The sequence below is a fragment of the Methylovirgula sp. 4M-Z18 genome (assembly GCF_037890675.1).
Classification (GTDB): domain Bacteria; phylum Pseudomonadota; class Alphaproteobacteria; order Rhizobiales; family Beijerinckiaceae; genus 4M-Z18.
The window spans coordinates 3,269,277-3,383,603 of sequence record NZ_CP149574.1 but is presented as its reverse complement, the minus strand read 5'-3'; the positions used below and the strand labels follow the sequence as shown (position 1 = coordinate 3,383,603).

At 61.7% G+C, this 114,327-nt stretch carries 101 protein-coding genes, 3 other RNA genes and 1 pseudogene (2 of these 105 running past the window's edge); 67 read left to right on the top strand and 38 right to left on the bottom strand.

Annotated features, from left to right (window positions below; all coding sequences use genetic code 11):
* The 3 genes from ettA to V9T28_RS15720 form a co-directional block, all read right to left on the bottom strand.
* Nucleotides 1–1,110: the 5' portion of an energy-dependent translational throttle protein EttA gene (ettA, locus tag V9T28_RS15730; RefSeq protein ID WP_116400002.1), read on the bottom strand. 543 nt of this gene lie to the left of the window's left edge; the window shows 1,110 of its 1,653 coding nt (coding positions 1–1,110); the start codon lies at nt 1,108–1,110; the stop codon falls past the left edge of the window.
* Nucleotides 1,111–1,352: 242 nt separating this feature from the next.
* A complete protein-coding gene (locus V9T28_RS15725; protein ID WP_147306409.1) occupies nt 1,353–2,243 on the bottom strand; it encodes a hypothetical protein in 891 nt (296 codons plus the stop codon).
* Between the two features lie 41 nt (nt 2,244–2,284).
* A complete protein-coding gene (locus tag V9T28_RS15720; RefSeq protein ID WP_147306408.1) occupies nt 2,285–2,536 on the bottom strand; it encodes a hypothetical protein in 252 nt (83 codons plus the stop codon).
* Between the two features lie 654 nt (nt 2,537–3,190).
* Between V9T28_RS15720 and V9T28_RS15715 the strand changes: the two genes are divergently transcribed.
* Together V9T28_RS15715 and V9T28_RS15710 are read left to right on the top strand one after the other, a co-directional pair.
* The gene (locus tag V9T28_RS15715; RefSeq protein ID WP_147306407.1) at nt 3,191–3,379 is read left to right on the top strand and encodes a hypothetical protein; all 189 of its coding nucleotides are present in this window, start codon (nt 3,191–3,193) and stop codon (nt 3,377–3,379) included.
* 173 nt (nt 3,380–3,552) lie between these two features.
* Nucleotides 3,553–4,335, top strand: coding sequence for a helix-turn-helix domain-containing protein (locus tag V9T28_RS15710; RefSeq protein ID WP_199500055.1), 783 nt, complete (start codon nt 3,553–3,555; stop codon nt 4,333–4,335).
* 69 nt (nt 4,336–4,404) lie between these two features.
* Here the strand turns inward: V9T28_RS15710 and V9T28_RS15705 are convergent, their stop codons facing one another.
* From V9T28_RS15705 to V9T28_RS15695, 3 genes are read right to left on the bottom strand one after another with little or no spacing between them, the layout of a single operon-like run.
* Nucleotides 4,405–5,568 (bottom strand): M20 aminoacylase family protein, encoded by a 1,164-nt coding sequence (locus V9T28_RS15705; protein WP_116399998.1) that lies wholly within the window; start codon nt 5,566–5,568, stop codon nt 4,405–4,407.
* Nucleotides 5,569–5,574: 6 nt separating this feature from the next.
* Nucleotides 5,575–6,804 carry a Zn-dependent hydrolase gene (locus V9T28_RS15700; RefSeq protein WP_116399997.1) on the bottom strand — a complete coding sequence of 410 codons (1,230 nt, stop codon included), beginning with the start codon at nt 6,802–6,804 and terminating at the stop codon, nt 5,575–5,577.
* On the bottom strand, nt 6,801–8,009 hold the full coding sequence (locus V9T28_RS15695) for a diaminopropionate ammonia-lyase (RefSeq protein ID WP_116399996.1): 1,209 nt from the start codon (nt 8,007–8,009) through the stop codon (nt 6,801–6,803). The genes V9T28_RS15700 and V9T28_RS15695 overlap by 4 nt, the downstream gene beginning before the upstream one ends.
* 102 nt (nt 8,010–8,111) lie before the next feature.
* Between V9T28_RS15695 and V9T28_RS15690 the strand changes: the two genes are divergently transcribed.
* The 3 genes from V9T28_RS15690 to V9T28_RS15680 all read left to right on the top strand — a co-directional run bounded on the left by V9T28_RS15690 (nt 8,112) and on the right by V9T28_RS15680 (nt 11,647).
* A complete protein-coding gene (locus V9T28_RS15690) occupies nt 8,112–8,588 on the top strand; it encodes an Lrp/AsnC family transcriptional regulator (protein WP_116400303.1) in 477 nt (158 codons plus the stop codon).
* 231 nt (nt 8,589–8,819) lie between these two features.
* Complete coding sequence (locus V9T28_RS15685) at nt 8,820–10,805, top strand: P-loop NTPase fold protein (RefSeq protein WP_158554747.1); 1,986 nt, start codon at nt 8,820–8,822, stop codon at nt 10,803–10,805.
* A gap of 14 nt (nt 10,806–10,819) precedes the next feature.
* Nucleotides 10,820–11,647 (top strand): alpha/beta hydrolase family esterase, encoded by an 828-nt coding sequence (locus V9T28_RS15680; RefSeq protein WP_116399994.1) that lies wholly within the window; start codon nt 10,820–10,822, stop codon nt 11,645–11,647.
* 110 nt (nt 11,648–11,757) lie between these two features.
* Here V9T28_RS15680 and prmB read toward each other — a convergent pair whose 3' ends face one another.
* Nucleotides 11,758–12,660: a 50S ribosomal protein L3 N(5)-glutamine methyltransferase gene (gene prmB / locus V9T28_RS15675; RefSeq protein ID WP_116399993.1), complete on the bottom strand. Its 903-nt coding sequence runs from the start codon at nt 12,658–12,660 to the stop codon at nt 11,758–11,760.
* A gap of 113 nt (nt 12,661–12,773) precedes the next feature.
* Here prmB and V9T28_RS15670 point away from each other — a divergent pair, with 113 nt between their 5' ends.
* On the top strand, nt 12,774–13,700 hold the full coding sequence (locus V9T28_RS15670) for a LysR family transcriptional regulator (protein ID WP_116399992.1): 927 nt from the start codon (nt 12,774–12,776) through the stop codon (nt 13,698–13,700).
* Here the strand turns inward: V9T28_RS15670 and V9T28_RS15665 are convergent.
* Nucleotides 13,654–14,394 (bottom strand): SDR family oxidoreductase, encoded by a 741-nt coding sequence (locus V9T28_RS15665; protein ID WP_116399991.1) that lies wholly within the window; start codon nt 14,392–14,394, stop codon nt 13,654–13,656. The two genes, V9T28_RS15670 and V9T28_RS15665, sit on opposite strands and share 47 nt — an antisense overlap.
* A gap of 185 nt (nt 14,395–14,579) precedes the next feature.
* Nucleotides 14,580–14,858: a PsiF family protein gene (locus V9T28_RS15660; protein ID WP_116399990.1), complete on the bottom strand. Its 279-nt coding sequence runs from the start codon at nt 14,856–14,858 to the stop codon at nt 14,580–14,582.
* A 232-nt stretch (nt 14,859–15,090) separates the two neighbouring features.
* On the opposite strand from V9T28_RS15660, the gene V9T28_RS15655 reads away from it, so the two are divergent.
* From V9T28_RS15655 to V9T28_RS15635, 5 genes are all read left to right on the top strand, one after another.
* Entirely contained in the window at nt 15,091–16,098 is a 1,008-nt protein-coding gene (locus V9T28_RS15655; protein WP_116399989.1) for an ArsR/SmtB family transcription factor, read from the top strand.
* Complete coding sequence (gene metF, locus V9T28_RS15650) at nt 16,098–17,012, top strand: methylenetetrahydrofolate reductase [NAD(P)H] (protein WP_116399988.1); 915 nt, start codon at nt 16,098–16,100, stop codon at nt 17,010–17,012. The genes V9T28_RS15655 and metF overlap by 1 nt, the downstream gene beginning before the upstream one ends.
* Before the next feature lie 377 nt (nt 17,013–17,389).
* Nucleotides 17,390–18,895: a multicopper oxidase family protein gene (locus tag V9T28_RS15645; protein ID WP_116399987.1), complete on the top strand. Its 1,506-nt coding sequence runs from the start codon at nt 17,390–17,392 to the stop codon at nt 18,893–18,895.
* 92 nt (nt 18,896–18,987) lie between these two features.
* A complete protein-coding gene (locus V9T28_RS15640; protein ID WP_116399986.1) occupies nt 18,988–20,211 on the top strand; it encodes a molybdopterin-dependent oxidoreductase in 1,224 nt (407 codons plus the stop codon).
* A gap of 10 nt (nt 20,212–20,221) precedes the next feature.
* Complete coding sequence (locus tag V9T28_RS15635) at nt 20,222–20,506, top strand: cytochrome c (protein ID WP_116399985.1); 285 nt, start codon at nt 20,222–20,224, stop codon at nt 20,504–20,506.
* Nucleotides 20,507–20,740: 234 nt separating this feature from the next.
* On the opposite strand, the gene V9T28_RS15630 is transcribed toward V9T28_RS15635, so the two are convergent.
* The gene (locus V9T28_RS15630; RefSeq protein WP_116400302.1) at nt 20,741–21,505 is read right to left on the bottom strand and encodes an N-acetylmuramoyl-L-alanine amidase; all 765 of its coding nucleotides are present in this window, start codon (nt 21,503–21,505) and stop codon (nt 20,741–20,743) included.
* A 120-nt stretch (nt 21,506–21,625) separates the two neighbouring features.
* Nucleotides 21,626–21,934 (bottom strand): hypothetical protein, encoded by a 309-nt coding sequence (locus V9T28_RS15625; RefSeq protein ID WP_116399984.1) that lies wholly within the window; start codon nt 21,932–21,934, stop codon nt 21,626–21,628.
* Between the two features lie 483 nt (nt 21,935–22,417).
* Between V9T28_RS15625 and V9T28_RS15620 the strand changes: the two genes are divergently transcribed.
* The 19 genes and pseudogenes from V9T28_RS15620 (at nt 22,418) to lpxC (ending at nt 44,466) form a co-directional block, all read left to right on the top strand.
* Nucleotides 22,418–22,546 (top strand): Flp family type IVb pilin, encoded by a 129-nt coding sequence (locus tag V9T28_RS15620; protein ID WP_281024244.1) that lies wholly within the window; start codon nt 22,418–22,420, stop codon nt 22,544–22,546.
* A 515-nt stretch (nt 22,547–23,061) separates the two neighbouring features.
* An RNA gene (gene rnpB / locus V9T28_RS15615) (RNase P RNA component class A) lies at nt 23,062–23,447 on the top strand.
* A 281-nt stretch (nt 23,448–23,728) separates the two neighbouring features.
* Entirely contained in the window at nt 23,729–24,220 is a 492-nt protein-coding gene (gene mraZ / locus V9T28_RS15610) for a division/cell wall cluster transcriptional repressor MraZ (protein ID WP_116400301.1), read from the top strand.
* Complete coding sequence (gene rsmH, locus V9T28_RS15605; protein ID WP_116399982.1) at nt 24,217–25,269, top strand: 16S rRNA (cytosine(1402)-N(4))-methyltransferase RsmH; 1,053 nt, start codon at nt 24,217–24,219, stop codon at nt 25,267–25,269. Before mraZ ends, rsmH begins: the two co-directional genes overlap by 4 nt.
* Nucleotide 25,270: 1 nt before the next feature.
* Nucleotides 25,271–25,663 (top strand): cell division protein FtsL, encoded by a 393-nt coding sequence (gene ftsL, locus V9T28_RS15600; RefSeq protein WP_116399981.1) that lies wholly within the window; start codon nt 25,271–25,273, stop codon nt 25,661–25,663.
* Nucleotides 25,664–25,669: 6 nt separating this feature from the next.
* On the top strand, nt 25,670–27,469 hold the full coding sequence (locus V9T28_RS15595) for a peptidoglycan D,D-transpeptidase FtsI family protein (protein ID WP_116399980.1): 1,800 nt from the start codon (nt 25,670–25,672) through the stop codon (nt 27,467–27,469).
* Nucleotides 27,466–28,902: pseudogene (locus V9T28_RS15590) on the top strand (UDP-N-acetylmuramoyl-L-alanyl-D-glutamate--2,6-diaminopimelate ligase); the annotation flags it as partial. The gene V9T28_RS15595 and the pseudogene V9T28_RS15590, both read left to right, overlap by 4 nt.
* Nucleotides 28,903–28,983: 81 nt before the next feature.
* Nucleotides 28,984–30,345, top strand: coding sequence for a UDP-N-acetylmuramoylalanyl-D-glutamyl-2,6-diaminopimelate--D-alanyl-D-alanine ligase (locus V9T28_RS15585; protein ID WP_339071860.1), 1,362 nt, complete (start codon nt 28,984–28,986; stop codon nt 30,343–30,345).
* A gap of 8 nt (nt 30,346–30,353) precedes the next feature.
* Nucleotides 30,354–31,436, top strand: a complete 1,083-nt coding sequence (mraY, locus tag V9T28_RS15580; protein WP_116399978.1) for a phospho-N-acetylmuramoyl-pentapeptide-transferase — start codon at nt 30,354–30,356, stop codon at nt 31,434–31,436.
* A 1-nt stretch (nt 31,437) separates the two neighbouring features.
* On the top strand, nt 31,438–32,868 hold the full coding sequence (gene murD / locus V9T28_RS15575; protein ID WP_116399977.1) for a UDP-N-acetylmuramoyl-L-alanine--D-glutamate ligase: 1,431 nt from the start codon (nt 31,438–31,440) through the stop codon (nt 32,866–32,868).
* Between the two features lie 10 nt (nt 32,869–32,878).
* Nucleotides 32,879–34,030, top strand: coding sequence for an FtsW/RodA/SpoVE family cell cycle protein (locus V9T28_RS15570; RefSeq protein WP_116399976.1), 1,152 nt, complete (start codon nt 32,879–32,881; stop codon nt 34,028–34,030).
* Nucleotides 34,023–35,135 carry an undecaprenyldiphospho-muramoylpentapeptide beta-N-acetylglucosaminyltransferase gene (murG, locus tag V9T28_RS15565; RefSeq protein ID WP_116400300.1) on the top strand — a complete coding sequence of 371 codons (1,113 nt, stop codon included), beginning with the start codon at nt 34,023–34,025 and terminating at the stop codon, nt 35,133–35,135. The genes V9T28_RS15570 and murG overlap by 8 nt, the downstream gene beginning before the upstream one ends.
* 3 nt (nt 35,136–35,138) lie before the next feature.
* A complete protein-coding gene (gene murC / locus V9T28_RS15560; protein WP_116399975.1) occupies nt 35,139–36,545 on the top strand; it encodes a UDP-N-acetylmuramate--L-alanine ligase in 1,407 nt (468 codons plus the stop codon).
* Nucleotides 36,542–37,462: a UDP-N-acetylmuramate dehydrogenase gene (gene murB, locus V9T28_RS15555; protein WP_116399974.1), complete on the top strand. Its 921-nt coding sequence runs from the start codon at nt 36,542–36,544 to the stop codon at nt 37,460–37,462. The genes murC and murB overlap by 4 nt, the downstream gene beginning before the upstream one ends.
* Nucleotides 37,463–37,615: 153 nt before the next feature.
* Nucleotides 37,616–38,542 carry a D-alanine--D-alanine ligase gene (locus V9T28_RS15550; RefSeq protein WP_116399973.1) on the top strand — a complete coding sequence of 309 codons (927 nt, stop codon included), beginning with the start codon at nt 37,616–37,618 and terminating at the stop codon, nt 38,540–38,542.
* 517 nt (nt 38,543–39,059) lie between these two features.
* Complete coding sequence (locus V9T28_RS15545; protein WP_245424026.1) at nt 39,060–39,935, top strand: cell division protein FtsQ/DivIB; 876 nt, start codon at nt 39,060–39,062, stop codon at nt 39,933–39,935.
* Nucleotides 39,932–41,248 carry a cell division protein FtsA gene (ftsA, locus tag V9T28_RS15540; RefSeq protein WP_245424025.1) on the top strand — a complete coding sequence of 439 codons (1,317 nt, stop codon included), beginning with the start codon at nt 39,932–39,934 and terminating at the stop codon, nt 41,246–41,248. The genes V9T28_RS15545 and ftsA overlap by 4 nt, the downstream gene beginning before the upstream one ends.
* Nucleotides 41,249–41,406: 158 nt before the next feature.
* Complete coding sequence (gene ftsZ / locus V9T28_RS15535) at nt 41,407–43,197, top strand: cell division protein FtsZ (RefSeq protein WP_116399971.1); 1,791 nt, start codon at nt 41,407–41,409, stop codon at nt 43,195–43,197.
* Nucleotides 43,198–43,518: 321 nt separating this feature from the next.
* Nucleotides 43,519–44,466, top strand: coding sequence for a UDP-3-O-acyl-N-acetylglucosamine deacetylase (gene lpxC, locus V9T28_RS15530; RefSeq protein ID WP_116399970.1), 948 nt, complete (start codon nt 43,519–43,521; stop codon nt 44,464–44,466).
* A 127-nt stretch (nt 44,467–44,593) separates the two neighbouring features.
* Here the strand turns inward: lpxC and V9T28_RS15525 are convergent, their stop codons facing one another.
* On the bottom strand, nt 44,594–45,412 hold the full coding sequence (locus tag V9T28_RS15525) for an alpha/beta fold hydrolase (RefSeq protein WP_116399969.1): 819 nt from the start codon (nt 45,410–45,412) through the stop codon (nt 44,594–44,596).
* 49 nt (nt 45,413–45,461) lie between these two features.
* Here V9T28_RS15525 and V9T28_RS15520 point away from each other — a divergent pair, with 49 nt between their 5' ends.
* The 4 genes from V9T28_RS15520 to V9T28_RS15505 all read left to right on the top strand — a co-directional run bounded on the left by V9T28_RS15520 (nt 45,462) and on the right by V9T28_RS15505 (nt 50,021).
* A complete protein-coding gene (locus V9T28_RS15520; RefSeq protein ID WP_199500053.1) occupies nt 45,462–45,776 on the top strand; it encodes an ArsR/SmtB family transcription factor in 315 nt (104 codons plus the stop codon).
* A 746-nt stretch (nt 45,777–46,522) separates the two neighbouring features.
* Nucleotides 46,523–47,323 (top strand): outer membrane protein assembly factor BamD, encoded by an 801-nt coding sequence (locus tag V9T28_RS15515; protein WP_245424048.1) that lies wholly within the window; start codon nt 46,523–46,525, stop codon nt 47,321–47,323.
* Between the two features lie 14 nt (nt 47,324–47,337).
* Nucleotides 47,338–49,008, top strand: coding sequence for a DNA repair protein RecN (recN, locus tag V9T28_RS15510; RefSeq protein WP_116399965.1), 1,671 nt, complete (start codon nt 47,338–47,340; stop codon nt 49,006–49,008).
* A 26-nt stretch (nt 49,009–49,034) separates the two neighbouring features.
* A complete protein-coding gene (locus V9T28_RS15505) occupies nt 49,035–50,021 on the top strand; it encodes an Ldh family oxidoreductase (RefSeq protein ID WP_116399964.1) in 987 nt (328 codons plus the stop codon).
* A gap of 82 nt (nt 50,022–50,103) precedes the next feature.
* Here the strand turns inward: V9T28_RS15505 and V9T28_RS15500 are convergent, their stop codons facing one another.
* Entirely contained in the window at nt 50,104–50,376 is a 273-nt protein-coding gene (locus V9T28_RS15500) for a hypothetical protein (RefSeq protein ID WP_116399963.1), read from the bottom strand.
* Nucleotides 50,377–50,575: 199 nt separating this feature from the next.
* Between V9T28_RS15500 and ligA the strand changes: the two genes are divergently transcribed.
* The 4 genes from ligA to V9T28_RS15480 are packed head-to-tail and all read left to right on the top strand — an operon-like array spanning nt 50,576 to nt 54,625.
* On the top strand, nt 50,576–52,675 hold the full coding sequence (gene ligA / locus V9T28_RS15495; protein ID WP_116399962.1) for an NAD-dependent DNA ligase LigA: 2,100 nt from the start codon (nt 50,576–50,578) through the stop codon (nt 52,673–52,675).
* A 50-nt stretch (nt 52,676–52,725) separates the two neighbouring features.
* Complete coding sequence (locus tag V9T28_RS15490) at nt 52,726–53,583, top strand: AraC family transcriptional regulator (protein ID WP_116399961.1); 858 nt, start codon at nt 52,726–52,728, stop codon at nt 53,581–53,583.
* 47 nt (nt 53,584–53,630) lie between these two features.
* Complete coding sequence (locus V9T28_RS15485; protein ID WP_245424024.1) at nt 53,631–54,329, top strand: AzlC family ABC transporter permease; 699 nt, start codon at nt 53,631–53,633, stop codon at nt 54,327–54,329.
* Entirely contained in the window at nt 54,326–54,625 is a 300-nt protein-coding gene (locus V9T28_RS15480) for an AzlD family protein (RefSeq protein WP_116399959.1), read from the top strand. Before V9T28_RS15485 ends, V9T28_RS15480 begins: the two co-directional genes overlap by 4 nt.
* Before the next feature lie 16 nt (nt 54,626–54,641).
* Here V9T28_RS15480 and V9T28_RS15475 read toward each other — a convergent pair whose 3' ends face one another.
* The 3 genes from V9T28_RS15475 to V9T28_RS15465 form a co-directional block, all read right to left on the bottom strand.
* Complete coding sequence (locus V9T28_RS15475) at nt 54,642–56,456, bottom strand: aminopeptidase P family protein (RefSeq protein ID WP_116399958.1); 1,815 nt, start codon at nt 56,454–56,456, stop codon at nt 54,642–54,644.
* 44 nt (nt 56,457–56,500) lie between these two features.
* A complete protein-coding gene (locus V9T28_RS15470) occupies nt 56,501–57,454 on the bottom strand; it encodes a 50S ribosomal protein L11 methyltransferase (protein ID WP_116400298.1) in 954 nt (317 codons plus the stop codon).
* A gap of 74 nt (nt 57,455–57,528) precedes the next feature.
* Nucleotides 57,529–59,370, bottom strand: coding sequence for a putative bifunctional diguanylate cyclase/phosphodiesterase (locus V9T28_RS15465; RefSeq protein ID WP_116399957.1), 1,842 nt, complete (start codon nt 59,368–59,370; stop codon nt 57,529–57,531).
* Between the two features lie 209 nt (nt 59,371–59,579).
* On the opposite strand from V9T28_RS15465, the gene V9T28_RS15460 reads away from it, so the two are divergent.
* Nucleotides 59,580–59,870, top strand: a complete 291-nt coding sequence (locus V9T28_RS15460) for a hypothetical protein (RefSeq protein ID WP_147306406.1) — start codon at nt 59,580–59,582, stop codon at nt 59,868–59,870.
* Nucleotides 59,871–59,951: 81 nt separating this feature from the next.
* Here V9T28_RS15460 and leuA read toward each other — a convergent pair whose 3' ends face one another.
* Both leuA and V9T28_RS15450 read right to left on the bottom strand, forming a co-directional pair.
* The gene (leuA, locus tag V9T28_RS15455) at nt 59,952–61,622 is read right to left on the bottom strand and encodes a 2-isopropylmalate synthase (RefSeq protein ID WP_116399955.1); all 1,671 of its coding nucleotides are present in this window, start codon (nt 61,620–61,622) and stop codon (nt 59,952–59,954) included.
* Between the two features lie 330 nt (nt 61,623–61,952).
* Nucleotides 61,953–64,319: an ATP-dependent helicase gene (locus V9T28_RS15450; RefSeq protein WP_116399954.1), complete on the bottom strand. Its 2,367-nt coding sequence runs from the start codon at nt 64,317–64,319 to the stop codon at nt 61,953–61,955.
* A gap of 335 nt (nt 64,320–64,654) precedes the next feature.
* Between V9T28_RS15450 and V9T28_RS15445 the strand changes: the two genes are divergently transcribed.
* The 3 genes from V9T28_RS15445 to V9T28_RS15435 all read left to right on the top strand — a co-directional run bounded on the left by V9T28_RS15445 (nt 64,655) and on the right by V9T28_RS15435 (nt 67,877).
* Complete coding sequence (locus V9T28_RS15445) at nt 64,655–65,287, top strand: LysE family translocator (RefSeq protein WP_116399953.1); 633 nt, start codon at nt 64,655–64,657, stop codon at nt 65,285–65,287.
* Nucleotides 65,288–65,325: 38 nt separating this feature from the next.
* On the top strand, nt 65,326–66,876 hold the full coding sequence (betC, locus tag V9T28_RS15440) for a choline-sulfatase (protein WP_116399952.1): 1,551 nt from the start codon (nt 65,326–65,328) through the stop codon (nt 66,874–66,876).
* 143 nt (nt 66,877–67,019) lie between these two features.
* Nucleotides 67,020–67,877 (top strand): protein-L-isoaspartate O-methyltransferase family protein, encoded by an 858-nt coding sequence (locus V9T28_RS15435; protein WP_116399951.1) that lies wholly within the window; start codon nt 67,020–67,022, stop codon nt 67,875–67,877.
* On the opposite strand, the gene V9T28_RS15430 is transcribed toward V9T28_RS15435, so the two are convergent.
* Nucleotides 67,874–68,386: a thioesterase family protein gene (locus tag V9T28_RS15430; RefSeq protein WP_116399950.1), complete on the bottom strand. Its 513-nt coding sequence runs from the start codon at nt 68,384–68,386 to the stop codon at nt 67,874–67,876. The genes V9T28_RS15435 and V9T28_RS15430 overlap by 4 nt on opposite strands.
* Before the next feature lie 219 nt (nt 68,387–68,605).
* Here V9T28_RS15430 and V9T28_RS15425 point away from each other — a divergent pair, with 219 nt between their 5' ends.
* Both V9T28_RS15425 and V9T28_RS15420 read left to right on the top strand, forming a co-directional pair.
* Nucleotides 68,606–70,027 (top strand): FAD-binding oxidoreductase, encoded by a 1,422-nt coding sequence (locus tag V9T28_RS15425; protein ID WP_116399949.1) that lies wholly within the window; start codon nt 68,606–68,608, stop codon nt 70,025–70,027.
* Between the two features lie 7 nt (nt 70,028–70,034).
* Entirely contained in the window at nt 70,035–73,610 is a 3,576-nt protein-coding gene (locus V9T28_RS15420) for an AsmA family protein (RefSeq protein ID WP_158554746.1), read from the top strand.
* An 11-nt stretch (nt 73,611–73,621) separates the two neighbouring features.
* On the opposite strand, the gene V9T28_RS15415 is transcribed toward V9T28_RS15420, so the two are convergent.
* From V9T28_RS15415 to V9T28_RS15395, 5 genes are all read right to left on the bottom strand, one after another.
* Nucleotides 73,622–73,825 (bottom strand): ribbon-helix-helix domain-containing protein, encoded by a 204-nt coding sequence (locus V9T28_RS15415; RefSeq protein WP_199500077.1) that lies wholly within the window; start codon nt 73,823–73,825, stop codon nt 73,622–73,624.
* Between the two features lie 29 nt (nt 73,826–73,854).
* Nucleotides 73,855–74,034, bottom strand: a complete 180-nt coding sequence (locus V9T28_RS15410; RefSeq protein WP_116399946.1) for a DUF4169 family protein — start codon at nt 74,032–74,034, stop codon at nt 73,855–73,857.
* The gene (locus V9T28_RS15405) at nt 74,035–74,643 is read right to left on the bottom strand and encodes an SspB family protein (protein WP_116399945.1); all 609 of its coding nucleotides are present in this window, start codon (nt 74,641–74,643) and stop codon (nt 74,035–74,037) included.
* 44 nt (nt 74,644–74,687) lie between these two features.
* Nucleotides 74,688–75,056: a transfer-messenger RNA gene (gene ssrA, locus V9T28_RS15400) on the bottom strand.
* A 95-nt stretch (nt 75,057–75,151) separates the two neighbouring features.
* Nucleotides 75,152–75,751 (bottom strand): superoxide dismutase, encoded by a 600-nt coding sequence (locus V9T28_RS15395; RefSeq protein WP_116399944.1) that lies wholly within the window; start codon nt 75,749–75,751, stop codon nt 75,152–75,154.
* 258 nt (nt 75,752–76,009) lie between these two features.
* On the opposite strand from V9T28_RS15395, the gene V9T28_RS15390 reads away from it, so the two are divergent.
* The gene (locus tag V9T28_RS15390) at nt 76,010–77,296 is read left to right on the top strand and encodes a hypothetical protein (RefSeq protein ID WP_116399943.1); all 1,287 of its coding nucleotides are present in this window, start codon (nt 76,010–76,012) and stop codon (nt 77,294–77,296) included.
* A gap of 173 nt (nt 77,297–77,469) precedes the next feature.
* Here the strand turns inward: V9T28_RS15390 and V9T28_RS15385 are convergent, their stop codons facing one another.
* Nucleotides 77,470–79,572, bottom strand: a complete 2,103-nt coding sequence (locus tag V9T28_RS15385; protein ID WP_116399942.1) for a S9 family peptidase — start codon at nt 79,570–79,572, stop codon at nt 77,470–77,472.
* 421 nt (nt 79,573–79,993) lie between these two features.
* Here V9T28_RS15385 and V9T28_RS15380 point away from each other — a divergent pair, with 421 nt between their 5' ends.
* Entirely contained in the window at nt 79,994–80,416 is a 423-nt protein-coding gene (locus tag V9T28_RS15380) for a MucR family transcriptional regulator (protein ID WP_116399941.1), read from the top strand.
* A 341-nt stretch (nt 80,417–80,757) separates the two neighbouring features.
* On the opposite strand, the gene V9T28_RS15375 is transcribed toward V9T28_RS15380, so the two are convergent.
* A complete protein-coding gene (locus V9T28_RS15375) occupies nt 80,758–81,192 on the bottom strand; it encodes a SufE family protein (RefSeq protein WP_116399940.1) in 435 nt (144 codons plus the stop codon).
* Between the two features lie 148 nt (nt 81,193–81,340).
* Here V9T28_RS15375 and V9T28_RS15370 point away from each other — a divergent pair, with 148 nt between their 5' ends.
* The 4 genes from V9T28_RS15370 (at nt 81,341) to V9T28_RS15355 (ending at nt 84,285) form a co-directional block, all read left to right on the top strand.
* Complete coding sequence (locus V9T28_RS15370; RefSeq protein WP_116399939.1) at nt 81,341–82,708, top strand: sensor histidine kinase; 1,368 nt, start codon at nt 81,341–81,343, stop codon at nt 82,706–82,708.
* Nucleotides 82,701–83,525, top strand: coding sequence for a peptidoglycan-binding domain-containing protein (locus V9T28_RS15365; protein ID WP_116399938.1), 825 nt, complete (start codon nt 82,701–82,703; stop codon nt 83,523–83,525). The genes V9T28_RS15370 and V9T28_RS15365 overlap by 8 nt, the downstream gene beginning before the upstream one ends.
* A gap of 9 nt (nt 83,526–83,534) precedes the next feature.
* Complete coding sequence (locus V9T28_RS15360) at nt 83,535–83,867, top strand: DUF1491 family protein (RefSeq protein ID WP_116399937.1); 333 nt, start codon at nt 83,535–83,537, stop codon at nt 83,865–83,867.
* Between the two features lie 214 nt (nt 83,868–84,081).
* Nucleotides 84,082–84,285, top strand: a complete 204-nt coding sequence (locus V9T28_RS15355; protein ID WP_116399936.1) for a hypothetical protein — start codon at nt 84,082–84,084, stop codon at nt 84,283–84,285.
* A 4-nt stretch (nt 84,286–84,289) separates the two neighbouring features.
* On the opposite strand, the gene V9T28_RS15350 is transcribed toward V9T28_RS15355, so the two are convergent.
* From V9T28_RS15350 to V9T28_RS15340, 3 genes are read right to left on the bottom strand one after another with little or no spacing between them, the layout of a single operon-like run.
* Nucleotides 84,290–84,871, bottom strand: coding sequence for a DUF1254 domain-containing protein (locus V9T28_RS15350; RefSeq protein WP_147306405.1), 582 nt, complete (start codon nt 84,869–84,871; stop codon nt 84,290–84,292).
* A 13-nt stretch (nt 84,872–84,884) separates the two neighbouring features.
* Nucleotides 84,885–85,466, bottom strand: a complete 582-nt coding sequence (locus V9T28_RS15345; protein ID WP_116399934.1) for a DUF1214 domain-containing protein — start codon at nt 85,464–85,466, stop codon at nt 84,885–84,887.
* 21 nt (nt 85,467–85,487) lie between these two features.
* A complete protein-coding gene (locus V9T28_RS15340; protein WP_116399933.1) occupies nt 85,488–87,704 on the bottom strand; it encodes a transglycosylase domain-containing protein in 2,217 nt (738 codons plus the stop codon).
* Nucleotides 87,705–87,850: 146 nt separating this feature from the next.
* Here V9T28_RS15340 and V9T28_RS15335 point away from each other — a divergent pair, with 146 nt between their 5' ends.
* From V9T28_RS15335 to rpoN, 5 genes are all read left to right on the top strand, one after another.
* The gene (locus V9T28_RS15335) at nt 87,851–88,468 is read left to right on the top strand and encodes a ribonuclease D (protein ID WP_116399932.1); all 618 of its coding nucleotides are present in this window, start codon (nt 87,851–87,853) and stop codon (nt 88,466–88,468) included.
* Nucleotides 88,469–88,683: 215 nt separating this feature from the next.
* The gene (lptC, locus tag V9T28_RS15330; RefSeq protein WP_116399931.1) at nt 88,684–89,403 is read left to right on the top strand and encodes an LPS export ABC transporter periplasmic protein LptC; all 720 of its coding nucleotides are present in this window, start codon (nt 88,684–88,686) and stop codon (nt 89,401–89,403) included.
* A 104-nt stretch (nt 89,404–89,507) separates the two neighbouring features.
* Nucleotides 89,508–90,182: an LptA/OstA family protein gene (locus tag V9T28_RS15325; protein ID WP_245424022.1), complete on the top strand. Its 675-nt coding sequence runs from the start codon at nt 89,508–89,510 to the stop codon at nt 90,180–90,182.
* 34 nt (nt 90,183–90,216) lie between these two features.
* Nucleotides 90,217–91,125, top strand: coding sequence for an LPS export ABC transporter ATP-binding protein (gene lptB / locus V9T28_RS15320; protein WP_116399930.1), 909 nt, complete (start codon nt 90,217–90,219; stop codon nt 91,123–91,125).
* A gap of 208 nt (nt 91,126–91,333) precedes the next feature.
* Nucleotides 91,334–92,878 (top strand): RNA polymerase factor sigma-54, encoded by a 1,545-nt coding sequence (gene rpoN / locus V9T28_RS15315; RefSeq protein WP_116399929.1) that lies wholly within the window; start codon nt 91,334–91,336, stop codon nt 92,876–92,878.
* Between the two features lie 36 nt (nt 92,879–92,914).
* Here rpoN and V9T28_RS15310 read toward each other — a convergent pair whose 3' ends face one another.
* Together V9T28_RS15310 and dapB are read right to left on the bottom strand one after the other, a co-directional pair.
* Nucleotides 92,915–93,535 carry a 2,3-bisphosphoglycerate-dependent phosphoglycerate mutase gene (locus V9T28_RS15310; RefSeq protein ID WP_116399928.1) on the bottom strand — a complete coding sequence of 207 codons (621 nt, stop codon included), beginning with the start codon at nt 93,533–93,535 and terminating at the stop codon, nt 92,915–92,917.
* Nucleotides 93,536–93,565: 30 nt separating this feature from the next.
* Nucleotides 93,566–94,375, bottom strand: coding sequence for a 4-hydroxy-tetrahydrodipicolinate reductase (gene dapB, locus V9T28_RS15305; protein WP_199500075.1), 810 nt, complete (start codon nt 94,373–94,375; stop codon nt 93,566–93,568).
* Between the two features lie 150 nt (nt 94,376–94,525).
* Here dapB and V9T28_RS15300 point away from each other — a divergent pair, with 150 nt between their 5' ends.
* Nucleotides 94,526–94,975, top strand: a complete 450-nt coding sequence (locus V9T28_RS15300) for a hypothetical protein (protein ID WP_147306404.1) — start codon at nt 94,526–94,528, stop codon at nt 94,973–94,975.
* A gap of 3 nt (nt 94,976–94,978) precedes the next feature.
* Here the strand turns inward: V9T28_RS15300 and V9T28_RS15295 are convergent, their stop codons facing one another.
* Nucleotides 94,979–95,572 carry an outer membrane protein gene (locus V9T28_RS15295; RefSeq protein WP_116399925.1) on the bottom strand — a complete coding sequence of 198 codons (594 nt, stop codon included), beginning with the start codon at nt 95,570–95,572 and terminating at the stop codon, nt 94,979–94,981.
* A 111-nt stretch (nt 95,573–95,683) separates the two neighbouring features.
* On the bottom strand, nt 95,684–96,361 hold the full coding sequence (locus tag V9T28_RS15290) for a methyltransferase family protein (protein WP_116399924.1): 678 nt from the start codon (nt 96,359–96,361) through the stop codon (nt 95,684–95,686).
* Nucleotides 96,362–96,561: 200 nt separating this feature from the next.
* Between V9T28_RS15290 and V9T28_RS15285 the strand changes: the two genes are divergently transcribed.
* Nucleotides 96,562–98,304: a cell envelope integrity protein TolA gene (locus tag V9T28_RS15285; protein WP_158554744.1), complete on the top strand. Its 1,743-nt coding sequence runs from the start codon at nt 96,562–96,564 to the stop codon at nt 98,302–98,304.
* An 81-nt stretch (nt 98,305–98,385) separates the two neighbouring features.
* Here the strand turns inward: V9T28_RS15285 and V9T28_RS15280 are convergent, their stop codons facing one another.
* Together V9T28_RS15280 and V9T28_RS15275 are read right to left on the bottom strand one after the other, a co-directional pair.
* Nucleotides 98,386–98,691, bottom strand: a complete 306-nt coding sequence (locus V9T28_RS15280; RefSeq protein ID WP_116399920.1) for a DUF1330 domain-containing protein — start codon at nt 98,689–98,691, stop codon at nt 98,386–98,388.
* A gap of 1 nt (nt 98,692) precedes the next feature.
* Nucleotides 98,693–98,980: a DUF1330 domain-containing protein gene (locus tag V9T28_RS15275; RefSeq protein WP_116400296.1), complete on the bottom strand. Its 288-nt coding sequence runs from the start codon at nt 98,978–98,980 to the stop codon at nt 98,693–98,695.
* A 505-nt stretch (nt 98,981–99,485) separates the two neighbouring features.
* Here V9T28_RS15275 and V9T28_RS15270 point away from each other — a divergent pair.
* The 4 genes from V9T28_RS15270 to V9T28_RS15255 all read left to right on the top strand — a co-directional run bounded on the left by V9T28_RS15270 (nt 99,486) and on the right by V9T28_RS15255 (nt 106,099).
* On the top strand, nt 99,486–100,415 hold the full coding sequence (locus tag V9T28_RS15270) for a carbon-nitrogen hydrolase family protein (protein WP_199500051.1): 930 nt from the start codon (nt 99,486–99,488) through the stop codon (nt 100,413–100,415).
* Nucleotides 100,416–100,463: 48 nt separating this feature from the next.
* Nucleotides 100,464–103,196, top strand: coding sequence for an aminotransferase class I/II-fold pyridoxal phosphate-dependent enzyme (locus V9T28_RS15265; protein ID WP_116399918.1), 2,733 nt, complete (start codon nt 100,464–100,466; stop codon nt 103,194–103,196).
* A 258-nt stretch (nt 103,197–103,454) separates the two neighbouring features.
* Complete coding sequence (locus V9T28_RS15260; protein ID WP_116399917.1) at nt 103,455–105,050, top strand: biotin carboxylase; 1,596 nt, start codon at nt 103,455–103,457, stop codon at nt 105,048–105,050.
* A 62-nt stretch (nt 105,051–105,112) separates the two neighbouring features.
* Complete coding sequence (locus V9T28_RS15255) at nt 105,113–106,099, top strand: C45 family autoproteolytic acyltransferase/hydolase (RefSeq protein ID WP_116399916.1); 987 nt, start codon at nt 105,113–105,115, stop codon at nt 106,097–106,099.
* Here V9T28_RS15255 and V9T28_RS15250 read toward each other — a convergent pair.
* Nucleotides 106,094–106,942, bottom strand: a complete 849-nt coding sequence (locus tag V9T28_RS15250) for a helix-turn-helix transcriptional regulator (protein WP_116399915.1) — start codon at nt 106,940–106,942, stop codon at nt 106,094–106,096. The two genes, V9T28_RS15255 and V9T28_RS15250, sit on opposite strands and share 6 nt — an antisense overlap.
* Before the next feature lie 352 nt (nt 106,943–107,294).
* Here V9T28_RS15250 and V9T28_RS15245 point away from each other — a divergent pair, with 352 nt between their 5' ends.
* The 4 genes from V9T28_RS15245 (at nt 107,295) to V9T28_RS15230 (ending at nt 111,439) form a co-directional block, all read left to right on the top strand.
* Nucleotides 107,295–108,542, top strand: coding sequence for a dicarboxylate/amino acid:cation symporter (locus V9T28_RS15245; protein ID WP_116400295.1), 1,248 nt, complete (start codon nt 107,295–107,297; stop codon nt 108,540–108,542).
* 92 nt (nt 108,543–108,634) lie between these two features.
* On the top strand, nt 108,635–109,426 hold the full coding sequence (locus tag V9T28_RS15240) for a HesA/MoeB/ThiF family protein (RefSeq protein ID WP_116399914.1): 792 nt from the start codon (nt 108,635–108,637) through the stop codon (nt 109,424–109,426).
* Complete coding sequence (locus V9T28_RS15235) at nt 109,398–110,762, top strand: ActS/PrrB/RegB family redox-sensitive histidine kinase (protein ID WP_245424018.1); 1,365 nt, start codon at nt 109,398–109,400, stop codon at nt 110,760–110,762. Before V9T28_RS15240 ends, V9T28_RS15235 begins: the two co-directional genes overlap by 29 nt.
* 110 nt (nt 110,763–110,872) lie before the next feature.
* Nucleotides 110,873–111,439 (top strand): ActR/PrrA/RegA family redox response regulator transcription factor, encoded by a 567-nt coding sequence (locus V9T28_RS15230; protein WP_116399912.1) that lies wholly within the window; start codon nt 110,873–110,875, stop codon nt 111,437–111,439.
* A gap of 86 nt (nt 111,440–111,525) precedes the next feature.
* Here V9T28_RS15230 and V9T28_RS15225 read toward each other — a convergent pair whose 3' ends face one another.
* Both V9T28_RS15225 and V9T28_RS15220 read right to left on the bottom strand, forming a co-directional pair.
* Nucleotides 111,526–111,975: an MmcB family DNA repair protein gene (locus V9T28_RS15225; RefSeq protein WP_245424016.1), complete on the bottom strand. Its 450-nt coding sequence runs from the start codon at nt 111,973–111,975 to the stop codon at nt 111,526–111,528.
* Complete coding sequence (locus V9T28_RS15220; protein ID WP_245424015.1) at nt 111,968–112,411, bottom strand: HIT domain-containing protein; 444 nt, start codon at nt 112,409–112,411, stop codon at nt 111,968–111,970. Before V9T28_RS15220 ends, V9T28_RS15225 begins: the two co-directional genes overlap by 8 nt.
* A 43-nt stretch (nt 112,412–112,454) precedes the next feature.
* On the opposite strand from V9T28_RS15220, the gene ffs reads away from it, so the two are divergent.
* Both ffs and V9T28_RS15210 read left to right on the top strand, forming a co-directional pair.
* An RNA gene (gene ffs, locus V9T28_RS15215) (signal recognition particle sRNA small type) lies at nt 112,455–112,551 on the top strand.
* Between the two features lie 23 nt (nt 112,552–112,574).
* On the top strand, nt 112,575–114,327 hold the 5' portion of the coding sequence (locus tag V9T28_RS15210; RefSeq protein ID WP_116399909.1) for a DNA polymerase III subunit gamma/tau. Its footprint extends 101 nt past the window's final position; the window shows 1,753 of its 1,854 coding nt (coding positions 1–1,753); the start codon lies at nt 112,575–112,577; its stop codon lies beyond the right edge, outside the window.

The window sequence follows — 114,327 nt, the reverse complement described above, 5'->3', positions numbered from 1 at the left end:
GGGCTTCTCGCTGCCGGTGATCATGCGGAACAAAGTCGTCTTACCGGCGCCGTTCGCGCCGATCACGCCGACGATGCCGCCCGGCGGCAATTTGAACGACAGATTGTCGATGAGCAGGCGCTCGCCATAGCCTTTCGAGAGATGCTCGAAATCGATGACATTGTTGCCGAGCCGCTCCGCCACCGGGATGATGATCTGTGCGGTCGAGGGCGCCTTGTCGTTCTGCTTGGCGACGAGGTCCTCATAGCGCTGGATACGCGCCTTCGATTTGGCTTGGCGGGCCTTCGGCGACGAGGCAATCCACTCGGATTCGGCTTCCAGCGCCCGCTGGCGCGCTTCTTCCTCGCGGCCCTCCTGTGCGAGGCGCTTCTGTTTCTGCGTCAGCCAGGAGGAATAATTGCCTTCGTAGGGAATGCCGCGGCCGCGGTCGAGTTCGAGAATCCAGCCCGTGACATTGTCGAGGAAGTAGCGATCGTGGGTGACGATCAGGATCGCACCGGGATAATTGCGCAAATGCCCTTCCAGCCAATTCACCGTTTCGGCGTCCAAATGGTTGGTCGGCTCGTCGAGCAGCAGCAGTTCCGGCTTTTCCAGCAGCAGCTTGCACAAAGCCACGCGGCGGCGCTCGCCGCCCGACAGCTTGGTGACGTCGGCGTCGTCCGGCGGGCAGCCCAGCGCATCCATCGCCTGCTCGACCTGGCTGTCGAGATCCCACAGGCCTTGCGCCTCGATCTCGTCCTGCAGGCTGGTCATCTCGTCCGCCGTCTCGTCGGAATAATCCATCGCCAGTTCGTTGTAGCGGTCGAGAATGTCCTTCTTTTCCTTCACGCCCAGCATGACATTGCCGCGCACGTCGAGCGTCGGGTCGAGCTGCGGCTCCTGCGGCAGATAACCGACGCGCGCGCCCTCCGCGACCCAGCCGTCGCCGGTAAATTCGGTGTCCATGCCGGCCATGATCTTGAGCAGCGTCGACTTACCGGAGCCGTTGACGCCGAGAACGCCGATTTTCGCATCCGGGTAGAAGGACAGGTGGATATTCTCCAACACCTTCTTGCCGCCCGGATAGGCTTTGGTGAGACCCTGCATATGGTAGATGAACTGGCGCGCCATGATGGTTCCGCTGGTGGGGGAGATCGTGGCGAAGGGGTAGCAGGGCCAGCGCGCAGAAACAAGGGCACTGCGTCTCGCCGATTATGAACCGGCGCGCAAGACACATCGTCGTTAAACAGAAAACATTATCGCGTGGTCAATGTTTAGACGGCCACCCGGGTACAGGAGGGTTTTGCGACTGATATCTTAAGAGAATGGTCGCTTGAGAGTAAAATGACTAACGGTAGTTGACCGTACAATCCTTAGGGGCTACCCGATTTAAGCGCATTTGCTACAGCGGCACCGATCTTTTGAGCAAGATCCTCGTTGCTTGCTATGGTTGAGGGCTGAGCCTTTCCATTTTTATCAGTTTGACTCGGACCGAAGGTCAAAATCAATTCATGGGTTCGCTCTCGTTTTGCGTTAATCAAGTTTAAAGAGCCATTTCCCGTTGTGACGCGCAATAGTTTCCATGTTGGCGTAAAGCCGCCACTTGTCACCACATCGAATTTAATATCATATGAAACGGCTTCTTGCTGTACCGAGCGCGATGTTCCAATACTTGATCTTACATTCATTGCGTTATTTAACCAACCATAAATTCCAAGATCGCCATCAATTAAAAGCGATCCACCGGTGAAGTCGGGTGCCATATATTTCTTACATTCAGGCTGATCACCCTCTAAGTCCGACACGAGATAATAAAATGTATACTTGTGAGTATTAGTTGCGTCTGCTGAAATGGATGCCCCGACAGCGGTCGAGTATGATCGAGACACTGCACTGCCAAAACTTTTGGCAGGCGATAAGGGATCGATAAATGTTGCTCCAGGATTTATCGATGTATTCTCTTCTGCTGCCAATTGAATCGTCAATTGCACTCCCCATTTATCTGGTAGAGGTTTTATATATTTCATAGTACCATTATAATATTCTTCGTAAGGTGTCCTTATTGAGGGATTATTGATATCTGAAACTGCTTTTTGCAACTCGCAAAAAATCTTAGATTTGATTTTTACTTCCAAGTTGTTGGGGCTGTCCGTGCGATTTTCCGATGAAATATCACTCATTTGCGGAGCCGTAATTCCGCAGCCAGAAACGAAACTTGTTACAAATATAGTGCAAAAGGGAAATATCAATTTCGAATTGGTCACGATCAGCCTCCAATAACAATTTGGAAGATAAGCATGGGGGATCATTTCGTATCTATCGTTGAAAGTCGGTTTATTGAAAAATGCGTCGCTCCGATGTACGCTTCGTATTGTTCGCACGCTCCGGCTTGCGGAGCCTGCAATTCCAGTGCATTGGCTTCGCAATGTGCGCCACCACATCCAACAACGCAGTATTTCTTATCTGGAGGGCACTGGCCGCAAGGATTTGCTGTTGCTGCAAGTATAGAGCCCGAGTACATCGACATAATAATAGCAAGAGTTAATTGAATGTGCATGTATTCCTCCATATTTTGAGTAGAGCAAATAGAAAAATAATCATCTTATTTCAGAATATCGTTATAGAATGGGATTAAACTATGGGAATTTCTTATTTCGACCTTTTTTATTATCTTCGGGTTCCTGCAAATTTTCGCGCCATTTACGAAAGATTTTCGCGAGATTCCTGCTCTGATCTCAAACTGATTGGATTCCTGCGCCCTAAACTCCATTGCCTTGATTTGCAAACCAAGGTCCTAGTACTTCCATCCGTGTAAGTCTGCTCACAAAGTCAGGCTGTATGTTCCGCTACTCTCCCCCAACCTGTCTTCCTCGATTTCTGGGGGTGTCGATGTTGGACCGGGATCTGCTCTCTTTCACAGAAGCCATCCATTATGATTCATTGATTGTTGGGGGGCGCCGGCAGAGCGACGGCGCGATCCGGATCGGGGCGGAAACGCGCCTTTACAACATCGATCCGCAATTCGTGCTAGATTGCGAGCCGCTAGCGCGGCACGAGGTCATCGGTCGGCGTTTTGCGATGTACCCGTATATCACGTGCGTCACCGCGGACACGGCGCATAGCTAATAAATTTAGCTAGATCTTTCTCTGCCCAGCACATGTTGTCGTAGACCTTGATGGCGCCTGTTATGATGCTTTTGCCGCGGACGCCATGGACGATGCAGCTCCTGGGGCACATGAGGCCATTGCACTTTCCGTCGTGAAGGACGATGGCCGAGGCATGCTGCGCGAAACACGAATTCGTATAGGTTTGGACCTGTTTCGTTGTAGGATCGGCGGCGCAAACGGGCTTTACGATTTGCGGGCAGGCAGCAGCAAGGACATTGTTGGAAAACGTTAGTGCGACAAGCGCAGTGAATATTTTGATCTTGTTTATCATGCTTGCCCCCGCATTGTGATCACAATTTGTCAATACGGATCGCTTGACTCGCCACGCTCGTACGAAACCACTTTAGTAGCGCCAAAGTTCCCATTTGCGACTTTATCGGCAGCACCCTCAGTATTTTGTCGCGTGTGAGCCATATCACAAATCCCGCTTCAATCTTCCACTACTCTTCCCCAACCTGTCTTCCTCGATTTCTGGGGGTGTCGATGTTGGACCGGGATCTGCTCTCTTTCAGAGACGCCATCCATTACGATTCATTGATTGTCGGAGCGGGCGATCGGCAAAGTGATGGGACGATCCGGATCGGATCGGAAACGCGCCTTTACAACATTGATCCGCAATTCGTGATCGATTATGGCTCGCTTGCGCAGCACGATGTCATCGGTCAGCTCTTCGCGATGTATCCGCATATCGTCCAAGTCGTCGCGGTGGAAAAATATCGGCAATTGCGTACTGATTCCGAAGGCGGCCATGTTTGCGGCATCTCGTCGGGGCGCAAGATTGCCGATTACCTTTTACGTTACGGCTTTCATCACTTGCTGCTGGCCGGGTTAGAGAGTTCCTACGGCTTGGCGTGGACCACTCTGTATCGAAAGAACAAGAACGATCCGTTCACGGCAGAGGAATCGGAGCGCGCCAAATACCTGGTGCCGACCTTGCTCTATCGGTGGCAGTCGCGATGGGCGGTTCGCCGCGCGGAACTTTCGCTACCGGCGACGCTGCTGCCACTCACCGCCCGTGAGGTGCAGATCGCCGCGCTCAAGGCCAATGGGTTGCTGTCAAAAAACATTGCCGATCGCCTGAATCTCGAAACCTCGACGGTTGAGGACACGCTCAAGAAAATCAAACGACGTCTGCATGTGGTCGGGCGTAAGCTTTGTGCCGAGGATTTGCAAAAATTTCGGGGTTAATCACATATCCTTCCGCTAACGTCCAAAAAGGTCGCTGCTATCTGTTGGAAAGCGTTGTCCGCTCCCAAGTCAGCGACCGGATAGCCGCTGCCGAGCGACCTCCGCAAAAAATTGCGCGCCGAAAATCAGGCCGGCGTCGTTGAAATCATAGGACGAATTGTGCAGCGGCTTGGATTCCGAGCCGTTGCCCATGAACATGAAGCAGCCCGGCACATGCGCGAGGAACTGGGCGAAATCCTCGGACGCGGCGATCGGCTCCTTCATTTCAGCCACCCGATCTTTCCCGACGACGGTCTCGGCGGCACGCAATGCCTCGCGCGTCGCCGCGGCATCGTTGATGAGCGGCACGAATTCGTGGGTATAGGTGACGGTTTCCGCAACGCCGTAGGCGTCTGCGATGCCCTGCGTGATGCGCCGCATCTGCGCCTCGATGGCGGCACTCACATCCCGCTTGAACGAGCGCGCGTCGCCCAGGATACGGGCCTCGCCTGGCAGGGCGTTGCGGGTGCCGTCGGTGATCAGTTCGGTCACGGAGACGACGGCAATATCGGTCGGGTCGAGGCGCCGCGCCACGATGGTCTGCAGATTGACGACAAGGGCGCAGGCCGCGACCAGCACCTCGTGGGTGGCATGTGGCCGCGCCGCGTGGCCGCCGAGCCCGTGCAGGGTGATCTCGAAATTGTCTTCCGCCGACATGACCGGTCCGGCGCGGGTCTCGAAGCGCCCGATGGGCATGCCCGGCATATTGTGCAGGCCATAAATTTCGTCGAACGGGAAACGGGCGAGCAGCCCGTCGGCCAGCATGGCTTTCGCGCCCTTGCCCCATTCCTCGGCCGGTTGGAAGATGAAGCGGATCGTGCCGTTAAAATCCCCGGTCTCGTGCAGCATTTTCGCCGCGCCGAGCAGCATCGCCGTGTGGCCGTCGTGGCCGCATGCGTGCATGACGCCCGGCGTTTGCGAGGCATAAGGGAGGGTGCTTTGCTCGGCGATCCGCAAGGCATCCATGTCGGCGCGCAGGGCAATGGCGCGGTTGCCGGTGCCGCGGCGCAAGGTTGCGACGATTCCGGTGCCGCCGATGCCGGTCGCAATCTCGTCGAACCCGAAGGCGCGCAGCTTCTCAGTGACAAAGGCGGCGGTGCGGGTTTCCTCGAAGCCGAATTCCGGATGCGTATGCAAATCGCGCCGCCATTGCGTCATGTCGCGGTGAAGCGCGTTCAAATCCATGTCTTTCATTCGAGTTCAAATTCCCACAAGGCGCGTCACCACATCAAGTAGCACATTGGCGCCGTCCACAAGTGCTGCGTCAGCGGTATATTCGCGCGGATTGTGGCTGATGCCGTCCTTGCTCGGCACGAAGATCATCGCGGCGGGCGCGATGCGCGCGACCATCTGCGCGTCATGTCCCGCGCCGGAGGTCATTCGCCGCACGCTCAAGCCGCGCGCGGCGGCGGCCTCATCGATCAGCGCGACGATTTGCTTGTCGAAGGTGACGGGCTCGAACCGTACGAGGCGCTCGACGGTATAGGTGACGTTTTCCCGCGCGGCGATCTCGTCGAGGAAAGCCTGCAGGGCAGCTTCATCCTGGCGCAGGCGCGCCTCGTCGGGATTGCGCAGATCGACCGTGAACGAGGCCCGGGACGGAATGACATTGATCGCATTGGGTTCGAAAGCGATCGAGCCGACCGTTGCCACCGAGCCGCTGGTGTTGGCCTTCGCGCGTTCATGCACGAAGGCCGCAACCTTCGCCGCGGCATAGCCGGCGTCGCGGCGCAGCGCCATGGGCGTCGTGCCGGCGTGATTGGCGACACCTTGCACCGTGATGCGCTGCCAGGAAATGCCCTGCAGCGTTTCGACCGCGCCGATGGCTAGGTTTTTGTGCTCCAGCACCGGCCCCTGCTCGACATGCAATTCGACATAGGCGTGCGGCGTCGCAAACGGCGCGTCCCTTGCCCCGGCATAGCCGATGCGCCGCAGTTCATCGCCCAGCACGGTGCCGTCGATGCCGACGCGCGCGAGCGCGTCTTCAACGCTAAGGCCGCCGGCATAGACGAGCGAGCCCATCATGTCGGGCGTGTAGCGCACGCCTTCCTCATTGGTGAAAGCCGCGACGGCGATGGGGCGCGCCGGCGCGACGCCCGCTTCTTTCAGCGCCGCAAGGACTTCCAGCCCTGCCAGCACGCCGTAGCAGCCATCGTAGATGCCGGCGTCGATCACCGTATCGATATGTGAGCCGATGAGCAGTGGGTTCGCGTCGGTGTCCGTACGCCAGATGCCGAAAATATTGCCGATCCGGTCGATCGCGACCTCGAGCCCCACCGCTTCGAGCCAGGCGACAAGCTGGTCGCGTCCCGCCATGTCGGCGTCGGATGCGGCAAGCCGTGTCAGCCGGCCTTCGGCATCGCGCCCGATCGCGCCGAGTTGCTGAATGCGGTCGAGGAGCCGCGCGGCGTTGATTTCAGGGTTTTTCATGCCGTCCCCCGCGCGATAGTCGCTGCAATCTCTTGCGGATCCTTGCCGACCAGGGTCCGGTACACCATGGGGTCGGTTGCGCCTTCCGTGTTGATGACGAAGATGCGCGCATTCCGGTCGAGCTGCAATTGCGCCGCGATTGACGGATCGCGCATCACGCGGATCAGCCCGGCGAGGCCAACGCCACCGCTCTCGCCCGCGACGATCGCTGGATCGCCCGCAAGGGGCCGGGCAAGGCGGTTCATGATGTCAACGGCATCTTCCTCCTCGACCGTCATGAAACAATCGGCGACGCGGGCGAGTACGCGCCATGCGATTCTGGAGGGTTCGTAGCATTCGAGCATGGCCATGACGGTCGGCTCGCCATGCGGCACTTTGACGAGATGTCCGGCTGCCGCAGTGGCGTATAGGCAGGCGGCGCGCGCGGGTTCGACAACGATGACTTTCGGGCGCTGCGCCCCGAAGCGCAGGGCGAGATGTCCCGCGACGGCAGCGGCAATGCCGCCGACCCCGGCTTGAACGAAAACATGGGTGGGTGGCTCGGCAAGCTGTCGCAACGCCTCGCCGACAAGCGCCGTATAACCTTGCGCCACGAGGCCGGGGATGTGCTCATATCCCGGCCAGGACGTGTCGGAGACGATGGCCCAGCCCTTTTCGTCCGCGACCCGTGCCGCTTCCGCGACCGAATCGTCATAGGTGCCCGTCACCCGGATAATCTCGGCGCCGAAGCCGGCGATGGCGGCGGCGCGCCCGTCGCTTACGCCGGAATGGATGAAAATCTTGGATTTGGCCCCGACGAATGCCGCGCCTTGCGCGACCGAGCGGCCGTGGTTGCCATCGGTCGCGCAGGCGAAGGTGAGGTCTTGCGCCAGGGCGCGCACGTCGGGCATGGTCAGTTCGCTCATATCGACCGGTCGTCCCAAGCGCGCCGCGGCATGGTCGAGAGCGAGGCAGGCGACGGCATAGGCCCCGCCAAGCGCCTTGAAACTGCCAAGGCCGAGACGCTGGCCTTCGTCTTTCACATGGATCGCGCCGACGCGAAGCTCCGCCGCAAGGCGGGGCAAAGTGTGCATCGGCGTCACCGCGTGATCCTCGCGCTGGGCGAGGAAGCGCTCCGCCTTGGCAAGGCCCTCGGGGCCCAGCATCGCCGCATCAGCCGGATCGAGCGGCCGGCCGTAATCGTCGTGCCGATTGAAATGAAACATCGCGCAAGTCCTCCAAGACGGCGGAAATATATTGCGCAATACGTGGAATATGGGCTCTATTTTCGGTCGCCTTTTGCAATTTTGTTTCGTGAGTACCTGCGCATGGCCGCCAATTCCTCGCCCCTCGACGCGTTCGATCTCGCCATTCTCGCGATCTTGCAGCGCGACAACAAGATTCCGCAGCGGACCATCGGCGAAAGGGTCAATCTGTCGGCGCCGGCGGTGCAGCGGCGCATCCGGCGCATGGAGGAGGACGGCGTGATCGCCGCGAATGTGGCTGTGGTCGACCCGGCGCAGGTCGGCCAGCCGATCACGATCTTCGTCGCGGTCGAAATGGAGAGCGAGCGGGCGGATTTGATCGATGCGGCCAAGCGGCAATTTGCCGCCACGCCCGAGGTGCAGCAATGCTATTACGTCACCGGCGAGGCGGACTTTCTGCTCGTCCTGCTGGTGCCGACCATGGCGGCCTATGAGGCCCTCACCCGGAAGTTGTTCTTCACCAACAATAATGTGAAGAAATTCAAGACCTTCGTCGCGATGGACCGGGTCAAGACGGGCCTTGAGGTGCCGCTCGGTTGAAAGGAGCGCGGGCGTCCCGCGCGCATGCGACCGGGACGGTCGCGGTCCGTTCGGCGTCGCTCGTGTGGTACCCATTAACCGCGTTTGCAAATCTGCGCCTTTCTCTCCGCAATCTCCCCCCAAATTGCCAAATTTATCTGTTGGGAAAGGACGATGTATCGCGCTTTGTCTGGTCTTTGCCTTATTCGGCCATTATCACCCAGGCTCAAGAGCGGATTTTGGAGAGATTATATGCAGCCCGAGAGTGTTCGGATCGAGCCGGTTCTAAAGCCGGTCACGCCCCTCGTCACCAGCAGTCCCCCCGCACTCGTTTTGGCGTCCGACGCCTCGAAAATCCCGCAAACTTCGGCTTCCGCCTCGAGCGCCGAGCTTCTGGCCGAACTTGCCGCCCATAAGCGCGCAGAATCCCCGTTCACCATCGGTATTTTCGGCGCGGCGGGGGCGGGCAAGACCTTCCTGCTCACCCGCACGCTGGAGCGGCTGCAGCAGCTCACGACAGCTGCGGCCAAGCTGGGCGCCGACAGCCCGTTTGCGTCCCGTTTGGTGGTGGCCAAGCTCGACGCCACCAAGCTCGTCGGGGATCCGGCGACCGCCGTCGCCGCAAGCGTCCATGCGGCGCTGCTGCAACCGGCCGCGGGAGGAAGCTCCTACAGTCTGATCGCGCAGGAAGCTGCCCATGCGACCTCCGATCCGCAGACCGCAGCACGCGATGCCCGCGAGCGGCTCAACGATGCACACCGCCGGCTCGACGGCGAGCGCCAGACCCTGCAAGAAATTGAGGGCCGCAGGGCCAAGCTGAACGAGACGATGCTCTATGATGCCGGTTCTGGTGTCGACGCCTATGCACGCGCCAATCGCAGCCGGATCGAGCAGCGCATGCGCGCTTTCGGCTTCGTCGCGAATGATCCGATCGTCGCCTATAAGGATGTAGTCCGCGACGTCTCCGGCGCCGGCAGCGCCATGCCGTGGGCGACGGTCTTTCTGCGCTCGCTCTGGGCCTTCGGCAGCCAGATGCGCTGGCTCGTCGGCGGCGTGCTGCTGTTCGCCCTCTCTTGGCTTCTCGGCTACGCCTATGACCATCACAAGGACTGGATCTCCCACATCTGGGGCTTGAGCAGCGATTTGGCGCCCGCGGCCCTCAGCCTGCAGAGCAATGTCATCTGGCTCTCCTATATCGGGTCGGCCTTCTTCTGGCTGGCGCTGCTCTGTTTCGTCTTCGTCATTGGCCGCGCGTTTCTCTTCACTCAGCCCATCGTGCGCGGCGTCGCCTTGCTGAAGACCGATGTGGCGCAGCGCCGGGTCGATCTGGAGACGCAGCATCAGCACCAATTGCGCCGGGTGAACACTTTGACCTCCGAGGCGGCGCAGGCCTCGGTTCTCGCCGAAGAGGCCGAACGCCGCGCGCCGAAACAGACCGGCACGGCCTATATCACGCCCGATTTCATCAAGGCTTCGACGCCCGCCGATGGCGCGCGCACCTTCCTCACTGCCCTTTCGGGGCTGCTGCAGAACCGCGAAAGCGCGGCGCCGCGGCCCGATCGCATCGTCGTGACGCTGGACGGTCTTGATGCGCTCGATCCGCAGGCCGCCGCCCACGTGCTGAGCGATGTCCATGCGCTGCTGGCGCATCCGGGTTTCATTCTGCTGGCCGCGATCAATCGCGCGCAAGTCGCACAAAGCTTCGGCGCCGATACGGCCGAGCGGCTGGAGAAGATCGTGCAGTTGCCGCTCGACGTTTCGGGTATTTCCGACAGCCGCGACAATTTCGTCGGCCGCTTCATGGACCGCGATGTCGCTGCCTTGCCGAATGCCGAAATCGATGCCGGCCATTCGCAACTCGACGGTGGCTGGAGCGAGCAGGACACGACGTTGTTGAAAGCGCTCGGGCCGATCGCCGCGCCGACGCCGCGTGCCGCCAAGCGCTTCCTCAATCTGGTGCGTTTCGCGCGCGTGCAGGCCATCGAAGCGCAGGACGGTCCGGCGCAATTCGCCAGCCTCGCCCTGGCGCTCGCGGTCGCATCCGGCGGGACGGAGGATGAGCGCGCCGGGCTGCAGCGCCTTGCGGATGAGTCCGAGCCCAAGCAAAAGTTGGAAGTGCCGGATCATCCGCTGCGGCTTGCCGCCGCGATCGTCGCGGCGCGCATGCATGCGGGCAAGGCATTGACGGCGGGCGACCTCGGCCGCGCGCTGAAATTCATTCGCCGTTACGCCGTTTAAAGGCGTTGAGAGCAATGCGCGCCCTCTGTGTTGCATTGTTCTTTCTCGCGTTGCTTGGCGGCGCCCGCGCCGCCGAGTGCACGGTCGAAGCACCGTGCCACACCGCGCATGGGCAGTATCTCGTGCATGTGCCGAGCGGGTGGGACGGCAAGAGCCGCTTGCCGGCGGTGGTTTTCTTTCACGGTTATAAGAGCAGCGCCGCGGGCGAGATGAATGTGCCGGATATGGTGCATTTCTCCGATGTGACCGGCCATTTGCTGATCGTGCCCGATGGGCTCGACACGAGCTGGTCATTTCCAAATTCGCCAAACCAGAAGCGTGATGAACTCGGCTTCATCGGTGAAGTGCTGGACGATGTCGATCATCGCTTTCCCATCGATCATGCGCGGCTCTGGGCCTCGGGCTTTTCCGTCGGCGGCTCGATGGCCTGGTATGCCGCATGCTACATGGGCTCGCGCTTTGCCGCGTTCGCGCCCGTCGCCGGATCTTTCTGGACGCCGATGCCGAAAGATTGCCCGTCAGGCCCCGCCAATATCCGGCACATTCACGGTTTGACCGACCGGACTTTTCCGCTGGAGGGGCGCGGCATCCGCAACGACACGTTCCGGCAAGGGGACACGTGGGTTGGGTTCGATCTGTGGAAGAAGATCGACGCCTGCAAGCCGGAACCGACCCGCATCGAGAAGCAGGGCACGATGATTTGCCGGATCTGGCAGGGCTGCGCATCGGGCCGCGAATTGCAGCTTTGCCTGCATCCGGGCGAGCATGAGATCGATACGCAATGGCTGATCGACGATGCCCATTGGGTTGACGGGCTTGCGAAAGCTGGGGCAGTCCGCTGATCGATAAGCATGCTGCCTGCAGGCGGAATCTGAATGTACCGCGAGCTTGTGGCTCGCAAGCGCCGGTACGGCGCTGTCGCGCCGTTGCGAGCTACAAGCTCGCGGTCCGTTCACAGATCCTCCGCCCTCAGCCAGAACACTTCGCCTTCGCTGGCGTCGGTGTCGAGCCACAGAACCGGCAGATCGGGGAAATGCTCCTCGAATGCCTCGCGTCCGGCGCCGATCTCGCAGATGAGTGCGCCGTGCCGGTTCAAATGTTTCGGTGCTTGCGTGACGATGTCGCGCACGATGTCGAGCCCGTCCTCGCCGCCGAGATGGGCCATCACCGGCTCGGCCTGATATTCCGGCGGGAAGCTCGCGACCGAAGCAGCGGTCACGTAAGGCGGGTTGGTGATGATGAGGTCGTAGCGCCGTTTGCCGAGCGGCTTGAAAAGATCGCCTTCATGCAGGGTGATCTGATCTTCGAGCCGATGCAGCGCGACATTGCGCTTGGCAAGCGCCAGCGCTTGCGGCGACAGGTCGACGGCATCGACCGCCGCCTGCGGAAAGGCTATGGCGGCGAGGATCGCGAGCGAGCCGCCGCCGGTGCACAGGTCGAGGATCGTCTCGACCGCGGACGGATCCTCGATCAATCCGCCTTCGCCCTGCAATGCGTCCGACATCAGCAACTCGCCGATGAAGGAGCGCGGCACGATCACGCCTTCCTCGACCAGAAACGGCACGCCCTTCAGATAGGTGCGGCCAAGCAGGTAGGCCGCAGGTTTGCGGGTGGTGACGCGGGCATCGATCAGATCCGCGAGCCGCGTCTTTTCGTCGGCGGTCAGCCGCGCATCGAGAAAGGGATCGAGCCTGTCCACGGGCAGGTGCAAGGCTTCGAGCACGATAAAGGCCGCTTCGTCGACGGCATTGTCGGTGCCGTGACCATAGATGAGTTCGGCCGCGTTAAACCGGCTGATGGCATAGCGGAAGAAGTCGCGGAGGGTTTGGAAATGTTCGGTCGGCGAGGCGGACATGGAAGCTCCATTTCCGCCCGTTATGACGGCAAGGCGCCGGCGGTGCAAGCATCCGCCGCTGCGGTTCCTCGCGAGCCCTCGCTTTTGCGGTCCTTGCGCCCAATAATGGCGCCATGCAGTTTCGGCACCTCAAAACCTTCGTCGCAGTCGCCACCACTTTAAATTTCACGCGCGCCGCCGCGCGCGTTCACTTGGCGCAATCGAGCCTCACCGAACAGATCCAGGCCCTCGAATCCGATCTCGGCACGGCCTTGTTCGATCGCTCGCGCCGCGACTTGAAATTGACCGAAGCGGGACGACGCTTGCTCGACTATGCCACCGACATTTTGCACTTGGCTGATGAGGCTCGCGCCGCAATTGCCAGTACGACGGGCGCGTTGCAAGGCAGGCTCGTCATCGGCGCGTTGGAAACCCTTTGTGCGGAACGGTTGCCGGCGGTGCTGGCAAGATTCCGGCAAGACCATTCCCAAGTGGATCTCGTTTTGCAATCGGCCGAGAGCGCGCGGCTCCGCGACGGATTAAAGAGCGGTCTCTTCGATGTGTGCTTTGTTTTCGGCGACCTGAAGTCGGACTCGGAATTGCGCCATGAGATTGTCGCGCAGGAGGAAATCGCCTTCATCGCGCCGCTTAATAACCCCCGTGCCAGCCAGCCCGTGCTCACCTATGAGGACCTGCTCGACGAGGCATTTCTTGTGACCGCGCCGGGCTGTGTCTATCGCCGCCTGTTCGATGAGGCATTTGCGGCGCATTTGCCGGCTCGGCCAAAAATCGCGGGCGAGGTCGGCAGTATCAACGCCATTCGCAGTCTGGTGAGGGCCGGCGCCGGCAGCGCTCTGGTGCCGCATATGGCGCTTTCCGAAAACGTCGACGATATGATCGTGCGGCAATGGCCCGACGGCGCGCGCCAGGCGCCTGTCACCATGGCCTGGCGCCGCCGCCGCGTGCAAGTCCCCGCATTACGTTCGTTCCTGGCGGCGGCGCGCGATGCTTTTGCTAGATCAAACGCTGACCGCCATCCACATGCAGCAAGGTCCCCGTGATGAAAGGATTATGCATGAGCGACGCGATGGCTTGCGCGATATCTTCGGCCGCGCCGATCCTGCCCACCAGCAGCCGCTTGGCCATGGCGGCAAGCCGCTCCGTCTTGTCGCTTCCAGCGATGGACTCCCAGATCGGCGTATCCACCCAGCCCGGCGAAACGACATTGACGCGCAGCGGCGCAAGTTCGATCGCGAGCGCATAGGTCAGCGATTCCAGCGCGCCATTGATGGCCGCCACAACCGAGCCTTTGGGCGCAGGCCGGTAGGCGGCGATGCCGGAGGTGAAAGTGATCGATCCGCCGGGCGCCAGGCGGCGGGCGCCATATTTCGCCAGAAGCAGTGGGCCGATGATTTTCGAGTCCATGGCGCGGCGGGCGGCCGCAAGATCGAGATCTGGCAGCAAGGCATAGGCGCCGGTAATATCGGCGGCGGTTGAAACGATATGATTCAATTTGCCCGTTTGGTCGAACAGGCGGGCGATATCACTTTCATTTGTGATATCCGCCGCGATCATCTGCAGATTTGGCTGATCCCCCAGGCTTTCTGCCGCCTGCGCGAGGCGCTTGTCCGAGCGGCCTACGACAATGACCTCTTGGCCTTGCGCGAGCAATTGCCCCGCCAAAGCCAGGCCCATGCCGGAGCTGCCGCCGGCAATGAGTGTACGTGCGCGATCGTCGATTCCGTTCTTGTTCATGATGGCTCCTTGGCGCGACCTTAAAAAAGCAGCGCGCCGTTCGGAGCCGAATGTTGCAGTCCGTGAACGACAAGGGAAACGGGAAGAAACGAATGGACCTATCGGCCTGGCCGATTGAAGGATGCCTGGCGCAAAAACAAAAGAGCCGGCGCTAGGCCGGCTCTGTCGGGGAGAAATCCCGGATCTTATTGGGCTGCCGGGGCGGTGCCACCGTTCTTCTTGCAGTCCCGCATGAATTTCTTACGCGCCTTGCCATGGATGTTCTGGGCGTCGGCGTCCTTGGAGCAGGCCATCGAAGCGGCGGTGCGCGTGCTCGAGGACTTCTTCATCGCCTTGGCAGGCATTGCTGCAGCCGGGGCTGCTGCGGCGGGCGCGGCGGGGGCTGCGGTCTGAGCGAATGCGACGCTGCTGGTGCCGAGCAGAGCAACAACGCACGCAGCGACGAGAGAGGTTTTAAAGGTCATGACTGAAATCCATCCTTTCGCTGGCCAACCCCGACCAGCCAGGCGAAAATTTCATACCGTTTCTGAACGGGAGATGAAGCGGATTGCCAAGTTCTCCACGAAATCTCTGGAATTTGCCTCGCCAAAATGGCTCGTATCCGGCATTCATATGCTTTGCCGCGACAAAAGTGTAATTGACAGGTGTGTTAATATAAATATATCTTTATACGTAATTTGATTTATGGAGGCGCTCATGCCTGCCGCAGCCCATGCGTCGCTCGATACGATATTGGCCGGACTCGCCGCCGCCGGCGAAGTCACGCGGCTGCGTCTTCTCGTCCTGCTCGCCGAAGTCGAGCTGACGGTCAGCGAACTCGTGGCGATTCTCGGCCAGTCGCAGCCGCGCGTCTCCCGACATCTGAAATTGCTGGCCGAATCGGGCCTCGTCACCCGCCATCGCGAGGGTGCCTGGGCGTTTTTCCGCCTGGCCGACCGCGGTGCGGCGGCGGGCCTCGCGCGCGACGCCATCGCGCGGATCGACCCGAACGATCCGGTGATCGCCGCCGACCGCGCCCGGCTCGTCGGCATCCGCGAGCAGAGGGCGGCGATCGCCGCGCGCTATTTTGCCTCGCAGGCCGCCGATTGGGACCGCGTGCGCTCGCTGCATGCGCCTGAAGCGGAGGTGGAGGCCTGCATTGCCGACATCATCGGCGATGGCCATTTTCATGCGGTGCTCGATCTTGGCACCGGCACCGGCCGCATGCTGGAACTGCTTGCCCCCCGCGCCGACCGCGCGGTCGGCATCGATCAAAGCCCGGCCATGCTGAATGTGGCGCGGGCGCGGCTGGAACAGGCCAATTTGCGCAACGTCCAATTGCGCCAGGGCGACATTCATGCGCTGCCGGTGGAACGTAATGCCTATGACATCGTGATCGTGCATCAGGTGCTGCATTATCTCGACGAGCCGGGCCGGGCGTTGCGCGAAGCGGCGCGCACGCTGTGTGCGGGTGGCCGGTTGATCGTCGTGGATTTTGCGCCGCACGAGCTTGAATCCTTGCGCGAGGATCATGCCCACCGGCGGTTGGGATTCGCGCGCGAGGACATCGAGAGCTTCATGCGCGATGCGGGACTCGAAGTTCTCGCCCATCACGATCTCGCGCCGCCGAAGGGTGTGCGGGAAAAGCTGACCGTGTCGATCTGGGTTGGCCGCGACCGCAGGGTCATTTCCGATGTGCATGTACTGAATAGTGAGGTGGCGTAATGATTGCCAAGCCCGACCGCATCAGCCGCAGCGCTCTTTCCTCGGTGAACGTGTCGTTCGAATTCTTCCCGCCGAAAACACAGGAGATGGAAGAGAGCCTGTGGGACTCGATCAGCCGCCTCGCGCCGCTCAGCCCCAATTTCGTCTCCGTCACCTATGGCGCCGGCGGCTCGACGCGCGAGCGCACCCATGCGACCGTGTCGCGCATCGTACGCGAGACGCGGATGAAACCCGCCGCCCATCTCACCTGCGTCGGTGCGGCGCGTGGCGAAGTAAACGAAGTGATCCGCGATTATCATGGCGCCGGCGTCCGCCATATCGTCGCGCTGCGCGGCGATCCGCCGACCGGAATCGATCAGCCCTATGCGCCGCATCCGCAAGGCTATCAGACGACGGCGGATCTGATCACCGGTATCAAGGCGATCGGCGATTTCGAAGTGTCGGTCTCGGCCTATCCGGAGAAACATCCGCAAAGCCCGAACCTTTTGCACGACATCGAGATTCTGAAGCGCAAAGTCGATGCAGGGGCCGACCGCGCGATCACGCAATTCTTTTTCGACAACAGCGTTTATTTTCGTTTTCTCGATGTGGCCGCGGCGGCCGGCATCAACATTCCGATTCTGCCCGGCATCGTGCCGGTGCAGAATTTCAAGCAGACGGCGAATTTCGCGCGCCGCGCGGGCTCGTCAGTCCCTGCCTGGCTCGCCGATAGGTTCGATGGTCTCGACGACGACCCGGTGACGCGCCGGCTCGTCGCGGCGGCGGTGTGTGCGGAGCAGGTGATCGATCTCATCGATCGCGGCGTGACGGACCTGCATTTCTACACGATGAACAAGGCCGATCTCGTCTTCGCGATCTGCCATCTCATCGGCTTGCGTCCGCAAATGGCGGAGGCGGCGGAAGCCGCGGCGTAAAGAGAGCGAGTCCTTCTCCTACACCCGTAGATTTCGATATGGCTTAAATGATGCCGCGCGTCCTTCTCCCAGAGGGAGAAGGTGGCACGCGAAGCGTGACGGATGAGGGGACGCAGAAGCATCGTTGGCTGGATTCTTGCCGTGGCTACTCTCGCGAGAAAGTCCCCTCATCCGACCGACTTCGTCGGCCACCTTCTCCCTCTGGGAGAAGAGGTCGCGCTCAATCGTCGCGGACATTTTTCCGAACAGTGGTGCCGCCCCACGCGATCGCGCTGGAGAAGTGCTCGCCTTAAAAATGTCTTGCGATGATCTATATCTGAGTTACGAGCGACGCGCATTGCGTCGTTCCTCTCGTATCCACTTCTTGGAGCCCTCGCATGGATCGCCGCAATTTCCTTTTGACTGGTGCTGCAGTTCTCGCGGCGAGTGGCGCAGAGGCACAGATGAAGATGCGCGACATGCCCGGAATGGGTAACATGGATGGCATGCACAGCGCGATGCCCCATGCCGGCAAAGGGTTGGCCTTACCTGAGGGCGCGCCGTTCAAAGAATTGCCGGTTCTGGCGAACACCGGCACGACGCCGAATGTGTTCGAAGCCGTGCTCGCCGCCGCGCCAGACAAGAAGCGTTTCGCCAGCAATGTCGAAACGCCCGTCCTCGCCTATAATGGCGAGACGCCGGGCCCGATGATTGTCGCGACCGAAGGCACAAAGGTGCGTATCGCGTTTGTCAACAATCTGAGGACGGAAGAGAGCACGATACATTGGCACGGCATGCCGGTGCCGGCGGATCAGGATGGCAATCCGACCGATCCGGTCGCAGCCAAAGCCAGCCGTGTTTACGAATTCGAACTGCCGGAGGACAGCGCCGGATCTTATTGGTATCATCCCCATCCGCACGGGCGCACGGCCGAGCAAGTCTATCGCGGTCTTGCCGGCGCCTTCATCGTCAAGGCGAAGAGCGATCCCATTCCCGCCGCCTATGGCGATACGTCGCTGCTCTTCACTGATTTGCGTATCGCCGCCGACGGCACCATGCCCGGCAACACCATGGCCGATCTGATGAATGGCCGGGTCGGCGACCATGTGCTGGTGAACGGCGTCAAAAACCCGACACTGACCTTGCCGCCCGGAACCGCGCGGCGCTTTCGCCTCTTCAATGCGACCAATGCCCGCTATTTGCGGCTCGCCTTCGGCGGTTTGCCGATCACGATCATCGGCAGCGATGGCGGCCTCCTGGAAGCGCCGGTCCATGGCGCCAAGGAGGTTCTGCTCGCGCCGGCGGAGCGGATGGAGATCATCGTCGCCTTCGACAAGCCAGGGCCGGTGAAGCTGCAGACGCTGAGCTATGATCGCGGCTGGATGGGCGAGGGACGCCCGAAAGAGGCCGGCATGACGCTGCTGACGGTCGATGTCGCCGGCGAGAAAGCTGCGCCGATGCCGCAACTCCCCGATCGTTTCCGGACGATCGCCACCCTTGAGTCGCCCGTGACGAAACGGCGCTTCGTGTTCGGCGAGAACATGACCATGAACGGCGACGATATGAAGATGGACTTTCTCATCAATGGCGCCTCCTTCGACATGCACCGTGTCGACGTTCAGACGAAGGTCGGGCAGGTCGAGCTGTGGGAGATCGAAAATCCCACCGATATGGATCATCCTTTTCACGTGCATGGCACGCAATTTCAGATTGCTGAGAGCATGCGCGGCGGGAAAGCAAGGAAACCCGCCTATAAAGCGTGGAAAGACACGGTCAATGTCGCGCGCGGCGAGACGGTCCGTCTCCTCGTGCGGCAGGACCGGCCGGGCTTGCGCATGTATCATTGCCACATTCTCGAACATGAACAGCAAGGCATGATGGGGATCGTGAACGTGCAGGCTTGATGGCGGCCCGCGCGGCTTGACGTAACACTCTTCTCCCGGCCACAGTGTGTGCTGACTTGGCGCCGTATGTGACGGCGCGCGAGGAGGGTGGCATGATTACACGGCGTCAGGCGCTGATGAGCGCTGGGGCAAGCCTGTTGACGGGGAGCAAGGCGTTCGCGCTCGACGGCCTGCATCTGCAGGCGGCGCAGCCGGAAGGCGCGAAACTGGAGGCGGAACTCGATGCGCTGCCCGGCAAAGTGCCGCTATGGCGCCTGTCGCATCGTCCGCCGAACTACGAGACACCGCTGCCCTATTTCAAGGATGCCGTCACGCCGAACGATGCATTTTTCGTGCGCTATCATCTCGCCGGTATTCCCGACCAGATCGACGTGGCACAATGGCGTCTCAAGATCGGCGGCGATGGCGCAAGCAAACCCTACGAATTGACCTTCGACGAACTGAAAAGCGCCTTCGAGCCTGTGGAACTCACCGCCGTGTGCCAATGTTCCGGCAATCGCCGCGGGCTGATGGAGCCGCATGTGCCGGGCGTGCAATGGGGCTACGGCGCCATGGGCAATGCGAAGTGGAAGGGCGCGCGGCTCAAGGACATTCTGGCGCGCGCCGGCCTCACCGATACGGTGGTCGAGATCTTCCTCGACGGTGCCGACGGCCCGGTGATGGACGCGACGCCGAAATTCCAAAAGAGCCTGCCGCTCTATCGCGCGCTCGACCCCGATACGCTGGTCGCCTATGAGATGAATGGCCAGCCGCTGCCGCATTACAACGGTTTCCCCGTGCGCCTCGTCGTGCCTGGGTGGACCGCGACCTATTGGATGAAGCATCTCACGACGATCGAAGCGCGCACCAAGCCGTTCGACGGCTTTTGGATGAAATCGGCCTACCGCATCCCCTCGCGCCTGTTCCCGATTCAACAGCGTTTCCCGAGCCAAGAGACTGCGGTGAATACGCCGATCACCGAGATGATGGTGAATTCGCTGATTACCTCGCATACGGATTTGGCTGTCGTGAAATCGAGCGAACGGCTTGTCGTGTCCGGCATCGCGTGGGATGCGGGTTATGGCATTGCCGGCGTGGATGTGACGCAGCAGGTTGCGCAATCGATCGCCGAGGCGCCCGCGCAACTTAGCGCTGATGGCGGGAAATATGGCTTCCGTTCTTGGTCGCTCGATTTGGGTATGCCGAAGGCGGGGCAAATCGTCGTTCAAGCGCGAGCCTATAACAGCATCGGTCAAGCCCAGCCGCCGAAAGTCATTCCCAATCCTGCGGGCTATCACCACAATGCGCCGCATCGCATCACGCTGAACGTGGTTTGAGGAGGGGATTATGCGGATTGTCCTTTGCACCTCTCTCAGCCTTCTTCTCCTCGGCACCGCCGCTTATGCCGACGAGGCGAGGCTCGTGCTCAAGCCCGGCCCCGGCGCCGATACGACTGGAGCTTATTGCTCGGCCTGCCACAGCGTCGACTACATCATGATGAACTCGCCGTTCCATGATCCGAAGATATGGGACACGGAGGTCAACAAGATGATCAAGGTTTTCGGCGCGCCGATCGAAGACAAGGACGCCAAGGAGATCATCGATTATCTCAAGGCGAATTATACCGATTGAGAGAAGTGTCCGCGATGATTGTGCGCGACTCCTTCTCCCAAAGGGAGAAGGTGCCGAACGAAGTGAGGCGGATGAGGGGACACCTTCGCGAGAGGGGCCGCCGCAAGAGTTCAGCCAATGATGATTCCGTGTCCCCTCATCCGTCTTGCTTCGCAAGCCACCTTCTCCCAAAGGGAGAAGGAGTCGCGCACAATCATCGCGGACATTTCATACGTAGAGTGACGGATTGCTTCGTCACTTCGGCAGCGTCGCAATCAAATCGCGGAGTGTCGTGATGGTCGAGGCGTCGGCGATGCCGTCGACCAATTGCGGGCGGAAGTGCCGTTGAAACGCCGTGACGACCGCCTCGGTGCGGGCGTCGAAGACGCCGGTGATCTCGATCTCGTAGCCGTAGAGCGCCAGCATGGCCTGCAGCGCCTGGATCGGCTGGCCCTCGTCGCCGCGGGTGAAGAAACGGCCGCCGCCTATGCGCGCCGGATGCACCCAATGGCCCACGCCGTGGGCATGCAGCACGCCCCAGGGAAAGGCCTCGCCCGGGTCGATCTTGCGGCCGGGGGCGATGTCGGAATGGGCGAGCACGCGCTGCGGTGCGATGCTACGGCGGTCGCAAATATCCCGGCATAGGGCGATGACGGATTTGATCTGCGCGGCCGGGTAGGGCGCCATGTGGCCAGCGTCATTGTGGCCGGGATGGACGATTTCGATCCCGATCGAACGGGAATTCAAATCGGTTTCGCCCTTCCAGAAGCTCTTTCCGGCATGCCAGGCGCGCCGGCTCTCCGGCACGAGTTGCAGCACATGGCCGTCTTCCCAGACGAAATAATGGCTCGAGACTTCCGCCGCCGGATTGCAGAGGCGCTGCAGCGCTTCGGCGCCCTCCGGCATTCCGGTGTAATGCAGCACCAGACAATCGGGTCGCACGGAATTTGCCCGTTCGCCATGGTTCGGCGAAGGGAAAACGCGCGCCGCTATCGGACTATCCGAGGTTAATGTCGACATATCCATCGCCCGCCATGGCCTCCCGTCGGGTCAGACCATACCAAGGCACTTCGGCTCAAAATAGTTCAACATAGGTCGTAGAAAGGGTGCGGCCGCACATCGGCAGCCGCACCTCCAATCTTAATAATATACCCGGGCGCGGCGCAGGCAGACCGAATTGCCCCAAGCATCGTAACCCCAATCAACGCAACGCCAAGCCCAGCCATGCGCAGGCTGGGAGGTGCCGCCGATCACGGCGCCGGTGGCCGCGCCAAGGACGCCGCCCACCACGGCGCCACCGGCCTTGCCGGTTGCCGCCCCGCCGATCAGGGCGCCTGTCGCGCCGCCGATCACGGCGCCGCTGGCGGCCCGGTCATTCGGTGTCGGGCCGCAACCGGCCAGGGTTGTCGCAAGCAAAAGAGAAACAGCAATAACAACAGGTGCTTTCATGATTGACCTCCAAGGCGAAGAAATATCTCTGGTTGATCCGTAAAAATCCAGGTGTTTGCGTTTGTTGCTTTGCAAACCCGCGTAGCCGGTTTGGCGCGATTCGCAAAGTTCTCAAATCAACCGCAAGATTTGGACATTTTCTCACCACGAAAAGCTGTTTTCAGTTGAAATGTCGTAAACGTCCGCGGCCATTGAGATTATTTAATGTTGAACAAGGTCAAGAATCGTCCTGAACCGGCTGCTTCCTATCGCCCCGCGTGCGCCGTCTTGGTCAACCAAGGCGCGGCGAAAAGGGGTGAGGCAGGCCTCGTTTCGCGCCTTGACGCGCGCGATTTGCCTTCGGTTCGGGCGCGCCCGCCAACCGAATTCCGCGCTTCTCCATAATTATCAACAGGCCGTGTCCGACACGGCAAAAATTAACCACCCATTAATGAGTCGAAGGCTTTCTCGCGAGGTGCCTTTGCGTATCATCGGGTTCCAGTCATGCGTTATTTCCTCGATCGTCTTGCTTTCTCGCGCTCCACGCCGACCGCTCTCGAATATGGGCTGATCGCATTGCTGATCGTCGCCACGGCGATCGGCGTCATGCATATGTACGATAAGGTACCGTAAGCGCCGCGACCCTCCGGCGCGCGCGCTCCTTGCGCTGATCGACCGCGAGCTGGCGGCGGTGGAGAAGCCGCCGGCGAGCGGCTAGCTGCATAAGCCTTCGATGTTCGCGGTTACTTTCCGTTCAAACATCCTCCTGAGAAGGCGCCGAAACCGGATATGCAATTATTATCCAGATAATTCTCGTATATTTTAAAAATACCTATTAACGTAAACAATATTACAGCCAACACTGCAGCGGTTAATACTGTAATGGTGGCGATATTGCGCAACATTCTACTCGCAACAGCGGCTAAAGTTCGAGAATGGCTGAGCACGTGGCGTTCCTATCGGGCCGTAAAATCTTAAGTCGGCGTCTTTCGAAGCCACCACAAATTTCCCCCTCCTTTGTTGCGGCTTTAGGACAATTTTGCGCGTGATTCGTGCAATCAGCATGCGGTGGCACATTCAAACTGGCGCATCGACCCGCTCTCATAAAACTTGACCTCCCCTAAGTTCTTACCCTAAAGCGCATCCCGCCAGTCGGCCGGACGGCCGCTGCTTTGGCAGAGGAAAGTCCGGGCTCCATGGAAACACGGTGCCGGATAACGTCCGGCGAGGGTGACCTCAGGGAAAGCGCCACAGAAAGCAAACCGCCCTGAGCCTTCGGGTTCAGGGTAAGGGTGAAAGGGTGCGGTAAGAGCGCACCGCGCGGGTGGCAACACATCGCGGCACGGCAAGCCCCACCGGGAGCAAAACCGAATAGGGATGACGGAAGGCGGCAACGTCTTCAGCCTGTTTCCAGGGCGTCGTCCGGGTTGGTTGCTTGAGGCGGATCGCAAGATCCGTCCCAGAGGAATGGCCGTCACGCGCGTGGGCTTGCCCAAGCGCCATACAGAACCCGGCTTACAGGCCGGCTGGCAATTTTTTTTGGGTCCGCCGATCCTGCGAAAGCCGCCGCCGGGACCTGGCGAATTTTCCCTTTTCCTTCGCAAAATCAACGCTTCGTTAATGTTAACGAAGCCTAATGCGGACACCCTCGCACGGAATCCGTCCGTCGGGATTTTATTTGACGCCCATACCATCCCATGTTATCCCAAATCATCCCGTTCAGCGTATTGTGTGCACAAGGGTTCCGGCTAAGCGTTTGTGCTGCCGCGGGAAACCTGTGCGCCTGTGCCGTTGGACGGGAGTCAGGTGGGAATTTTGGATCGGTTCGTTTCGCATTACACCAATCGGCTCGACGCGAAGGGACGTGTGTCCATTCCGGCGGCGTTTCGGGGTGTTCTCGCGCGCGACGGGTTCGAAGGGCTGTATGTCCATCCTTCGCTCGATGCGGAGGCGCTGGATTGCGGCGGCCATGCCCTGATGCGGCAGATCGAAGGGCTGCTCACAACGCTCTCGCCCTATTCGGAGGAGCACGACGCCTTTTCGACCGCGCTGATCGGCACGAGCGAAATTCTCAAGATCGACCCCGAGGGTCGCATCATCCTGACCGAAACGTTGAAGACCTATGCGGGCATCACGGCAGAAGTGACCTTCGTGGGGCAGGGCAGCAAGTTTCAGATCTGGGAGCCGGAGCGTTTCAAAGCCTATCTCGACGAGGCCAAAAGTCGGGTTCGGGCATTTCGCAAACAGCTCAGCGCCAGACACGCGGCGGAAAATGCCCCGCCGGGGTCGCAGGGAGCACGGGAATGACGACGGGTCGCGGCGCGGATCAAACTCTCGCCGCAGGCGGACCGGCCCGACACATTCCCGTGCTTCGCGATGCTGCGCTCGCGGCTCTCGCCGTCGCGCCGGGCAAGATCTATCTCGACGGCACCTTCGGTGCCGGCGGTTACACGCGGGCCATTCTGGCGACGCCGGACACGCGCGTTCTTGCCATTGATCGCGACCCCAACGCGATCCGCGACGGGCAGGCACTGGTGCAAGAGATGCAAGGCCGCTTGACCTTGGTCGAAACGCGCTTCGGCGAACTGGCGCAGGCCGCCGCGGCGCATGGATTTACGCCGCTCGACGGCGCGGTGTTCGATATTGGCGTGTCGTCGATGCAGCTGGACGAGGCGGAGCGCGGCTTTTCCTTCCGGACCGATGGCCCGCTCGACATGCGCATGGAACAAAGCGGCCGCAGCGCCGCCGATCTCGTCAACGAGGCCGATGAGGAGACGCTCGCCGATATTCTCTATCATTACGGCGAAGAACGGCTGTCGCGCAAAATCGCGCGCGCCATCGTGCATGATCGCGTTGCCAAGCCTTTTACCTCCACCAAGCCTCTGGCTGATCTGATCGGCCGGCTCGTGCCGCACAAGCCGCAGGACATTCACCCGGCAACGCGCACGTTCCAGGCCTTGCGCATCGCGGTGAACGACGAACTCGGCGAGCTGGTGCGCGGCCTTGCCGCGGCCGAACAATGTTTGAAGCCGGGCGGTCGGCTGGTGGTTGTCACTTTTCATTCCCTGGAAGATCGGATTGTGAAGCAGTTTTTTGCCGCGCGCTCGGGGCGCGGCGCCGCCAAATCGCGGCCGCTGCCAGGGGAACCGGCCGTTGCGCCGCCGACTTTCCGCTGCGACAACGCGCTTTTCGGCAAGCAGCCGATCATTGCGGACGAGCAGGAGACGGCGCGCAACCCGCGTGCGCGCTCGGCCAAATTGCGCGTGGGCGAGCGCACCGATGCGCCGGCACTCGGCATCGACGCAGGTCTCAATGCCTTGGCCGGACTGCCGCAGCGCACAGTGAGGAGACGGTAAGATGTGGCGTATATTTCATCTCTTCGCGATCGCCGCGCTCATCGGCTCTGCGGTCTATGCCTATTCGATCAAATACGAGACGATCTATTACTCCGAACAGATCGTCAAAATTCAGCATGAGATCGACAAGGAGCACGATCAGATCGGCATGTTGCGCGCCGAATGGGCGCATCTGACGCGCCCCGAGCGCATTCAGAAATTGGCCGATCAGCATTTGCAATCGCAGGATCTGCAATTGTCGCAGATCGTGCGGGTCAGCGACTTGCCCGACCGCGGCACCAAGATCGACGACATCGGCCGCAAGCTCGACGATCTCGGACTTGCCGTGCCAACCAATACGCCCGCCGCCGGCAAAGTCGGCGCGACCGCTACGACAACCACGTCGCCAAGGTAAATCTGCATGATCGGCGAAACTCCACAGATGAACGAGCGCAAGCCTTCGATCCTGCGGCGCATTTTGCGCGTGCTGCAGATCGATTCCTTTTCGGCGCTGTTTCATACGCGACTCGACAAGAGCGGCTCGCGCCTCAAGCTCATCGCCTTCGCCTTCGTCGGCCTCTATTGCGTCATCATCGGCAAGATGGTGCATATCGGCCTCAAGCCCGACATGCAGCAGAGCTTGAAACATGCCGCCGCCGAGGCCGTCGCCGCCGCGCGTCCGGATATCCTCGATCGCCATGGGGAGATTCTCGCAACCGACGTGCGCGTGATGTCGGTGTTCGCTGAGCCGCGCCGGATCATCGACAAGGACGAGGCGGTCGAATTGCTCACCGCGGCGCTGCCCGATGTCGATGCCGATGAGCTGCGCAAGCGTATCGACTCGAAGAAGGGCTTCATCTGGGTCAAGCGCGGCGTGACGCCCAAGGAACAGCGTGACGTCTTCCGTCTCGGCCTGCCGGGCGTCGGCTTTATTCCCGAAAACAAGCGCGTCTATCCCAACGGGCCGGTCGCCGCGCATATTCTCGGCCACGTCGATCCCGACGGTCACGCCATGGGCGGCCTGGAGACCTATATCGACCGGCAGGGTCTTTCGGATTTGCATGGCGCCGGCTTCGATCTGGCGCCCGAAAACCTTGCGCCGATCACCACATCGATCGATTTGAAAGCCACCTATGCGCTGCGTGAACAGTTGCGGTGGGGCATGGACCGCTACCACGCAAAGGCGGCTGGCGGGGCGATCATGGATGTGAACACCGGCGAAGTTATTGCTCTTGTGTCGCTGCCGGACTTCGATCCAAACAATGGCGCTGACGCGCTCAGTCCGGATAAGATCAACCGTATGACGGTGGGCACCTATGAAATGGGGTCGACCTTCAAAGCGGTGACTTGGGCGATGGGGTTGGAATCCGGCCTTTTCAATCTTAATTCGTCGCTTGACGCCCGGCAAAGCCTGCCGGTCGCGGGCCATCTGATTCATGATTTTAGAGAGCCGCCCGTTATTTTCTCCTACGTTCAAGCCTTTGCCCGCTCGTCTAATATCGGGGCGGCACGTATCGCCATGCGGGTGGGAGTCGATGGCCATAAAGCGTTTCTAAGCAAGCTCGGTTTGTTTGGGCGCATGGTTACCGAACTGCCAGAGAATGCTATGCCGCAGGTGCAAAAGAATTGGAGCATATTGACAACGGCAACGGTGGCGTTTGGACAGGGTATTGCCGAGCCGCCCCTGCAGGCAGCGATGGCGGTTATGGCGATGACAAATGGTGGATATTTGATCACGCCGACTTTTTTGCGCCGGAGCGAGCAAGACGCCAGGGCCAGCGCGCCGCAGGTTGTTTCAGCGAAAACCAGCGAGGAGATGCGTTATCTGTTTCGAAACGATGCGATTGTCGGTACTGCGAGCAAGGTCAATGTTCCCGGTTATTGCGTTGGCGGTAAGACCGGCACGGCGCAAAAGGTGATCGGTCATAGCTATTCCAACGACAAGGTTCTTACGACTTTCACCGCGCTCGTACCCGCCGATAAGCCAAAATATCTGTATCTCGTCATCTTTGACGAGCCGCAGGCTTTGCCAGGGGACGGCGGTTATCACACGGCCGGTTATAATGCCGCCATTGTCACCGCCAATGCCATCAAAGAGATCTCGCCTTTGCTGAATATGCCGCCGCGGCTCGATCTGCCCGATTTGCCTGGCAATGCCGCGGGTCTGGTCAAATGCGACATGGACCCCGCCGACGTGACAGGGAGCATTAAGAGCCGATGAGACTTGATGTCCTCGTTCCCGAGATTATCGATCAGGCCGCGGATTTCGCCGTGCGGCAAGCGGAAGGCTTGACTGCCGACAGCCGGGCCGTGTTGCCCGGATATGTCTTTTTCGCGGTCCCGGGCACGAAATCCGACGGTCTTGCCTATGCCGACCAGGCGGCGGCGCATGGTGCGCTGGCGATCGTCGCCGAGCATAAGCCCGAGAGCCGCGTGCGCGGCGTCGCCTATGTCGTCGTGCCGAATGTGCGGCTTGCGCTGGCCGCGGCCGCGGCGCGATTCTACTCGCATCAGCCGGACACCATCGTCGCCGTCACCGGCACGAGCGGCAAGACATCGGTCGCCGATTTCACGCGGCAGATTTTCACCCATCTGGGTTTACGCGCCGCATCGCTCGGCACGATCGGTGTCGTCAAATCGGATGGCGCGGTCTACGGTTCGCTCACGACGCCCGATCCGGTCAGCCTGCACAAGATGCTCGACGATCTGGCGCGGGAAAGAATTACCCATCTCGCCATGGAAGCCTCGTCGCACGGGCTCGATCAGCATCGTCTCGACGGCGTGCGGTTGCGTGCGGCAGCCTTCACCAATCTGTCGCGCGATCATCTTGATTATCATCCTTCGCTCGACGCTTATCTCGACGCCAAATTGCGGTTGTTCCGCGCGTTGCTGCCGGACGGGGCACCGGCGGTGATCGATGCCGACAGCGAGGTTGCCGACAAAGTGATCGCGGCTTGCGCGGAGCGCAAGCTCAGGGTCCTGACGGTCGGCGCGAAGGGTGAGGCGATCAAGCTGGAGCATGCGGAGCGCTCAGGCTTCAACACCAAGTTGCGCCTGGCGCACGGCGATCAAACCTATTCCATCACATTGCCGCTGCTTGGCGCCTTTCAGATTTCCAATGCGCTGGTCGCGGCAGGCCTTGCCATCGCAACGGGCGAGGAACCGGACGCCGTCTTTGCCGCGCTCGAACATTTGCGCGGCGCGCCCGGCCGGCTCGAACTCGTCGGCTCGCGCCACACGGCGCCGGTCTTCGTCGATTACTCGCACAAGCCCGACGCGCTCGAAAAAGTCTTGCAGGTGTTGCGCCCGCTCACCGAGCGGCGGCTGATCGTGATCTTCGGTTGCGGCGGTGATCGCGACAAAGGCAAGCGGCCGATCATGGGCCGCATCGCGACGCAGAACGCCGATGTGGTGATCGTGACCGATGACAATCCGCGCAGCGAAGATCCCGCCACCATCCGCGCCGAAATCTTGGGCGACGCGCCGGGCGCCATCGAGATCGGCGATCGCGCCGAGGCGATCGATCACGGTATCCGCATGCTGGCGCCGGGCGATGTCCTGGTGATTGCCGGCAAGGGCCACGAGTCCGGCCAGATCGTCGGCGATCAGGTTCTGCCCTTCTCCGATCAGGACGTGGCAAAGCAGGTTCTCGAGAGCGCCAAAGGCTTGGACAAGCCGCAAGTATGGTCGGGCCTTGGCCTTGTCGCGCCCCTGCGGGCGCGCGTCAGCGGCGGCATGCCGGTGCAGGTGAGCGGCGTGTCGATCGATACGCGCACGCTGGAGCAGGGCGACCTCTTCGTCGCCATCAAGGGCGAGGCAAGCGACGGTCACGACTACGTCGCAGCGGCTTTCGACAAGGGCGCTGCTGCGGCAGTGGTGGATGAAGCGCATGTCGATCAGGTCAAAGGTCATGGGCCGCTCTATATCGTGCACGAGGTTCTGCCGGCGCTGGAGCGTCTGGGCCGCGCGGCGCGCCAGCGCAGCAAGGCGCGCATCATTGCGGTGACGGGTTCGGTCGGCAAGACCACGACGAAAGAAGCCTTGCGCGAAGTGCTGTCGTCCTTCGCGCCGACCCATGCCTCCGTCGCGTCCTACAACAATCATTGGGGCGTGCCGCTGACCTTGGCGCGCATGCCGGCAAGCGCCCGCTTCGGTGTGCTCGAGATCGGCATGAATCATGCCGGTGAAATCACCCCGCTCGTCGATATGGTGCGTCCGCATGTCGCCATCGTGACGACTGTCGCGCCCGTGCATCTCGAATATTTTTCGTCCGTCGAAGCGATTGCCGAAGCCAAGGCGGAGATTTTTTCGGGCATTGCCAAAGGCGGCCTCGCGATCCTCCCGCGCGACGTCGCACAATATGATGTGCTGCGCGAAAAGGCGAAAGCCTCGCCCGCCGGCCACATTATCACTTTCGGCGAGCATGAAGAGGCCGATGCGCGCCTGCTGTCGAGCACGGTGCGCGACGATGGTACGCTGGTCGAAGCCTCCATTCTCGGGCAGCGCTTGTCCTATGTCATCGGCGCGCCGGGCAAACATATGGCGATGAATTCGCTCGCCGTCCTCGTCGCGGCAAGAGCTGTAGGCGCCGATCTCAGGACGGCGACGCAAGCGCTGGCGCGATTTGCGCCGCAGAGCGGCCGCGGCGCGCGCGTCACGCTGCATCTGCCGGAGGGCGAGGCGATTCTGATCGACGAAAGCTATAATGCCAATCCGGTGTCGATGCGGGCGGCTCTCTCTTTGCTCGGCCAGAGCCAGCCGCACGATCAGGGTCGCCGCATCGCGGTGATCGGTGACATGCTGGAGCTTGGCGACAATGCGCCGGAATTGCACCGCAACCTGATCGGTGATCTGGAAGCCAATTCCGTCGATCTTCTGTTCGGCGCCGGCCCGCTCACCCATCATCTGTTCGAGGCCGCGCCCGAACATATGCGGGGCCATTGGGCCGAGCGCTCCGCCGATATCGAGGACGCCTTGCGCAACGTGGTGCGCGCGGGCGATGTCATCATGGTCAAGGGCTCTAACGGCAGCCGCATGGGGCCGGTCGTTGCCGCACTTAAAACGCATTTTGCCGACACACAGACGGACCAAAATTAGGATTTTTCATGCTGACGTGGCTCGCCGAATTTTCGCATATCTGGGGCGGATTCAATCTCTTCCGCTACATCACCTTCCGTGCGGGCGGCGCGGCGGCGACGGCATTGTTCTTCGTGTTCTTCTTTGGTCCGGGCATCATCGCCTCCCTGCGCATCAAACAAGGCAAAGGCCAGCCGATCCGCGTCGATGGGCCGCAAAGCCATCTCGCCAAGCGGGGCACGCCGACCATGGGCGGTTTGATGATTTTGTCGGGCCTTCTTGTGTCGACGTTGCTCTGGGCGAATTTGCGCAATCCCTATGTGTGGATCGTGCTGCTCGTCACCGTTGGCTTCGGTTTGATCGGCTTTTATGACGATTATCTCAAAGTGACAAAGCAGACGCACAAGGGCTTTTCGAGCAAGGCGCGCCTTGCCGGCGAGTTCGTCATCGCAGGCCTCGCTTGCCTCGCGATGACAGTGGTGAATACGACGCCGACAACCACGTCGCTCGCCGTACCGTTCGTGAATGGATACCTCTTCGACATGGGGTGGTTTTTCCTGGTCTTCGGCGCGGTGGTGATCGTCGGCGCGGGCAATTCGGTGAACTTGACCGACGGTCTCGACGGTCTTGCCATCGTTCCGAGCATGATCGCGGCGGGTACGTTCGCACTCATCGCCTATCTTGTCGGCAACGGCTTTTTCTCAGAGTATCTGCACATCAATTACGTGCCGCAGACCGGCGAATTGATGATCGTTTGTGGCGCGCTGATCGGCGCGGGCCTCGGCTTTCTGTGGTTCAATGCGCCGCCGGCCCAGATTTTCATGGGCGACACCGGATCGCTCGCGCTTGGCGGCCTGATCGGCACGATCGCCGTTGCGGTCAAGCACGAGGTGGTGCTCGCCATCGTCGGCGGCCTGTTCGTGATCGAGGCTTTGTCGGTCATCGTGCAGATCGCTTCGTTCAAGCTTACTGGCAAGCGGGTGTTCAGAATGGCGCCGATCCATCACCATTTCGAACAGCTGGGATGGTCTGAGCCGCAAGTGGTCGTGCGCTTCTGGATCATTGCCTTCGTGCTGGCGCTCATCGGCCTCACGACCTTGAAAGTGCGGTGACATGACGCCAGTAAGCACCTTCGCCGATCGACATGTCGCACTTTTCGGCCTCGGCGGCTCCGGCCTCGCGACGGCCGAGGCACTGGTTGCTGGCGGTGCGCGCGTGACGGCATGGGACGATGCCGAAGCGGCACGGGAGAAAGCGGCGGAAAAGGGCATTACAATCGCCGATTTGAAACAGGCCGATTGGTCGGAATTTGCCGCACTGATTCTGGCGCCGGGCGTGCCGCTGACGCACCCAAAGCCGCATTGGACAGTAGAACGTGCGCACGCCGCCCATGTCGAAATCATCGGCGACATCGAATTGTTCTGCCGCGAGCGGGCGCGCATCGCGCCGCAAGCGCCGTTCATCGCGATCACCGGCACCAATGGCAAATCAACGACCACGGCGCTGATCGCCCATCTTCTGCGCTCGGCCGGGCGCGACGTGCAGATGGGTGGCAATATCGGCACGGCAATTCTCTCGCTGGAACCGCCTGCCGAGAACCGCGTGCACGTGATCGAATGCTCTTCGTTCCAGATCGATCTTGCACCATCGCTCAATCCTTCGGTCGGCGTGCTGCTTAACATCACGCCCGATCATTTGGATCGGCACGGGACGATCGAGCATTATGCGAAGATCAAGGAACGGCTGGTACAGGGCGCTGACATTGCGTTCATCGGCGTCGATGACGAACTGACTTGGGCGATCGGCGATCGCAATCAATGGCGTTCCTATCGCGATCCCGATCGCAACAATTGCCCCATCTCGGCGGAACGCGAACTCGAATGGGGCCTTTATTTGAGCGGCAGCAAGATCGTCTCGAAGCGCGATTTCGGCTCCGAAACCGTTCTCGCCGATCTTACCGGCATCGGCACGCTGCGCGGTCGGCACAATGGGCAAAACGCTCTGTTCGCGGCGGGCGTGGCGCAGGAATTGGGACTGTCGCCGGAGGAGATTCAGCAAGGCTTGGCCTCTTTCCCCGGACTGGCGCATCGCATGGAGCCGGTCGGCCAGCTCGGCACGGTTTTGTTCGTCAACGATTCCAAGGCGACCAATGCGGATGCGGCGGAAAAGGCGCTGAAATCCTTCGAGCACATCTATTGGATCGCCGGCGGCAAGAGCAAGGAGGGCGGCATTGCCTCGCTTGAGCCTTTATTCGGCCGGATCGCCAAAACCTATCTGATCGGTGCCGCAACCGACGAGTTTGCCGCAACCTTGCAGGGCAAAGTGCCGTTCGAGAAATGCGGCATGCTCGACCGCGCGGTCCGGCGCGCGACGCAGGATGCGGCGCAGAGTCTCGCGGCGGAATCGGTCGTGCTGCTGTCGCCGGCCTGCGCATCCTACGATCAATATCCGAATTTCGAAGTGCGCGGCGACCGCTTTCGCGACCTTGTGCGAGACATTCTCGACGAGGCGGAACGGCGGAATGCCGAACAGCTCACAATTTGAGGAGAAGTAAATGGTCTCCCGCGCGGAACGTACGCAATTTGCCGGCTGGTGGTGGACGGTCGACCGTTGGCTGCTCGCCGTGTTCGCCATCGTCTCGATGCTCGGTGTCATCTTCCTGATGGCGGCGAGCCCGGCGGTGGCGGAACGCTTGGGCCGCCCGACGTTCTTCTTCGTCGACCACCAGGTGATGCTGCTCGTGCCGGCCGCGATCCTGATGGTCGCGACCTCATTTCTCACCCCACGCGACATACGTCGCGCGGCGCTGATTGTTTATGTCGGCGGCATGGTCCTGGTGGTCTGCACGCTGTTTTTCGCAGTCGAGATTCAAGGCGCGAAACGCTGGCTCTGGGGCATTCAGCCTTCCGAATTCGTGAAGCCGGCGTTCGAAGTCGTTGCGGCTTGGGCCTTTTCGGAAGGCGCGAAACGGCGCGACGTGCCCGCCAATATTCTGGCGATGCTGCTGCTGCCCGTCACCATCGTGCCTTTGATCCTCGAGCCAGACTTTGGCCAGACGATGCTGATCACCCTTGTCTGGGCGGTACTTTTCTTTATGGCCGGCCTGCATTGGTTTTGGGTCGGCGGCATCGGCGGCGTCGGCGCGCTCGGTGTTTTGATCGCCTATAGGTTCGACGATCACATCCACGCCCGTATCCAGCAGTTCCTCTATCCGAACACCGCGACGAAGTCGGGCCTGCTCGACCGCTTCCAGATCGACACGGGCCACGATGCGATGGTGTCCGGCGGCTGGCTCGGACTGGGGCCGGGCGAGGGCGTGGTGAAACGTTACCTGCCGGACGCCCATACCGACATGATCCCTTCCGTGATTGTCGAGGAATTCGGCTTCGTTGCGCTCATCGTCGTGGTGCTGCTGTTCGGTTTCATCGTGCTGCGTGGGCTTTATCTGTCGTCGAAAAATGAGGATCCGTTCTGCCGCTTCGCCATCGCCGGCCTCACGTTGCAATTCGGCATTCAGAGCGCGATCAATATCGCGGTGAATTTGCAGCTCATGCCGGCGAAGGGCATGACCCTGCCGTTCATTTCCTACGGCGGATCGTCGCTGCTGTCGCTCGGGTTGAGCGCCGGGTTCCTCATCGCGCTGACCCGGCGGCGGCCGCGCTCCGAAATTCATTCTGGCATCTCCGCGCATGGCGGCAATGTCTGAGATGCGGCCTGTTCTCCTGAGTGCGGGCGGCACCGGCGGGCATCTCTTTCCGGCCGAAGCGCTCGCCAAGGTGCTGCAGGGGCGGGGTGTCGCGGTCGAGCTCATGACCGATACGCGCGCCCTGCAATATGGCGCGCAATTCCCGGCGCAAAAGATTCATGCCGTTCCGTCCGCGACTCCGAACAAGACGTCGATCGTCGCAAAGGCTCAGGCGCTTGCGATGCTGGCGCTTGGCACGCTCAAGGCCCGCGCGTTGCTGAAGCGCATCAATCCGTCCATCGTCGTCGGCTTCGGCGGTTACCCAACTGTGCCGCCGCTCAAGGCGGCGACCTTGCTCAAACTGCCGACCCTGCTGCATGAGCAGAACGCGGTGATGGGCCGCGCCAACCGCTTTCTCGCCAAAGACGTCACCGCGATTGCCACGGGCTTTGCCAGTTTGCGCGGGGTCGATGATGCGATTCGCGCCAAGGCGACGCATGTCGGCAATCCGGTCCGCGCGGCCGTCATCGAGGCTGCGCAGATCCCGTTTCCCGCGACGGACGACGGGATCTTAAGGCTGCTCGTGACGGGCGGCTCGCAGGGCGCGCGCGTGATGAGCGAGATCGTGCCGCAGGCCGTCGCTCTGATGAGCCCGCCGGCGCGCGCGCGTCTCAGCATCGTGCAGCAGGCGCGCGGCGAGGACGTGACGCGCGTCAAGGACGCTTATGCCCAGCTTGGCGTGAACGCGACTATCGAGCCTTTTTTCAAGGATTTGCCGGCGCGGATGGCAGCGTCGCATCTGGTGATTGGCCGCTCCGGCGCCTCGACCGTCTCGGAGCTTGCGGTCATCGGCCGGCCGAGCATTCTCGTGCCGCTGCCCGGCGCGCTCGACCAGGATCAGGCGGCCAACGCCCAATTGCTGGCCGACATTCAGGCGGCGACTCTGGTGCGGCAGAGCGACTTTTCCGCCGCCTGGCTCGCTGAGGTGCTGCAGGCGAAGCTCGACAATCTGGCGCAGCTGCGCTACGGCGCGGACGCCGCGAAGCGCTTCGGCATCCCCGACGCGGCGGAGCGGCTGGCCGACCTTGTGCTCAAGGTGGCCAATAGGACACATTCGGAGACTTGACCCATGAAGCTGCCGCGCGAGCTCGGCCCCATTCATTTCGTCGGCATCGGCGGCATCGGCATGTCCGGCATCGCGGAAGTGCTGGCCAATCTTGGCTATCACGTGCAAGGCTCGGATGCGGCGGACAATGCCAATGTGATGCGCCTGCGCGACAAGGGCGTCAAGGTCTTCGTCGGCCATAGAGCCGAGAATGTTGGCTCGGCCGCGGTGCTGGTCGTTTCCACCGCGATTCAGCGCGACAATCCGGAATTGGTCGCCGCGCGCGAACAGCGCATTCCCGTGGTGCGCCGGGCCGAAATGCTGGCCGAACTCATGCGGCTGAAGCAATGCGTGGCGATCGCTGGCACGCACGGCAAGACCACCACGACATCGCTGGTCGCGACCTTGCTCGACGCCGGCAATTTCGATCCGACCGTCATTAACGGCGGCATCATCAATGCGTATGGCACCAATGCCCGCCTCGGCGAAGGCGATTGGATGGTGGTCGAGGCGGACGAAAGCGACGGCACCTTCCTGAAGCTGCCGGCTGATGTCGCGATCGTCACCAATATCGATCCCGAGCATCTCGACCATTTCAAGACATTCGACGCGATCAAAGAGGCGTTCCGCGCGCTTGTCGAAAATCTGCCCTTCTACGGCTTTGCCGTGATGTGCACCGATCACCCGACCGTGCAGGAACTCGTCGGCAAGATCGAGGACCGCCGCGTCATCACCTATGGCGAAAATCCGCAGGCCGATGTTCGGTTGCTCGATGTCGATTTGTCGGGTGGGGTGTCGCGCTTCAACGTGCTGATCCGCAACCGCAAGACCGGCGGCGCGGTCTATATCGAAAATGTCGTGCTGCCGATGCCTGGGCACCACAATGCACTCAACGCAACGGCGGCCATCGCGGTGGCCTACGAGCTTGGCATGACGCCGGACGCCATTCGCGAGGCTCTGTCGCATTTCGGCGGCGTCAAGCGGCGGTTCACCAAGACCGGCGAGTGGAAGGGCGTGATGATCTTCGACGATTACGGCCACCACCCGGTCGAAATCGCTGCGGTGCTGCGCGCGGCGCGCGCTTCGACCAAACAGCAGGTCATTGCCGTGATGCAGCCGCATCGTTACACGCGGCTGCAGTCCTTGTTCGATCAATTCGCCACCTGTTTCAACGATGCTGATGCGGTGATCATCGCCGATGTCTATGCGGCGGGCGAAAAGCCGATTCCTGATGTCGACCGCGATCATTTCGTCGCCGCGATCAAGGCGCACGGGCACCGCAACGTGCAGGGTCTCGACTACCCGGAGAAGCTCGCCGGCATGGTCGCCAAATTGGCGAAGCCCGGCGATTATGTCGTGTGCCTCGGCGCCGGCAACATCACGCAATGGGCCTATGCCTTGCCGGAGGAACTTGCGGAGTTGCAGCCGTGAGCTTTCCCGATCTGACGCCGACCCTCCAGGCCGCGATGCCGGATTTGCGCGGGCGCCTGTCGGCCAATCAGCCGCTCGCGCCCTATACATGGTTCCGCGCCGGCGGCGCGGCGCAAATGTTGTTTTCTCCGGCGGACGAAGCGGACCTCGCCTATTTCCTGGGGCGCTTGCCGCAGGATATCCCGGTCACGGTGATCGGACTTGGCTCCAACATGATCATCCGCGACGGCGGCGTGCCTGGCGTCGTGATCCGCCTGGGCGGCAAGGCCTTCGGCGACATCGCGATCGAGGACGGGCACCGTGTCCGCACCGGTACGGCCGTGCCGGATGTGAAAGTGGCGCGCGCGGCGGCGGACGCCGGCATCGATGGCCTTGCGTTTTATCGCGGCATTCCCGGTTCGATCGGCGGCGCGTTGCGCATGAACGCCGGCGCGCATGGCGGCGAGACGACCGATGTGCTGATCGAGGCGCGCGGTGTCGACCGCGCCGGCAAGATCGTGACCTTCACGCACCAGGACATGGGCTTTACCTATCGCCATTCGGCGGCGCCCGAGAACGTGATTTTCACCTCGGCGCTCTATCAGGGCCGCGCCGGCGATCCGGTGGCCATCCTCGCCGAAATGGACCGCATCACCGCGGCGCGCGAAGCCTCGCAGCCGATCAAGGAGAAAACCGGCGGCTCCACCTTCAAGAATCCGCCGGGCGGCAAATCGTGGCAATTGATCGATGCCGCCGGCTGTCGCGGGCTCGTGATCGGCGACGCGCAGGTGAGCGAAATGCACTGCAACTTCTTGATCAATCGCGGCGCGGCGACGGCCGCGGATATTGAAAATCTTGGCGAGGAAGTGCGGCGTCGGGTGAAGGAGAGCTCTGGTATTACGCTGGAGTGGGAGATCAAGCGCATCGGGGTTCGATAGTTGGAGGCCCATGGTGCGGAGAATTGAATCATCAGTCTCCCAGGCCTGCAGGAATATTGCACGAATGGAGCACAATGGCTTCGCATTGGCGTTCTACTTTTGAGTGTGGATTCGAGTCCGCATCTTCCGGTTTTCGGCAAAGGAAATTGATTCATGAGCAAGCATGTCGCGGTTCTGATGGGCGGCTGGTCGGCGGAGCGCGAGGTGTCGTTGCGCAGCGGTGCCGGTTGCGCGCGCGAATTGGAGAATGCCGGCTTCAAAGTCACGCAGATCGACGTGAAGCGCGATATCGCCGACGTGCTGGCGAAGCTGAAGCCCGATGTCGCCTTCAATGCTTTGCACGGCCGCGTCGGCGAGGACGGCACGATTCAGGGCATTCTCGAGGTGCTGCGCATTCCCTACACCCATTCGGGGGTGCTCGCATCTGCCCTTGCCATGCAGAAGGATCTCGCCAAAGTCATCATGGCGAGCGCCGGCGTGCCAGTGGCGCAGGGCGTCACGGTCAGCCGCTTCGAGGCGGCCAAGCGTCACGTTCTGCCGCCGCCTTACGTGGTGAAACCGGTGAACGAAGGCTCTTCCGTCGGCGTCATCATCGTGAAGGAAGGCCGCTCGCATCCCCCGCAGGAATTGAGCAGCCCCGATTGGCATTACGGCGAGATCGTTCTGGCGGAAAAATTCGTTGCCGGCCGCGAACTCACCTGTGCGGTGATGGGCGACAAGGCGCTCGGCGTCACGGAAATCGTACCGCTGTCGGAGGCCTTTTACGGCTATGATGCCAAATATGCCAAGGGCGGCTCGAAGCACGTTCTGCCGGCGCAGATCACACCGGAGACTTACGCGCGTATCCAGGATTATTCGTTGAAAGCGCATCGGGCTCTAGGCTGCCGCGGCGTGAGCCGCTCCGATTTCCGCTACGACGACGAGACGCTCGGCGGCACGGGCGAATTGATCTGCCTGGAGGTCAACACCCAGCCCGGCATGACGGAAACGTCGCTGGTGCCGGAACTTGCGGTGCACGCTGGCTTTTCGTTCGGCGAGTTTCTGACCTGGATGGTGGAAGACGCATCCTGCGACAGGTGAAAAACGAGTAGCAATGATGCCGCGCGTCCTTCTCCCGCGCGTAAACGCGGGAGAAGGACGCGCATCACCGCTGCAGCGCTCACCACAATCTGTTTCCGTATCGTTCGCGGTGTATCGCGCAAATCGCCGCAAAGATGAACGAAATCACGTGGCTAGTGCCCAATGTAAACCAAATATTTACCAAAGGATTCAAGAGTCGGTTTTCAAGACGCATGTGGCGCTGAAGCGCCGGGGCGTGAACCGTGCGGATTTCTGTGATTGCGCGTTGAATCCTTCATGTGAGGCATCAGCGGGCCAACAGGGCCGCATGGCGACGTTCCGAAACGCTTAAGAGGTCGCATGCCATGTTTTCGGCAGTTGCCTTCAATTGTTTTGGTGAGATTGTCCAATGGACGGTGGAAGACGCCTCCTGCGATCTTTGAGTGAACCGGCCCCGGCTTTCTCCGCGGGGCAAATCTTTGCGTCTCCGATCGGGGCGTTGCCGGTCCCGGCATCGCGGCCGTTGCCGGCGCCGATCATGGCGAAGGAGCGGCGCCGCCGCTCCGCGCGGAGAAACCCATTTGGCCGGCTGATCGGCGCGTTGCGCGTGCCGGGCCGCGGCTTTGGCGTCGCGCTTACGTTGACGCTGCTGGCTGGGGTCTCGCTGTACGGCGCGGTGCGCGGCGGCGAATATGAAGCCTTCGTGGCGCAAGAAGGCTCGCCCGCCGATTTCCTTGCGCGCCAGTTCGGTTTCGGCATCGACGCCATCACCATCTCGGGTCAGATGGAATTGACCGAGAAGGAGATCCTGCAGGGCGCCGGCGTCAGCGAGCGCACGTCGCTGCTGTTGCTCAATCCGGCGCAGGTGCGTGAGCATCTGCTGGCGATTCCGCTGGTCAAGGAAGCCACCGTCACCAAGCTCTATCCCAACCGGCTGTCGATCGCGGTGGTCGAGCGCAACGCCTATGCCCTGTGGCAGAAGGACGGCGTCATTTCGGTCATCGCTGCGGATGGCGCCGCGATTGATACGCGCAAGGACAGCCGGTTCGACAATCTGCCCCTCGTCGTCGGCGACGAGGCGAACGAGCACATCCAGGAATTTGTGAGTCTGCTCGATGCGGCCGGCGATCTGCGTGCGAAGATCCGCGCCGGCACGTTCATCACCGACCGGCGCTGGAATCTCACCATGACGTCGGGCGTGATCGTGAAACTGCCGGAGGATGATCCGGCCAGCGCGATCACGCAGCTCGCGAAACTAGAGCGCGAGCAGCACGTGCTCGATCGCGACATCATCACGCTCGATATGCGCGTGCCCGGCCGCATGATCGCGCGGCTGTCGGAAGAAGCTTTTGCCGCCCGGGCGGACATGTTGGACCACAATAAGGCGAAGTCGCGCGGGAGGCCGGTATTATGAGTCAGGGGCTTTACATTCCGCGCATGCGTCCTTTGTCGGCCCGCAAGGGCGCGATTTTGTCCGTGCTCGACATCGGCACGTCGAAAGTCGTGTGCCTCATCGCGCGCCTTGCACCGGTCGATGCCTCAGAGGCGTTGCCGGGCCGCACCCATCGCTGTCGCATCCTCGGCATCGGCCATCAGCGCTCGCGTGGCATGAAGGCCGGCATGATCGTCGACATGGAGCAGGCGGAAAATGCCATTCGCCTCGCGGTCGACGCTGCCGAGCGCATGGCCGGCGTGCTGGTCGAAAGCGTCATCGTCAACGTGACGGGCGGGCGGATCGCCTCGCGGCATTTCGATGCCAAGATCGGCGTCGGCGGCAAGGCGGTGACCGAGCAGGACATTCACCGGGTGTTGCATGCGGCGACTGCCGCGACCAACAGCCACTCGCGCGCCATCCTGCATTCGATCCCGACGAGCTATTCGCTCGACAGCACTCGCGGCGTGCGCGACCCGCGCGGCATGATCGGCGACCAGCTCGGCACGGATCTGCATCTTGTCGCGTGCGAGGGTCCGTCCTTACGCAATCTGATGCTGGCGGTGGAACGCTGCCATCTCGGCGTCGAGGCCGTCGTCGCAACCCCTTATGCGGCAGGCCTTTCCGGCCTTGTCGATGACGAAGCGGAAATGGGCGTCGCCATCGTCGACATGGGCGGCGGCACGACCTCGGTCGGCGTGTTCGCCGAGGGGCGCCTTGTCCATGCCGATGCCATTGCGGTGGGCGGTCATCATGTCACGATGGATATCGCACGTGGCCTCACCACCCGCGTCGCCGATGCCGAGCGGCTGAAAACGCTCTATGGCTCGTGCATTTCCTCGGTCGCCGACGAGCGCGACACGATCGCTGTCGTGCATGCGGGCGAGGATGCCGATCACCCGTCCTATGTCTCAAAATCCCAGCTCACGCGGATCATCCGTCCGCGCGTCGAAGAGATTCTCGAACTGGTCCGCGACCGTTTGAAAGCCGCGGGCTTTGCGGCGCAAGCGGGTCGTCGCCTCGTGCTCACCGGCGGCGCAAGTCAATTAACCGGCGTGCCGGAGCTCGCGCGTTCCATCCTTTCGCCGCAAGCGCGAATCGGTCGGCCGCTTGGCATTCAAGGCTTGCCAGAATCGGCGAAGAGTCCGGCTTTTGCAACTGCTGTCGGCCTTCTCGTCTATCCGCAAGTGGCTGCTATCGAGCACTTTGAACAGCGGCGGCAAAATTTTTCGCGTTCAGAGCAAAAGAATGGCTACATCGCGCGTGTTGGCAGGTGGCTCAAAGAGAGTTTTTAGGTAAATATACTGATTCGGGGGCGCTGCGGACGTCTCTGATTCGGGCGTTGAGTTTCAATTTGCTGCGGGTGGCGCTTGGCGCCGAGCGCAGGTGAGTGAACCCGGAATGACGTCAGGCTTTCGACCTGACTTACGTTCAAATGTCGAGAGGCCAGACTATGACAATCAATCTTAAAGCACCTGAGCTGCGGGAGTTGAAGCCGCGCATTATGGTTTGCGGTGTAGGCGGGGCAGGCGGCAACGCAGTCAATAACATGATTGTGTCCGGATTGTCCGGCGTCGATTTCATTGTTGCCAACACGGACGCGCAGGCGCTGACGTCTTCGCGCTGCGAGCGCATCATTCAAATGGGTCTGCAGGTCACTGAAGGCCTTGGCGCAGGGTCTCATCCCGAAGTCGGCCGTGCGGCGGCCGAAGAGGCGATCGAGGAAATTCGCGACCATCTCGCCGGTGCACATATGTGCTTCGTGACGGCAGGCATGGGCGGCGGCACCGGGACGGGCGCGGCGCCCGTCGTGGCGCGCGCGGCCCGCGACATGGGTATACTGACCGTCGGCGTCGTGACGAAGCCCTTCCAGTTCGAAGGCCCGCGCCGCATGCGCGTCGCCGATGCCGGCATCGCCGAGCTGCAGAAGTCGGTCGACACGCTCATCGTCATTCCGAATCAGAATCTGTTCCGTGTCGCCAATGAGCGCACGACCTTTGCCGACGCCTTCTCGATGGCGGACCAGGTGCTCTATTCGGGCGTCGCCTGCATCACCGATCTGATGGTGAAGGAGGGCCTGATCAATCTCGACTTCGCCGACGTGCGCGCGATCATGCGCGAAATGGGCAAGGCGATGATGGGCACCGGCGAAGCCTCCGGCGAGAAGCGTGCGATCGCTGCTGCGGAAGCGGCCATCGCCAATCCGCTGCTCGACGAAACCTCGATGCGCGGTGCACGCGGCCTGCTCATCTCGATCACCGGCGGCAACGATCTCACCCTGTACGAAGTCGATGAAGCCGCGAGCCGCATCCGCCAGGAAGTGGACGAGAACGCCAACATCATCCTCGGTGCGACCTTCGACGAATCGCTTGAAGGCATCGTGCGCGTGTCGGTCGTCGCGACCGGGATCGATCAGCCGGAAGGCAGCATCGGCACCAATGGCGCCGAGCAGCGGATCGCCGAACTTGCCGAGCGTCTGCGCATCCAATCGGCCGCCGGCCGCGTCAATGAACCGGCTCCGGTCCGTGCCGCAGCGCCGCAGCCGGTGGAAGTGATCACCGCGCCGGCACCGGTCGCCCATGTGGTGCCCGCGCCCGTGCAGCAGATGGCACCCGCGCCGGTCGCGCCGCAGCCGGCTCCGGTTCAGCAGGTGGCGCCCGCCCAGGCCTATGCCGCGCATGACGTCGAACTGCGTCAGGTGCAGCCGAAAGCCGCCAATTTCCATGAGCCGGTCGCCGAACAGCCGCGTCAGGCCCCTGTGCAACAGGTCCCGCAGCAGCATTTCGTGCCCCCGGCCGCCGAGCAGCCGATGCGTCCGGCCCGCATGCCGCGAATCGAAGATCTGCCGATGCCCGCGCAGAATCAGCTCCGTGCCCAGCAGCAGCCGGCCGCCGAGGTCCACCAGGCAGCGGAGGCTAAGCGCCGCTCGCTGCTCGAGCGTCTTGCCTCGTTCGGCATGAGCCGTAGCGAGGAGCCGCAGGAGGCCCAGCGCCCAGTGGCTTTGCGCGCGCCGGTGCAGCCGCCGCAGCCGGTTCAGATGCAGCCTGAATATGCGCCGGCGCCAGCTCCGGCCCCGGTTCAGCAGCCCGCGCCGGCGCCTGTGCATGCCGAATATGCCAAGCGGCCGCAGGTCGCGCCGCAGCGCGCCGCGATGGAGCCGCAGGCTCGGCCGCTGCCGCCGCATCGCTCGATGGAAGACGAGCAACTCGACATTCCGGCTTTTCTGCGTCGCCAGTCGAGCTGAGTCTCGATTGTTACAAAGCCTGTAACAATTGCTCCCCGCGCCCAAAGCGCGGGGATTTTTATTTATCGATTTCAATGATTTGTCTAAAGGTTAACGGCCCGCTTAGCATGTAACAGACGGTAAGAAAGCGTGATTTGGCCAAAAGGCTTAGGCCGCGTATTTTAGCGCCAATAAAGACATAATCAGTGTGGTGTTTGCCTCGTTTCGGACAAATGCAATGGCGGATGAAGAGCCGCGCGTTGTCCTGAGATCGAGGCGCAAGGGGGCGATCGGAGCAGCCTTGTTCGCCTTGGCGCAATGATCGGACGGATAGGACAATTGATGAAATCCAGCAAGCAAACGACTCTTGGCGGCAAAGTCACTTTGTCCGGAATCGGGGTCCATTCCAACCGTCCCGCGCGCATCATCCTCCATCCTGCGCACTCCAATTCGGGCATTGTGTTCCTGCGGACCGGCCTTGAAGACGGCGGCGACCGCAAGATCCAGGCGCTGTGGTCGAAGGTTTCGATGACCGACCTGTGCACGGTGATCGGCGACCCGTCGCGTGCGGCGGTCTCGACCATCGAGCATCTGATGGCGGCCTTCTCGGGCATGGGCGTCGACAATGTGATCGTCGAGATCGACGGTCCGGAAATGCCGATCATGGACGGCTCGGCCCGTCCCTTCGTCGAGGCGATCGATCAGGTCGGCCTCGTGACCTTGGCGGCGCCGCGCCGCCACCTCAAGATTTTGAAGACGGTGCGCGTCGAGCGCGGCCGCGCCTTTTCCGAGTTGCGTCCGTCGGCCCAGGGTTTCCGTCTCGATGTGGAGATCGATTTTGATGCGGAAGTGATCGGCCGTCAGCGCAAGGTCGTTGACCTCGAGCCGGGCAAGTTCCGTAAGGACATTGCCGCGGCCCGCACCTTCGGTTTCGTGCATCAGGTCGAACAATTGTGGAAGGCCGGCTTTGCCCTCGGCTCGTCGCTGGAAAATTCGGTGGCCCTCGACGGCAACCGGATCTTGAACCCGGAAGGCTTGCGCTTTGCCGATGAGTTCGTGCGCCACAAGATGCTCGACGCGGTGGGCGACCTCGCGCTCGCCGGCGCGCCGATCATCGGCACCTACCAGTCCTATTGCGGCGGCCACAAGATGAATGTTTCGGTCCTGGAAGCGCTCTTTGCCGATACGACCGCTTATACGTTCGTCGAAGCAAATGCGCCGCAGCCGGTCGTTCGCCAGGGCCTGCATGCCGATATCGGCATGGTCGCGGCAGCCCCAGACCTGACCTGATCCGCAGTAAACGACACGGCAACTTGTCGTTTACTTGCTCTTGCTTCCTTAGGCGGTCTTAGGACGTGCGGATCTCCCATCATTGCGAACCGTGCTTGTGCAGGTTCGCAACATTACATTGCCTCCGTTAGCTCCGGTCGAGCCGTTTCAGAACGGCTGCCACTATAGCTTCGGGTCGATCTTCCTGAACCAGGTGCCCTGAATCAGCTATTGGGATGCAATCGGCATCAGAGATCAAGGAAGCCAGGGCCATCCCTTTCTCATATGGAATCCATTCGTCGTTCTGTCCCCAAAGGACGGTCACGGAACATTCCATTCGATCGTATTGCCCCTCGACCTCATCTGTAAATTTCTGGTCCATCTGCGCGATCTGCCGGTAGAATGCAGGCTGGCCGACAGGGCCGAGCCACGGCGTGCAGTAAATGTCCAGCGCCTGCTCGGACAAGGGATTGAGGGCCGCCGTCTGCAAGTAGGCCCGCAACAGCGCTCGGTGCATGTAATCAGGCACCCCGGAAAAGGCTGCTTCGTGCTTGCGCACATGCTGGACGAAAGGGGATCCCCAAGGGGCGAGTGCAACGGCGTCGAAGATTGTCAGGGAGCCATAGCGCAAGCCGTTCAGGTAGTAAGCACGTAACGCCGTGGCCCCGCCGAAGTCGTGCGCCAGAACGTCTGGGCGCTCGAGGCCCCATTCCACGAACAAGGAGGCAAGAACCCTGTTTTGCACCGCCAACGATACGTCCTGGCCCTCACGCATCTCGGATAACCCGTAGCCGACCAGATCGAAGTAATAGACGGTTCTGCGGTCGGTGAGGTGTGGCACGATCCTGCGCCACACCTGCGAGGAAAAGGGCGTTCCATGGATCGCGACAAGCGGCGGCCCTTCCCCGGCCTTGCCCCAGCGGACAGAATTTCCTTCGATGGTCGTGGCATTTGGTAATTCTAGCATTGGAGCGACTCACATTGTCACTTAGCTATATAACGATATGATGGTGAGCATGGATAGATCAACACAAATCAAGGCGATGGCCAGCGAGCAGCGTCTGACGATTCTTCGGCTCTTAGCGGCACCGCAAAAGCACTTTGGCGGTCAGTGGTCGGCTGATCCGGTCGAGTTCGGCGTTTGCATGACATTGATTGCCGAGGCTCTGCCCGTCGCACAGCCCACAGCCAGCAGACATCTGGAAATTCTCAGACAGGCAGGCTTCATCACGGTGCGGAAGCACCTGAAATGGTCGTATTGCAAACGGGATGAAGTTGCGATCAGGGATTACTTGAACTGGCTGGGCATGGAGCTTTCCTCAAAGGTATAGGTTCGCTTTGGGCCCTTTGTGGCAGTCGCGAAAATTCTGAATTATGATGAAATTATCCGGAGCATTGCCCGCGCTGGCCATTCGTCGTCGCGGAAATCGGCCGCAAAAGTCGCATTTCGCGAGGAATTTTTTGCGATGGTTTGAGCCGCGGATCTGGGCTGGCCGGTTTCTGACAATGAGCCGGCAAACCGGCACCTCTATGCGCAAACCAACACCGAAGACACGGTCCGTTATTTTCTTGATTTTTCCACGCTGACACACTAGAACAAAATGAGAACATTTCTGCGGAAAAATGGCAGCTTTTTGCACAGACAAGAGGGCGTTTCGCTATGCTAATTTTGCATGACTGGACGGGAAAGAGATCGGCGGAAAAAGAAAAAGTCAAAAAAAACTATTGACTGACATGAGAACGCATTTCAGCGCTCGATTTGGCAGCTCGCGCGCCCCATTCATCTCTGCGAAAAACGCATAATACAAGCCAGAGCGCACCAAGCCTCCACCGCCAGCGCGGCGGCCGTCGGCCTTAATTTCCCCATCATCTGCTGGCGTTTGGCTGAAGGGTAGCGTTGCGCACCAAGTTGCGATAAACACAACAGCCAATTTTCCCTTATGTCCCTCACTTCAAGGCGCCGGGTCCACATATGATCTCCGTTTCTTCCGCTCAAAACGTCCCCGCAGGCCGTGCAGCTTTTCCTGTGCGAAGCCTCTTGCTGCGCGCGTCCTTGCTTTGTGCGGTGGCCTTGCCGATGGCCGGGTGCTCGACCCTTGAAAATCTCAATCCGTTCGGGCCGGAAAAATACAAGATGGAAGTGGCGGCCGACGTTCCGGCCGAGACCATGTACAATCAGGGCCTGGGCCGTATTGAGAAGGGCGACCCGAAGGGCGCCGCCAAGAAGTTTTCCGATCTCGAAAAGCAATATGCCCATTCGGAATGGGCGCGCAAAGCGCTGCTGATGGAGGCCTATGCCAATTACCAGGCCCAGGAATATGACGATGCGGTCTCGGCCGCCCAGCGCTACTATCAGACCTATCCGCAGAGCCAGGACGCGGCTTACTCCCTCTATATTGCCGGCATGTCCTATTACGACCGCGTGCCGGACATTTCGCGCGACCAGGAAAATGCCGAAAAGGCCCTGCAGATTTTCACGTTGCTGGTGCAGAAATTCCCGCAGTCGGAATATGTGAACGACTCGAAATACAAGATTCAGGTCGTGACCGACCAATTGGCCGGTAAGGAAATGTCGGTCGGACGTTTCTACCTGCAGCGTCGGAACTATACCGCCGCGATCAACCGCTTCCACATCGTGATCGCCAAATTCCAGACGACCCGCCACACCGAAGAGGCGTTGGAGCGCTTGACCGAAGCCTATCTCGGCCTCGGCATCGTCAATGAGGCGCAGACGGCGGCCGCGATCCTGGGCCACAATTTCCCCGACAGCCAATGGTACAAGGACGCCTATGCGCTTCTGCAGTCCAAGGGCCTCGAGCCGCGGGAAAGCCAGGATTCCTGGATCTCCAAGGCGTTCCACACGGTTGCCGGCATTTAGCTAGCCCCCTTCCCATGCTCGCGCAGCTTGCCATCCGTGACATCGTCCTGATCGACAAGCTCGATTTGGAGATCGGCGCGGGCCTGACGGTGCTGACGGGCGAGACCGGCGCCGGCAAATCGATCCTGCTTGATGCGTTCGCCCTGGCACTCGGCGGGCGGGGCGATGGGTCTCTGGTCCGGCATGGCCAGGCGCAGGGCCAGGTCACGGCCGTGTTCGATCTTGCCATGGATCATCCGGCGCGGCAGCTCGCCATGGCGCAAAATCTCGATGTCGACGGCGATCTGATCCTGCGCCGGATGCAGATGGCGGACGGTCGCACCCGCGCCTTCGTCAACGATCAGCCGCTCTCGGCGCAGAGCCTGCGCCAGATCGGCCGGGCGCTCGTCGAAATTCATGGCCAGCACGACGACCGGGCGCTGATCGATCCCGCGACTCACCGCGAACTCGTCGATACATTTGGCGGCCTGATCCCCCAGGTCGAGGCCTTGCGCGCCGCTTATGATGACTGGCGCGCGGCGGAAGCGGAGCGCGATGCCGAGCAAGCGCGGGTCGATGCGGCCCGCGCGGAGGCGGATTTCCTGCGCCACGCCCATGCGGAGCTGACCAAACTTGCGCCGCAGCCGGGCGAGGAGGAGCAGCTTGCCGTCCGCCGCACGGCGATGATGCAGGCCGAGAAGGTCGCGGGCGAATTGAACGAAGCGTTCGAGAGCATCGCCGGCGATCATGGTCCGCTCGCCAATCTTGCTTCGGTCTTGCGCCGGCTGGAGCGCCGCGCCACGCAGGCACCGCACTTGATCGAGCCGTCCGCCAAGGCGCTCTCGGCCGCGCTCGATGCGCTGAACGATGCGCAGGCGACCCTCGAACAGGCCTTGCGCGATGCCGATTTCGACCCGCGCGAATTGGAGCGCACCGAAGAGCGCCTTTTCGCTCTGCGCGGCGCGGCGCGCAAATATCAGGTCACGATCGAAGCGCTGCCGGCGCTGGCCGAGAAATTCGCCGGCGACCTCGCGGCGCTCGATGCGGGCGAGGCCCGGCTCGTCAAACTGGCGCAGAAAGTTGCCGAGTCGCAGGCCGCTTATGACAAGGCCGCGCGCACCCTCTCGGCCGGGCGCGCGAAGGCCGCGAAACAGATCGACAAGGCGGTGAATGCCGAATTGCCGCCGCTGAAACTGGAGCGCGCGCAATTCCTGACGCAGGTCGCTTCCGACGGTGCGCCGACGCGCGAGGGCATCGACCGGGTCGAGTTCTGGGTCCAGACGAATCCGGGCACGAAGCCGGGGCCCTTGATGAAGGTCGCCTCGGGCGGCGAATTGGCCCGCTTCATGCTGGCGCTGAAAGTGGTTCTGGCCGATCGCGGCTCGGCGCCGACTTTGGTGTTCGACGAAATAGACACAGGCGTCGGCGGCGCGGTCGCGGATGCGATCGGGCAGCGCTTGGCTCGGCTCGCCGGACGCGTGCAAGTGCTCGCCGTCACCCATGCGCCGCAGGTGGCGGCCAAGGCGCATGCCCATATGCGGATCGCCAAAGCCGATATCGGCAAGAAGGGCGAGCGGGTCGCGACCAGCGTCGCCACCCTGCACGACGAGGCGCGGCGCGAAGAGATCGCGCGGATGCTCGCCGGCGCCACGATCACCAACGAAGCGCGCGCTGCTGCGGCGCGATTGATCGAAGGCGCGGCATAATCGTCAAAAGGTGAGGAGGGGGCACGGTGCCGGTTCTGTCTCTTGATGCAATCGAAACCATGGCGCGCGATGCTCTGGTGAAGTCCGGTGCATCCACAGCGATTGCGGCGTCGGTCGCCCGGTCGATCCGCGCCGCGGAAGCGGATGGGTTTTCCGGCATCGGCCTTGGCTTCTTGCCGGTGTTTCTCAGCCATCTCAAAAGCGGTCGCGTGAACGGCACTGCCGTGCCGCAGCTCGAGCGGCGCGCCGCCGCAATTGTGCATGTGGATGCCGCGCAAGGCTTCGCGCAGCCGGCGATGGATGTGGGCTTTCCCGCCTTGATCGAGGCCGCCAAGGCCTGCGGCACAGCCTCTTTGACGATCACGCGGTCCTATTCCGCCGGCGTGCTCGGCCATGCCGTCGAGGAATTGGCGACGCACGGCCTCGTCGCGCTCGCTTTTACTAATGGACCACCGAATATCGCGCCCTGGGGCGGGCGCGTGCCCTTGTTCGGCACCAATCCGATGGCCTTCGCGGTCCCGCGCAGCGAGGCGTTGCCGTTGGTGATCGACCAGTCGGCGAGCGTCGTGACGAAAGTGGCGTTGCTGCAGAAGGCGCGCGCCAACGAACCCTTGCCGCCCGGCTGGGCGCTCGATGCTGATGGCGCCGAGACGCAAGATCCGCAGGCCGCGCTGCAGGGGTCGATGGCGCCCTTCGGTGGCGCCAAAGGCGCGGCGATCGCACTGATGGGGGAGATTTTCGCCGCCGTCCTCACCGGCGCGCAATTTTCCTTCGACGCCAAACCCTATGGCGTGACTGACGCTCCGCCGCTCGACATCGGCCAGTTTTTTGTGGTCTTGGATCCAGCGGCGCATGCCCCAGATTTCGCGGTGCGGCTGGAAAAGCTGTTGCAGGCGATGCTGGCGCAAGACGGCGTGCGCCTGCCAGGCGACCGGCGCTATCGCCTGCGGCGGCAAGCCGAGGAGAAGGGCGTCGAGGTTGACGCGGCGCTGATCGAGACGCTGCGCGCCTGAAAAAGAAAACCCTCCGGCAGGACCGAAGGGCTTGGCTTCAAGGACGGGGGAGAGGCAGCCTGGCGTTGAAGCCGGGCTGAACTCAGTCGCAGACCCGCACGGCGCGGTAGCCGAGGAAGTCGCCGTCTTCGTTATAAACCGCGCGGCGGGCGAGGTAGCAATCGTCGGCGCGGGACGCCGCGATCGCGCCGAGGGCCAGACCGCCGATCACGCCGACAGCCAAGGGGCCACCCCAGCCGCGATGATGGTGCATCATCGGGAAGGCCGATGCGGGCGCCGTGCTGGCGGCCAAGCCGGTGGCCAGGGAAGCGGCGGCAAGGCCGACGAGCAGGGTCTTTTTGAAGATGTTGGTCATGGTACTCTCCTATGTTCGGATCGCTTGAAATCCGTTGAAGCGATGGAGAGAAGGTAGATGCGGGCGCCGCAAAGGGCTGTGCCGAAGCGCACGCGGTGAATTGCTGGGCTGCAATGCGTGACGTAGGATGGCGCGAACGTGGTGACGAGCCCGTGACGCGAGTCCGGTTCGTTTGAATCTGTTTGCAGTGAGACCCATCATGCCGAAGCGCTCATCCGAAACCGACATGTCGCCCGAGGCCGCGGCCGAGGAACATGCAAGGCTCGCGCAGGAGATTGCCGAGCACGACGTGCGCTACCACCAGCAGGATGCGCCGACGATTTCGGACGCCGATTATGATGCGCTGCGCCGCCGTCTCGATCATTTGGAATCTCTGTTTCCGACGCTGAAGAGCACGTCGTCGCCAAGCGCAAAAGTCGGTGCGGCGCCATCGGAGAAATTCGCCAAGGTGCGCCACGTCGTGCCGATGCTCTCGCTCGGCAACGTCTTTGCTGACGAAGAGGTCGAGGATTTCGTCGGCCGCATTCGCCGCTTTCTCGGCCTTGGCGCGGACGCATCGGTCAGCCTGACGGCGGAGCCGAAGATCGATGGCCTCTCCTGTTCGCTGCGCTACGAGAAGGGTGTGCTCGTGACCGCGGCGACGCGTGGCGACGGATTCGAGGGCGAGGACGTCACGGCGAATGTGCGCACGATTGGCAGCATCCCGAATGTGCTGAAAGGTGACGTGCCGGAGATCTGCGAGGTGCGCGGCGAAGTCTATATGAGCCACACCGATTTTGCCGCCCTCAATGTCAATCAGGAAGCGACGGGCGGCAAATTGTTTGCCAATCCGCGCAACGCGGCGGCCGGCTCGTTGCGTCAGCTCGATCCGACGATCACGGCGGCGCGGCCGTTGCAGTTCTTCGCCTACGCCTGGGGCGAGATGAGCGCGGTGCCGGCAAAGACGCAGAGCGGCGTGGTTGCGGCTTTTGCCGCCATGGGCCTGCCGACCAATCCGTTGATGCGCCTGTGCTATTCGGTCAAGGACATGCTCGACGTCTATCGCGCGATCGAGGCGCGGCGCGCGACGCTCGGCTATGATATCGATGGTGTCGTCTACAAGGTCGATGACCTTGCGCTGCAGGCGCGACTCGGCTTCGTCTCGCGTTCGCCGCGTTGGGCGGTGGCGCATAAATTCCCCGCCGAAAAGGCGACCACCATTCTGGAGGGCATCGAAATCCAGGTCGGCCGCACGGGTGCGTTGACGCCGGTCGCGCGGCTGAAGCCGGTGACGGTCGGCGGCGTTGTCGTGTCGAATGCGACATTGCACAATGAGGATGAGATCGCGCGCAAGGATGTGCGGATCGGCGATACGGTCATCGTGCAGCGGGCGGGCGACGTCATTCCGCAAATTCTCGGCGCCGTTCTCGAGAAGCGCCCTGCGGATACGAAACCTTACGTGTTCCCCGATGTCTGTCCGGTATGCGGCTCCGCCGCTTTGCGGGAGATCGATGCGAAGGGTGAGACAGACGCGGTGCGGCGCTGCACGGGCGGGCTCATCTGCGCGGCGCAAGCGGTGGAGCGTCTGAAACATTTTGCCTCGCGCAACGCCTTCGATATCGAGGGGCTCGGCGACAAGCAGATCGAATTTTTCCATGAGAAGGGATTGATCCGCGCGCCGGCCGATATTTTCACCCTCGCGCGGCGCGATGCGGAGAGTTTGACAAAAATCCGCAATTTCGAGGGCTTTGGCGAAACCTCGGTGCGCAACCTCTTCGCTGCGATCGAAGCGCGGCGCCATATCGCGATCAACCGTTTCATCTATGCGCTCGGCATCCGCCATGTCGGCGAGACGAACGCGAAACGCCTGGCGCGGCATTTCGGCAATTTTGCCGCGCTGCGCGAAGTCGGCATCAAGGCGGCGGATCCTGAGTCTGAAGCACGCGCCGAATTGACGGGGATCGAAGGCATCGGCGCGGTCGTCGCCGAAGCGCTCGCCGACTTTTTCGCCGAGGCGCATAATGAGGAAGCGCTGAACGCCTTGCTCGCCGAAGTGACGACCGAGCCGATGGAAGAAGTTGCGGCAAGCTCGCCGGTCGCGGGCAAAACGGTCGTGTTTACCGGCGCGTTGGAGCGCATGACGCGCGATGAGGCCAAAGCCATGGCCGAGCGCCTGGGCGCGAAGGTCTCCGGCTCGGTCTCGAAGAAGACGGACCTGCTGGTTGCGGGCGCGGATGCGGGATCGAAGCTCGCCAAGGCGCGCGAACTTGGTGTCGAGGTCATCAGCGAGGATGAGTGGCTCGCGCGGGTGAATGGATAGCCCAGCAATTTTTTACAAGACCCAGCCTACGCCCCGCGGTAATCTGCCTCATGCACAATGTCACGCAATCGGAGATCGACGCGCTCAGCGAGCATGATCAGCGCGACCGCACGCGGTTTTGGCGCGTGGCGCGCTATGGCAATCTGGAATGTTTGAGCGCGACCTTCTTCACCCAGCGTTTTCCGCGTCATACCCACGAGACCTATGTCATCGGCGTCCTGCTGGCGGGCTGCAATTCCTATGTGCTGTGCGGCGGAACGGTGCATGCGGTGGCCGGCGATGTGGCGATCATTCCGCCCGGCGAAGTGCATGACGGCGGCGCGGCGGACATCGGCTTCATCTATCGCATGACCTATCCGTCGGTGGACGTGATGCGCGAAATCGCGGTGGATGTGACCGGCAAGCCGCAGCTTTTCGGCCCGAGCTTCGATCAGCCGCTTTACCGCGATCCGGACATTTTCGCTTTGTTGCGCGCCGCGCACGAGCGTATGGAAACCGGTGGCGATGGGCTCGCGGCGGACGAATTGCTGATTGCCGCCTATGGCCTTCTGATCCTGCGCCACGCCAAGCTGGGTTCACCGCCGCGTGCCGGCCAGGAGCGCACGATTCTCGAGCGGGTGCGCGAGTATATGGACGTGCATTTTCGCGACGAGATCGATTTGGCCCAGCTTTCCCAACTCGCCGGCCTCTCGCGCTTCCATCTCATCCGCACCTTCCGCGCCAATCTCGGCATGACGCCGCATGAATGGCTGCTTGACCGCCGCATTCGCCATGCCCGCGGCCTGCTCGCCAAGGGCGAGCCATTGGCCGAGGTTGCGGTCGATTGCGGTTTCTTTGACCAAAGCCATTTCACCCGCGCCTTCAAGCAGCGCATGGGCGTGACGCCCGGCGTGTTTCGGGCGGGATAGCAACAATTTACAAGACCGTCCGCGCGCGCCGTCCTATGTGCTCGCGCATGACGACGCAAGATTCCACTCTTTCGCAAATGACGGCCGGCGTGCGCGATATTGCGCCGGCGCTGGTGGCGGCTGTACCGATCGGTTTTCTCTACGGTGCCCTCGCCACGTTGAAGGGCCTATCGCCGGTCGAGGTGATGCTCACGAGCAGTTTGGTTTATGCCGGCGGCGCGCAATTTTCGGCGCTGGAACTATGGAAGCAGCCGGCGCCGGTGCTGCTGCTCACTTTCTCGGTACTGCTCATCAACCTGCGTCACGTGCTGATGGGCATGTCGCTGGTGCGCAAGATGCAGTTGTTCCCGCAGCGTCTGCGCGCGCTCGGTTTCTTTTTCATGGTCGACGAGACCTGGGCCTTTTCCGAGCGCCGCGCGGCCGGTGCCGTGCTGCGTCCGAGTTATTATTTCGGCATGGGCCTCGTCTTCTGGCTCAACTGGGTGCTGTGCTCGACGTTGGGTGCGCTCGGCGGCTCGCTGCTCGGCGATCCGAAGCGGATCGGCGCCGATTTCGCCTTCACGGCCTTGTTCATCGGCCTGATCGCCGGCTTCTGGAAGGGACGAGCGACCGCGATTCCGGTGGTCGGTGCGGCCGTCGCCTCGGCAGCGCTCTATGTGCTGTGCGGACCGCCGTGGCACATCGCCGGCGGGGCATGCGTCGGCATCGTGGCCGCCTATCTCACGGCGCCGGAGGAAAGCGCATGACCCTCGATTGGACGACCTTTGTCGCGATCCTGTGTATGGGCCTCGTGACCTATCTCACCCGCGTCACCGGCGGGTTGCTGGCGGGCCGGTTGCAGCTGTCGCCGCGCCTCGCCACCGCGCTCGATGCCATTCCGCCCGTGGTGCTGGTCGCAGTGGTCGCGCCCTCTATGCTGGCGACCGGCAAGGCCGAGACCTTGGCAAGCGCCATCACCATCTTGGCCGCGACGCGCCTGCCGCTGCTCGGCGTCGTGGCCAGCGGCGTCGCGTCGATCGTGCTGCTGCGGCTCGTGTTGTGAATGGAGCACGCTCCGTTCAAAGCGGCTTGGTTGCCGCCGTCAGCCACTTGCGCGTGGCCGGATCGACGAGCGGGGCGACGCGCTTCTTGACTTCGGCGTGATAGGCGTTCAGCCAGGCGCGCTCTTCAGCCGTGAGCAGTTTGACGTCGACGAGCGCGCGCTCGATCGGCGAGAAGCTGATCGTCTCGAAGCCATACATCTCACGCTCGGCCCCCTTGATCTCGCGCTTTTCCACGACGATCAGGTTCTCGATACGGATGCCCCAGGCGCCGGCTTTGTAATAGCCGGGCTCGTTGGACAGAATCATGCCCGGTTCGAGCGGCGTCGTCCCCGTCTTGGCGATGCGCTGCGGCCCTTCATGCACCGAGAGATAGGAGCCGACGCCATGGCCGGTGCCGTGATCGAAATCGAGTCCTGCCTGCCACAGGGCCTGACGAGCGAAGGCGTCGATCTGCGCGCCGGATGTGCCCTTCGGGAAGACGCTGGTCGCGATGGCGATATGGCCCTTCAGCACGCGGGTGAAGCGGTCGCGCATTTCCGCCGTCGGCTTGCCGACGACGAGAGTGCGGGTGATGTCGGTGGTGCCATCCTCATATTGTGCGCCGGAATCGATGAGGAAAATGCCCTTGCCGATCTTGCGGTTCGATGTGCGCGACACCCGATAATGCGGAATGGCGGCATTCGGGCCGGCGCCGGAGATGGAGGGGAAGGACACGTCCTTCAACTTGCCGCCGTCGCGCCGGAAGGTTTCGAGCGCTTCGGCCGCGGAGATTTCCGTCTGCTTGCCCTTGGGCGCTTCCTCCGCGAACCAGGCAAGGAAGCGGGCATAGGCTGCCGCATCGCGTAAATGTGCGGCGCGCGTGCCGGCAAGCTCGTGCCTGTTCTTGCGCGCCTTCATGAGGGCGGATGGATCGGCGCCGATCTCGGCCTTGCCGCCGGCCTCTTCCAAGGTTTGCGAGAGCAGGGCAGGGGCGGTGGCGGCGTCGAACTGCACGGTTTTTTTCGCTTTGCCGAGCGCGGCGAGATCCTTGAGCAGCAAGGAGGGATCGGCGACATCGGCGCTGTCCGCGAGATGGGCGCGCACGCTGTTCGAAAGCTTGCGGCCGTCGAGATAGAGCGAGGGCCTGCCCTCCTTGCGGATCAGCGCGAAGGACAGCGGCAGCGGCGTGTGGCCGACATCGCCGCCGCGCATGTTGAAGGCCCAGGCGACGCTGTGCGGGTCGCTGACCACCAGCGCATCGGCTTTGCCCAACGCCTTTTGCAGGGCGGCAATCTTCTTGTCCGCGGTCTCGCCGGCATGGCGCTTGGCGTGCAGATGCACGGCGGCGATCGGCGGCGCCGGCCGGTCCTGCCAGATCGCGTCGATCGGGTTGTGGCTCACCGCGACGAGTTCGGCGCCGGCCGCTTTCGCCGCCTGTTCGAAGCGCTTAACCATTCCAGCGGTGTGCAGCCACGGATCGAAGCCGAGCCGCGCGCCCTTTTTCAGATTCGCCTCGACCCAGGCTTCCGGCGGCTCGTTGATCAGGTGCTGCGGCGTGAAGCTTTTGACATCCACCTGCTCGCGTACCTGCAGGGTATAGCGGCCGTCGACAAAGATCGCCGCCCGGTCAGAGAGCACGACGCACAGACCGGCCGAACCGGTAAAGCCGGTCAGCCACGCGAGGCGCTCGGAGGATTTCGCCACATATTCATTCTGATGCTCGTCCGAGCGCGGCACGAGAAAGCCGTCGAGCCCCATCTCATTCAGTTTGGCGCGCAGGGCGGCAAGCCGCGCCGGGCCTTGGGCGGGATTGGAGGTCTCGTCGAAGGACTGGTAGATCGCTTTGAACATGCATTGCCTTTCGAAGGGCTGCCTTGCTTTCGGCAGTGGATTGCTTACGCCAGATCGGCAGGCACGGGGCGGGGCGAGGCGCCTTTGCGTGTCAGCAGCAGCGTCGCCCAGCCGTCGAGATCGGTACGGTGGGCGAGACGTAAGCCTTGCGCCGCGTAGGCGGTGAGGACGCCCGCGACATCCGGCCCAAGCAAGCCGGAGAGGATCAATTCGCCGTCCTCGCTCGCCAGCGCGGCGATGGAGGGCGCGAGCAGCCGCAAGGGCTTGGCGAGAATATTGGCGAAGATCAGGTCGTAAGGCGCGCCCGCCTGCAGCAGCGGATGCTGCACACCGCGTGCAACCACCGGCTTCACCCAGGGGCCGACGCCATTCATGCGCGCATTACCGGTCGTGGCCTCGACCGAGATCGGGTCGATATCGCCTGAGGCGATGAAACAATGCAGGGCCTTGGCCGCCGCCATTGCCAGGACGCCGGTTCCGGTGCCGACATCGAGTACCCGGCGCGGGCGGCGCCGTTTCAGCACGCGATCGAGCATGAGCAAGCAGCCGCGTGTCGTGCCGTGGTGACCGGTGCCGAAGGCGAGCGCCGCTTCGATTTCGAGGGCGAGGTCGTTGGGGCGGGCGCGGCCGCGATCGTGGCTGCCGTGGACGAGAAAGCGTCCGGCGCGCACCGGCTCGAGTCCGTCGAGCGAAGCCTTGACCCAGTCGCGCTCGGCGACGCGCGAGAAGACGATTTGCTTCGCCGCCTCTTCGCCAGCATAGGCCGCGACGAGGTCATGGATCATCGCCTCGTCGGGCTCGTTGCCGAAATAGACTTCGACCAGCCAATCGCGCGAGGTCCAACGTTCCTTGTCGGGCTCGATTTCGAAGGCCGCGGCGGCGGTTTCCGCCGGGTCGAAGGTTTCGACGATCGCATCGGCAACAGCCCGTGCCGTCGCTTCGTCGCAGGTGAGCGTCATCACATAGGCGGCATTGTTGGGGGGCAGACCTTCGAGCATGGCTGTCGAATTAGCATGCGGTCCTTGGCCTGTCATCTAGGTCCTGGACGCATTGAATCACATCTCAAACGAATTCAATAGCTTCGGAGCCTAGGTGGGTCGGAGGGGAACGGGCTTCCGCCCGCGCCTTGCCCGTGGCGCCGGAGCATCTGCCTAGCAGTCTCGCGCGAGACGGCCTTCGAAAACACCAAACCTTGTCCAAGATTGCATTTCATCTGGCGCAGCGCATCGATCTGATCGAGGGTTTCGATGCCCTCTGCGACAACTTTAATGTCGAGATCGCGCGCGATCTGATTAATGCCTCTGACGATCGCGGCGCTGGGACTGCGTGGGCCAAGCCCGCGGATAAACGATTGGTCTATCTTTATCGTGTCGACGGGAACTGCGAGAAGGTGGGTCAAGGACGCGAAGCCGGTGCCAAAGTCGTCAAGTGCGACACGCACACCCTTCGCCCTAAGATCCGCAATCGCCTCGATGGCGACACGGTCGCGACGACCAATATAGGCGTTCTCCGTCACTTCAATAATGAGATGCGAGAGGGGTACGCGGTGCCGATCAAACGCTGCGCGCAGTTTGTCAGGCAGGTTCCCAGTGTATAAGTCTGCAGAGGTGATGTTGACGCCAACATATTGGACTGGAAGCCCCTCATCGAGCCACGCGCGAATGTCCTTCGCGACAATCGCCAGCATGCGGTCGGTAACTTGGCAGGCCACATTGGCGTCCGTAAACGCCTCCTGAAAGAGCGCGGCAGGAATGATTCGCCCCGCGACATTCGTCATCCGACTCAAGGCTTCAAAGCCGACAATTTCTTTGGTGTCGAGCCGAATAACGGGCTGATAATATGCATCGATCCGGAAATCGCGAAGGGCCTCCGCCACCTCGCGTATGGAATCGCGCCGGTTCGACATGCGCGTCCCGATCCCCGGCCAGTACTGAACGAAACCGCCGGGCACGGCTTCCTTGGCATGATAAAGCGCAAAGCCCGCATTGCGGAGCACGGTCTCCGGTTGCGCGTCTTGCGGTGCCAGGACAGCGCCTCCAATCGTCGCCTTGGGAACAATAGTATGCCCGCCGCAATGCGCCGGTACCGAAAGTGCCACAAGGATCGCCGCGGCGGTTTGGTCGAGATCCCGAAGCGACTGCTCGTTCTGCAGGATCGCACAGAACTGGTCGTCGCCCGTTCGAAACACCGTGTCGGGGGCCAGAATGTCCGAGATGCGCTGGGCAACCGTGCGGATGAAGATATCGCCGATCTCGTGGCCAAGCGTATCGTTGGTCGCCTTCAGATTATCGACGTCGATCACGAACAAGCCCCAACTGCCCGGAAGCTCACAACGCATTTGCGAAAGTGAGTCGTCGAACGCCGCCTGATTTGGCAGATCGGTTAAGGAGTCGATCATCGACCGCCGTTCACGATCAGCGGCCTCCTGGTCACGCCGCATTGCAAGTTCGCAAAGTTCCGTGCAAACGGCGATAACCTCCCGCTCGCTGTCCAAAGGTCCGCGCTTTTCCTGAAAATACAGGGCAATCGCTCCGACAGCTTTTCCGGCTTCGTCCCTGATCGGGGTCGAGTAGCAAGCCTTCCATCCCAGCGGAAGTGCCAATGTCTTGAATGCCGCCCATTTGGGATCGTGCTCGATATCCTCGGTGATCACGGCCATATTGCGATATATGGCAGTGCCGCACGATCCCGCTTCAGGCCCGATAAGATTGCCCTCAAGCGACAAAGCGTAGATTTCGGGGAAACGAGGCATGGCCAACGGGTGAATTCGGCCAGCGGCGTCCACGGCGAGAACCGTGCAGCCAGTCCCCGGAAGGAGTTGTTCGACCTCACTACACAATTGCTCGAGCGTTGCCTTCAGGGGAACGCCCCGTTCGATCATCTCGAGAATATGATTTTGGATGCTAAGCAACACGCGAAGTCTTCCAGATGACGCTGCCGAGTGTCTCTCTGCCCGCGCAAATGTCAAGCTGTACAATTGATTGTGAACGTCTGTGTTGGATCTCAGTTGTCGATAGAGGTTGTCGTTCCGTTCGCGCTTTGCTGCGCTCCGGGCGCCGGTTTGGGCCTAGGTCCCGACCCAGGACTTGTTGTGCTTCGCCGTGTCGGGATATGCTAGCCAGCATGAAACAAATGTCTTTTCACGCGTCATTGCGCCCGGCCGGCCTCATGGCCGTGCTCCTGATGCTCGCCGCGCCGCTGCAAGCGCAGAATGTGCCGGCGCCGCCGAGCCCCGCGCAGCAAACGGTGCAGATCTACGGCACGAATAATCCGGATTGCGTGGAATGGACCGATGCCTGCGCCGTTTGCAAACGCGGTGACGACGGCGCCGCCGCCTGTTCGACCCCCGGGATTGCCTGCACGCCGCAGCCGGTCATGTGCAAAACCCAAAAGCCGGCGCCGAAACAGCCGTAAGCAGCGTGTGTGACGCTATGCACCCTTCTCCCGGAGCGAAGCTGCGGAAGAAGGTGGCGCACGGTATCGCTCTATCTTCTGCTATGCCGCGTTTGCGGCGCTCAGCACGGCTTTCACCGATGCCGTCGCAATATCCGTGTCGATCCCGACCCCGAACAGGCGCCGGTCATCACCCAAACGGCATTCGACGAATGCGATGGCTTGGGAATCGGTGCCGTGCCGCAGGGCGTGCTCCTGATAATCGACCACTTCGATATTGAGCCCGCTCGCCGCGTTGAAAGCCGCAAGCGCGCTCGAAATCAGGCCGTTGCCGCGGCCGGAGACCGAAACGTCCCGGCCATCGACGCGGATCTTGCCGACGAAGACGTGATTGTGGCCGGCGCGGCGCGGGCCGGGCTCTTCGTATTCGACGAGTTCGTAGCGCTGCGGCCCGGTGAGGTGATAGGCCTCTTCGAAAGCGGCCCAAATCGTCTGTGCCGTCAGTTCTTTAGCTGTCCGGTCGGCGATCTCCTGCACCTTGCGGGAAAAATCGATCTGGAACCGGCGCGGCAGCTTGATGCCCTTGTCCTGTTCGAGCACCCAGGCGACGCCGCCCTTGCCGGACTGGCTATTGACGCGGATCACCGCCTCATAGGTCTCGCCGAGGTCCGCCGGATCGATCGGCAGATAGGGCATTTCCCACATCCCGTCGTTGCGCGCCTCATGGGCGGCAAAGCCTTTCTTCACCGCGTCCTGATGCGAGCCGGAAAAGGCCGTGAAGACCAACTCGCCGGAATAGGGGTGGCGCGGATGCACCGGCAGGCCGTTGCAATATTCCGCGGTCCGGATGACCGAGCGCATGTCGCTGAAATCGAGGCCCGGATCGACCCCTTGCGTGTAGAGATTCAAGGCCAAGGTGACGAGATCGACATTGCCGGTGCGCTCGCCATTGCCGAACAGGCAGCCCTCGATCCGGTCGGCGCCGGCCAGCACCGCGAGTTCGGCGGCGGCGACGCCGGTGCCTCGGTCATTGTGCGGATGAATGCTGATGACGACCGAGTCGCGGCGCGAAATCCGGCGGCAGAAATATTCGATCTGGTCGGCATAGACATTCGGCATTGCCACTTCGACCGTGGCGGGCAAGTTGAGAATGACCTTGTGCTCTGGCGTCGGCTGCCAGACGTCGAGCACCTTCTCGCACACGTCCAGCGCGAAATCGGGTTCGGTGAAGCTGAAGGTTTCGGGCGAATATTCGAACGTCCAGTGCGTCTCGGGATACTTGCGGCTCTCGGCGAGCATCGTGCGTGCGCCCGCGACCGACAGGGCGGCGATCTCGTCCTTACTCATGTTGAACACGACGCGGCGGAACAGCGGCGCCGTTGCCACATAGACGTGAACGATGGCGCGTTTGACGCCTTTGAGCGCCTCGAAGGTGCGCTTGATCAGATCTTCACGCGACTGGGTCAGGACCTGCACCGTCACGTCGTCGGGAATATGCCCGCCCTCGATCAGGCTGCGGACGAAATCGAATTCGGTCTGCGAGGCGGAGGGAAAGCCGATCTCGATCTGTTTGAAGCCGATGTTCAGCAGCGTCTTGTAGAAACGCATTTTCTTCTCGACATCCATCGGATCGGCGAGCGACTGGTTGCCGTCGCGCAGGTCGGACGACAGCCATTGCGGCGCTTTGGTAATCGTTCGCGACGGCCATTGCCGGTCGGTCAGATTGATCATGGAGTCGAAGGTGCGGTATTTGCTTTGCGGATTGTGCAGCATGGGGAACTCTTCAGCTTAAATTGTTCGGAAAATGGGTGCGAAGCGGCGTCTACGATCACCGGGCGGCCGTCAGTCCCGATGATCGCCGATAAGTCGCGCGCCAAGCCGAATGTGCTGAAGAGTGAAGGAAGAGAATGCGGATGGTCGATCCGTTGACATGACAACACCTAGCGAAAACCCAAAAACGACGAAAATCCCGCCTTCCTTAGAAGGTCGGGTCAAGAAGTCGAAGGGTTGCGCGCGCGATGAATGTCATGGGCCGGATATGTGTCACATTGCGGCAGGCCGGTCAACTGGAGGGATTTGGCCTTTAGCGGCTGTTGAAGGGACCTATCCCCGCTGCACAAAACTCTCCAGCACCATCTTGCGGCCGGCCTTGTCGAAATCCACCGTCAGCTTGTTGCCGTCGGTGTCGACCACCGTGCCAGGGCCGAATTTCATGTGGAAGACGCGGTCGTTCTTTTGGTAGCCGGAGGTAGCGGACGATTTCGCAAGGATTGTGCCTTCGATCTGCATGGGGCCGCGGCGTGTGGTGGGGTTGATGCCGCCGCGCGGCGCCTGGCGATGCATATCGCTTGTCGCGTTGCGCGCCTGCGCCCGTTGCCAGCCCGGGGTCGTATAGGGTGTCGCAAAGCTTGCCGCGCGGTCGAAGCGCGATTGCGCATAGCCGCCGTAATGCTGGCCGCTGGCCTGCTCGACCACGTCCACATGCCGCTCGGGCAATTCGTCGAGAAAGCGCGAGGGAATGGTGCTCTGCCACAGGCCGTGAATGCGGCGGTTGGTGGCAAAGCTGATCTTGGCGCGGCGGCGGGCGCGGGTGATGCCGACATAGGCGAGGCGGCGCTCTTCCTCCAGCCCTGCGCGGCCGTTCTCATCCAGCGAGCGCTGGTGCGGAAACAGGCCCTCCTCCCAGCCGGGCAGGAACACGTTATCGAATTCGAGCCCCTTGGCGCCGTGGAGCGTCATGATCGAGACACGTTCGGCCCTGTCGTTCGAAGCGTCCGCGTCGAGGACTAGGGAAATATGTTCGAGGAAGGCCGCGAGGTCGGGAAATTCCTCCATCGAGCGCACGAGTTCTTTCAGGTTTTCGAGCCGGCCCGCGGCTTCCGCCGTCTTGTCTTTCTGCCACATTTCCGTGTAGCCGGATTCCTCCAGCACAATTTCCGCAAGTTCGTTATGCGGCGTGTTTTCGGTGAGGCTCGACCAGCGCGCGAAAGAGGCGAGCAGATCGCGCAAGGTCTGGCGCGGCTTTGGCTTCAGCTCCTCGCTCTCGATCATATTGCTCGCTGCCTGCATCAAGGGAATGCTCAAGGCGCGCGCGTGATCGTGCAGAAGCTGCAGCGTGGCATCGCCAAGCCCACGTTTCGGCACGTTGATGATGCGCTCAAACGCGAGATCATCGGCCGGCTGCGCGACGCAGCGCAGATAGGCGAGGGCGTCGCGAATTTCCGCCCGCTCATAAAAGCGCGGACCGCCGATCACCCGATAGGGCAGGCCGAGCGTGATGAAACGCTCTTCGAATTCGCGCATCTGGAATGAGGCACGCACGAGGATCGCGATTTCGTCGAGCGATTCCTGTTTGCGCTGCAGCTGTTCGATTTCCTCGCCGATGATCCGCGCTTCCTCTTCCGAGTCCCACACGCCGGTGACTGTCGGCTTTATCCCTTCGTGATCGTCGGTGAACAACGTCTTGCCGAGCCGGCTCTCGTTATGCGCGATCAGATGCGAGGCCGCTGCGAGGATGTGGCCGGTGGAGCGGTAATTCTGTTCCAGGCGAATGACACGTGCGCCTGGAAACTCCTGTTCGAAGCGCAAAATATTGTCCACTTCGGCGCCACGCCAGCCATACACCGATTGGTCGTCATCACCCACGCAGCACAAATTGCGATTGGCCTGCGCCAGCAGCTTCAGCCACAAATATTGCACGACGTTGGTGTCCTGATACTCGTCCACCAGAATATATTTGAAGCGCTGCTGATAATGGGCGAGCACATCCGGATATTCGCGCAGCAGCCGCAGCCCTTCGAGCAACAAGTCGCCGAAATCGGCGGCGTTGAGGACTTTCAGCCGCGCCTGATAGTCGGCGTAAAGTTTGGCGCCCATGCCGTTGGCGAAAGCGCTGGCTTCGCCATTCGGCACTTGCGGCGGCGTGAGGCCGCGGTTCTTCCATGAGTCGATGAGATAGGCGAGCTGGCGCGCCGGCCAGCGTTTGTCGTCGACATTGGCGGCCTGGATGATCTGCTTGAGCAGCCGGATCTGATCGTCGGTATCGAGAATGGTGAACGACGACTTGAGCCCGACAAGCTCGGCATGCCGGCGCAAGATCTTCGTGCCGATCGAGTGGAACGTGCCAAGCCACGGCATGCCTTCGCCGGCCGGACCGATGAGCTGGGCGACCCGCTCCTTCATCTCACGCGCCGCCTTGTTGGTGAAGGTCACGGCAAGGATCTCGTAGTCCCGTGCCCGGCCGGTGGCGATGATATGGGCGATGCGGGTGGTGAGCACCCGCGTCTTACCGGTTCCCGCGCCGGCCAGCACCAGGACCGGCCCATCGAGCGTCTCGACACCGGCCCGTTGTTCCGGGTTCAGCTTGTCGAGATAGGACGGCGCCGCGGCGGCCCGGGCCCGCGCGGCAATGCCGCCCGCGCGCGGCGCGGGCGGTTCTTGCGCATTGGAAAGGTCGAACGGATCGGACAAAGTCTCGCCTTAAAAACGAATCACCTGCCGCGGAATGTGGGGATTTTAACCCCGAAAGTCGATAAGCGGCAGGGCCGCCATGCACAGGCACTTGACCAAAACTTTGCGTCTTTTCCGTGAGATGGCCCGGAATTTGCGAAACCGCATGCAGGGCGTGCGCGGCCCGCGATATGGTCCTAGCCATTGTTTTGTCGCGGTTTATTCATTCCGAGATTGAGCAACTTTTCGGGAAATTGCTCTAGGCAGGTCGCATCCGGAGTGTAAATTGTCGGTTCTCGCACAAAGGCGCGCATCTGCTGCGCCATGCTCATCTTCGCTAAATTCTGGAGCGATTCATGTCGGCGACATTGCTGCTTTTGACCGCCGTGGCGGGTTTTCTCTATGTGGTTTCGCCAGGCCCGGCCTTTCTGGCGGTGTTTTCGCTGACCGCTGTCGAGGGGCGCGGCGCGGCGGCACGTTTCGTGACCGGGCATCTCTTGGGCGATACGGTCTGGGGCACATTGGCGCTGGCCGCGATCATCGGCGCCAGCCAGATCGGCGCGGTGGTGTTCGAGGCCTTGGGGCTTGCCTGCGGCCTCTTCCTGATCTGGCTGGGCTTCAAGGCGATCTTTCACAAAGCCGAGACCAAGGCGGCGCCGGTCGGCCAGAAGCGGCCGCTGATGACCGGCGTGCTGTTCGGCCTCACCAATCCCAAGGCCTATCCCGTTTCGGTCGCGATGTTCGGCGCGCTGGTCAGCGGCTTTGCCAATGAGCTGCATTGGTTCGATGCGCCCTACCTGATGACGAGCGCCTTCTGCGGCTTCATTATTGCCGATGTGGTGCTGGTTTTCTGCGCCGGTCTGCCGATGGTGCGGCGATTCTTTGCCACCCATGGCAGCGTCATCACCCGTGCGGTGGGGGTCATCTTCGTGCTGTTCGGCGCGAAATCGATCGCGGACGCCGCCTTCAGTTTCGCGCGGCGGGCGTAAGCCGCGTCCGTTCGTCATTGGTCAATTGAAAGACACATATGCCTCGGAGCAAACCGAATATCCTGCTCATTGTCGCCGATCAGCTTGCGGCACAATATCTTCCTGCCTACGGCCACGGTATCGTCAAAAGCCCCGCGATCGATGTTTTGGCGCGCAAGGGCGTGGTGTTCGAGAACGCCTACACCAATGCGCCCCTCTGCGCGCCGGGCCGCGCGTGCCTCATGTCGGGCGCGCTGTCGTCGCGCACCGGCGTCTATGACAATGCGGCGGAGTTCAAATCCTCGATCCCGACCTTCGCGCATTACTTGCGACTCAAGGGCTATCGCACCTGCCTGTCGGGCAAGATGCATTTCGTCGGCCCCGACCAATTGCATGGATTCGAGGAACGGCTGACCACCGACATTTATCCGGCGGATTTCGGGTGGACGCCGGATTGGCGCGAGCCGAATGCGCGCATCGATTGGTGGTATCACAATATGACCTCGGTGAAGCAGGCGGGCATCGCCGAAATCACCAATCAGCTCGAATATGACGATGAAGTGGGCTTTCTCGCGCAGCGCCGGCTGTATGATTTCGCGCGTCACCGCGACACGTTGCCATTCTGCCTCACGGTCTCCTTCACCCATCCGCACGATCCCTACGCGCAGCGGCCGGAATTCTGGAATCTCTACCGCGACGAGGATATCGATTTGCCGCGCGTCGGCGCGTTGCCCTATGCCGACCTCGACCCGCACAGCCGCCGTCTCTACGACGCGGCAGCGATGCAGGAATACGATATTACGAAAGCGGATATCCGCAGCGCGCGGCATGGCTATTACGCTTCGATTTCCTATGTCGACGCGCAGATCGCCAAACTTGTGGCCACGCTAGCGGCGACCGACCTTGCCGACGATACGGTGATCGTTCTCACCTCCGATCACGGCGATTTTCTCGGCGAACGCGGCCTGTGGTACAAGATGAGCTATCGCGATCCGGCAGCGCGTGTGCCGCTGATCGTGCATGCGCCGCAGCGCTTTATGCCGCGCCGGGTGGCGACGCCCGCGTCGCTTGCCGATCTTCTGCCGACCTTTCTCGACATTGCGGAAGAGAAGGGTGCCGACGCGGTTGCCTCGACCATCGATGGGCGCTCGCTCATGCCGTTCCTGCAGGGGGCGCCCGACGATGACGGCGTGGTCTTCGGCGAATATCTTGCGGAAGGGGTCGGCGCGCCGATGTATATGGTGCGGCAGAACCATTTCAAATTCATCGCCTGCGGCGATGATCCCGAGCAATTGTTCGACCTCGCCGCGGACCCGGCCGAGACGACCAATCTCGCTACGGCGGCTGAACACACCGCGCGCGTCGAGCAGTACCGCGCGTTGCTCGCCGCGCGCTTCGATCCGGTCGAAACGAGACGGCAGGTGATCGAAAGCCAGAACGCCCGCCGCGCGGTGTTCCAGGCGCTGACTAAGGGCAAGCTGTTCCCCTGGGATTATCAGCCTCTCCGCCTCGCGTCTGAGCAATATACGCGCAACCACCGTGACGTGACCGATACCGACGTGCTGTCGCGCTATCCACTGGCGCCGGAGGCGGTGCCGAAGGCGACTTAACGTTGTTTGTTAGTCACATCGGCTTGGAAAATGCGCCGGCGGAAGCTTAAGATCGTTTCGTGACGATGCGAATTTTCTCGACATTTTCGGCGCCGCCATAGGACATTGACGTTAGACGGCGGTGCGATGGGAGATCGAGGCGCATGCACGATCGGTCCGCAAATCTCAGAGCTTTCTTTGCGAGCTATGTGACGAAGATGGGCGAAGCGCGGGATCCGCGCATCGAGCGCGCCTTTGCCAGCGTCCCGCGCGAGCCGTTTGCCGGCAAGGGGCCGTGGTGGATCAGCGTCCGGGGCAGAGGCTATCTTCGCACGCCCGACGATGACATCGCCTTCCTCTATCAAGACGCGCTTATAGCGCTGGACCCGGTTCGCGGGATCAATATTGGTGAGCCGAGCTCGCACGCGAAATGGCTCGATGCGCTTGAACTCACGGAAGGCGAGACGGTGCTGCATGTCGGCGCCGGCGCGGGTTATTACACCGCCCTACTCGCGACTTTGGTTGGCGCGAAAGGAAAGGTTTATGCGTATGAGATCGAGCCCGATCTCGCGGCACGCGCCCAGGCGAATTTGCGAGAGTTCCGTCAGGTCGAGGTTCATGCGCGCAGCGGCATAGCCGACGATCTGCCCAAGGCGGATGCCGTCTACGTCAATGCCGCGATCACCCAACCAAGCCGGACCTGGCTCGACGCGTTGAGGCCCCGCGGCCGGCTCCTGTTCCCGCTGCACGGGCCTCATAATTTTGGCGGCATGCTCCGCATCGAGAGACCCTTGTCCGGGGCGATATGGCCGGCCAGATTCGTCTCCAATGCGGCTTTCATCTCCTGCGTCGGCCCGCAGGACCCGCACGCGGCGGAGCGTCTCACCGTGGCCTTTGTGGGCGGCGGCGCACATAAGGTGCGCTCCTTTCGCACCGACAGACCGATCGATGAGACATGCTGGTTCAAGGGCGATGACTGGTGGCTCTCGACGGCCGAAGCTCACGGCGCCAATGCAAGCTAGTTCAACCGCGATTTCTGCTTCGCGATCCCTGGCGTCTGTGTCAGGTCGGATGGTTTCGGCAGGCGGGCATGGGCGGCGCGCATCACCATCAGATTGTCCTGGATGGCTTGCGGAAACGGCACCGCTTCGCGCGTTTGGAGATCGGCGTGCACGAACAGGCTTTCCGCCGAGGCGGCGAGCCAGCCCTCGCTCGCCTGGCGCAATTCGAGATAGACATGCAGGCGCGTCGCGTCGAAATCGATCAATTGCGCCGTGGCGCGGACGGGATCGCCGAATTTCAGGTCGCGATGGTAAACGATGTGGTTTTCGGCGGCGAAAGTGGTCGCGCCGCGGGTCGCGTGCAGATCCTCCTGCAGGCCGATGAGATCGAACGCCTCATTCATCGCGCGGTCGAGCAGCACGTGGTAATAAGCCATGTTGAGATGGCCACGAAAATCGATCCAGCCCGCTTCGATCGTCATGATCGAAGAGACGAAGGGCGCGAAAAACAGAGACGGAACCTTAGCCATTTGCGTCCGCGGACTGGTTTGAAGACGTGCGGACTATGCGGCAGAAGAGCTGGGACCGCAACTCGTTCGCCATAGGCTGCCGACGCTCGGCTTTTGGGTCTGGAAGGCTGCGGATCCAAGGGCACGGCGTGCAGGCCCGATCTCTTCGCTCTAGCTGGACAGGGGCACACAAATTTGCCAGCTTCGACGCCAATTCAAAAGCATTACGAGGATCGGGCGATGGGCGAGGCGCAAGCAGCATGTCAGGGCAGACCGGCCAGCGAGGCGCTGGCAGCGGTCATTGCTGCGCTGAGCGCGCAATTCGGCAATCGTCTGGTGACGTCGCAGGCGGTGCGCGAACAACATGGCCACACGCTCACCTGGGTCCCGAATCAGCCGCCGGACGCGGTGGTTTTTCCGCAAAGCACGGAAGAGGTCGCGAGCATCGTCCGCCTGTGCGCCGCCCATGTGGTGCCGGTCATTCCCTTCGGCACGGGCACGTCGCTGGAGGGCCATGTGAATGCGCCGTTCGGCGGCATCTGCGTCGACACGTCGCTGATGAAGGCGGTCGTGGAGGTTCACCCCGAGGATTTGAGCGTGACGGTCGAGCCGGGGCTGACGCGCAAGGCCTTGAACGAATATTTGCGCGACATGGGCCTGTTCTTTCCGATCGACCCGGGGGCGGACGCTTCGATCGGCGGCATGGTGTCGACCCGCGCCTCCGGCACCAATGCGGTGCGCTACGGCACGATGAAGGACAATGTGCTCTCCCTCAGCGTGGTGACGCCGCAGGGGGAAGTCATCAAGACGGCGCGGCGGGCCAAGAAATCCTCGACCGGCTATGATCTCACCCGGCTTTACACCGGCGCGGAAGGGACGCTCGGCATCATTACCGGCATCACGCTGAAACTCTCGGGCATTCCGGAAGCCGTCTCTGCCGGCATTTGCCCCTTTCCCTCGGTCCGCGCCGCCTGCGACGCCGTGATCATGACAATTCAATCCGGCTTGCCGGTGGCGCGGATCGAGTTGCTCGATGCGCTGACGGTGCGCGCCTGCAACAATCACGCGAAACTCGGCCTGCCCGAGACGCCGCTGCTGCTCGTCGAGTTCCATGGCACCGATGCGGGTGTAAAGGAACAGGCCGAGCGCTTCGGCGAGATCGCCGCGGAATTCGCCGGCGGTCCATTCGAATGGGCCACTAAGCTCGAAGATCGCACCAAGCTCTGGCAGGCGCGGCACGATGTCTATTGGGCACAGCTCACCCTGCGTCCAGGCTCAACGCCGATTTCGACCGATGTCTGCGTGCCGATCTCACGCCTCGCCGACTGCGTCGAAGAAACCGCACGCGATGCCGAGGAACATCATATTCTCGCGCCGATCGTCGGCCATGTCGGGGACGGCAATTTCCATTGCGGCGTGCTGCTCGACATGAACGATCCGGACGAGGTCGCGGCCGCACGCGAGTTCTGCGAGCGGATGGTGCTGCGTGCACTCGATATGGACGGCACGTGTTCGGGCGAACACGGGGTCGGCCAGGGCAAGATGAAATATCTCCTGCAGGAGCATGGCGCAGCGACTTTGCACATTATGGCCCAGATCAAGAAAGCGCTCGATCCGCTGAACATCATGAACCCTGGCAAGGTGGTCGCATGGGAGACGTGAGGCAATCGTGCGCGAAACGCTGACGATTCTAGCGGTCATTCTCATTGTCATTCTGACGGCTGCAATCGTCGGACCCTATTTCGTCGACTGGAATTCGCAGCGTGCGCTGATCGAAGCGCAATTGTCCAATGCCCTCGGTGCGCGCGTCGCCACCTCCGGCGACATCACGCTGCGGCTGCTGCCGACTCCCTATCTCGTGCTCGGCGAGGTGCGGGCGGCTGGTGCAGAACGTGGCGCGCCGCATCTTGCCGCCGAGACCGCGCGTGTCGAGCTCTCCGCCATGCCGTTGCTGCAAGGCCAGTTGCAGGTGACGGAAGCGACATTCGACCGGCCGAATGTGCGCCTCACCATGGGTGAAGACGGCCAAATCCTTCTGCCGCAAGCCTCCGCTGCGGTCTCGAATGCATTGCGCTTCGAGCGCATCGTCATCAAGGGCGGCACGCTAATCGTCGATCAAGTCGGGTCCGGGCGCGAATGGTCGCTCGAGGACGTGAACGGCACTGCCGAAGCGCATACTTTGAAGGGGCCTTTCCTGTTCGAGGGAACGGTGCAGGGTGCCAACGGCACGACATTGGCGCAACCGCTCGCATTACGCTTCACGACCGGCGCCGAGGAGAACGGGCAGTTGCAGATTCATGCGAGCAGCGACGAGACGGGCATGCTGCCGCAGGCCGCGATCGACGGCGCCTTTATCTTTGATACGCCGGGCAATAGCGTCACCTTCGACGGCATGGCGCAGCTCAACGGATCGGCACCTCAGCCTTGGCGGCTCATGGGTGCGCTGCATGCCGACACGAAGGCGCTGACCTTGGACAAGGCCGAACTCCACATCGGTCCCGATCCGGCAAGCGTGACCTTGCGCGGCAAGGCGAATGTGGCGTTCGCAGACGCACCGCGTGCCGATATTGCGTTCGAGTCCGGCCCGCTCGATCTCGACCACCTGCTCGCGGCGCCTGACGGCAACGGACTTGCGCCGCAGGAGGCTGCGCAACGCGTCGCCGACAGGTTTGCCAATCTGCAGGCGGCGGCTCTGCCCTTGCCCGTCGCGGTGAACGCAAAATTCGCCTTGATCACGTTGAGTGGCGGCGAGTTCAGCGACGTGACGGCACAAGCGGTGCTCGATGGCGACCACCCCGCTGCCATTGCCCTCTCGTTCGATGGCCCCGGTCGCGCCCATGTCGCCTTGACCGGCGCGGTTACGAGCGGCACGGCGCCCGGTTTCTCGGGTCATGCGACCATCGACGTGCGCGATGCGGCGCGCCTGCGCGATTGGCTGCAAGTCGCTGTGCCAGTGCCGTTTCGCGCGGCCGATTTCGAAGGCGATGTCAAACTCGGCTCAACCGGTCTTGCCGCCACCAATGCGCGCCTCGCGTTTGACGCTTCGCAGCTTGCCGGTGCGTTTTCCTATGATTTTGCCACCGCGCAGCAACCGCCGCGGCTCACGGCGAGCGTGATGTCGCCGCTGCTCGACATCGAAGGCCTGCCGGACCTTGCCACGGCGTCTGCCGCCACGCACGGGGTCGATCTCGACATCAAGCTCGATGCGCGGGCGGCGAAGATCGCGCGTTTCGGCCAAAGCACGATCGACGCCGGGCAGATTGCGTGCCGGCTGCGCCAGGATCAGACGATGATCAGTCTCGATCGATGCGACATTGCCGGGCTTGGCGGCGCCAATGTCAGCGCCAAGGGCCGGCGGGATGCGAGCGGCGGCTTTCTCACTGTCACGATCGATGCGCAAAGGCTCAATGATTTTGCGACTTTGCTGCAACATGTCGCGCCAGGCACGTGGAGCGATGCCCTCGCGACGCGCGCGGCCAGCTTGTCGCCTGCGCATGTCGATATCAGCCTGAATGGCGGTGCGGCGGGCGCGGCGGTGGCGCTGCAGGATATGAGCGTGGCCGGCGTCGCCGGCGGGACACGGCTCATCGGCCAGGCGCATTTTGCGAAGAGCGTGGCGGCGGATATTGCCCTCGATGCGCCGGAGGGCGCGGCCCTGCTGCAGCAGTTGGGCTTTCCGGTGCTGAATTTGAAAGGTCTCGGCCCGGGACATCTCGCCCTGCATGGCGAGGGCGCGGACCCCAATTCCGTGACCGTGAAAATCTCCGGACGGGTCGCCGGCGTTGACGTCGCGAGCGAGGGCGGCGTCAATGGCGCCACCTATGTCGGCCGCTCCACTCTGGCAGCAAAAAACGCCGCGGGCCTCGCGGAAATCTTCGCCATTCTCCTACCCGATCAATCATCTGTCTTGCCGCTCAATCTGCAAGCCCAGACCATCTGGAAGGATGGCGCGCTCGCGCTGAACAATCTTGCCGGCGACATCAATGGCAATCGGCTGCTCGGCACTCTCACTCTGCAAGTCGCCGGCAACAAAAGCATGCTGAGCGGCGGATTGTCGTTCGACACGCTTCCGCTCAGCGCTTTGACGGCGCTGGCACTCGGTCCGCAGCCTCTCGCATCGCCCAACGCGATCTGGCCCAATGACGACTTTGGCGCCGCGCTGCTGAGCCCGCCGGAGAGCGACCTGTCGCTCGTCATCAAGACCTTCGATTTGGGCGGCGGCCTTGTCGGGAAGGACGCAAAATTGCGGCTAGGCCTGGCGCCGGGACGGGTCGATTTCAACGATCTTGCCTTCACCCTCGGCCAGGGCGCGGTGCAGGGCCATGCAACTTTGCGGCGCGATGGCAAGGCGGCGGCGTTGTCCGGCCATTTTGACGCGCAGACCATGCCGCTCGCCAATCCCGCCTTGCAGACGCGCGCCTCCGCCAGCCTCGATTTTGCTAGCACGGGCGCGAGCGTCGCGGCGCTCGTCTCCGGCCTTGCCGGCAGCGGAACCATGCAGTTCGACGATTTGCGTCTCTCGCAATTTTCGCCCAATGCCTTGAGCGACGTGCTGGTGCAATCGGAAAAGGGCGGCCTCAATATCGACGAGACCAATGTGGCCTATGCGCTCGCCAAAGCACTCGATCACGGCGCGCTCGATATGGGGCCGCAGCAATCGGCAGTGTCGCTGGCAGCCGGGGTTTTGCAATTTGCCTCGATGCGCAACGCACAAGGGCCACTGCAAACCGATACATCGGCGAGCTTCGATCTGAAGTCCTGGACGCTGGCGATGCGCAGCAGCCAGACGCTTGATCAGGCGTTGAAATTCTGGACCGGCGCGCCGCCCGGTTTCGCCATGGTCTGGCGCGGGCCCTGGACGAGCCCAAAGCGCGGACTGGAGCTGGGCGCATTCGTGAATGGTATTGCCGCGCAGGCGATCGCGCGCGACACCGAGCGGATCCAGGAACTCGAAGCCGACATCCGCGAGCGCGCCATGTTCAACCGCCGGTTGAAAGCCTTTGAGTTCATGGATCGGCGCGACAGGGAAATCGCGCAATGGCGCGAGAATGAGGCGCGGCGGCAGGCCGAAGAAGCGCGGCGGCAAGCCGAGGAAGCCGCCCGCAAAGCCGCGCTGGAAAAACAGCAGCAGGAGCAGCAACTCAAACCCGAGGATGCACCTCTGCCATTGCAGCCAAGTGTGCAGCCGCCGCCCGCGGCGACACCGCTTGCGCCGGTGCTCGAGCCGCAGCCTGCGCCGCAATGAGTGCGTGACTGTCAGCGCTCCGGCACGTCCTGCTGCCGCAGAGCGCAGCCATACACATAGACCCGGATCGCGGAAGATAAATTGACCCTTGGCCGCGCCACGTCGATCTCCGCCACGAGCGCCGGCACGGTCATCTTGCGTTCGGCGGCGATCCGTTTCAGGCCATCCCAGAACACGTCTTCGAGGGAAATGCTGGTGCGGTGACCGGCAATCATCAGCGAGCGTTTGACGATGCCCGGCTGGCTCAAGGTTCGTCCCGTTTCGCACCGTCGAGTTGGCGGTCCGCCAGCGCGGCTTGGGCTTTGCTCAGGGTGATTTCAGCCTTGCTGCGGCCGAAGGTTGCGCGGTTCTGCGCCGCCTTTTCGTCTTTCGCCTGACGCGCCTTTTCTTTGCGGGCGCGGCGAAGATTGACGATCTCGGCCATTCATTTCTTCCGGAAAGCGTCGATGGAAACCACTTTCGCGTCCGCCGGTGCTTCGTCTCGCGGCGCCGGTTCGCGCGGCGCACGGTTCGGTTTGGCAGGCGCGGCCTTGGCCGGCAGCAGGGTCGGCTCGGACGCGGCGCCGCGCGGTGCGGGCGGCGGCGTCTCGGCGAGCTTCACAGGTGCGGGCGCGGGACTCATTTCATCATCGCCCGTTTCGGTTTCCTCCGCAGCCAGCATCTCTTCCTCGTCATCTTCATCGGAGGGGAAGCTGAGCTGGAAGCCGACCGAAGGGTCGCCATATTGCATGATGGCGTCGAAGGGAATGTGGAGCCGCTCCGGAATGCCGCCGAAATGCAGGCCGACATCGAAGGCGGTGTCACCGACTTTCAGGCCGAAGAATTGGTGCTGCAGGATGATCGACATTTCGCGCGGGAAACGCTGGCGCAGCGCCGGCGACATTTGCACGCCCGGCGCGTCGGTGCGGAATGAGATGAAGCAATGGTGTTCGCCGGGCAGGCCATTGCGCTCGACGGTCTCCAGCACGCGTTTGACGACGCTGCGCAACGCCTCTTGCACAAGAAGATCGTAGCGGATGTGATCGGTCACCATATCGTCGCGTGCCCTTGAGAAACCAAGATAAGAAACCAGAAATAAGTGGAGGCTTCTGTTGCCAGGCGCCTCCGGGCCCCGCCTAAGAGTGCTACCCCTTAGGACTTTGATTTCGGTACCGGCACCGCATTAAGCGGCGACAGCAACCGGAGCATAGTTGTCGTTTGCAACTACAAGTTTGACCCGATAACGGCGGTATCATGCCGAGCAAAAGCACACCCTTTACACCCCCCGTCGATCCTATTTCGCCCCCGCCGAAGCGCGCTTTTCTTGGCAACGCGCTTGGGTGGAGGCGCCGGGTACCGCCCCCGGGTCCGAAAGGCTTATTCCGATGACCATTTATCGCCATAGTCCGGCGGGCAAGCCCGCACGGCAAAGCGAATATAGGCGATGGTTATGGCGATTAAAAGGTTGATTGTGCGATTGGCTGGGGAAAGCGAAATTCGTCAAATGCTTGCAAAAAAGCCGGGGCAAGCCCCGGCTTTCAGAATGGAATGTGAGGAGCGGCTTACTTCACCGCGGCTTCATACAGCTCGGCGACATATTCCCAGTTCACCAGATTCTCGACGAAGGCCTTCAGATAGTCGGGACGGCGGTTGCGGTAGTCGATGTAGTAGGAATGCTCCCACACGTCGACGCCCAGAATCGGCGTCGCGCCATGCACCAGCGGGCTTTCGCCGTTCGGGGTCTTCGCGACGATCACCTTGCCGTCCTTGACCGCGAGCCACGACCAGCCCGAGCCGAATTGCGTCACGCCGGCCTGGATGAACTCTTCCTTCGCCTTCTCGACCGAGCCGAGGCCGTCGACGATTGCCTTTTCCAGGTTGCCCGGGATCGCGCCGCCGCCATTCGGCTTCATCCATTTCCAGAAATGCAGGTGGTTGTAATGCTGGCCGGCATTGTTGAAGAGGCCGGCGTTCTTGCCGTAGGAGCCCTTGACGATCTCCTCGAGCGACTTGCCTTCCCACTCGGTGCCTTTCAGCAGATTGTTGCCATTGTTGACGTAAGCAAGGTGGTGCTTGTCATGGTGGTATTCCAAGGTCTCCTTGGACATATACGGCTGCAAGGCGTCGTGCGAATAGGGCAGATCGGGCAGAGTAAAGGACATGACGGGCTCCTCGATGGGCTTTGGTGGGCTTTTCGTAATGACTGGACAGCCGTATTATTAGGGCTGCCAAAGGAGGGTACGCCCACGTATTTAGAGACATGTGGGGCGCCTAGCAACCGGGCGCCGACACGATTAAGCCATTCTTATTTATTTGTGCCTATGGTTAATCGGCCCGTTTTGTGTGGGTCTGCCGACGATTATGGAACCTGCCGTCCATGATCGGATGCCGTCCCGAAAGCCCGACCAGGGAAAAACTATATGAACTATCTCGTTTTGATTTTCGGCTTGGCTTTAATGGCGTTCGGGGCCGCTCTCGCCGCGCTGGGTGTGTGGACGTGGCAGGATTGGCAATACACGCTTGCCGGAACAAATCTGTTTGCAGCCGGCGCCGTCGTCTCCGCGCTTGCCGCCGTGGTCGCGCGCCTCAATATGCTCATCGCCGCCGTTAATCGGCAGCGATCGATCGTCACCGCACCCGCACCGCCGCCCCCGCAAGTTGCGGTCCGTGCGCCGGTACCGCCACAGGTCGCGGTCCCTGCGCCGGCGCCGTCCGGTCTTACTTCGCCCGAACCCTTCAGCCTTGCCGCGGCTCTCGGCGTTTCGGCCGTGAGCGGGACCTTGGCCAATCAATTCATGGACGCGCACGAACCGGTTGAGCCGGCGGCTCATGCCGAACCTGCGCCGCATCTCGAAAAGGAGCCCGAAGACCAGGCGGAATTGCCGATGTTCGATGCGCCGCCCCATACGGAAGAGGCGCCTGACAGCCCGTCCGACGTCCACGTTGAAGCCGAGGCCCACGCCGAGGAACGTCCGCCCGCGATGGAGGAGCCGGCGGCCGCCACGGAACACGTGCATCACGAGGAGCCTATCGAAAGCCACGCCGAAGCGCCGGCGGAAGAGGTGGAGCAGCACGCCGAGGAGATCGTGCCGGCACACGAGGAGCACGAAGCCCCTGTAGAAGAGCCGCTGGAAACCCCTTCCTTCGCCGTATCTGAGCGTCACGCGCCTCCTGTCGACGAGCCCGCACAGCAGCATGATGAGCCGCACAGCCACGGCGAACCGCAGATGCCACCGGTTCCGCCGCCGCCGCGCCACGAGCCGATCACACAGGCGCCGGTCGCTTTCGCGGACGATGCCGACAAGATGGATTGGCTCGACCGCGCCCTGTTAGGCGGGGACGAAACGCCGCCGGCACCGGCTCCCGTGCCAAAGGCCGAAGTGGAAAAGGACGAAGAGGAAAAGGCTGCAGAGCCTGTGGTGCCGACCCAGGAAAGCGAGACGCCGCCCGAGCCCGCCGCTGCGCCGGAGCCGCCGCACCCCGTAGAACCGGAGCACCCCGCAGAGCCGCCGCGGCCCGCACCGCCGCAAGAGCCGTTCGTCGTGCGCCGTGCACCGGAGCCGCCGGTGATCGGTCGCTACGATGCACATGGCAATACGTACGTGCTCTATGCCGACGGGTCGATCGATGCGGAGACGCCGAACGGTACGTTCCGCTTCAAGTCGATGGCGGAATTGAAGAGCTTCATCGAAGATACGATGAATTAGAGCATTTTCCAGAAAAGTTGTTCGACTTTTCGGTTAAGAACCGAAGGTCCGCGCAGCGAAAATGCGACAAAACAAAAAGTTAGAGCATTTTCCGATTCTGAAAGAACGGAAAATGCTCTGGGGAACGACCCTCCCTTCTCCCGCACATTCGCGCGGGGGAGCGACAGCGTCGTTCAGCGCTCCTTGTCCCACGCTTCCTGCGCGCAAGCCAACGCGAAGGCATAGATCAGCGCCACTTCCTCCAATTGCTTGAACCGGCCCGAAGCGCCGGCATGGCCTGCGTCCATATTGGTCTGCAGCAGCACCGGGCCACCGCTGGTCATCGTCGCGCGCAGGCGGGCAACCCATTTCGCCGGCTCCCAATAGGTGACGCGCGGATCGGTGAGACCGGCGAGCGCCAGAATTGGCGGATAGACTTGCGCCGTCACATTGTCGTAGGGCGAATAGGATTTGAGCCGTTCGAAAGCTGCCTTGTCGGCGATCGGATTGCCCCACTCGAGCCATTCCGGCGGCGTGAGCGGCAAAGTGTCATCGAGCATCGTATTCAGCACGTCGACGAAGGGCACGTCGGCGACGATGCCTGCGAACAATGCCGGCGCCATATTGGCGATCGCGCCCATCAGCATGCCGCCGGCGCTGCCGCCATGGGCGATGATGCGCCCGCGCGCCGTGAAACGCTGCTCGGCGAGCGCCCCGGCGACATCGATGAAGTCGCGAAACGTATTGGCCTTGTGCTCCATCTTGCCGTCGAGATACCAGTTCCAGCCCTTGTCGGTACCGCCGCGAACATGCGCGATGGCATAGATGAACCCGCGGTCCACGAGCGAGAAGCGGTTGCTGTTGAAAGCGGCCGGCATCGAAGAGCCATAGGCGCCGTAGCCATAGAGTAATAGCGGCGCGCTGCCGTCGATCTTGGTGTTGCGGCGATAGAGTAGCGAGACGGGCACCAGCGCACCGTCGCGCGCGGTCACATGCAGCCGGCGTGTGACATAGTCGGCGGGATTGTGACCGGATGGAATGACATCGCGCTTGCGCAAAGTCCGTGCGTGTGTCGAAACATCGTAATCCCAGATCTCTTCTGGCGTCGTCATCGACGAATAGGAAAAGCGGATGATGCCTGCGTCATATTCCAGCATCGTCTCCAACCCAAGAGAATAGGCCTCTTCGTCGAAGGCGATGGCCGTATCGACGCCATCCGCGAACGGCGTGATTACGATGCGCGGCAGGCTGTTCTCGCGCTCGAGCCGGATCATGAAGGTGCGGAACACCAGCCCGGTGACGATGAGGCGGCCCGGCCGGTGCGGGACGAGATCCTGCCAATGGGCGCGGCCCGGCGTCGCGACCGGCGCGGTTACAATCTTGAAGTCCACCGCGTCATCCGCATTGGTGCGGATGATGAGACGGTCCTCGTGATGCTCGACATCGTACCGGACGCTTGCCTCGCGCGGCGCGACGCGGACGGGCTTTGCGGCAATATCGTCCAGATCGAGCAGAGAGCATTCCGACGAATCGTGATCGCGAACCGCGATGACCAGATAGGCGCGCGATTGGGTGCGGCGAATATGGACGAAAAAGGCTGCTCCCGGATCGTCGAGAATCAATTCGTCGTCGGCGCTGGGCGTGCCGAGGCGATGGCGGAACACGCGGGCCGGGCGATGATTCTCATCAACGCGGACGTAGTAGAACGCCGTGGCATCACTCGTCCAGACGACTGAGCCCTCGGTATCGTCGATCCGGTCGTCCAGGTCCTCGCCGGTCGCAAGGTCGCGAATGCGCAGGGCATAGAGCTCCGAGCCCTTGTCGTCGGCGCTCCAGGCCAGCAGCCGATGGTCGGGCGAATGTTCGGCGTCGCCGAGATCGAAGAATTTCTTGCCCTTGGCCACGGCGTCGCCGTCGAGCAGGATCTCTTCTCGATCGGTGCCCTTGGCCCGGCGGCAAACGAGCTCGTGCTCGCCGCCTTCGCGATGGCGGCCGTAATATTCGTAGCTGCCGTCCGGCGCGGGAACTTCGGAATCGTCTTCCTGGATGCGGCCGCGCAGTTCCTTGAGGAACGTTTTGCGCAGATCGCGATAGGGCGTGAGCATCGTATTGGCATAGGCGTTTTCGGCGTCGAGCAGCGCGCGGATATCGGCCGGCAGGCGGGCGCGATCGCGCAGGACTTCCTGCCAGTTCGGCGCCTTGATCCAGGCGTAATCGTCCGCGATCTCGATGCCGTGGCGCACGAAGGGGGCAGGGCGGCGGGCGGTCTGCGGGGTTTTGGGAAGTTGCTTTGTCATGGCACCGGTTGATGGCTGCGGGATGGATTGCGCCGTATAGCAGGGCGCTCGGTCGGTACATATAGGGGGCCTGAAGCGGCCTCGCCTATCCGCTCGCGTTACTTTGTGGCCGGATTAAAAATAATTTAGAATTTCCGTTGGTGCGGCTTTCTTGAGTTTTCGCGGAACGCATTTCCTCCACATTCAGTCGCGATGGTGCGGACTTTATTAGGTATTGAATTGAGCATTATACTTAAGTGCAATCATATTTTAATTGATTACAAACAAGGTCAGGTTTAAACAGATCGTGCTTGATCACGATCACCCGAGATGGAAACGGATTACTTTAGCGGTTCAGTTGCCGGGGGGCACCGGCGAGCAAAGCGCATGTATTTCGCTGGTTGATTGTTCCAATTCTTACAGAGTCACGGGGAATGGGCATATGGCAGGAACAACGCATTCTGAAGATTTCATCGAACTGGCTGCGGATATCGTTTCCGCCTATGTCAGCAACAATCCGGTGCCGATGACGGAACTGGCGAATCTGATTGGGGATGTGCACGCGGCGCTGTTGCGCGTCACCCAAGGCACGGCGCCGCCGCTGCCGGTGGAGCCGCCCAAGCCAGCGGTATCGACGAAAAAGTCGATCACCAACGAATATATCATCTGTCTGGAAGACGGGAAAAAGTTCAAATCGCTGAAGCGGCATTTGCGCACGCAATACAACATGTCGCCCGAACAATATCGCGAGAAATGGGGCCTGCCGCCGGACTATCCGATGGTCGCACCCGCTTATGCGACCGCCCGCTCCAACCTGGCCAAGCAAATGGGCCTCGGGCAGAAGCGCCGCCGCCGGGGCAAGTGATCCGCATCGGTTTGTCTTGAACTAAGTGGGCCGGATGCAAACGAGGTTTTGCATCCGGATACTCAGTTTATACCGGCGGTCGTAAGCTTTCATCTATCAGAGGGCCACACTGTCATCCCGGGCTTACCCGGGATGACAGTCGCCGATGTTATACGGGTCCGAGGCAGGGGCTGATATATATTATCATATTGATTTATTGGGGGATTATTTTCTTTTCCTAAGAGGTAATAAATATAAACGTCTCTCTTAAGCGGACCAACAACGCAGAACTTCGAGCCTTATCCGAATCCGAGGTATTTTATATTATTACTGTAAATCAATAGGTTGTCTTCTCCTGTCGCTCACGCCGGTCCTTCCGCCATCGCAAGCGCCTTGGCCGCATCTGCCTTGATCCGCTCCACCATTGCGCGCACGCCATTGGAGCGTTGCGGCGTCAGGTGCTGGTCGAGACCGATACGCTGGAAGATGGCGCCTGCGTCGGTGCGCAAAATCTCGCGGGCGCTGCGATTGCCATAGATGGCCAGAATGATGCGAATCAGCCCCTTGACGATATGGGCGTCGCTGTCGGCGCGAAAATGCAGCACCGGCTCGTCGTCTTTGCCGCCGACGGAGGTATCGAGCCAGACCTGGGAGGCGCAGCCGCGTACCTTATGCGCGTCGGTGCGCGCCGCTTCGGGCAAGGGCTCAAGACCTTTACCAAGGTCGATGATATGCCGGTAGCGGTCTTCCCAATCATCAAGAAATTCAAGGTCTTCGATAATCTGGTCGATGGTCATGGAGGTTTCGTCTTTGAGGTCCTGGCTGCTCTCTCCTACGCGAGCCCGCGTCCCATGGAAACCAATTTTAAACCATAACGGGCATTTTGCCTGCGGTTTGGTTGTGGGGGCCACAAAAGCGGACAGCCTTTAGGGTTCATTTAAGCGATTGGGTGCCAACGTCCAGGCCATGATGGGCCAGTATCGGTCCTTCTGGTTCTTCGTCGAGGTCTCGTTGCGTCGTATTTCGCACATCAAGCACATGGCCGCATCCTTCGCGCAGAAGCTCGCACCCGCCGCCGCGCGCGCGCCGCGGGCTATTGGCGAGGCCGATACGGCCGGGCTCATGGGCGATGTGGTGCTGTGGCACGATGCGTCCGGTGCGGTGGTTGCGGCCAATGACCGATGCGGGCCGGTGTTGGGCCTCGATGTTGCGACGCTTCTCGGCCGCGGCCTGTTCCATCGCGTCCACGTGGCCGACCGGCCGAAATTCCTGACCCTTTTCGCTGCCGGCGAAGCGGCCGACGGCGTCGCATGCGGCACGTTCCGGCTGCGCACGCTGGAGCGGCCCAATGCATCGGCCGGCTATGTCGAGCCGGTTTTCATCGTCGCCGAGATGCGGGTGCGGCATTTGCCGCAGTCGAACGTTGCGGGCGCGATCATGGTTTCGGTGCTGCGCGACGTCACCGACGCGGCGCGGCGGCGGGAGGAGATGGAGAGCGCCCATCAACTGGCACTGCGGGCGCATCAATGGAAGGATCATTTCCTCGCCAACGTCAGCCACGAATTGCGCACGCCCCTCAATGCGATCATCGGTTTTGCCGAATTGCTGTCGCACGAGGAGTTGATGCCCTGTTCGCCGGAGAAGCAGCGCGAATATGCCCGCATCATCCACGCGTCGGGCGAGCATCTCCTCTCGGTCGTCAACACCATTCTCGACATGTCGAAACTCGAGTCCGGCAGTTTGGAACTGGTGCCGGAGGCCATCGCGATCGCGCCGCTCGTCGATTCGTGCTGCGACATGGTGAGCCTGCGTGCGGCGCAAGGCGGCCTGGCGCTGGTCAAGCACCTGGCGGACGACTTGCAGGACATGATCGCCGACCGTCGCGCGGTGAAGCAGATCCTGCTCAATCTGCTTTCGAACGCGGTCAAATTCACGCCGCAGGGCGGCACCGTGACGGTCGCGACGCGGCGCGAGGGCGCCTCCTTGCGGCTCGAAGTGCGCGACACCGGCATCGGCATGGATGCGCGGGACAAGGATCGGGCGGGCAGCCCGTTCTTCCAGGCGCGCGCCTCCTATTCGCGGCACAATGAAGGCACGGGCCTTGGCCTGTCGGTGGTGCGCGGGCTCGTGGATTTACATGGCGGTTCGATCGCGATCGAGAGCGCGCAAGGTATCGGCACGAGCGTCGTCATTCTCCTGCCGCTTGATTGCCGCATTGCCGTGCCGACGAAGGTCGATACTTTGTCGGCGCACAAGCCCCCCTTTTCCAAAATGGCTTTGGCCGACAAACCGACGGTGAAGAAAATTGCGTGAAGCTCTTGCCCGCGCCGACCACGATTACGTGCTTGCGGCCGACCCCAAACCGAAATCCAAGCCGAAGCCGAAGCCGAAGGCGGCCAAGAGCCGCAAGACGAGCGGCGGTGATGCGGCATCCTGGTTCGCGCGGTGGCGCAATAACCCCGGCCAAGCGATCGGGATCGTCGCCTTTGCCGGCTTTTTCGGCGCCGTCGCGGTGAATGCACTGGTGTTCCAAAACGGCCGCTCCGCCGCGCCCCCGCTGCCGCCCGTAGCGCCGCAAACGCAAGCAGCTGCGCAATCGCCGACGGCCAACATGCCGCCGCTCAGCACACTCGCGACTGTGCCTGTGCCGCAAGGCTTTGTGCATGCTGCCGCTGCCACCGTCGCCGCTGACGAACCGCAAGCGCCCGTTGCAGCGCCGACGGCGCAGCCGGCGCGCCGGCCAGTTGCTGTGCCCCAGCCTGCTGAGACGCATCAGCACGACGCCATTGCCGATCTCTTGAACGGCGGAGCGCCGTCGGCGCGCCGGCCAGTCGCTGTGCCACAGCCTGCCGAGACGCATCAGCGCGATGCCGTTGCCGATCTGTTGAACGGCGGAGCGTCGCCGTCGCAACCGGCGAGCAGCGCCGCAAGCCCCAATAAGAATGTGCTTGCAGCACAGCGCGCATTGACGAAATTGGGCTTCGCCGTCCCCGCCACGGGCACGGCGGGAGCTGCGACCCGTCAAGCGGTCGAGAAATTCGAAAAGTCGCGTGGCCTGCCGCCGAAGGGCGAACTGACGCCCAAGATCATGCGCGAATTGGCCGCTGCGTCAGGGATCGCCATCAACTAGGCGTTAGCGATGAGGCTGCGATCGGACTTTTGGGTATCCGCCTATATCCGCCGCTGCGAAACCGCCGGCGCATCCGCCTATCTGCGCCGGCGCGGCGCGGCGGAGGCGGGTGCGATTTTCATTCGCGTCGACCGTCTCGACGGCACCTCGTGCTTGTTCGGCCCTGCGCCGCAGACGGAATTTGCCGAAGAGTCCGTCGAGCGGCGCTGGGTCCGCATGCACGACGCGCCCTGGCTCGACAATCCAGAGATCGAGCAGAGACTGCAGCGCGAAGTGCGTTTTGACACAGATTTATGGATCGTCGATGTGGAAGATCGCGAAGGTCGATCATTCCTCGACTGATCGGTTCGCGCTCACATTGGACCGTTGTCATAACACTTTTGGTCGGGAAATCGCGCTAGACACGCATTTTCTATCGACATTTCCATTTTTTAAATCGATGTTAACCAGCGCGCTCTGTAATCACGCCGACTGATAGGGGCCGCCGCCGGATTTGCTGTACCAAACCTCGTCGCGATTTTGCGATCTGCCGCGAGCAGGATGACGGGAGCATAGCATGGGCGAACTGTTGCTGTTCAGACCAAGGCCGCGCCGCCCAGGCGCAGCGCCGCTTGGCCAGATGGTGGAGGCGGAAATCCTGTTCTTCACGGGCGTGCGCTATGTCCGCGACGACGAGGCACGCGTCACGATCGATGCGCCGCCGCCGGGGCCGCAAAAAGGCCCGGGCAAGGATGCACGCCGCAAGAAACGTCCCGCTTAAGTTTTTAGTTCGTTGGCTCGTCATGGCTGGTTTCGCAGCCAAACGCATCCAATTCAGCTTCCGCTTCGGCATATTGGCTCACGCTTGAGCTAAGCGCCCGCACCACCACGAAGCCGCGCCGGGTCGGCGAAACGATCCGCAACTCCTGCACCGGTTCATCGTCGGATTCCTGCGCCTTGATCGCATCAAGCTGATCCTGCGTGACCACGAGTGCGCTCAAACGGCCGCGCGTCGCGGCTTGATCGGTGACCGCATAGAAGACGATGCCGCGCCGGTTGTGAAATGAGGCCGAAACGAACCCGTCGCGCGAGACCGTGCCGCTCAACCGCAGCGGACCTTGATCGAGATCATAGGGGCAGACTGCTTCTGCGAGGGCGGGATCGCGGAATACGGTGAGCGTCTCTCCCGGCCGCGCGGCCGGCAGATGTTTCAGCGTATTGACCGGCGCGAGCGCCGCCATGCGCGCAAACGAATCCGCGGGCGCGACGCGCGGCAGGAGCAGGACCGAGGCAAGATGCACGCCACCGGCAAGAATGACCGTCGCGAGAATCCATTGCAGGAGCGAGAAGAAATCGGGCCGCTTCATGATGCGCATTCCGTCATGATGCGCACTCCTGGCGCTCAATCTGCGGCAGCGCGATCTCAGGGCCGGCTGCGGTCGTCGCACTCATCGCCGTGTCATAGAGGCGCAGCATCAGAACGAAATCCGCGTTGCGTTGCACCGGCAACCAATTGCCCGGCTGCACTGCAGGCGCGACGGCGATCTCGATCGGCGCATTGACCTGACGCAAAATCTCTTGCGAGGTGAAGTTGAGCCGATGCGCTGCATTGTCGACGAGTTGTCCCGAAGGCGTGAGCGCGGTCAATGTCCAGTAGCGGGCCGCGGGCAATGCGCCGACTACATGATACGTGCAGTGCCCCGATAAAAGCGCGCCATGCGAGTCCGTGCGTGCGAGAAACGACAAACCTTCCGCGCTGCCGAGCGTGAGTTCGCCGGAGCGCGCGAGAGCAGCGGTCGCATAAGGATCGACATCATCGGTGCCGACTTTCGGCCAGGCCGTCCACGGACCCGATTTCAACGCGCTGAATCCGTAATCCTGTCTGATCGAAAAGAACGTCAGCGCCAGGCCCAGGCATGCCGCGATAATAAGACTGGAGAAGATGCGCAGGAGACCCGACACGTGCGTGTTCTTCCTCGTGGTTCAGCGCACGGCCGGCGCCGTTGGCGCGGGCCGTGCCGTCTCGATCGTGCTCTTGCCGCTCATCAGCCGGCCGATGGCATCAATGGCGTCGATGCTGCCGCGCGACAAGGTCGCGACATGCGCGTCGCCGTTCGGATTGGGGGAGCTGCTCGCAGCAGACGCGTTTGCCGCCATGAGCGGATTGACCGGGATCGGCGGCTTGCCGGGCAGGGGTTTCAGATCGAGCGTCTGATGCGCGAAGGTCATAATTTCGTGCCACGACTGCGCGGGCAATGTCCCGCCGGTCATGTTGGCCATCGGCGTATTGTCGTCGTTGCCGAACCACACCGAGCAAACGAGATTGCCGGTGAAGCCGTTGAACCAGGCATTGGTCGAATTGTTCGTCGTGCCGGTCTTGCCGGCGGCCGGAATACCGTCGATCTGCGCGGCGCGGCCGGTGCCTTCGGTCACCACATGGGTCATGATGTCGACCATCTCCGTCGCTTTGTCGGCCGGAACGACCTGATCGGGTTTCGGCCCATCATTCGCGTAAGTGTAGACGACCGTTCCGCTCGAATTGCGGATCTCGACCGCCGCATGCGGCACCTCGTGCTTGCCGCCGCTCGCGAGTACGGAATTGGCAGCGATCATGTCGATCATCTTCACCTCATCCGCGCCGACGGGAAGCGAAACGGTGTCGTTGAGCGGCGTCGTGACGCCCAACAGCCGCGCGGTCTCCACGATCTTGTTGCGCCCGAGCGTCGCGATCTTGCTTTCGTTGTAGGTGCGGTCCTTCGGCCAATAGACTTCGCCGATCTTGACCGACATGCGGATCGCGGCGGTGTTCAAGGATTCCGCCAGCGCTTTGTAAAGTGGCAGGCGACCAGCGCTCTCGCCATGATAGTTATTGACGCAATAATCGCCGATGCAGATGCCGGAGGCGTCGACGATCGTGTCCTTGTGATATTTGTCAGTCAGCAGCGCGGTGAGATAGACGAAAATCTTGAACGAGGAGCCGGGCTGACGCTGCGCGTCGGTGGCGCGGTTGAACTGGCTTTCGCCGTAATCGCGCCCGCCGATCATGGCGCGCACCAACCCATCCGGTTCGGCGACGACGGTTGCCGCTTCATGCGCGTGATAGGCCGGCGCTTTCATGCGCAGCATGTCTTCGAGCACCGATTCCGCTTTGTCCTGCAACGCCATGTCGAGGCCGGTGCGCACAGTGAGCACTTTGGAACCGCCAAGCTTGCCCTGCAGGGCGAGCTGCTTCACTTCGTTGAAGGCGAAATCAAGATACCAGTCCGGCGTGTTCTCGACCTTGCGGTCGACCGGCGTCGCGGGGTTCTTGCGCGCCGCATAGACTTGGCCGGCGGTGAGGAAGCCGGCATCGACCATGAAATCGAGCACGTCGCTGGCACGGGCGCGCGCGGCCGGCAGATTGGCGTGCGGCGCATATTTCGTCGGCGCCTTGAACAGACCGGCGAGCATGGCGGCTTCCGCCAGGCTGACGTCCTTGATCGATTTGCCGAAGTAGAATTCGGCCGCCGCCTCCGCGCCAAAGGCGCCGCCGCCCATATAGGCGCGGTCGAGATAGAGTTTCAGGATTTCGCGCTTGGAGAAATGCCATTCGAGCCAGAGCGCGATGAAGGCCTCGTTGATCTTGCGCGTCAGCGAGCGCTCGTTGCTCAGGAAGAGATTCTTGGCCAATTGCTGGGTGATGGAAGAGCCGCCCTGCACGACGGTGTTGGACGAGGCGTTGACCGTCAGCGCGCGGAAGGTACCAATCACGTCGATGCCGAAATGATCGTAGAAGCGCCGGTCCTCGGTCGCGATCACCGCTTTGAGGAAATAATCGGGGAATTGGTCCAGGGGCACGGAATCGTCGTGCCGGATGCCGCGCTTGCCGACCTCATTGCCGTAGCGATCGAGAAACGTGACGGCGAGATCCTGTTTGTTGAGCCAATTGGGGTCGCTGGTCAGTTCGAAGGCTGGCAAGGCCAAGGCGAGGAGGGTGAGGAGGCCCACGGTGCCGAGATTGACGCTTTCGCTGGTCAATTCGAGGAGCCACCGTTTCCATCCGGCGGCATGGAAGCGGTCCATGAAGGTCGCAAAACGATTGTAGGTCTCGCGCGAGCGCACGCCGCCGTGGTAGAAGGCGGCGGTCAGCCACGCGTCGATCGCGAGCAATCGGCGGGCGATCCGCTCGCGCAGATTGGAGTGGCGAAAGGCGTCAAACACCGCGATCAGATCCTCTCAACGCCGGATATCTTATTCTGATCATTTGTCTTTCCCCACGCAAGCCGCTTTGGCGGCAAGGGACGGACTGCGATTCCACTTTTGCGTCGAAATGCGCTAGGCATGCGTGAAAGCTTCGGAATCAGCCCATGACCATTCGCCACCATCTCGACGATCTACCACCGCTTGCCGCCTATAATGTGACCTCCATCGCGATCGATACCGAAACTTTGGGGCTGAATCCCTTACGCGACCGTTTATGCGTCGTGCAATTGTCCCCGGGGAACGGCGATGCGGATGTCGTGCAGGTGCGCCGGGATGGGCCGGTTCCGCGCAACCTCTTGGCGTTGTTGGAAAATCCTAAGATTACCAAGATTTTCCACTATGCCCGTTTCGATCTCGGCATCCTCTACAAAACCTATGGCGTCATGCCCGGGCCGGTCTATTGCACCAAGATCGCCTCCAGACTCGTGCGAACCTATACCGATCGGCACGGATTGAAGGATCTGGTGCGCGAATTGCTGGGCGTCGAGCTGTCGAAGCAGCAGCAATCGTCGGATTGGGGCGCGGACGTACTGTCCGAAGCGCAATTGGCCTATGCCGCTTCCGATGTCCTGCATCTGCACGCGCTCAAGACCAAATTGGACATGATGCTCGCGCGCGAGGAGCGAACGGATCTAGCGCAGGCCTGTTTCTCCTTTTTGCCCGCGCGGGCGAAGCTCGACCTGATGGGTTGGCCGGAAATCGATATTTTTGCCCATCAGTGACACGCCAAAGTCGACCCTGGGCTTCTCGCAATTTGCCGCGAGATGCCTATGTCAAAAACACAAATGGCCGTGTATATTACCCGCCTGCACTTAAAATCCGGCGCATTGCCGACCGGGCCAAGAGGCGTGCGGTGCCTTAACTTCGCCACCTCTATCTGGCTGAAGAGAGTGGCGGGCGATCGGGCCCGATATAAACTTAGGGACATTCGATATTCATGAGTGAGGTTGCCGGCCATCGCGGATCCCCAGAGCTTGCCCCCGAGGGCGGGTTCCTGTCGGCTGGCGACCGGGCGGGCGCCTTCGCCGCGGCCGCGCGCCACACCGCGCGCGTGAAATTTTTGCGCCGGGTGATTCTCGTCGCCTCGGTCGCCGGAATTTTGGGGCTGCTTTGCATCGCGATTTTCGATCCATTTGGCCCGGTGGCCACCGATCAGCCGACGACCGATCACAAAAACCAGACTCCCGATAAGATCACGATGGAACTGCCTGAGCTCAAGGGCGTGCGCAAGGACGGCCGACCCTACAATGTGACGATGAAATCGGCGGTGCAGGATACCCATAAGCCGAATGTCTTCGAATTGAACGTGGTTGACGCGAAGCTTGGCATGGCTAATGGCAGCACCGCCCATGTGACCGCTCCAACCGGGGAATACGACCAGCCGCACGACATCATGCGGCTCTATCAGGACGTACACGTCATCAGCGACGATTATCAGGTGACGATGAAGAGCGCGACGGTTCAGCTCAAGGCCAATGAGGTGAGTTCGGACGAACCGGTGCAGGTCATCATGCGCAGCGGCACGATCAATGCCGATCGGATGCACACGATGGACGGCGGCAAGGCCATCACTTTCGAAGGCAATGTTCACTCGGTTTTCACGTCCGCAAGTGATACTGCCGATGCCAAGCAAAATCTGAATGGAACTGTTCAATGATGGGTCGTATTTCGTGGGTGTCCGGTATTTTGTTGGCATCTGTTTGTTGGAATTTTCCTCTCGCGGCACAAACATCTGACGGAACTGCGGCCAAGCAGCGCCAAGTGATCGCGCAGGAGACCGGCGCCAAACCGCCGGCAAAGCCTGCGAAGAGTAAGGGCGGGTCCGGCATCATTCCGGGGGGCAATTCGAAAGACCCAACGAATATCACAGCCGAAAAGCTCGACTATTTCGATAAGGAATCGAAGCTCATCTATTCGGGCAATGTCGTCGCGATACAGGGCGAGTCCACGCTGAAAGCGCAGCAGCTCATCATTTACCTGGAACGCCAGGACCAGCCGGCCGGCACCAATGGCGCCCCGTCGCCGCAGCCAGCCAATGCGAATGCGCAGGGGTCTGGCGATTCCCCGCCGGCATCGGGCCAGCAGGTCAAGCACATGGATGCGAGCGGCGGCGTGACCGTCATTCAGAAAGACCAGGTCGGCACCGGCGAGACCGGCACTTATGACAAGCCGAGCAACACGGTCACGTTGCATAACCACGTGGTGCTGACGCAAGGCCCCAACGTGACGACGGGCTGCAATCTCGAATACAATCTGGATTCTGGCCAAGCCAAGGTAACGCCGTGCGACGGGCAGCCGGTCCATAGTCTGATGGTGCCGGGGTCGCAAAACGACACAGCGAACGGGGCCGGGGCCAAAGGCGGATCAGGGGCGAAGCCGGCCGCAGGCGCGGCAAAACCGCCGGTGATCAAGCCGAAACCTGCCGTGGCGAATTAACAGTGATTTGAGGCGCATAAACGTGACGGACACAATGGAAAGCCCTCCGGGCCAGGCCAAGGGACAAGCCGCGCAGCAGCCGAATGCCGACGAGTTGCAGGCGGAGCAAGGCTATTGGCCTTCCGAACCCGCCTTGACGCCCGAGGCCGTGGCCGAATATGCGCACGCCCAGCACCGCGAATTTCAGCAGCAGCCGGATCTTGCGCCTGAGGAAATGGGCCAGGGCACGCTGGCGGCGTTCAATCTGGGCAAGACCTACAAGGGGCGCCAGGCCGTCAAGAACGTCAGCATGTATGTCCGGCGCGGCGAAGCGGTTGGGCTGCTCGGTCCGAACGGCGCCGGCAAAACCACTTGCTTTTACATGATTACCGGGCTGGTGCGGCCTGATAGGGGCGCGATCACGCTGGACGGCAATGTCGTGACCTATCTGCCGATGTACCGCCGCGCGCGCCTCGGCATCGGCTATCTGCCGCAGGAAGCCTCGATCTTCCGGGGCTTGAACGTCGAGGACAATATCCTCGCGGTGCTGGAACTCACCGTGCGCGACAAGGACCAGCGCCGGCAGGAGCTTGAAGACCTGCTTGACGAATTCGACATCAAGGGCCGCCGCAAGGCGCCCTCGATCGCCTTGTCGGGCGGCGAGCGCCGGCGTCTCGAAATCGCCCGGGCGCTTGCGGCGCATCCGTCGTTCATCCTGCTCGACGAGCCTTTCGCCGGCATCGACCCGATCGCGGTCGGCGGCATTCAGGACCTGGTGGCGCAGCTCAAGCAGCGCGGCATCGGCGTGCTGATCACCGACCACAACGTGCGCGAGACGCTCGGCCTCATCGACCGGGGCTATATCATGCACGAAGGCGCGGTTTTGACCCAGGGCTCGGCGGACGACATCATCGGGAATGCCGACGTGCGACGCTTCTATCTTGGCGAAGATTTCCGTTTATAATACCAAAGGTCGCGAGAAGCGACCTTTGGACCACTCTTCGTGACCGTTGGTATAAGGTCTCGAACCCCTGTCATCCTCCACTTTTCGGGTATGGACTCGGCCGCTTTTGTCGCTGGCCGCCGGCGATTTCTTGCTGTAAGCAAGAACCGGGCCGTTCGGCTCGGCATCCGCTTCGGCGGCAAGACAATATGTTCAAGAGTAAGGGTGGATGGCGCTTACGACACGCTTGATGCTGCGCCAGGGGCAGTCCCTGGTCATGACCCCGCAATTGCTGCAGGCGATCAAGCTGTTGCAACTGTCCAACATCGAACTCGCCACATTCGTCGAGGCGGAACTGGAGCGCAATCCCCTGCTTGAACGCGCCGAGGAAGAGGGTGGCCGCGAGACGGAAGCGGCCGAGCCGGATTGGAGCGAGCAGGCGGGCGAGGGCGCGCCGGACGGGCCCAGCGAAGCCTGGAATGTTGAAGCTTTTTCCGCCGATCACTCGGCGCTGGCGCGGGACCTTGGCGCGGAAACCGGCAATGCCTTTGATGCCGACCGGACGCAGGCGACAGTGGAACGGGCGGAATTGCCCGACGGCCTCGGCCTGTCGGCGCAGGCCTGGACCGGTACGCCGGGCGGCGACAGCGAAACCGCCAATGTCGAAGCCTATGTCGCCGCCGATCTGACCCTCGCGGAACATTTGGCCGCGCAGCTTTCCGTCGCGGTCGACGATGCGGTCGCGCGGATGATCGGCCGCAGCTTGATAGATCACATCGACGAAAGCGGCTATCTGACCGCCGATGTCACCGAAATCGCCGACCGGCTCGGAGTTGCCTCGGAGCGCGTCGAAGCCGTGCTCAAAGTGGTTCAGGCCTTCGATCCCGTCGGCGTCGGCGCGCGGCATCTGGCCGAATGTCTGGAGATTCAGCTGCGCGAGAAGGACCGGTTCGATCCGGCCATGGCGGCGCTGATCGGTCATCTCGATCTCTTGGCCAAGCGCGATTACGCCGCACTACGGCGTCTTTGCGGGGTCGATGACGAAGACCTTGCCGATATGGTCAAGGAAGTGCGCCGCCTCAATCCGAAACCTGGCAACGCATTCGGCGCCGCGCCGATCCAGCCGGTCGTGCCGGATATCTACGTGCGCCCGGGGTCCGATAGATCATGGCATGTCGAGTTGAATTCGGACGTGCTGCCGCGCCTGCTCGTCAATCAGAGCTATTACGCCAAGATTTCCGTCAAGAAGACTGCCGACGAGGACAAGAGCTTTATCAGCAATTGCTTGCAGACGGCGAATTGGCTGACGAAAAGTCTGGAGCAGCGGGCGCGCACCATTCTGAAGGTCGCGACCGAAATCGTGCGGCATCAAGATGCGTTTCTGGCGCAAGGGGTTGCGCATCTGCGGCCCTTGACCTTGAAGACGGTGGCCGATGCCATCGGCATGCATGAATCCACCGTCTCGCGCGTGACCAGCAACAAATATATGGCGACCCCGCGCGGCCTGTTCGAATTGAAATATTTCTTCACCGTCTCGATCGCCGCATCCGAGGGCGGCGAGGCGCATTCGGCCGAAGCGGTACGGTTCCAGATCAAGCAGATGATCGATCAGGAAAGTCCCAACGCCATTCTGTCGGACGACGCCATCGTGCTGAAGCTGAAAGCGGTGAACATCGACATCGCGCGCCGCACCGTCGCGAAATATCGCGAAAGCTTGCGCATTCCCTCATCGGTCGAGCGCCGCCGCGAGAAACAGGTGATGACGCGAGGGTGAACGGAGCGGGGCCTTCCAGGCCGCGCCCCTTTCAAATCAGCCCCTCAACACCTGCTTATCCGCCACGGTCGAATCCGCGTTCAGCCGGTAAACCAGCGGTACGCCGGTATCGAGTTCCATGGATGGAATCGTCTCCGGCGTCAGGCGGTCGAGCACCATGACGAGCGCGCGCAGCGAATTGCCGTGTGCCGCCACGATCACGCGCTCGCCGCGCAACACGCGCGGCAGAATTTCCTGCGCGTAATAAGGCAGAACCCGCGCCACCGTATCTTTCAGGCTTTCGCCGCCGGGCGGCGAGACGTCGTAGGAGCGGCGCCAGACATGAACCTGCTCCTCGCCCCAGCGCTTGCGCGCGTCATCCTTGTTGAGGCCTGAGAGATCGCCGTAATCGCGCTCGTTCAACGCCTGGTCCTTGAGCGTCGTAAGGCCGGACTGACCGAGCTCGCCGAGCACCAGTTTGGCGGTGTGCTGCGCACGGATCAGCGCCGAGGTGAAGCACACGTCGAACGAAAGGCCCAGCGCCTTCAGTTTCTTACCGGCACTGATCGCCTCGTCAACGCCTTGCGGCGACAGGTCCGGATCCTTCCAGCCGGTGAAAAGATTCTTGAGGTTCCAGTCGCTTTGACCATGCCGCACGAGCACAAGAAGACGATCCATGTCTCACCTTTGGTTGGAAAAGATCAATTATCACTGCGTATCATTGAGGCCGAGCACGTCGGCCATGGAATAGATGCCGGGCTTCTTGCCAAGTCCCCACAATGCCGCACGCACGGCGCCATTCGCGAACAGGCCGCGGTCCTGCGCTTTGTGGGACAGCTCGATCCGCTCGGACGGTCCCGCGAATGTCACGCTGTGATCGCCGATCACTGTGCCGCCGCGCAACGTGGCAAAACCGATATCGCCCGAAATGCGCGCGCCGGTATGGCCGTCGCGGCTGCGCACCGAATGCTCCTCCAGCGCGATGCCGCGCCCTTCCGCCGCCGCTTCTCCGAGCAGCAATGCGGTGCCGGAGGGCGCATCGATTTTCATGCGATGGTGCATTTCGACGATTTCGATATCGAAGTCTTCGCCTAAGGTCCTGGCGGCACGCTTGACCAGAGCCGCGAGCAGATTGACGCCGAGGCTCATGTTGCCGGAGCGGATGATGGTCGCGTGCCGCGCGGCCGCTTCGATCTTGGCCGAGTCCTCGGTGCCGAGACCGGTGGTGCCGATCACATGCACAATCCGCGCTTGTGCCGCGAGCGCGGCAAATTCGACCGTTGCAGCCGGGCGGGTAAAGTCGACGACCCCTTGCGCATCGACAAAGGCGGCCAGTGCATCGCTCGTCACTTTCACGCCGATATCGGGAATGCCCGCGAGCGGCCCGGCGTCCTGGCCGAGAAAGGGCGATTGGGGCTGCTCAACGGCCGCATGCAGCATGACGCCGGGCGTCTCGTGGATAGTTTTAATCAGCATGCGCCCCATGCGCCCTGCCGCACCCACAACCACCAAACGCATATCGGACATCGTCAGCTTCCCGTTTCTGTTGCGGGCAGTCTATAGCACGTCCACGAGGCGAGGGAAGACGGTGCGGCATCGCGGCCAAAGTGACGACGTGCCGGGGGCGCAAAATCTGTTAGGCTGGTGCGTGAGATCGGGGGGCGGAAAATGAAAATGCCGGTGTATCTCGTTCGATGCATGGCGATCATCGCAGTTGTGGCGATTCCCGTTATGGCCATGAGCGCGGAAAAATGTCCGAAAGGCGATGCGCCCATCGACTCGGAAGATGTGCGAGCCGCACATGGCTGTCTCGCTGCCCACAAGCTTCATGCAGCTTGCGCTTGGGGTTCGAGCGGCGATGCCTTTCTGTCCGAACCGGTCCTCGACAAATGCGAGGCGGGGTTTCTGCCGCACCTGACTGCGGCCCAAAAGCGCATTTACGAAGCGCGACGCGCGCGATGCAGCGATCGATATCCGACCGATCAGAATCTCGGGACCATCCAAATCTACAAATTCAGCATGTGCGCGGAGGATCTGGCTGCGACCTATTTCAAGGCTGCGGCCAAAGGGCGCTTGCGGCAGACGCCACGCTGGCGGGTGCCGCATATTTCGGATTAACCCTTAAAATCCCGGTGGCAGAAAGCCGAATTTGCTGCGGCCGACCGAAACGCCGACGCCCATGCGCAATTTGTCGGTGACGTCGAAATCGACGCCGGCGCCGACGGTCTGCGCCACCGCGACATCCTTGCCGTTGATCAGGGCATTGACCGAATCCGTCGTGTTCAGATAGCCGCCGCGCGTCTCCGGATGGGCCAATACGACGCCGGTCGTCACATAGGGCTGGACCCGGCCGAGATCGTAGCCCACCTTCACATTGGCCGTGCCATATTCGAAGCCCCTATAGGGGCCGTTCTTGAACACGCTAGGCGAATAACCCGCCGATGCGCTGACGCCGACGATGATGTTGTTCGCGAATTCGTGATCGTAGCCCGCATAGCCTCCGCCGCCGAAGCCGCCCTTCACGCCCTTGCCGCCGGAAAAGCCGAAGACTTCGGTGCCGACATAGAGGCCCTGCCAAGGCGATTTCTTGGCCGAATCTGCAGGCGGCTGCAATTGCGCGAATGTAGGGAGCGGCTCGTATGGGGTCGCCGTCTGGGCCTGGGTGGGACTGGCGAGCATCGCCAAAGCGAGAAAGAGCGTGGTGCGAACCGTCATATGCGCCAAGTCCCTGAAAGCAGGCCCAAAACGTGAGAAGCCATTATCAAGTCGATGAAAGTGGCGTCAAAATGACATGGGTTCGCGGATCGGGCAAGGCGATGGCAAAACTCACCACACGCCCGGCACCAGGCGGTACGGTGTCGTCTTCATATAATCGGCATAACCGGGCAAATCCCGCATCAGGAGCTTCTCCTCGTCAAACAGCCGCCAGATAATGGCAAAAACCATGGGAATCATGCCGATGAGGCCCCACCACGAGCCGAGCGCGAGCGGCATGCTGAGCAGCAGGGCGAGGCCGCCGGAATACATCGGGTGGCGCACCAGGGCATAGGGGCCGGTGGCGATGACCGTCTGGCCGGGGACAATACCGACCGTGGCCGACGCGAAGCTGTTTTCGCGATACACCAAAAAGACGACGATGAGTCCCTGCGCGACCAACACCTCGCCCAGAACCACGACGGTTACGGGCATGGCCGACCAGTGCCAGCGCTGATCGAGTGCCGGTACGACGAGGAGCGAGACGAAACCGACGGCGGTGATGGATTGAATGATCTTCTGGCTCGCGCGCTGTTCAGCAAACGGTCCGGCGCGCAGACGGCGTGCGAGAAGCGCCGGGTCATGCCGCATCAAATAAAGGGTCAGCGCCAGACTGCCGCCGCCGAACAGAAGAAGGAAGATCCAGGCTTGCCAATAGGCTAACGTGCCTGCGGGAAAGAAGAGCAGGGCCGCGATCACAAGAAGAACGATGGCAAGGCCGTTCAGCGCGCGTCTGTTCTCAGGCAACATGCGTGCAATATAGCATATAAGAAGAGCATCCGCGCAAAAAACTCTCCAAGATTTGACACGATTACGATTTAGACGTTTCGTCCCATAATGCGAATCAGTTGCGTACTCATTTGACGCGACCAGCCCACTAGGTGAAGGCGGCGTCCGCATGAAATGGGCCGGCGCCCCCGAGGAGAGTGATGGCTGGGTTGAAGAGGTTTATGTTTACCGGACAAGTGGCTGCTTGTGCGGTGATCGCATCGCTAGCCGCGGCTGCGGCACAGACCGGAAATCGGTTTCAGATCGAAGGATTGGCGCCGGGCGACAAGGTTCTCGTCAATTCGAGCGTCTATGCCGATTATAAATGCGGGCCGAGCAAATTCGAGCCGGACGTCTATTGTACGCGGGTGAAGCGTGACGCCAATTCGGCGCGCGGCACGACGACGACGGCGATTCTGCACCGGCCATCGGGCGAGGTTCTGTTCATCAGCAACACGACGACGCCCCTCACGCTGAGCGGCGAAGAGATCGATTCCGAAATCAACCGGCTGAACCGCATTTTCGGATCGCAGCCGCATGTGGTCATGCCGCCCGACAACGTAAGATCCGACAACGATGCCGCGCTCGTGACCTGGGGCAATATCCGTTTGCGGCCGATCGATGCAGCCCTGCGCCAGACGATTCTCGCCGGCGGCACGATCAATCAGGGCTTTCTCGTCGACCATCTGAACGACCTGAAGAAATCGATTTCCGAAGGCTTGCCGGTCTATCAGATCGAAGGCGGGCGCGGGTTCATTTTTGCCGCCAATTGGGACCGCGACGGCCGCGGCACAATCGCGACGCGCTCGATCGACCAGGCGGCGCTGCAGCCGGACGTCGACAGGCTCGCGCTCAGCATTTCGCAATTGCAGGCCGATATCCGCGGCGATCTCACAAAGCTGAAAGGCACGCCGCAGGCGGGCGCGACGCAAGCGCAAATTGCCGGATTGAGCGAAGAATTCGCCAAGCCGGAGGTCAGTTCCGATCGCGCCAAATTGCAGGGCCTGAAGCAGCGCCTGGACGCTCTGGCCGCTGAGCCGCCGGCCGCCGCGGTGCCTGCGCCTGCGCCGGTGCCCACGCCGCCGTCACCCCCGCCGGCTGCAGCCGTGCCGATTCCGCCACCGGCGCCGCCCGCGCCAGTCGTGGTGACGCCGCCTCAACCGCCAGCGCCGCGTAGCGAGGAGATTAATGCCCAGGCCGAGGCTGCGACGAAGGCCCGGGACGACGCGGTCCGCGTCCAAGGCGAACTGCGCACGAAAGCCGAAACGGAAACCAAGGCGCGCTCGGAAGCCGAGACCCGGCTGAAAGCCGAGCAGGCGGCCCGCCAGAAGGCGGAAGGGGCACGTCAGAAAGCGGAAAGTGAAGTGCTTGCCGCGCGCGATGATTTCCAAAGAGCGATGACGCAAGTGCAGACCGCTGAAGAGGACCGGCAGCATTTCGAGAATTACTTCTATGCCGCGCTGCTTGCATTGGCTGCCGTTCTGGTTGGCGGCGGCGGCGCCTTCTGGTCGCTGCTGCGCCGGAAGCCCGCGCCGGTCACGGTTGTGGCGCAGCGCCGGGCGCCGAGCTTTGCCCTGTCGCCGCCGCTGATGGCCCCGGTGCCGCCGCCGCCCGTCCCGCCCGCGCCGAAGGTCGAGCCGCCGCCGGTCGCACAAGCGGCCGCTGCCGATGAGGATAAGGACAGCGCGAACGAGGCTACCGCTCCGAGCGACGAGAGCAAACCTGAGGCCGCGCCTGCGCATAAGGAAGTTGCTGCGCCGGAACCCGCTGCGCCGCCGGAAGAGACGTCCGTAGCGCCGCCGAAAGCCCTGCCGCCGAAACGCGGGTCGGGCCGCAAGGGCGGGCGGAATGCGAAGGCTGCGGAAGGCGGCGACACGGGCAAGACGCCCGATGAGACGGTCGTGCCGAACGGCGAAGGCAAGTGACAAGACACGCTTCGCCGTTCGCAGTGCCATGAGGTTTCGGATACCGGCGGCAGCACATTCGCTGCGGCCGCCGGAGCCGGTCTATCCCGGCTGTGGGCCGTCGTAGCCTTCGACAATCATCACGTCAGCGGTCGAGTGCGGCAGGCGCTTGGCCATGGCCGCCGCATATTCGGGCGATTCGTAACAGGCAAGCGCGGTCGCGTAATCCTTGAATTCAAGCACGACCGTGCGTGCCCGGCTCGCACCCTCTTTCACCACATGCGTGCCGTTACGCACGAGAAAACGCGCGCCATATTTGGCGTAAACCTCAGCGTTGGCGGCAAGGTAGGATTTGTACCCGTCGGGATCGTGAACGTCGACATGGGCAATCCAATAGGCCTTGGCCATCTCACGCCCCTTCGACCAGCATCATGTCGGCCACCGCGATGCCGATGCGATGCTTGATGGCGGCTTGATATTCGGGTGAATAATAATAGGTGCGCGCCTGGTCGTAGGAGTCGAATTCCAGCACCACATTGCGCATCCGGCCTTCACCCTCCAGGATCTCGCAACGGCCGCCGCGGGCGAGGGCCTTACCGCCATATTGCGCGATCGCAGCGGTCGCGGCAGCGGCATAAACTTTATAGGCCTCCGGATCCAACACGCTGACACGGACGACAATATAACCCTTCGCCATTGATTTTCCTCCATTTTTGCGCTTCTCCGACCGGGCGGCAGGAAAAGTTTGGCCTAGCGCCATGAAATCGTCATGGGCCATCCCTATATAGTCCATCAAGTCTTTCCCGGGTCCCCACTCGGCAAAGAAAATGAAGCACCGGGCCGGATGTACGCCCGGTGTTTTCTTTTTTGGGTCATGTGCCGGACGGCGAGATGTCCGATCATAACCCTATTAAGTTATTTACTGCGAAGCGGCCTCTCCCCACCATCGACCTTCTTCAATAGCCTGCTGAGATGTGTTGAGGGGAATGATTGCATTTGTGACCGACAACGCCCGTCAGCGCTCAAAAGGCTCGTCGCAAGCGCGTTCAGCGCGATGGCGGTTTATTCAAGCGTGATCGTCGATATCCGTGGTTTCACCTCGGCGCGGCCATTGGTAGAAAGACCAATGGCGCGGTTCGCTCATCACCCAAAATGTATGAGAGATTGAAATAATGGTGCCTTTCGCCGTCGCTGGCGTACAGATGTCCGTCCCTTCGGGCCAGGATAATACGGCCGCCGTAGTCGAAACCCTTGCTGGCGTGACCGCCCATTTTCCGTGGGTGCAAATGGTCGTGTTCAGTGAGTTGGCGTGCTGCGGTCCCCTTCCCACCAATCCCGTTTCCCTGCCCGGTCCCGAGGAGGACCGACTTTGTGAAGCCGCGCGCCGCGCCGGCGTGTGGCTCGTTCCAGGCTCGATCTTCGAGCGCGGCGCCGATGGCGCGCTGTACAATACCTGTCCTGTGATCGATCCGAACGGCTTCGTCGTGGCGCGCTATCGCAAGATGTTTCCGTTCCGCCCTTACGAGCGCGACGTCGTCGGCGGCACGGATTTCTGCGTGTTCGACGTTCCCAAGATCGGCCGGTTCGGCTTGTCGATCTGCTACGACATTTGGTTCCCGGAGACGACGCGGCAGCTTGCCGCCATGGGCGCGGAAGTGCTGCTGCATCCGGTCCTGACGCCGACCATCGACCGCGACGTCGAACTGGCGATCGCCCGCGCGACCGCCGTCCAGAACCAGCTCTATGTGATCGACATCAACGGCCTCGGCGCGGGCGGCATCGGCCGTTCGGCGATTTTCGATCCGGCGGGCGCGGTCGTCTACCAGGCAGGCGGCCAGCGCGAGATTCTTGCGACCGAGCTCAATCTGGAATTGGTGCGCCGGCAGCGCGAATTCGGCCTGCACGGCCTTGGCCAACCGCTGAAGAGTTTTCGCGACCGGCCGACCGATTTTCCGGTGTACAATCGCCAATCCGGCGCGGACGCCTATCTGCACACGCTGGGTCTGCTCGAGATGCCGCAACGCGGGTCGATGGCGGGCTTGAATGTCCCGCTTTACAATCAGAATATCGCGGAACAGCAGAGCGATACGTTGCAATTTCAGTGGCGTGTACCGCCGCTGGCGATCGAATGATCAGGTATATGATGCGTCGTTAAGGCGCTTTGAGATCGGGGGAGACAAATGGGTAGGCATCAGGCGGTCAAGCAGGTCTCCAGCACGGCCTTAGCGGACTATTACAGCGCGTCGCAATTGCGCAACGATCGTTGGACGGCGTTGAAATATGCGGCACACGATTTGGTGAGTTCGGCCGACCGGCCGAAGACGTCGGCGATCGAGAAGGCGCGCGACCTTCTCGATACGCTCGAGCCGATCGAAACCTATTGGTCCTTCCCCGGCCGGCGCGGCGTCGCCGGTCTTATCGAACTGCTGGTGCGGCGCGATTACGGCGCCTTTTCCGACGAAGTCGACCGGATCGCCGACTCGCTCGCGACCGGGAGCTACCGCCGCCCCGACGGCGATCTGGACGATGACGACGATCATACCAAGGCTGTGCGTAAGCCGTTCTTCGAAGTGCTGGTCGTCGAAAACAGCTCGTCCGAGGGGGAAGAGGCCGAGCGCGATGCGCTGCGGGCCATGCGCCGGCCTGACGATGCCTTCGTCTACGAAACGGTTTTCGTCAACACGTTCGAGGATGCCCTCATCGCCATCCTTTTCAACCACAACATCCAATCGGTGGTGGTGCGCTACGACTTCGCCTATCGGTCGAAGAATTCGCTGAAAGTGCTGCAGCGCATCCTCTCGCGCGTCAACAAGGATTACACCAATATCTCGCGCGAAGAGCACGGGCCCGAGTTGTGCCGGGCGATCAGGCGGGTGCGGCCGGAGCTCGATGTCTATCTCGTCACCGACCGCTCGGTCGAAGAGATCGCGGGGCAGGATTTGGGCGGCTGTTCGCGCGTCTTCTACAATCGCGAAGACTATCTCGAATTGCATTTGAACGTGCTGCGCGGCATCGCCTCGCGTTTCAACACACCCTTCTTTACGGCACTAAAGGAATATTCCAAACAGCCCACGGGCGTTTTCCACGCCATGCCGATTTCGCGCGGCAAATCGATCACGCGGTCCAACTGGATCCGCGACATGGTCGAATTCTACGGCATGAATATTTTCCTCGCCGAAACATCGGCGACATCGGGCGGTCTCGATTCGCTGCTCGATCCGCATGGCCCGATCAAAAAGGCACAGGAGCTTGCGTCGCGCGCATTCGGCTCCAAGCATACGTTCTTTGCCACCAACGGCACGTCGACCTGCAACAAGATCGTCGTGCAGGCCGTCGTGCGGCCGGGCGACATCGTGCTCGTCGATCGCGACTGCCACAAGTCGCACCATTACGGCATGGTGCTGGCCGGCGCGCATGTCGTCTATCTCGACAGCTATCCGCTGTCCGAATATTCGATGTATGGGGCGGTGCCGCTGCGCGAGATCAAGCACAAGCTTTTGGAACTGAAGAAGGCCGGCAAATTGCATCGCGTGCGCATGTTGTTGCTGACCAATTGCACCTTCGACGGGCTCATCTACAACGTCGAGCGGGTGATGGAAGAATGCCTTGCGATCAAGCCCGATCTCGTCTTCCTGTGGGACGAGGCTTGGTTTGCTTTCGCGCGCTTCGGGCCGACCTATCGCCAACGGACCGCGATGCATGCGGCAGCCACTCTGGCAGAGCGCTTTGCCGAGCCGAAGTACCGCGAGGCCTATGCCAAGCAGAAGGTCGACTACAGCAAAATGTCGGACGAAGAGGTGTTGAACACGCGCCTCATGCCCGATCCGGCCAAGGCGCGGGTGCGCGTCTATGCGACCCAGTCGACCCACAAGACGCTGACGTCGCTGCGTCAGGGTTCGATGATCCATGTCTATGATCAGGATTTCAAAGGCGAGATCGAGGCGAGCTTCCACGAAGCCTACATGACCCACACCTCGACGTCGCCGAATTACCAGATCATCGCGTCGCTCGATGTCGGCCGCCGGCAGGTCGAACTCGAAGGTTTCGAACTCGTGCAGAAGCAGGTGGAAGCGGCGATGGCGGTGCGCAAATCCATCGCGCAGCATCCCATCCTGTCGAAATATTTCCATGTGCTGACGGTCAAGGACATGATTCCGGCGGAGTATCGCGAATCCGGTGTCGAGACCTATTGGGATCCCGAGCACGGCTGGAACGACGCCTGGGATGCGTGGGAGAAGGACGAATTCGCGCTCGACGCGACGCGCATCACACTCGCGATCGGCGGCACGGGCGTCGACGGCGACACGTTCAAGAACTCGGTGCTGATGGACAAGTTCGGCATCCAGATCAACAAGACGTCACGCAACACCGTCCTGTTCATGACCAATATCGGCACGACCCGCTCGTCGATCGCTTATCTGATCGAAGTGCTGGTGCAGATCGCCCGCGATCTCGACGCCGAGCAGGATTACGCCAACCCGACCGAGCGCAAGGTCTTCCACAAGAAGGTGCATGCGCTCACCAAGGAATTGCCGCCGCTGCCGGATTTCTCGCGTTTCCATGCGACCTTCTCGCCGCAGGACGGCACCACCACCACGGAAGGCGATATTCGCTCGGCATTCTTCCTGTCTTACGACGAGGCGAAGTGCGAATATGTGCCGCTGAATGGTCGCTCGATGGACAAGGCGATGGACGAGGGCCGGGAGTTCGTCTCGACCTCCTTCGTCATTCCTTACCCGCCCGGCTTCCCGATCCTGGTGCCGGGGCAGGTGATCTCGCATGAGATCCTGGCGTTCATGCGGGCGCTCGACGTGAAGGAAATCCACGGCTACCGTGCCGATCTCGGCTTGCGCGTCTTCACGCAAGCCGCGCTTGACCAGCGTACCGCGGACCAGGCCAAGACAAAAAAATAGGGCGAGGGCGGCCCGGCGGGACGGATGGAAGGGCAGCGCCAGGTTTGGGAGAGCGGCGCTGTTTCGGGGGCGGAACGGATGACAATTCGAGCGCCCTTCATCCGTCCCGCTTCGCCATCCGTTTTCGCTCCGACTGGGCTTGGGATAGTTCCGAGTTCAACAGCAAAGATGTTCAAGCTGGGCAGCCCAGTTTGAATCCCTGACAAAGGAAATTCATTCACGTCATCGATCGATCAATCCTAGGGGAGGCTTGAGCTTATGGTTAAGAAGACGACGAAAGCGCCAGCTAAGAAAGCAGCGGCGAAAAAAGCTTCAGCAAAGAAAGCGCTTGAGAAAAAGGCAAAAGTAAAGGCTGCCGCGAAGGCCAAGGCGCCAGCGGCCAAGGCGGGCCGAAAGGGCAAGCCGAAGCTGAAGAATATTTCGGAGATCCGCCGTTTCTTCCATCGCAACGAGACGCCGATCTACTTTATCTCGGCGACCAATTTCAATCTGCTCGGCGTCGACGAATGGGTGCGGAATTTCAAATATATCGCCTACATCGATTGCTTCGATGGCCGCCATCCGAGCCTGTTCAGCCCCAAGGAAGTGCCGCACGACGAGTTCACCTCGATCGAGGACATCAACAATTATCTGCTGCAGCACAAGGATGTCATCGACTATGTGGAAGGCCGCGGCGGCAAGCCGAAAGTCGTCTTCCTGATGTTCGACGACAAGACCGAGAAGCTCGCCAAGGAACTCGGCTGGGACGTGTGGTTCCCCAAGGCAAAGCTGCGCACACGCGTCGATAACAAGATCGAGACCGTGCGCATCGGCAACAAGGCCGGCGTGCCGAGCGTGCCGAACACGCTCTCCGTGGTCAAGGATTGGGATCATCTGCAGAAGGTCGCCGCCAAGGCGAAGATCGGCTCGGATCTCGTGCTGCAATCGGCGTTCGGCGATTCCGGCCACACGACGTTCTTCATCAAGAATGAGGACGATTTCAACAAGCACAAGGACGAGATCGTCGGCCAGGGCGAAATCAAGATCATGAAGCGCATCAATTGCCGCGGTTCGGCGATCGAGGCATGCGCGACCAAGGCCGGCACGATTGTCGGCCCGTTGATGACGGAGCTCGTCGGCTTCAAGGAATTGACGCCCTATCGCGGCGGGTGGTGCGGCAACGAAATCTTCCCCAAGGCCTTCCCGCAGGAAGTCATGGATAAGACGCGCGACTACACGTTCCGCTTCGGCGAGCAGTTGCGCAAAGAAGGTTATCGCGGCTATTTCGAGCTCGACTTCCTGATCGACCAGGACACGAACGAGGTTTATCTCGGCGAGCTCAATCCGCGCATCACGGGCGCGAGTTCCATGACCAATCATGCGGCCTTCGCCCATGCCGATGCGCCGTTGTTCCTGTTCCATCTCCTGGAATTTTCCGGTGCCGATTTCGATTTCGACATCGCGGAACTGAACGAGCGCTGGGCCGAGCCGGAAAACATCGATTCCTGGTGTCAGATGGTGGTCAAGCACACCGAGGATTCGATCGGCCTCATCGCCGAAGCGCCGGAAACCGGCATTTGGCGGATGAACAAGGACGGCTCGGTCGAGTTCGACCGATTCGATCATCATCGCCGTGCGGTGGAAAGCGAAGCGGAGGCCTTCTTCCTCCGTATCCTGAAGCCGGGCGATTACCATTACGAGGGCGCCGATCTTGGCATCATTGTCACGCGCGGCCGCGCCATGGACAAAAACTTCAACCTGACTGAGCGCTCGAAAGCTTGGATCGACGGGATCCGCAAGCACTTCAAGGCAAAGCCGCTGGCTCCGGCCGCAGCGCCGCAAGAAGTGCTCGATCATCGATTCAAGATTTTCTGAGAGCGGTTCTTGTACTTGAGCCCCGGCACCGCCGGGGTTCATATGCGTGCGAGCGTTCCGCGATGCGATTTACCTACCGCGCCTTTGCCGACGATTCCGAGAGCGTAACCTGGGGCGAATGTTTCCAGGAATTCTGGCCAGCCTACCGCCGTTGGTATGTCTCGCGCGGGATCAGCCAATTGCCGACTTTCCTCGAATGTCGGACGGCGCTGCGCAAGCATCTGCCCGAATTTGTTCCCACCTGGGAACACCTGTGCCGCGTCGTCGGCGGGGGTGACCTTGAATCGCGCTTTTTGAGCCTCTATCGCCCGCCTCCCTTCATCATGGGTTGCTCGCAAGCCGTGTGGCCGGGCGACGAGCCTTTGTTGGTGCGCAATTACGATTACGATCCGCGCCTCATCGACGGCACGCTGATTCTGACCCATTGGGGCGAGCGCCGCGTCATCGGCACATCCGACTGCCTGATCGGCCTCGTCGACGGCATGAACGATGCGGGCTTGGCCGTCTCGCTGACCTTCGGCGGCCGGCGCGCAACAGGCAACGGCTTCGCCATGCCGATCGTCCTGCGCTATGTGCTCGAGACCTGCAGCACGGTTGGCGAAGCGGTCAAGACCATGAAGCGCATGCCCTATCATATGAGCCACAACGTCACGTTGCTCGATGCGTCGGGGGGCAAGGCGACGGTCTATGCGGCGCCGGACCGGCGCTTGCGCGTGTCGAGCGTCGCGGTTGCGACCAATCATCAGAAGTCGGTCGAATGGAAGCAGCATGCGCTCGCCACCGCTTCGGTCGAGCGCGAGCAATATATGCTGAACGATCTTTTGCCGCGCGAAACGACCGAGGCGGCCTTTGCCAAGGCGTTTTTGCAGCCGCCGCTCTATTCCAGAGCCTTTGATCGCGGCTTCGGCACATTGTTCACTGCGGCCTATTGGCCGCGAAAAGGCGAGATGGCCTATTTGTGGCCGCGCGCGACCTGGAAGTTCAGTTTCAAATCGTTCAAAGAGGGCGAGAAGACCACGACCTACAACGGCCGGAAAGCCAAATCATAATTTGCCCGAATAGACCGCCTTGAGGGCGAGCGAAAACAGTTCGGCGAGCGAGGTGATGCCGAGCTTGGCGTAAATGTTGCGTCGGTGGACGCGCACGGTTTCGACCGAGACATTCAGCTTCAGGGCGACCGATGCGGCGGAATGGCCGCGCAAGATTTCGTGCACGACCTCATATTCGCGACGGGTGAGCTGGTCGCGGCCGAAATTGTCCAAAATCGCCGTGAGCCGCAAGTGCTCGGCATCCGGCTCGCGCTTCGGCACCGGAGCAAGCAGGGCCGCGTGTTTCCGGCAGGCCGCGGCAACGAAGGCGAGGGCGGCGCGCAATTGCGCCAGCTCGGCGTCCGAAAAAGATTCGAGCGCGTCGGAGCGCTCCAGGCAGAGTGCGAAGACGCCGCCATGACCGTCCGGCACGAGATGGTTGATCTCGTCCGCCACGTGGGAATGCTTGTAATAGCTGACGTAATATTCGGAGGAAATGAAGTCGGTGGGAGCGATGTCCCGCATGCGCAGAAACGCCGGCTCGCGCAGGGAGCCGGCGCGAATGTAAAAAGGGTCGAGCAGATAGGCGCCGCCGATATAGTGCTTCGCGGTATTGGCGCGGTTTTCATGTGCGAGCATGTCGAGCATGATTTCCGGGCGCTGCTCCGGCCGGTAGACGAGGACGAGCGCGCAATCGAAGGGGACCTGCTGGCGTAAGATCTCGACCAAATTCGCGGCAAAATCGGAGAGGCCAATTTCCTCAATCAATTTGGCGATCGACTTAATATCCGCGCAAATACTGTACATCCGGTCCTGTGCTCGCGATGAAGAAACGACGGCCGTTTCTTGTAATTTTTTGGTCATTTTGCCCCTCCTAACCCCGAAGCGTTATTTACTCCCTTTTTCAACTGTCGGCACCATTAAGCACGCAAGTAAACATTTGGGGCAAGAGGGCTTGCAAGTTCACGGCTTTTTTGTGACTAACTTTAACCATGTGGGGCGCCGTCCAAAATCTTTGATCGGGGTTGTGGTCCGAGTCCGGTGATGCGACAAAAACATGGTGGAGGCCATGCGGGACCAGCGTCGGCGAGGAATAAGTCGTCCGCAAAGGCAACTGCGGCGTGGGAGCCGCTTAAGATCACAAAAGCTTCGTTGAAAATCAGGTCGAGAGGGAGAGGCGAAATTGAATAGAGCGTCATTGTACATCGCAATCGCGATGATCCTCGGTATTGTCGTGGGACATGTCATCCACACGCAATTTGACCACCCGGGCGACATAGGCCATTACTTCGGCCTGCTGGCGACCATCTTCCTCACCATGATCAAGATGATCATTTCGCCTTTGGTGATTTCGACGCTCATTGCCGGGATCGCCCATATGGGAACCGGCGGAGCCGTTGGCCGGGTCGGTGGCAAATCTCTTCTGTGGTTTGTGTGCGCGTCCTTCGTCTCGCTGTCGCTCGGCTGGCTGATGGTCACGATTTTCCAGCCCGGTATCGGCGAAGTGATCGAGCGCATGGGCGCCGATGCCTTGAAGTCTGACGCGGCGGCAAGCGCCCTCGACACCGGCATCAAAACGATGTCCATCGACACATTCGTCAGCCACGTGATTCCGACGTCGATCGTTGACGTGCTGGCCAAGAACGAGATCTTGCCGGTCGTGTTCTTCTCGGTCTTTTTCGGCGTCGGTCTCGCCGCGATTGGCGATAAGGGCCTCCCGTTGCTGCACGGCATCGAAATCATTTCGCAAGTCATGCTCAAGGTCACGGGCTATGTGATGGTGATGGCGGCTCCCGGCGTGTTCGGCGCGATGGTTGCGATCATCGCCAAGAACGGCATCGAAGCGGTGATCCCGCTGGCGCGGTTCATGGGCGAGTTCTACTTCACCATGGCTGCTCTCTGGGTGCTGATGATCCTGGTCGGCTTCCTGATCCTCGGGCCGCGCATCACCAAGCTGATCTCGCTCATGCTGACGCCGGTGAGCACGGCTTTTGCAACGGCGAGCTCGGAAGCGGCATTCCCGAAGGTGCTCGAAGGTTTGGAGCGGTTTGGGGTGAGCAAGCGTATCGCGAGCTTCGTGCTGCCGCTCGGCTATTCGTTCAACCTCGACGGATCGATGCTGTACTGCACCTTCGCGGCGCTGTTCATTGCTCAGGCGACCCATACGGTTCCGCCGGTGAGCCAGCAGTTCATCATGCTGCTCGTCTTCATGATCACGTCCAAGGGCATTGCCGGCGTGCCGCGCGCGTCGCTGGTCGTCATCGCGGCCAGCATGGCCGGCTTCGGCATCCCGGTCGCCGGGATGGCGATGATCCTCGGTGTCGACGCGTTCCTCGACATGGGCCGCAGCGCGACCAATGTGGTGGGCAATTCGCTGGCCGCGTCCGTCGTCGCCAAATGGGAGAGCGAACTCGGCGAGTCGTTGCCCGAGGGCGCCGATCTCGATGCCGTTCCGGCCGAATAGGCGAATGTCATTGGCAATTCGAAAACGGGGCGGTTTTCCGCCCCGTTTTTTTGACTGCCATTCACTGCCAGATGCGCTAGATACACGGCATCATGTCGCTTTCCTCCGAAGAACTCGAACGTTACGCCCGTCATATCGTCTTGCGCGGTCTGGGCGGTCCGGGACAGCAGAAGCTCAAGAAGGCCCGGGTTCTCGTGATCGGGGCGGGCGGGCTCGGCGCGCCGCTGATCCAATATCTCGCGGCCGCCGGCGTCGGCACCATCGGCATTGCCGATGACGATGAGGTTTCGCTCTCCAACCTGCAGAGGCAGGTCCTGCACGGGACCCCGGACATCGGTCGCTCTAAGGTCGAGAGCGCGCGCGATGCGGTGGCGCGGCTCAATCCGCATGTCAGCGTGGCGCTCCACGCCCTGCGCGTGACGCCGGAGAATGCCCGCGAACTCGTCCGCGCCTATGATTTCATCGCCGACGGCTCGGATAATTTCGCGACGCGCTACGCGGTTTCCGATGCGTGCTTTTTTGAGCGCAAAACGCTCGTGACCGCCGCGGTCGGCGAGTTCGATGCCTCGCTGACGACGCTGAAACCCTATCTCACCGGCGCGAATGGCAAGCCCAACCCGACCTATCGCTGCCTCTTTCCCGATCCGCCGCCGCCCGGCGCCATTCCCGCTTGTGCCGAGGCCGGCATTATTGGCGCGCTCACCGGCATCGTCGGCGCGATGATGGCGCTCGAAGTGATCCGCGAATGCGCGGGCGGCTTTGATGCTCACGACGAAGGACTTGTTGGCAAATTGCTCATGATCGATACGCGCGCCATGCGTTTCGAGACCATTCGCTATAGTTGGGATCCAGACAATGTCCTCAATGGCGTGGCGGACGCCTGATCTGTCCAATCTCGACCTCGGCCGGCGCGCGCGCCGTCTTCGGGTCGATACGTTGGTGCGCTTGCGCTGGATGGCGATCGCCGGACAGGCCGGCGCAATTTTCGTGACCAGCGAGTTCCTCGGCTTTTCCCTGCCGATTGGCCTTTGCGCCCTCGTCATCGCTATGTCGGCGGCGCTCAACATGGTTTTGCGCTTGCGCACCTCGATGAGCCAGCGGCTCAACGACCGGCCGGCTGCCGCGCTTCTGGCGTATGATCTCGTGCAATTGTCCGCCTTGCTCTATCTCACCGGCGGCCTCGAAAACCCTTTCGCCTTGCTGTTTCTCGCGCCGATCATGATTTCCGGTGCGTCGCTCGCGCCGCGCTGGACCTTTCCGCTTGGGATGCTCACCATCGGCGCGGCGACTTTACTTGTCTTCTTTCACCGGCCGCTGCCATGGTTCGAGGGCGAGGCGCTGACCTTGCCGGTCACCTATCTTGCCGGCATCTGGGTGTCCGTGGTGCTCGGCGCGACCTTTGCCGGTATCTATGCGTCGCGCGTCGCCGAGGAGGCGCGCAAATTATCGGACGCGCTTGCGGCCACAGAATTGATCCTGGCGCGCGAGCAGCATTTGTCGCAACTCGATGGGCTTGCCGCAGCGGCGGCGCATGAGCTTGGGACCCCGCTCGCGACGATCACCTTGGCGGTGCGCGAACTCGTTCGGCAAGTGCCGCAAGAGGGGCCCATCGGTGAGGATGTCGCCTTAATCTCCCAGGAGGTCACGCGCTGCCGAGACATTCTGCGCAAGCTGAAATCGCTCGGCGATGATGAGGCCTGGCCGATGGGCTCGATGAGCATTGCGCAAATCGTCGAAGAAGTGACCGAACCGCATCAGGATTTCGGCGTGAAAATTGTCGCCTCGTGCAGTGGCATCGGCGAGGAGCCGATCGGCCGGCGCAATCCGGGCGTGCTCTATGGGATCGGCAATCTTGTCGAAAACGCCGTCGATTTTGCGCGATCGAAAGTCGAGATCGCGGCCTATTGGACGGCCGAGCGCGTGACCTTGCAGATCACCGACGATGGGCCTGGCTTTGCGCCGCATTTGCTTGACCGGATCGGCGAGCCCTATGTCACCACTCGCAATCCGGATCGGCGCGCGAAATCGGAAGAAGGCGCCGGACTGGGGCTCGGCCTCTTCATCGCCAAGACGCTCGTTGAGCGGTCGGGCGCAACGATGCAGATTCGCAATATCAGTTCTTCGGTCCGTGACAACGGGCATGGCGGCGCGGCGGTGACGCTTGTATGGCAGCGCCAGCAATTCGAACAGGGCTTCGAGTCCGAACACCATATTTCGTAAAATCAGAAAGATCCGGACATGGAGGCGCTTGGCTTTCCGGGCTAAAAACCTTGTACTGCAGCTTGGATCGATTATAAAAGTCTTTTAACGACAACAATAAAAGTCGCAAAATGAATTCTGCATCAAACTTTGAGACCGCTGGTCCGCCCGACCATGACAAGAGCCTTTTGCTGGTCGATGACGATAAATCTTTTGTGACCCGTCTTGCGCGCGCCATGGAGGCCCGCGGTTATGTGGTTTCGACCGCTGAATCCGTTGCAGACGGTCTTGCCAGCATTCGCAACGCCCCGCCCGCTTATGCGGTGATCGATATGCGCCTGGGCGACGGCAACGGGCTCGATGTCATCTCGGAACTCAAGGCGCTGCGTCCCGATGCACGCGGTATCATTTTGACCGGCTACGGCAATATCGCGACGGCGGTGACGGCGGTGAAAATGGGCGCGTTCGATTATCTCGCCAAGCCGGCGGACGCCGACGAAATTCATGCCGCGCTGTTGGCGATCAAGAACGATCGCAGCGAATTGCCGGAACATCCGATGTCGGCCGACCGGGTGCGTTGGGAACATATCCAGCGCATCTATGAATTGTGTGGGCGCAATGTGTCGGAAACGGCGCGCCGCTTGAGCATGCATCGCCGAACCCTGCAGCGCATTTTGGCGAAACGCGCGCCGCGCTAGAGCATTTTCAAGTGAAGTGGTGGCCGGTCCGCGTTAAGAACCGCAGGTCCGCGTGAGCGAAAATGCGACAATCGAAAAGCTAACTTTTACGACAAAAGTCCGCTCTCCGGATCTTCCTGCAAGTGCAGCCGATCGGCTGCCGCATGGGCGAACCGCAAAAGTACGGCGCGCCGCGTCGCACCGCTCATGCGATGGCTCGGCGCATCGCGCAAAACCGCTGCGCCATAAGCGTCGGCGACGATCAGCCCCGCGTCTTGCGGCATGATGTCGAGCGGCATGTCCTGGGTGACGGCAAAGGACAGATGATCGCAATGGACGCGATAGTCCGGCCATTTCGTATCGCTGCGGAAATCCGCGACCGACGATTTGATCTCGACGATATGGATCGTGCCGTCGCCGGCGAGCGCGACGATATCGGCGCGGCGGCCGTCGGGGAGGATCAGTTCGGTAATCGTGGCAAAGCCAAGCTGGCGTAAATGGCGCCGCGCGCCCCGGGCGATGAGGAGCGCGGTCTCCGATTGGCGGCCGTCAGGCATCGCGCAAGCCGGGCAGACGGTGCCGCAGGTCGGCGAGGAACTGCTCGGCGGCAGGCGCCGCATAGGCTTCGGCGGTCCCGCTGCCCCAGACCGGCCCAGGCCAGGCCGCATCGCCTTCGGACCGGGCTACGACGTGAATGTGCAATTGCGGCACCATATTCCCCAGCGCACCGACATTCAGCTTGTGGCACGCCGTTGCCGCCTTGAGGGCCGTGGCGGCGCTTGCGATTTCTTCCATCAGAATGGACCGTTCCGGCGCTGTGAGATCGATGATTTCACGGATTTCGGCGTGCCGCGGGACGAGGATAAGCCACGGAAATCGCTGATCATTCATCAGGAGGACGCGGCAGAGGGGCAAATCGCCAACAAGAAACGTGTCGGCGGCGAGGCGCGGGTGCAGGGCAAAGGTCATGGTTGATACACGAGAATCTGACATCCAACTCTTGCACAAGCGGCCCTCATAGTCCAAATAGAGCCCCGGGAGGTTGGCAGTGGACGTTTCACTCGCCAACCGGGTCAGGACCGGAAGGTAGCAGCCCTAACGAGACCGAGCGGGTCTCTGTCCAGCCTCCTACCTCCTTGAAATTTATGGGCAGGTGATGAGCGACACGCCAGTTTTGGACCAAACGCCGTCTGGTGATGCCGAACCGGGTTTCGATCTTGGCCCCGAGCCAGCCGCCAAAACCGCCGCCACGCCCTATCGCGTTCTTGCCCGCAAATACCGTCCGGCCAATTTCGATGACCTGATTGGCCAGGAGGCGATGGTCCGCACCTTGTCGAACGCCTTCGATCTGGGGCGCATCCATCAGGCCTATATTCTGACCGGCGTGCGCGGGGTGGGCAAAACCACCACCGCCCGCATTCTCGCCCGCGCGTTCAATTACGAAGTGGCGGATGCGCCGGGCAAGCCGGGCGTGCATCGGCCGACCATTCACATGCCGGTGCTGGGCGAACATTGCCAGGCGATCATCGAATCGCGCCATGTCGATGTGATCGAGATGGATGCCGCCTCCCACACCGGTATCGACGACATCCGCGAGATCATCGAGAGTGCGCGCTATCTGCCCGTTTCCGCGCGCACCAAAGTCTATATCATCGACGAAGTGCACATGCTCTCGAAGGCCGCCTTCAACGGGCTGTTGAAGACGCTCGAAGAGCCGCCCGAGCATGTGAAATTTCTGTTCGCGACGACCGAAATCGAGAAAGTGCCGGTGACGGTGCGCTCGCGCTGCCAGCGGTTCGATTTGAAGCGTGTCGAGTCCGACGTGCTGATCAAGCATCTTGCCAATATCTGCGGCAAGGAAAAGGTCGAGATCGAACCGGAGGCCTTGAGCCTCATCGCCCGCGCGGCGGAAGGTTCGGTGCGCGACTCGCTGTCGCTCACGGATCAGGCGATCGCGCATGGCGCGATGATGGGCGGCAAAATCGACGCGGAAAGCGTGCGCCATATGCTGGGCCTCGCCGATCGCGGCCGCGTCATCGACCTGTTCGAGGCCTTGATGAAAGGCGATATGGCGGTGGCGCTGGGCGGCTTGAAGGCGCAATACGATCTTGGCGCCGACCCGGGCCAGGTGCTCGCCGATCTGGCCGAATTCGTGCATTTCGTCACGCGCCTGAAGTTAGTACCGGATGCGGCGCAGGATCCTGCCGTCACGCCGGAGGAGCGCGACCGCGGCGGTGCGTTTGCAAAGACCTTGAGCATGGCAGTGCTGACGCGCGCGTGGCAAATGCTGCTCAAGGGCCTCAGCGACGTGAAGGAAAGCCCACGCCCGCTTGCGGCCGCCGACATGGTGTTGGTGCGGATCGCCTATGCCGCCGATCTGCCGCCACCGGACGAGGTGTTGCGCAAATTGCAGGCGGGCGGGTCGATCGCTGCGCCGCAAGCTGCAATGCCGGCTGCACCCCCGCGCGGCACTTCCGCCTCTGCCGCAATGGCTACCGCTTACAACCTGCGCCCCCAGCAGATGGCTGTCGCCGAGCCCGTTCCTGCGGGACCGCGGCTCAATACGCTGCGTGATGTCATCGCTTTGTGTGACAAGCATCGCGACATTCAGCTGAAGATCGCGATCGAGCGTGACATCCGGCTCATCCATTTCGAGCACGGCCGGATCGATTTTGAATTGAGCCCCGGCGGTTCGCCGCAGCTTGCGCAGACATTGATGCGCAAGTTGCAGGAGTGGACCGACACGCGCTGGATGATCTCGATCTCAAAGGGCAATGCCGCGCCCTCGCTGCGCGAAGTAGCGGAGGAGACTGAGCGCCAGAAGTTGGCCGGTGTTCGTGCAGATCCACTGGTGCGCAGCGTGCTCGAACAATTCCCCGGCGCGGAAATCGTCGCGGTGCGCTCGATCG

Excerpts from the sequence above, each read along its gene's own strand:
- rsmH (WP_116399982.1), top strand. The coding sequence starts at position 24,217 with ATGACGACGGGTCGCGGCGCGGATCAAACTCTCGCCGCAGGCGGACCG.
- metF (WP_116399988.1), top strand. The coding sequence starts at position 16,098 with ATGATTGCCAAGCCCGACCGCATCAGCCGCAGCGCTCTTTCCTCGGTG.
- dapB (WP_199500075.1), bottom strand. The coding sequence starts at position 94,375 with ATGCGTTTGGTGGTTGTGGGTGCGGCAGGGCGCATGGGGCGCATGCTG.
- leuA (WP_116399955.1), bottom strand. The coding sequence starts at position 61,622 with ATGCTGCACAATCCGCAAAGCAAATACCGCACCTTCGACTCCATGATC.
- V9T28_RS15360 (WP_116399937.1), top strand. The coding sequence starts at position 83,535 with ATGAGGCTGCGATCGGACTTTTGGGTATCCGCCTATATCCGCCGCTGC.
- V9T28_RS15705 (WP_116399998.1), bottom strand. The coding sequence starts at position 5,568 with ATGAAAGACATGGATTTGAACGCGCTTCACCGCGACATGACGCAATGG.
- V9T28_RS15515 (WP_245424048.1), top strand. The coding sequence starts at position 46,523 with ATGGCCGGGTGCTCGACCCTTGAAAATCTCAATCCGTTCGGGCCGGAA.
- V9T28_RS15640 (WP_116399986.1), top strand. The coding sequence starts at position 18,988 with ATGATTACACGGCGTCAGGCGCTGATGAGCGCTGGGGCAAGCCTGTTG.
- V9T28_RS15290 (WP_116399924.1), bottom strand. The coding sequence starts at position 96,361 with ATGTTGCCTGAGAACAGACGCGCGCTGAACGGCCTTGCCATCGTTCTT.
- V9T28_RS15715 (WP_147306407.1), top strand. The coding sequence starts at position 3,191 with ATGGACGATGCAGCTCCTGGGGCACATGAGGCCATTGCACTTTCCGTC.
- V9T28_RS15460 (WP_147306406.1), top strand. The coding sequence starts at position 59,580 with ATGAAACAAATGTCTTTTCACGCGTCATTGCGCCCGGCCGGCCTCATG.
- V9T28_RS15265 (WP_116399918.1), top strand. The coding sequence starts at position 100,464 with ATGGGTAGGCATCAGGCGGTCAAGCAGGTCTCCAGCACGGCCTTAGCG.
- V9T28_RS15295 (WP_116399925.1), bottom strand. The coding sequence starts at position 95,572 with ATGACGGTTCGCACCACGCTCTTTCTCGCTTTGGCGATGCTCGCCAGT.
- V9T28_RS15410 (WP_116399946.1), bottom strand. The coding sequence starts at position 74,034 with ATGGCCGAGATCGTCAATCTTCGCCGCGCCCGCAAAGAAAAGGCGCGT.
- V9T28_RS15260 (WP_116399917.1), top strand. The coding sequence starts at position 103,455 with ATGGTTAAGAAGACGACGAAAGCGCCAGCTAAGAAAGCAGCGGCGAAA.
- V9T28_RS15445 (WP_116399953.1), top strand. The coding sequence starts at position 64,655 with ATGTCGGCGACATTGCTGCTTTTGACCGCCGTGGCGGGTTTTCTCTAT.
- V9T28_RS15690 (WP_116400303.1), top strand. The coding sequence starts at position 8,112 with ATGGCCGCCAATTCCTCGCCCCTCGACGCGTTCGATCTCGCCATTCTC.
- V9T28_RS15335 (WP_116399932.1), top strand. The coding sequence starts at position 87,851 with ATGACCATTCGCCACCATCTCGACGATCTACCACCGCTTGCCGCCTAT.
- V9T28_RS15415 (WP_199500077.1), bottom strand. The coding sequence starts at position 73,825 with ATGATTGCCGGTCACCGCACCAGCATTTCCCTCGAAGACGTGTTCTGG.
- ftsA (WP_245424025.1), top strand. The coding sequence starts at position 39,932 with ATGAGTCAGGGGCTTTACATTCCGCGCATGCGTCCTTTGTCGGCCCGC.
- V9T28_RS15635 (WP_116399985.1), top strand. The coding sequence starts at position 20,222 with ATGCGGATTGTCCTTTGCACCTCTCTCAGCCTTCTTCTCCTCGGCACC.
- V9T28_RS15375 (WP_116399940.1), bottom strand. The coding sequence starts at position 81,192 with ATGACCATCGACCAGATTATCGAAGACCTTGAATTTCTTGATGATTGG.
- V9T28_RS15425 (WP_116399949.1), top strand. The coding sequence starts at position 68,606 with ATGGGCGAGGCGCAAGCAGCATGTCAGGGCAGACCGGCCAGCGAGGCG.
- V9T28_RS15275 (WP_116400296.1), bottom strand. The coding sequence starts at position 98,980 with ATGGCGAAGGGTTATATTGTCGTCCGTGTCAGCGTGTTGGATCCGGAG.
- V9T28_RS15225 (WP_245424016.1), bottom strand. The coding sequence starts at position 111,975 with ATGCCTGACGGCCGCCAATCGGAGACCGCGCTCCTCATCGCCCGGGGC.
- V9T28_RS15485 (WP_245424024.1), top strand. The coding sequence starts at position 53,631 with ATGACGACGCAAGATTCCACTCTTTCGCAAATGACGGCCGGCGTGCGC.
- V9T28_RS15385 (WP_116399942.1), bottom strand. The coding sequence starts at position 79,572 with ATGACAAAGCAACTTCCCAAAACCCCGCAGACCGCCCGCCGCCCTGCC.
- V9T28_RS15500 (WP_116399963.1), bottom strand. The coding sequence starts at position 50,376 with ATGACCAACATCTTCAAAAAGACCCTGCTCGTCGGCCTTGCCGCCGCT.
- V9T28_RS15270 (WP_199500051.1), top strand. The coding sequence starts at position 99,486 with ATGTCCGTCCCTTCGGGCCAGGATAATACGGCCGCCGTAGTCGAAACC.
- ftsZ (WP_116399971.1), top strand. The coding sequence starts at position 41,407 with ATGACAATCAATCTTAAAGCACCTGAGCTGCGGGAGTTGAAGCCGCGC.
- V9T28_RS15255 (WP_116399916.1), top strand. The coding sequence starts at position 105,113 with ATGCGATTTACCTACCGCGCCTTTGCCGACGATTCCGAGAGCGTAACC.
- V9T28_RS15475 (WP_116399958.1), bottom strand. The coding sequence starts at position 56,456 with ATGTTCAAAGCGATCTACCAGTCCTTCGACGAGACCTCCAATCCCGCC.
- murC (WP_116399975.1), top strand. The coding sequence starts at position 35,139 with ATGAAGCTGCCGCGCGAGCTCGGCCCCATTCATTTCGTCGGCATCGGC.
- V9T28_RS15390 (WP_116399943.1), top strand. The coding sequence starts at position 76,010 with ATGAACTATCTCGTTTTGATTTTCGGCTTGGCTTTAATGGCGTTCGGG.
- V9T28_RS15310 (WP_116399928.1), bottom strand. The coding sequence starts at position 93,535 with ATGGATCGTCTTCTTGTGCTCGTGCGGCATGGTCAAAGCGACTGGAAC.
- V9T28_RS15720 (WP_147306408.1), bottom strand. The coding sequence starts at position 2,536 with ATGCACATTCAATTAACTCTTGCTATTATTATGTCGATGTACTCGGGC.
- V9T28_RS15355 (WP_116399936.1), top strand. The coding sequence starts at position 84,082 with ATGGGCGAACTGTTGCTGTTCAGACCAAGGCCGCGCCGCCCAGGCGCA.
- murG (WP_116400300.1), top strand. The coding sequence starts at position 34,023 with ATGTCTGAGATGCGGCCTGTTCTCCTGAGTGCGGGCGGCACCGGCGGG.
- V9T28_RS15405 (WP_116399945.1), bottom strand. The coding sequence starts at position 74,643 with ATGGTGACCGATCACATCCGCTACGATCTTCTTGTGCAAGAGGCGTTG.
- betC (WP_116399952.1), top strand. The coding sequence starts at position 65,326 with ATGCCTCGGAGCAAACCGAATATCCTGCTCATTGTCGCCGATCAGCTT.
- V9T28_RS15525 (WP_116399969.1), bottom strand. The coding sequence starts at position 45,412 with ATGCTAGAATTACCAAATGCCACGACCATCGAAGGAAATTCTGTCCGC.
- V9T28_RS15245 (WP_116400295.1), top strand. The coding sequence starts at position 107,295 with ATGATCCTCGGTATTGTCGTGGGACATGTCATCCACACGCAATTTGAC.
- lptC (WP_116399931.1), top strand. The coding sequence starts at position 88,684 with ATGAGTGAGGTTGCCGGCCATCGCGGATCCCCAGAGCTTGCCCCCGAG.
- rpoN (WP_116399929.1), top strand. The coding sequence starts at position 91,334 with ATGGCGCTTACGACACGCTTGATGCTGCGCCAGGGGCAGTCCCTGGTC.
- V9T28_RS15595 (WP_116399980.1), top strand. The coding sequence starts at position 25,670 with ATGATCGGCGAAACTCCACAGATGAACGAGCGCAAGCCTTCGATCCTG.
- V9T28_RS15620 (WP_281024244.1), top strand. The coding sequence starts at position 22,418 with ATGCGTTATTTCCTCGATCGTCTTGCTTTCTCGCGCTCCACGCCGACC.
- lptB (WP_116399930.1), top strand. The coding sequence starts at position 90,217 with ATGGAAAGCCCTCCGGGCCAGGCCAAGGGACAAGCCGCGCAGCAGCCG.
- V9T28_RS15585 (WP_339071860.1), top strand. The coding sequence starts at position 28,984 with ATGCCGGTGCAGGTGAGCGGCGTGTCGATCGATACGCGCACGCTGGAG.
- V9T28_RS15685 (WP_158554747.1), top strand. The coding sequence starts at position 8,820 with ATGCAGCCCGAGAGTGTTCGGATCGAGCCGGTTCTAAAGCCGGTCACG.
- V9T28_RS15480 (WP_116399959.1), top strand. The coding sequence starts at position 54,326 with ATGACCCTCGATTGGACGACCTTTGTCGCGATCCTGTGTATGGGCCTC.
- recN (WP_116399965.1), top strand. The coding sequence starts at position 47,338 with ATGCTCGCGCAGCTTGCCATCCGTGACATCGTCCTGATCGACAAGCTC.
- V9T28_RS15280 (WP_116399920.1), bottom strand. The coding sequence starts at position 98,691 with ATGGCCAAGGCCTATTGGATTGCCCATGTCGACGTTCACGATCCCGAC.
- V9T28_RS15550 (WP_116399973.1), top strand. The coding sequence starts at position 37,616 with ATGAGCAAGCATGTCGCGGTTCTGATGGGCGGCTGGTCGGCGGAGCGC.
- V9T28_RS15300 (WP_147306404.1), top strand. The coding sequence starts at position 94,526 with ATGAAAATGCCGGTGTATCTCGTTCGATGCATGGCGATCATCGCAGTT.
- ftsL (WP_116399981.1), top strand. The coding sequence starts at position 25,271 with ATGTGGCGTATATTTCATCTCTTCGCGATCGCCGCGCTCATCGGCTCT.
- V9T28_RS15240 (WP_116399914.1), top strand. The coding sequence starts at position 108,635 with ATGTCGCTTTCCTCCGAAGAACTCGAACGTTACGCCCGTCATATCGTC.
- V9T28_RS15630 (WP_116400302.1), bottom strand. The coding sequence starts at position 21,505 with ATGTCGACATTAACCTCGGATAGTCCGATAGCGGCGCGCGTTTTCCCT.
- V9T28_RS15645 (WP_116399987.1), top strand. The coding sequence starts at position 17,390 with ATGGATCGCCGCAATTTCCTTTTGACTGGTGCTGCAGTTCTCGCGGCG.
- ligA (WP_116399962.1), top strand. The coding sequence starts at position 50,576 with ATGCCGAAGCGCTCATCCGAAACCGACATGTCGCCCGAGGCCGCGGCC.
- V9T28_RS15700 (WP_116399997.1), bottom strand. The coding sequence starts at position 6,804 with ATGAAAAACCCTGAAATCAACGCCGCGCGGCTCCTCGACCGCATTCAG.
- mraY (WP_116399978.1), top strand. The coding sequence starts at position 30,354 with ATGCTGACGTGGCTCGCCGAATTTTCGCATATCTGGGGCGGATTCAAT.
- V9T28_RS15625 (WP_116399984.1), bottom strand. The coding sequence starts at position 21,934 with ATGAAAGCACCTGTTGTTATTGCTGTTTCTCTTTTGCTTGCGACAACC.
- V9T28_RS15490 (WP_116399961.1), top strand. The coding sequence starts at position 52,726 with ATGCACAATGTCACGCAATCGGAGATCGACGCGCTCAGCGAGCATGAT.
- lpxC (WP_116399970.1), top strand. The coding sequence starts at position 43,519 with ATGAAATCCAGCAAGCAAACGACTCTTGGCGGCAAAGTCACTTTGTCC.
- V9T28_RS15570 (WP_116399976.1), top strand. The coding sequence starts at position 32,879 with ATGGTCTCCCGCGCGGAACGTACGCAATTTGCCGGCTGGTGGTGGACG.
- V9T28_RS15380 (WP_116399941.1), top strand. The coding sequence starts at position 79,994 with ATGGCAGGAACAACGCATTCTGAAGATTTCATCGAACTGGCTGCGGAT.
- murD (WP_116399977.1), top strand. The coding sequence starts at position 31,438 with ATGACGCCAGTAAGCACCTTCGCCGATCGACATGTCGCACTTTTCGGC.
- V9T28_RS15545 (WP_245424026.1), top strand. The coding sequence starts at position 39,060 with ATGGCGAAGGAGCGGCGCCGCCGCTCCGCGCGGAGAAACCCATTTGGC.
- V9T28_RS15470 (WP_116400298.1), bottom strand. The coding sequence starts at position 57,454 with ATGCTCGAAGGTCTGCCCCCCAACAATGCCGCCTATGTGATGACGCTC.
- V9T28_RS15435 (WP_116399951.1), top strand. The coding sequence starts at position 67,020 with ATGCACGATCGGTCCGCAAATCTCAGAGCTTTCTTTGCGAGCTATGTG.
- V9T28_RS15285 (WP_158554744.1), top strand. The coding sequence starts at position 96,562 with ATGTTTACCGGACAAGTGGCTGCTTGTGCGGTGATCGCATCGCTAGCC.
- V9T28_RS15695 (WP_116399996.1), bottom strand. The coding sequence starts at position 8,009 with ATGTTTCATTTCAATCGGCACGACGATTACGGCCGGCCGCTCGATCCG.
- V9T28_RS15670 (WP_116399992.1), top strand. The coding sequence starts at position 12,774 with ATGCAGTTTCGGCACCTCAAAACCTTCGTCGCAGTCGCCACCACTTTA.
- V9T28_RS15665 (WP_116399991.1), bottom strand. The coding sequence starts at position 14,394 with ATGAACAAGAACGGAATCGACGATCGCGCACGTACACTCATTGCCGGC.
- V9T28_RS15395 (WP_116399944.1), bottom strand. The coding sequence starts at position 75,751 with ATGTCCTTTACTCTGCCCGATCTGCCCTATTCGCACGACGCCTTGCAG.
- V9T28_RS15230 (WP_116399912.1), top strand. The coding sequence starts at position 110,873 with ATGAATTCTGCATCAAACTTTGAGACCGCTGGTCCGCCCGACCATGAC.
- V9T28_RS15350 (WP_147306405.1), bottom strand. The coding sequence starts at position 84,871 with ATGAAGCGGCCCGATTTCTTCTCGCTCCTGCAATGGATTCTCGCGACG.
- V9T28_RS15660 (WP_116399990.1), bottom strand. The coding sequence starts at position 14,858 with ATGACCTTTAAAACCTCTCTCGTCGCTGCGTGCGTTGTTGCTCTGCTC.
- V9T28_RS15680 (WP_116399994.1), top strand. The coding sequence starts at position 10,820 with ATGCGCGCCCTCTGTGTTGCATTGTTCTTTCTCGCGTTGCTTGGCGGC.
- V9T28_RS15250 (WP_116399915.1), bottom strand. The coding sequence starts at position 106,942 with ATGACCAAAAAATTACAAGAAACGGCCGTCGTTTCTTCATCGCGAGCA.
- V9T28_RS15430 (WP_116399950.1), bottom strand. The coding sequence starts at position 68,386 with ATGGCTAAGGTTCCGTCTCTGTTTTTCGCGCCCTTCGTCTCTTCGATC.
- V9T28_RS15520 (WP_199500053.1), top strand. The coding sequence starts at position 45,462 with ATGGATAGATCAACACAAATCAAGGCGATGGCCAGCGAGCAGCGTCTG.
- prmB (WP_116399993.1), bottom strand. The coding sequence starts at position 12,660 with ATGTCCGCCTCGCCGACCGAACATTTCCAAACCCTCCGCGACTTCTTC.
- V9T28_RS15220 (WP_245424015.1), bottom strand. The coding sequence starts at position 112,411 with ATGTCAGATTCTCGTGTATCAACCATGACCTTTGCCCTGCACCCGCGC.
- V9T28_RS15655 (WP_116399989.1), top strand. The coding sequence starts at position 15,091 with ATGCCTGCCGCAGCCCATGCGTCGCTCGATACGATATTGGCCGGACTC.
- V9T28_RS15235 (WP_245424018.1), top strand. The coding sequence starts at position 109,398 with ATGTCCTCAATGGCGTGGCGGACGCCTGATCTGTCCAATCTCGACCTC.